At 54.3% G+C, this 115,343-nt stretch carries 93 protein-coding genes and 1 tRNA gene (2 of these 94 cut by a window edge); 90 read left to right on the top strand and 4 right to left on the bottom strand.

What is annotated here, in order from left to right:
• From asnB to ACTQ1N_RS01815, 15 genes are all read left to right on the top strand, one after another.
• Positions 1-313, top strand: partial view of an asparagine synthase B gene (gene asnB, locus ACTQ1N_RS01885; protein ID WP_154522660.1) — the final stretch only. It extends 1,298 nt beyond the left edge of the window; the window shows 313 of its 1,611 coding nt (coding positions 1,299-1,611); its start codon lies beyond the left edge, outside the window; the stop codon is at positions 311-313.
• 393 nt (positions 314-706) lie between these two features.
• Positions 707-3,277, top strand: coding sequence for an endopeptidase La (gene lon, locus ACTQ1N_RS01880; RefSeq protein ID WP_441954085.1), 2,571 nt, complete (start codon positions 707-709; stop codon positions 3,275-3,277).
• Positions 3,278-3,528: 251 nt separating this feature from the next.
• Positions 3,529-4,689 (top strand): DUF4317 domain-containing protein, encoded by a 1,161-nt coding sequence (locus ACTQ1N_RS01875; protein WP_441954083.1) that lies wholly within the window; start codon positions 3,529-3,531, stop codon positions 4,687-4,689.
• A 2-nt stretch (positions 4,690-4,691) separates the two neighbouring features.
• A complete protein-coding gene (gene ispF, locus ACTQ1N_RS01870) occupies positions 4,692-5,249 on the top strand; it encodes a 2-C-methyl-D-erythritol 2,4-cyclodiphosphate synthase (RefSeq protein WP_154522651.1) in 558 nt (185 codons plus the stop codon).
• A gap of 246 nt (positions 5,250-5,495) precedes the next feature.
• Positions 5,496-6,257, top strand: coding sequence for a GNAT family N-acetyltransferase (locus ACTQ1N_RS01865; protein ID WP_441954081.1), 762 nt, complete (start codon positions 5,496-5,498; stop codon positions 6,255-6,257).
• A gap of 179 nt (positions 6,258-6,436) precedes the next feature.
• A complete protein-coding gene (gene cysS / locus ACTQ1N_RS01860; protein WP_320809117.1) occupies positions 6,437-7,843 on the top strand; it encodes a cysteine--tRNA ligase in 1,407 nt (468 codons plus the stop codon).
• Complete coding sequence (locus ACTQ1N_RS01855; RefSeq protein WP_320809118.1) at positions 7,828-8,292, top strand: Mini-ribonuclease 3; 465 nt, start codon at positions 7,828-7,830, stop codon at positions 8,290-8,292. The genes cysS and ACTQ1N_RS01855 overlap by 16 nt, the downstream gene beginning before the upstream one ends.
• 137 nt (positions 8,293-8,429) lie before the next feature.
• A complete protein-coding gene (gene rlmB, locus ACTQ1N_RS01850; protein WP_321049343.1) occupies positions 8,430-9,194 on the top strand; it encodes a 23S rRNA (guanosine(2251)-2'-O)-methyltransferase RlmB in 765 nt (254 codons plus the stop codon).
• 10 nt (positions 9,195-9,204) lie between these two features.
• The gene (locus ACTQ1N_RS01845) at positions 9,205-9,852 is read left to right on the top strand and encodes a potassium channel family protein (protein ID WP_320809120.1); all 648 of its coding nucleotides are present in this window, start codon (positions 9,205-9,207) and stop codon (positions 9,850-9,852) included.
• A gap of 99 nt (positions 9,853-9,951) precedes the next feature.
• Positions 9,952-10,368, top strand: coding sequence for a preprotein translocase subunit SecG (gene secG, locus ACTQ1N_RS01840; RefSeq protein ID WP_441954077.1), 417 nt, complete (start codon positions 9,952-9,954; stop codon positions 10,366-10,368).
• A 98-nt stretch (positions 10,369-10,466) separates the two neighbouring features.
• Positions 10,467-10,539: transfer RNA gene (locus tag ACTQ1N_RS01835), tRNA-Thr, on the top strand.
• Positions 10,540-10,661: 122 nt separating this feature from the next.
• On the top strand, positions 10,662-11,081 hold the full coding sequence (locus ACTQ1N_RS01830; RefSeq protein WP_441954075.1) for a hypothetical protein: 420 nt from the start codon (positions 10,662-10,664) through the stop codon (positions 11,079-11,081).
• Positions 11,082-11,123: 42 nt separating this feature from the next.
• Entirely contained in the window at positions 11,124-11,252 is a 129-nt protein-coding gene (locus tag ACTQ1N_RS01825) for a hypothetical protein (RefSeq protein WP_441954073.1), read from the top strand.
• Between the two features lie 361 nt (positions 11,253-11,613).
• On the top strand, positions 11,614-13,692 hold the full coding sequence (locus ACTQ1N_RS01820) for a beta-galactosidase (protein ID WP_441954071.1): 2,079 nt from the start codon (positions 11,614-11,616) through the stop codon (positions 13,690-13,692).
• A gap of 148 nt (positions 13,693-13,840) precedes the next feature.
• Complete coding sequence (locus tag ACTQ1N_RS01815) at positions 13,841-14,368, top strand: phosphatase PAP2 family protein (protein WP_441954069.1); 528 nt, start codon at positions 13,841-13,843, stop codon at positions 14,366-14,368.
• Positions 14,369-14,551: 183 nt separating this feature from the next.
• Here the strand turns inward: ACTQ1N_RS01815 and ACTQ1N_RS01810 are convergent, their stop codons facing one another.
• Both ACTQ1N_RS01810 and ACTQ1N_RS01805 read right to left on the bottom strand, forming a co-directional pair.
• Positions 14,552-15,361, bottom strand: a complete 810-nt coding sequence (locus ACTQ1N_RS01810; protein WP_441954067.1) for a hypothetical protein — start codon at positions 15,359-15,361, stop codon at positions 14,552-14,554.
• A gap of 43 nt (positions 15,362-15,404) precedes the next feature.
• Positions 15,405-15,917, bottom strand: coding sequence for a DUF402 domain-containing protein (locus ACTQ1N_RS01805; protein ID WP_441954065.1), 513 nt, complete (start codon positions 15,915-15,917; stop codon positions 15,405-15,407).
• A 309-nt stretch (positions 15,918-16,226) separates the two neighbouring features.
• Between ACTQ1N_RS01805 and galT the strand changes: the two genes are divergently transcribed.
• From galT to ACTQ1N_RS01540, 53 genes are all read left to right on the top strand, one after another.
• Positions 16,227-17,768 (top strand): UDP-glucose--hexose-1-phosphate uridylyltransferase, encoded by a 1,542-nt coding sequence (gene galT, locus ACTQ1N_RS01800; protein WP_441954063.1) that lies wholly within the window; start codon positions 16,227-16,229, stop codon positions 17,766-17,768.
• Between the two features lie 185 nt (positions 17,769-17,953).
• The gene (proS, locus tag ACTQ1N_RS01795; RefSeq protein WP_441954061.1) at positions 17,954-19,393 is read left to right on the top strand and encodes a proline--tRNA ligase; all 1,440 of its coding nucleotides are present in this window, start codon (positions 17,954-17,956) and stop codon (positions 19,391-19,393) included.
• Positions 19,394-19,571: 178 nt separating this feature from the next.
• Entirely contained in the window at positions 19,572-20,537 is a 966-nt protein-coding gene (locus tag ACTQ1N_RS01790; RefSeq protein ID WP_441954059.1) for a DMT family transporter, read from the top strand.
• 103 nt (positions 20,538-20,640) lie between these two features.
• A complete protein-coding gene (locus ACTQ1N_RS01785) occupies positions 20,641-20,985 on the top strand; it encodes a hypothetical protein (RefSeq protein WP_320808523.1) in 345 nt (114 codons plus the stop codon).
• Positions 20,982-22,181 carry a cation:proton antiporter gene (locus ACTQ1N_RS01780; protein WP_441954056.1) on the top strand — a complete coding sequence of 400 codons (1,200 nt, stop codon included), beginning with the start codon at positions 20,982-20,984 and terminating at the stop codon, positions 22,179-22,181. The genes ACTQ1N_RS01785 and ACTQ1N_RS01780 overlap by 4 nt, the downstream gene beginning before the upstream one ends.
• Before the next feature lie 250 nt (positions 22,182-22,431).
• The gene (locus ACTQ1N_RS01775) at positions 22,432-23,934 is read left to right on the top strand and encodes a UDP-N-acetylmuramoyl-L-alanyl-D-glutamate--2,6-diaminopimelate ligase (protein ID WP_441954054.1); all 1,503 of its coding nucleotides are present in this window, start codon (positions 22,432-22,434) and stop codon (positions 23,932-23,934) included.
• A gap of 28 nt (positions 23,935-23,962) precedes the next feature.
• On the top strand, positions 23,963-26,176 hold the full coding sequence (priA, locus tag ACTQ1N_RS01770; RefSeq protein ID WP_441954052.1) for a replication restart helicase PriA: 2,214 nt from the start codon (positions 23,963-23,965) through the stop codon (positions 26,174-26,176).
• 76 nt (positions 26,177-26,252) lie between these two features.
• Complete coding sequence (def, locus tag ACTQ1N_RS01765; RefSeq protein WP_441954050.1) at positions 26,253-26,750, top strand: peptide deformylase; 498 nt, start codon at positions 26,253-26,255, stop codon at positions 26,748-26,750.
• A 4-nt stretch (positions 26,751-26,754) separates the two neighbouring features.
• Positions 26,755-27,858, top strand: a complete 1,104-nt coding sequence (gene fmt / locus ACTQ1N_RS01760; RefSeq protein ID WP_441954146.1) for a methionyl-tRNA formyltransferase — start codon at positions 26,755-26,757, stop codon at positions 27,856-27,858.
• A 26-nt stretch (positions 27,859-27,884) separates the two neighbouring features.
• Positions 27,885-28,595 (top strand): zinc metallopeptidase, encoded by a 711-nt coding sequence (locus tag ACTQ1N_RS01755; protein WP_441954048.1) that lies wholly within the window; start codon positions 27,885-27,887, stop codon positions 28,593-28,595.
• A 64-nt stretch (positions 28,596-28,659) separates the two neighbouring features.
• The gene (gene rsmB, locus ACTQ1N_RS01750) at positions 28,660-30,009 is read left to right on the top strand and encodes a 16S rRNA (cytosine(967)-C(5))-methyltransferase RsmB (protein ID WP_441954046.1); all 1,350 of its coding nucleotides are present in this window, start codon (positions 28,660-28,662) and stop codon (positions 30,007-30,009) included.
• An 85-nt stretch (positions 30,010-30,094) separates the two neighbouring features.
• The gene (rlmN, locus tag ACTQ1N_RS01745; protein WP_441954044.1) at positions 30,095-31,210 is read left to right on the top strand and encodes a 23S rRNA (adenine(2503)-C(2))-methyltransferase RlmN; all 1,116 of its coding nucleotides are present in this window, start codon (positions 30,095-30,097) and stop codon (positions 31,208-31,210) included.
• Positions 31,167-31,898, top strand: a complete 732-nt coding sequence (locus ACTQ1N_RS01740) for a Stp1/IreP family PP2C-type Ser/Thr phosphatase (RefSeq protein ID WP_441954042.1) — start codon at positions 31,167-31,169, stop codon at positions 31,896-31,898. Before rlmN ends, ACTQ1N_RS01740 begins: the two co-directional genes overlap by 44 nt.
• 10 nt (positions 31,899-31,908) lie before the next feature.
• On the top strand, positions 31,909-34,113 hold the full coding sequence (gene pknB / locus ACTQ1N_RS01735; RefSeq protein ID WP_441954040.1) for a Stk1 family PASTA domain-containing Ser/Thr kinase: 2,205 nt from the start codon (positions 31,909-31,911) through the stop codon (positions 34,111-34,113).
• Positions 34,110-34,991: a ribosome small subunit-dependent GTPase A gene (rsgA, locus tag ACTQ1N_RS01730; RefSeq protein ID WP_441954038.1), complete on the top strand. Its 882-nt coding sequence runs from the start codon at positions 34,110-34,112 to the stop codon at positions 34,989-34,991. Before pknB ends, rsgA begins: the two co-directional genes overlap by 4 nt.
• Complete coding sequence (gene rpe, locus ACTQ1N_RS01725) at positions 34,988-35,665, top strand: ribulose-phosphate 3-epimerase (RefSeq protein WP_441954036.1); 678 nt, start codon at positions 34,988-34,990, stop codon at positions 35,663-35,665. The genes rsgA and rpe overlap by 4 nt, the downstream gene beginning before the upstream one ends.
• Before the next feature lie 83 nt (positions 35,666-35,748).
• A complete protein-coding gene (locus ACTQ1N_RS01720; RefSeq protein ID WP_441954034.1) occupies positions 35,749-36,552 on the top strand; it encodes a thiamine diphosphokinase in 804 nt (267 codons plus the stop codon).
• A 243-nt stretch (positions 36,553-36,795) separates the two neighbouring features.
• Complete coding sequence (locus tag ACTQ1N_RS01715) at positions 36,796-37,737, top strand: ABC transporter ATP-binding protein (RefSeq protein ID WP_441954032.1); 942 nt, start codon at positions 36,796-36,798, stop codon at positions 37,735-37,737.
• Entirely contained in the window at positions 37,734-38,912 is a 1,179-nt protein-coding gene (locus ACTQ1N_RS01710; protein WP_441954030.1) for an ABC transporter permease, read from the top strand. The genes ACTQ1N_RS01715 and ACTQ1N_RS01710 overlap by 4 nt, the downstream gene beginning before the upstream one ends.
• A complete protein-coding gene (locus ACTQ1N_RS01705; protein ID WP_441954028.1) occupies positions 38,899-40,077 on the top strand; it encodes an ABC transporter permease in 1,179 nt (392 codons plus the stop codon). Before ACTQ1N_RS01710 ends, ACTQ1N_RS01705 begins: the two co-directional genes overlap by 14 nt.
• Positions 40,070-41,107 (top strand): sensor histidine kinase, encoded by a 1,038-nt coding sequence (locus ACTQ1N_RS01700; protein ID WP_441954026.1) that lies wholly within the window; start codon positions 40,070-40,072, stop codon positions 41,105-41,107. The genes ACTQ1N_RS01705 and ACTQ1N_RS01700 overlap by 8 nt, the downstream gene beginning before the upstream one ends.
• A complete protein-coding gene (locus tag ACTQ1N_RS01695; protein ID WP_441954024.1) occupies positions 41,073-41,714 on the top strand; it encodes a response regulator in 642 nt (213 codons plus the stop codon). Before ACTQ1N_RS01700 ends, ACTQ1N_RS01695 begins: the two co-directional genes overlap by 35 nt.
• A 357-nt stretch (positions 41,715-42,071) precedes the next feature.
• Positions 42,072-43,169 carry a redox-regulated ATPase YchF gene (gene ychF, locus ACTQ1N_RS01690; protein ID WP_441954022.1) on the top strand — a complete coding sequence of 366 codons (1,098 nt, stop codon included), beginning with the start codon at positions 42,072-42,074 and terminating at the stop codon, positions 43,167-43,169.
• A gap of 3 nt (positions 43,170-43,172) precedes the next feature.
• Positions 43,173-44,057: a prolipoprotein diacylglyceryl transferase gene (gene lgt / locus ACTQ1N_RS01685; RefSeq protein WP_441954020.1), complete on the top strand. Its 885-nt coding sequence runs from the start codon at positions 43,173-43,175 to the stop codon at positions 44,055-44,057.
• 102 nt (positions 44,058-44,159) lie between these two features.
• Complete coding sequence (locus ACTQ1N_RS01680; protein ID WP_441954018.1) at positions 44,160-45,140, top strand: rod shape-determining protein; 981 nt, start codon at positions 44,160-44,162, stop codon at positions 45,138-45,140.
• Between the two features lie 29 nt (positions 45,141-45,169).
• A complete protein-coding gene (gene recD2, locus ACTQ1N_RS01675; RefSeq protein WP_441954016.1) occupies positions 45,170-47,749 on the top strand; it encodes an SF1B family DNA helicase RecD2 in 2,580 nt (859 codons plus the stop codon).
• 77 nt (positions 47,750-47,826) lie between these two features.
• Positions 47,827-48,561 carry a ComF family protein gene (locus ACTQ1N_RS01670; protein ID WP_441954014.1) on the top strand — a complete coding sequence of 245 codons (735 nt, stop codon included), beginning with the start codon at positions 47,827-47,829 and terminating at the stop codon, positions 48,559-48,561.
• Between the two features lie 119 nt (positions 48,562-48,680).
• The gene (gene cdaA / locus ACTQ1N_RS01665) at positions 48,681-49,550 is read left to right on the top strand and encodes a diadenylate cyclase CdaA (RefSeq protein WP_441954012.1); all 870 of its coding nucleotides are present in this window, start codon (positions 48,681-48,683) and stop codon (positions 49,548-49,550) included.
• Entirely contained in the window at positions 49,540-50,865 is a 1,326-nt protein-coding gene (locus ACTQ1N_RS01660) for a CdaR family protein (protein ID WP_441954010.1), read from the top strand. The genes cdaA and ACTQ1N_RS01660 overlap by 11 nt, the downstream gene beginning before the upstream one ends.
• A 3-nt stretch (positions 50,866-50,868) precedes the next feature.
• A complete protein-coding gene (locus ACTQ1N_RS01655) occupies positions 50,869-51,132 on the top strand; it encodes an HPr family phosphocarrier protein (RefSeq protein WP_441954008.1) in 264 nt (87 codons plus the stop codon).
• A gap of 35 nt (positions 51,133-51,167) precedes the next feature.
• Entirely contained in the window at positions 51,168-52,313 is a 1,146-nt protein-coding gene (locus ACTQ1N_RS01650) for a L,D-transpeptidase family protein (protein ID WP_441954006.1), read from the top strand.
• A 210-nt stretch (positions 52,314-52,523) separates the two neighbouring features.
• Positions 52,524-54,920 (top strand): exopolysaccharide biosynthesis polyprenyl glycosylphosphotransferase, encoded by a 2,397-nt coding sequence (locus ACTQ1N_RS01645; protein ID WP_441954004.1) that lies wholly within the window; start codon positions 52,524-52,526, stop codon positions 54,918-54,920.
• Positions 54,865-55,662: an ABC transporter permease gene (locus ACTQ1N_RS01640; protein ID WP_441954001.1), complete on the top strand. Its 798-nt coding sequence runs from the start codon at positions 54,865-54,867 to the stop codon at positions 55,660-55,662. The genes ACTQ1N_RS01645 and ACTQ1N_RS01640 overlap by 56 nt, the downstream gene beginning before the upstream one ends.
• Positions 55,663-55,742: 80 nt before the next feature.
• Positions 55,743-57,038, top strand: a complete 1,296-nt coding sequence (locus ACTQ1N_RS01635; protein WP_441954144.1) for an ABC transporter ATP-binding protein — start codon at positions 55,743-55,745, stop codon at positions 57,036-57,038.
• A gap of 1 nt (position 57,039) precedes the next feature.
• Positions 57,040-59,256, top strand: coding sequence for a class I SAM-dependent methyltransferase (locus ACTQ1N_RS01630; protein ID WP_441953999.1), 2,217 nt, complete (start codon positions 57,040-57,042; stop codon positions 59,254-59,256).
• The gene (locus tag ACTQ1N_RS01625; protein ID WP_441953997.1) at positions 59,253-62,015 is read left to right on the top strand and encodes a glycosyltransferase; all 2,763 of its coding nucleotides are present in this window, start codon (positions 59,253-59,255) and stop codon (positions 62,013-62,015) included. The genes ACTQ1N_RS01630 and ACTQ1N_RS01625 overlap by 4 nt, the downstream gene beginning before the upstream one ends.
• A gap of 1 nt (position 62,016) precedes the next feature.
• The gene (locus ACTQ1N_RS01620; RefSeq protein WP_441953995.1) at positions 62,017-63,663 is read left to right on the top strand and encodes a glycosyltransferase family 2 protein; all 1,647 of its coding nucleotides are present in this window, start codon (positions 62,017-62,019) and stop codon (positions 63,661-63,663) included.
• An 8-nt stretch (positions 63,664-63,671) separates the two neighbouring features.
• Positions 63,672-65,444 (top strand): glycosyltransferase, encoded by a 1,773-nt coding sequence (locus ACTQ1N_RS01615; protein WP_441953993.1) that lies wholly within the window; start codon positions 63,672-63,674, stop codon positions 65,442-65,444.
• Between the two features lie 114 nt (positions 65,445-65,558).
• Complete coding sequence (locus ACTQ1N_RS01610) at positions 65,559-65,981, top strand: transporter (protein ID WP_441953991.1); 423 nt, start codon at positions 65,559-65,561, stop codon at positions 65,979-65,981.
• Positions 65,981-66,334, top strand: coding sequence for an EamA family transporter (locus ACTQ1N_RS01605; protein WP_441953989.1), 354 nt, complete (start codon positions 65,981-65,983; stop codon positions 66,332-66,334). The genes ACTQ1N_RS01610 and ACTQ1N_RS01605 overlap by 1 nt, the downstream gene beginning before the upstream one ends.
• Before the next feature lies 1 nt (position 66,335).
• The gene (gene rffA, locus ACTQ1N_RS01600; protein ID WP_441953987.1) at positions 66,336-67,469 is read left to right on the top strand and encodes a dTDP-4-amino-4,6-dideoxygalactose transaminase; all 1,134 of its coding nucleotides are present in this window, start codon (positions 66,336-66,338) and stop codon (positions 67,467-67,469) included.
• Positions 67,470-67,491: 22 nt separating this feature from the next.
• Positions 67,492-69,381, top strand: coding sequence for a glycosyltransferase family 2 protein (locus ACTQ1N_RS01595; RefSeq protein ID WP_441953985.1), 1,890 nt, complete (start codon positions 67,492-67,494; stop codon positions 69,379-69,381).
• Positions 69,374-70,411: a glycosyltransferase family 2 protein gene (locus tag ACTQ1N_RS01590; protein WP_441953983.1), complete on the top strand. Its 1,038-nt coding sequence runs from the start codon at positions 69,374-69,376 to the stop codon at positions 70,409-70,411. Before ACTQ1N_RS01595 ends, ACTQ1N_RS01590 begins: the two co-directional genes overlap by 8 nt.
• Before the next feature lie 6 nt (positions 70,412-70,417).
• A complete protein-coding gene (locus tag ACTQ1N_RS01585; RefSeq protein WP_441953981.1) occupies positions 70,418-71,818 on the top strand; it encodes an undecaprenyl-phosphate glucose phosphotransferase in 1,401 nt (466 codons plus the stop codon).
• 8 nt (positions 71,819-71,826) lie between these two features.
• Positions 71,827-73,497 (top strand): LCP family protein, encoded by a 1,671-nt coding sequence (locus ACTQ1N_RS01580; protein ID WP_441953979.1) that lies wholly within the window; start codon positions 71,827-71,829, stop codon positions 73,495-73,497.
• Positions 73,494-74,456: a glycosyltransferase family 2 protein gene (locus ACTQ1N_RS01575; RefSeq protein ID WP_441953977.1), complete on the top strand. Its 963-nt coding sequence runs from the start codon at positions 73,494-73,496 to the stop codon at positions 74,454-74,456. The genes ACTQ1N_RS01580 and ACTQ1N_RS01575 overlap by 4 nt, the downstream gene beginning before the upstream one ends.
• A gap of 81 nt (positions 74,457-74,537) precedes the next feature.
• Complete coding sequence (locus tag ACTQ1N_RS01570; RefSeq protein ID WP_441953975.1) at positions 74,538-76,646, top strand: trypsin-like peptidase domain-containing protein; 2,109 nt, start codon at positions 74,538-74,540, stop codon at positions 76,644-76,646.
• A 36-nt stretch (positions 76,647-76,682) separates the two neighbouring features.
• The gene (clpX, locus tag ACTQ1N_RS01565) at positions 76,683-78,158 is read left to right on the top strand and encodes an ATP-dependent Clp protease ATP-binding subunit ClpX (RefSeq protein WP_441953973.1); all 1,476 of its coding nucleotides are present in this window, start codon (positions 76,683-76,685) and stop codon (positions 78,156-78,158) included.
• A 66-nt stretch (positions 78,159-78,224) separates the two neighbouring features.
• Positions 78,225-79,403: an RNA polymerase sigma factor RpoD gene (gene rpoD / locus ACTQ1N_RS01560; RefSeq protein WP_441953971.1), complete on the top strand. Its 1,179-nt coding sequence runs from the start codon at positions 78,225-78,227 to the stop codon at positions 79,401-79,403.
• Between the two features lie 13 nt (positions 79,404-79,416).
• On the top strand, positions 79,417-80,727 hold the full coding sequence (locus tag ACTQ1N_RS01555) for a bifunctional folylpolyglutamate synthase/dihydrofolate synthase (RefSeq protein ID WP_441953969.1): 1,311 nt from the start codon (positions 79,417-79,419) through the stop codon (positions 80,725-80,727).
• Positions 80,724-80,882, top strand: a complete 159-nt coding sequence (locus ACTQ1N_RS01550; protein WP_441953967.1) for a hypothetical protein — start codon at positions 80,724-80,726, stop codon at positions 80,880-80,882. The genes ACTQ1N_RS01555 and ACTQ1N_RS01550 overlap by 4 nt, the downstream gene beginning before the upstream one ends.
• On the top strand, positions 80,879-82,516 hold the full coding sequence (locus ACTQ1N_RS01545; RefSeq protein ID WP_441953965.1) for a tetratricopeptide repeat protein: 1,638 nt from the start codon (positions 80,879-80,881) through the stop codon (positions 82,514-82,516). Before ACTQ1N_RS01550 ends, ACTQ1N_RS01545 begins: the two co-directional genes overlap by 4 nt.
• Before the next feature lie 57 nt (positions 82,517-82,573).
• A complete protein-coding gene (locus ACTQ1N_RS01540; protein ID WP_441953963.1) occupies positions 82,574-84,592 on the top strand; it encodes a hypothetical protein in 2,019 nt (672 codons plus the stop codon).
• Positions 84,593-84,710: 118 nt separating this feature from the next.
• Here the strand turns inward: ACTQ1N_RS01540 and ptsP are convergent, their stop codons facing one another.
• Together ptsP and ACTQ1N_RS01530 are read right to left on the bottom strand one after the other, a co-directional pair.
• Positions 84,711-86,342: a phosphoenolpyruvate--protein phosphotransferase gene (gene ptsP / locus ACTQ1N_RS01535; protein ID WP_441953961.1), complete on the bottom strand. Its 1,632-nt coding sequence runs from the start codon at positions 86,340-86,342 to the stop codon at positions 84,711-84,713.
• A gap of 36 nt (positions 86,343-86,378) precedes the next feature.
• The gene (locus ACTQ1N_RS01530) at positions 86,379-87,992 is read right to left on the bottom strand and encodes a glycoside hydrolase family 32 protein (protein ID WP_441953959.1); all 1,614 of its coding nucleotides are present in this window, start codon (positions 87,990-87,992) and stop codon (positions 86,379-86,381) included.
• Between the two features lie 396 nt (positions 87,993-88,388).
• Here ACTQ1N_RS01530 and mraZ point away from each other — a divergent pair, with 396 nt between their 5' ends.
• The 22 genes from mraZ to ACTQ1N_RS01420 form a co-directional block, all read left to right on the top strand.
• Positions 88,389-88,820: a division/cell wall cluster transcriptional repressor MraZ gene (gene mraZ / locus ACTQ1N_RS01525; RefSeq protein ID WP_277067779.1), complete on the top strand. Its 432-nt coding sequence runs from the start codon at positions 88,389-88,391 to the stop codon at positions 88,818-88,820.
• Positions 88,821-88,862: 42 nt separating this feature from the next.
• The gene (gene rsmH / locus ACTQ1N_RS01520) at positions 88,863-89,804 is read left to right on the top strand and encodes a 16S rRNA (cytosine(1402)-N(4))-methyltransferase RsmH (protein WP_154524617.1); all 942 of its coding nucleotides are present in this window, start codon (positions 88,863-88,865) and stop codon (positions 89,802-89,804) included.
• A gap of 135 nt (positions 89,805-89,939) precedes the next feature.
• Complete coding sequence (locus ACTQ1N_RS01515) at positions 89,940-90,431, top strand: hypothetical protein (protein WP_441953956.1); 492 nt, start codon at positions 89,940-89,942, stop codon at positions 90,429-90,431.
• Positions 90,432-90,578: 147 nt separating this feature from the next.
• Positions 90,579-92,771, top strand: coding sequence for a peptidoglycan D,D-transpeptidase FtsI family protein (locus ACTQ1N_RS01510; RefSeq protein ID WP_441953954.1), 2,193 nt, complete (start codon positions 90,579-90,581; stop codon positions 92,769-92,771).
• A gap of 1 nt (position 92,772) precedes the next feature.
• On the top strand, positions 92,773-93,744 hold the full coding sequence (gene mraY, locus ACTQ1N_RS01505; RefSeq protein ID WP_441953952.1) for a phospho-N-acetylmuramoyl-pentapeptide-transferase: 972 nt from the start codon (positions 92,773-92,775) through the stop codon (positions 93,742-93,744).
• 111 nt (positions 93,745-93,855) lie between these two features.
• Positions 93,856-95,265: a UDP-N-acetylmuramoyl-L-alanine--D-glutamate ligase gene (gene murD, locus ACTQ1N_RS01500; protein WP_441953950.1), complete on the top strand. Its 1,410-nt coding sequence runs from the start codon at positions 93,856-93,858 to the stop codon at positions 95,263-95,265.
• A gap of 206 nt (positions 95,266-95,471) precedes the next feature.
• A complete protein-coding gene (locus tag ACTQ1N_RS01495) occupies positions 95,472-96,623 on the top strand; it encodes a cell division protein FtsQ/DivIB (RefSeq protein WP_441953948.1) in 1,152 nt (383 codons plus the stop codon).
• A 148-nt stretch (positions 96,624-96,771) separates the two neighbouring features.
• Positions 96,772-97,950: a cell division protein FtsZ gene (gene ftsZ, locus ACTQ1N_RS01490; RefSeq protein ID WP_441954142.1), complete on the top strand. Its 1,179-nt coding sequence runs from the start codon at positions 96,772-96,774 to the stop codon at positions 97,948-97,950.
• Between the two features lie 81 nt (positions 97,951-98,031).
• Positions 98,032-98,925 (top strand): shikimate dehydrogenase, encoded by an 894-nt coding sequence (locus ACTQ1N_RS01485; protein WP_441953946.1) that lies wholly within the window; start codon positions 98,032-98,034, stop codon positions 98,923-98,925.
• A gap of 249 nt (positions 98,926-99,174) precedes the next feature.
• A complete protein-coding gene (aroD, locus tag ACTQ1N_RS01480; RefSeq protein ID WP_441953944.1) occupies positions 99,175-99,972 on the top strand; it encodes a type I 3-dehydroquinate dehydratase in 798 nt (265 codons plus the stop codon).
• A gap of 228 nt (positions 99,973-100,200) precedes the next feature.
• On the top strand, positions 100,201-100,773 hold the full coding sequence (locus tag ACTQ1N_RS01475) for a manganese efflux pump (protein ID WP_441953942.1): 573 nt from the start codon (positions 100,201-100,203) through the stop codon (positions 100,771-100,773).
• Positions 100,774-100,850: 77 nt separating this feature from the next.
• Positions 100,851-102,287, top strand: coding sequence for a radical SAM protein (locus ACTQ1N_RS01470; protein WP_441953940.1), 1,437 nt, complete (start codon positions 100,851-100,853; stop codon positions 102,285-102,287).
• Between the two features lie 265 nt (positions 102,288-102,552).
• On the top strand, positions 102,553-103,461 hold the full coding sequence (locus ACTQ1N_RS01465; RefSeq protein WP_441953938.1) for a diacylglycerol/lipid kinase family protein: 909 nt from the start codon (positions 102,553-102,555) through the stop codon (positions 103,459-103,461).
• Between the two features lie 250 nt (positions 103,462-103,711).
• The gene (gene xylB / locus ACTQ1N_RS01460) at positions 103,712-105,190 is read left to right on the top strand and encodes a xylulokinase (protein WP_441953936.1); all 1,479 of its coding nucleotides are present in this window, start codon (positions 103,712-103,714) and stop codon (positions 105,188-105,190) included.
• A gap of 42 nt (positions 105,191-105,232) precedes the next feature.
• Positions 105,233-105,853 carry a DUF4867 family protein gene (locus ACTQ1N_RS01455; RefSeq protein ID WP_441953934.1) on the top strand — a complete coding sequence of 207 codons (621 nt, stop codon included), beginning with the start codon at positions 105,233-105,235 and terminating at the stop codon, positions 105,851-105,853.
• A gap of 98 nt (positions 105,854-105,951) precedes the next feature.
• The gene (locus ACTQ1N_RS01450) at positions 105,952-107,448 is read left to right on the top strand and encodes an L-fucose/L-arabinose isomerase family protein (protein ID WP_441953932.1); all 1,497 of its coding nucleotides are present in this window, start codon (positions 105,952-105,954) and stop codon (positions 107,446-107,448) included.
• A 138-nt stretch (positions 107,449-107,586) separates the two neighbouring features.
• Positions 107,587-108,639, top strand: a complete 1,053-nt coding sequence (locus tag ACTQ1N_RS01445) for an aldose epimerase family protein (protein ID WP_441953930.1) — start codon at positions 107,587-107,589, stop codon at positions 108,637-108,639.
• 233 nt (positions 108,640-108,872) lie between these two features.
• Complete coding sequence (locus tag ACTQ1N_RS01440) at positions 108,873-110,024, top strand: substrate-binding domain-containing protein (protein ID WP_154524647.1); 1,152 nt, start codon at positions 108,873-108,875, stop codon at positions 110,022-110,024.
• Positions 110,025-110,332: 308 nt separating this feature from the next.
• A complete protein-coding gene (locus ACTQ1N_RS01435; RefSeq protein WP_441954140.1) occupies positions 110,333-111,847 on the top strand; it encodes an ATP-binding cassette domain-containing protein in 1,515 nt (504 codons plus the stop codon).
• Positions 111,848-111,868: 21 nt separating this feature from the next.
• Positions 111,869-112,996, top strand: coding sequence for an ABC transporter permease subunit (locus ACTQ1N_RS01430; protein ID WP_441953927.1), 1,128 nt, complete (start codon positions 111,869-111,871; stop codon positions 112,994-112,996).
• Between the two features lie 206 nt (positions 112,997-113,202).
• Positions 113,203-114,237: a sugar ABC transporter substrate-binding protein gene (locus tag ACTQ1N_RS01425; RefSeq protein ID WP_441953925.1), complete on the top strand. Its 1,035-nt coding sequence runs from the start codon at positions 113,203-113,205 to the stop codon at positions 114,235-114,237.
• Positions 114,234-115,343, top strand: partial view of a sensor histidine kinase gene (locus ACTQ1N_RS01420; RefSeq protein ID WP_441953923.1) — the 5' portion only. It continues 453 nt past the right edge of the window; only the first 1,110 of its 1,563 coding nucleotides appear in the window; it begins with the start codon at positions 114,234-114,236; the stop codon falls past the right edge of the window. Before ACTQ1N_RS01425 ends, ACTQ1N_RS01420 begins: the two co-directional genes overlap by 4 nt.

The raw sequence follows: 115,343 nt of genomic DNA, 5'->3' as shown, positions 1-115,343 counted from the left end.
TCCGGAGAACATTCTGTGGAGGCAGAAGGCAGCCTTCTCTGATGCGGTCGGACACTCGATGGTCGATGACCTGAAGGCCTACGCCGAGACAAAGTATACAGATGAGGAGTTTCAGAAACGCGCGGCGAAGTACGGTTACTGCAGGCCGTTTACAAAGGAAAGCCTGCTGTACCGCGAGATTTTCGAGGAATACTACCCGGGACAGGCGGAAATGATCAAGGATTTCTGGATGCCGAATAAAAGCTGGAAGGGCTGCGACGTCAACGATCCGTCCGCCCGTGTTCTCTCCAACTACGGAGACAGCGGTGTCTGAAAAGTGAACAACAGGCAGCGAAGCAGCCCGTCAGGGCTGCTTTTTTTATGATGGCTGCCGTTCATCATCGAGTGCGGAGTACGAGATAACGACGGAGCCTCCGAATCGAGGTCTGTGTATTTCACCTGTTCTTCAAATTGTGCAAAATTAAATTTGCTGCATATTTATTAGCACTCATGTATTGACACTGCTAACAAGCAGTGCTATTGTACTGTATGAGTCCAGCTGCGATGCCTTTGCCGAAGGCAGTGAAGCAGTGCGGGACTCATACAGTACGGCAGGGCCTGAGTGACAGCGGCAGGTATGAGTATGGAAACGCTGCGAAAGCAGTGCGGGAACTCATACAGCATGAATGGCCCGAATGAAATGAGAGAAGATAAGGGGGAATCGCGAATGATTACAGTACCTGTTTATAACATGATCATACTCCCGAATATTTCGCTGACCTTTAAGAAAGACTTTTTTGACGATGCGTCCACGACAGACATCCATGAGGGGGACGACGTCCTTTTCGTTTTTCAGAAGGAATCCAAGAAAAAGGAAAACCTGACGAAGGACGATTTCTATCCGATCGGAGTCTCAGGCAGAGTTCAGTCGGTTGATTCGGATGGAGATGTGACGATCGAAACACTGGGACGGATGGATCTCGGAGAGGTTGAGATCAGCGGTGAGGAGATTTATGTGCCTTCCGTCCTGCGCGAGGATGTTCAGGATGTTCCGGAAGAGGAGATGAACAAGCGCCTCAACGCCATGAAGGGAAGATTGTTTGAATTCCTGAAGAAGTTCCCATGGGGGCTGATGGCACGGCAGTACGTCAACCGGTGGAAGAGCCTTGAGGAGGCTGCTACAGCGCTGTCCTCCTATCTGAGCCTGGATCCGGAGGAACGCTTTCATTTTCTCGAGGTGAACAAGGAATCGGAGCGCCTCGACATGATTGAGAAGGCTATCTACGGGTTTATCGCGGAGTCCGATGTCACCAGCGAGGCGGAGGACGCAGCGAAGAAGACGAACGAGAAGCTCTACCGGGAGGATGCGCTGAAGAAGCAGATTGATTTCTTGCAGAAGCAGCTCGATGAGATGCATCCGGAGAATGTCTCCGATGTGCGCCGCTTCCAGGAAAAGATCGAGAAGTCCGGCATGAACGAGACCGCCCGCAAGGAGGCGGACAAGGTTCTGCAGCGGATGAAGCAGGAGGGGAAGGAAGGCCATGAGTACGGAATGCTTTATGACTACCTGGACTTCGTGACCTCGCTTGACTGGAAGAAAGCAAGATCGAAGAAAATTGACCTGAAAAAGGCGCAGGAGATCCTGGATGAGGATCACTATGGACTGAAGAAGGTCAAGAACCGTGTGATTCAGCAGCTTGCGGTCATGAGCCTGAACAGGAAACAGTCCGGCTCGATTCTTCTGTTTGTAGGAGCGCCTGGAACCGGCAAGACGAGCATCGGACAGAGCATCGCAAAGGCACTTGGAAGAAAGTATGTCCGCATTTCTCTTGGAGGCGTGCGCGACGAGGCGGAAATCAGAGGCCACCGCAGAACCTATATCGGGGCAATGCCCGGACGAATTATGAATGCAATGAAGACAGCCGGTACCTCGAATCCGGTCATCGTGCTGGACGAGGTAGACAAGCTGAGCCGGGACTACAACGGCGATCCGGCGTCTGCTCTCCTCGAGGTGCTCGATCCGGAGCAGAACTTCAGCTTCACGGATCACTACATGAATGTTCCATATGATCTGTCGGATGTACTGTTTGTCTGCACGGCGAACACGACGGACACAATCCCGGAACCGCTGCTGAACCGTATGGAGGTCATCCAGTTCCCGGGATACACAGCGGTTGAGAAATTCCAGATCGCAAGGCGTCATCTGCTTCCGAGGGCAATGAAAGCAGCCGGAATTACACCTGACCAGCTTGAGGTAACCGATGACGCGATCCGGACTGTCATATCGGGATATACGATGGAGTCCGGTGTCCGCGGGCTGAAGAAGCAGATGGACACGCTCTGCAGATACGCGGCTGTCCGGATTGTGGAGCAGTCCCAGGAGAGCACGGACAAGAAGTCAACTGCCCTGAGTCTGCCGCAGGACGGGGCAGACAGAAGAGGTGCCGCAGGGACCGGTAAAAGTGATCACCCGGCACTTCGGATTGTGGTCGGAAAGGATGATGTGCGGCAGTATCTGGATCAGCATCCGATCCACCATGACTCTATCCTGGAGGAGAAGAAGCCTGGCATCGTGACAGGACTCGCTTGGACGGCGGCAGGCGGGGAGATTCTTTTCATTGAGACACTGTTCACCAAGGGGAACGGGAAAGTGATCATCACCGGGCAGCTCGGCGATGTGATGAAGGAATCGGTGCAGATCGCGATCTCCCTTGTCAAGGCCATGTATCCGGACAAGGAAGAGCTTTTCGAGAAAAATGATCTTCACATCCATGTTCCGGAGGGCGCGATCCCGAAGGACGGACCTTCCGCCGGGATCACGCTGACGACAGCGCTGGCATCCCTTGTCACAGGCAGGGAGGTCAGCCCGGAGTGGGCAATGACCGGAGAGGTGTCGCTTCGCGGAGGAGTCATGCCGATCGGAGGCCTTCCGGAGAAGCTGATGGCCGCGCAGCGGGCAGGAATTAAGCGCGTCTTCGTTCCATATGAGAATGTGGAGGATCTCGACGAGGTCGCAGATGAGGTGAAGGAGGCACTGGAGATCTTCCCGGTCAGGAAGGTACGGGATGTGCTGGAAAAACTGAACCTGGAACCCGACCAGTCTGACGGCACCGGAAAGGGCGGGACTTCGGGAAAGAAGGGCGGATCCGCGAAGAAGAAGGCGGAAAAAGCATCCATACCGGCAGATCCATTTGGCAACCTGAAGGCGTTCTGGGGCGAGAAAGGTGTGGCGGAGGTGCCGCTCAGACCGCTTGACACAGGAAGAGCACCGCAGGTACATGAGGAGACCGGACGCTGACGAAGCGTAGATTCATGCCGCAGGCAGACCGCTGCCTGCGGCTTTTTTATGAAGGTGACCGCTCATCATCGAGCGCGGAGCACGAGATGACGGGGGAGCTGCCGGCGGACGCGTCCTTGCCCGAGGGGTGTTTCTCTGATAAAATGTTCAGCGGTGCCGCGAACCGCTTAATAACGGGCTGATCAGGCTGACTGAGGATGGGGATCGTGCGGTACCAAGGGGATGAATATGAAAACAGGGGATTATGAATCATGAACAAGAAGGAAATATCAGAGATCAAGAAACAGCTGACGGTGCAGAAGAATACCTTCACCCGCATCACAGGCTGTTATGTCAGTGCCGAGAAAGAGAAGATTACAACGTTCTCGCAGATGTTTCAGCGTCTGGAGGAAGAGGAGATGTTCAAGTACTTTGAAATCTTCCGCAAAACCCTGTCCGGGACGCTGGGGAAAAATCTGATCAACATGGACTTTCCGATGGAGAGCGAGGAGGAGGACGGGACGCAGGCATTTCTGTACCGCCTGGCGAAAAGCGAGCTGGAGGACGAGGAGCTTCTGGATGCTTTCTATAATAAGGTCATCGAAAGCTATACGACCGGCGAAAACTATTTGATCCTTCTTCTGTACAACAACTATGATGTTCCGGGGAAGACGACGGATGAGATCGAGATGCTGGATGCGTCCAGCTCCGTGTTCAGCTACTTCCAGTGCGCGATCTGCCCGGTCGATCTTTCGAAGCCGGCACTTTCCTATGCCCCGGCAGAGCAGGTGTTCAAAAACCGGGAGCGGGACTGGGTGGTGGCGATGCCGGAGGTTGGTTTCATGTTTCCGGCTTTCAATGACAGAGCGGCGGATATTCACCATACGCTCTACTACTCGAAGGATTCGGAGGATCTCCACTTCGATCTGACGGACAAGCTGCTGGGCTGCCAGGCACCGCTTTCCGCAGGACTTCAGAAGGAAGCATTTCAGACGGTCGTTGAGGAGACGCTCGGCCGGGACTGCAGCTTTGAGACAGTGCGGAACCTGCACGACAGTCTCCAGGAAATTCAGCAGCAGGCGAAGGACGCGGACAGCCCGGACCCGGTTTCACTCGACAAGGTCACGATGCGGAATTTGCTTGAGAAGAGCGGCGCCAGCCCGGAGGACATGCACGCATTTGACCAGAGCTTCGAGGAAAATGCAGGCGAGAAGGGAACGCTGATGCTTTCCAATGTCTGCAGCAGCCGGAAATTCGAGGTCCATACGCCGGATGTCACGGTGACGGTCAGCCCGGACCGGACAGACCTGGTCCGCACGCAGATCATCGACGGGCGGGAATGCCTTGTCATCCCGATCTCGGATGATGTGCAGGTCAACGGCATCACAGTGAAGCACCTGACGCCCGGTGCGGACGGACAGAAAGGGGAATAAGCATGAGAGTCGGAACCGGTTATGACGTGCACAGACTTGTCGAGGGAAGAAAACTCATCCTCGGCGGAGTGGAGATTCCGTATGAGAAGGGACTCCTTGGACACTCGGATGCAGATGTGATCCTGCATGCGATCATGGACGCTCTGCTCGGCGCGGCAGCGCTGGGGGACATCGGGCAGCATTTTCCGGACAAGGATCCGGCCTATGAAGGCATATCCAGCCTGAAGCTTCTGGGAAAGGTTGCAGAGCTTCTGGATGAGCACAACTACGTGATCGAGAACATTGACTCGACAATCATTGCGCAGAGACCAAAACTGATGCCCTATCTGCCGCAGATGCGGCAGCATGTTGCGGATACGCTTCATCTGGACCTTTCCCAGGTCAGCATCAAGGCGACAACGGAGGAGGGACTTGGATTCACAGGAAATGGAGATGGCATCGCCGCACAGGCAGTCTGCTGCCTCTCCAGCCTCCGGGATGCAGTTACAGATGACAGAATGCAGCCGGCTGGCGGCTGCGCAGCCTGCCCGCGGACACGCATGGCACAGAACGGCGTCTGAGGACGGCAGGGCTCAGCCTGCAGTCAGGAACAGGAGACGGCACGCAGCATGAAGGTGAATGCCGGGCACCTGAGAATGGCAGGGTTTAACCGGCAGTCAGGCAGGCGGATGCATGGAAGCGGCATGGCGCAGAGCGGCGGCTGAACCTGCCAGATGGGAAGATGAAGCCGGGGCCGGGCAGCAGGGTGACACGCCGGGCGGCTTCGGCGCACAGAAGGCCAGTGAAAAATAGGCGGAAAGGACTGCATGGAATTTCTGAGACTTCCGAGAGAACAGAATATCCTGACGAAACCGCTGTATGAGGAGGTTTTTCCGGAGGATAAAGGGGCGTTCTCGGACTATTATTACCAGGAGGTTGCCCCGGAGAGCGCGATCTATGCGGCCCGACAGGCCCGGGAGGATATCTGCTCAATGGTGCATCTGAATCCGACGAGACTTCTCTGGAACGGTGAACAGATCACGATTCCTTACATTGTTGCGGTGGCAACGAGAAAGGAGCTTCGGCACAGAGGACTGATGCGAAGCCTTCTGGACATGATTTTCCGGGACCTGGAGGCAGAGGGGGTTCCATTTGCCTTCCTGATGCCGATTGACGAAGCCATCTACAAGCCGTTTGGGTTTGAGAGAACCTGGAGCTGGCAGTGGGAGGAACATGTGCTCTGCGGGGAGACAGGAGGAGACAGGAAATATGTGGCAGCCGCCTCGCTGAGTGACGGAGAGCTGGCTTCTTTTGCGGATCGTGTCAACCGCACACTGAGCAGGCGCTTTGAACTGTTCACGGAACGTTCTCTTTCCTATTACAGACGTCTCGAGAAGGAACAGAGGGCTTCCGGCGGGAAGCTGCAGATTCTGCTGGAAGGCGGAAAGCCGGCTGCGGCGGTTCAGACTGCAAGGGAAGCCTATCCGCCGATGATGTGCCGGATCATGAACCGCGAAGCGTATGAGAGACATCTGCGCTCTGCTTCTGACACGCCCTTCAGACACGCATACGTCTGTGAAGTTGTCTGAAAGGCAGGATGAGCAAAAGACGGGCAGATCGGATGACCGTCTTGCCCGCAGCACCTTAGGGACTGTCCGGGAGATGTGACGACTGCCTCTGGCTGATATTGACAAGCGAAAGCGGGACAGATACACTGAAAAGTGCTGAAAAATGCACGTTTATCAAACATTCTGTGAGGAGATTGACCATGCTTCTTTACAACACACTGACAAAAAAACGAGAGGAATTTGTCCCGATCACGCCGGGAAAGGTCTCGATGTATGTCTGCGGACCGACCGTCTACGACTTCATTCACATCGGGAATGCCCGGCCGATGATCGTCTTCGATACACTGAGACGCTATTTTGAACACAAGGGCTACGAGGTCAACTACGTTTCCAATTTTACCGACGTGGATGACAAGATCATCAAGAAGGCGAATCAGGAAGGCGTCACGGCAGCGGAGATTTCCGAGCGCTACATCAAGGAATGCAAGAAGGACATGGAAGGGATGAATGTCCGGCCGGCGACAACCCATCCGCGTGCGACGCAGGAGATCGGCGGCATGATCAGCATGATTGAGGAGCTGATTGAGAAGGGATATGCCTACGAAGAGGACGGAACCGTCTACTTCAGCACGCGCAAGGATCCGGGATACGGGAAGCTTTCCCACAAGAACCTGGACGATCTTCGCTCCGGAGGCCGGGATCTCAAGGTGACGGGCGAGGACGAGAAGCATGACCCGCTTGACTTTGTGCTCTGGAAGCCGAAGAAGGAAGGCGAACCGTTCTGGAATTCACCGTGGGGCGAAGGCAGACCGGGCTGGCACATCGAGTGCTCCGTCATGGCAAAGCATTATCTGGGAGATACGATCGATATCCATGCCGGCGGGGAAGATCTGGTGTTCCCGCACCATGAGAATGAAATTGCACAGTCCGAATGCGCAAATGATGTTCCATTTGCACACTACTGGCTCCACAATGCGTTTCTGAACATTGATAACCGCAAGATGTCCAAGTCGCTCGGAAACTTCTTCACAGTCAGGCAGATCGGGGAGAAGTACGATCTGATGGTCCTTCGTCTGTTCATGCTCAGCGCGCACTATCGTTCCCCGCTGAACTTCTCGAAGGAGCTGATGGATTCCGCAAAGGCAGCATACGAGCGGATCACGAACGCTGTCGACAACCTGGATTATCTTCTGTCTGTTGTAAAGACAGAGGCTGCATCCGACGAGGAGAAGAAGAAAATCGCCGAGGTAAAGGGGTTCACGGAGAAGTTTGACGCGGCGATGGACGATGATGTGAATACAGCGGACGCGCTTTCCGTTGTCTTTGACCTTGTCCGTTTTGCGAATGCCGAGGCATCGGCAGAGAGCTCGAGGGAATTTATCGGGGCGGTCAAAGAGGAGCTTCTGGAACTGTGCGATATTCTTGGCCTGAAGGTCGAGAAGAAGAAGGAGGTTCTTGATTCTGAGATCGAGGAGCTGATTGCACAGCGACAGGCAGCCAGAAAGGCAAAGGACTTCGCAAAGGCAGACGCGATCCGCGATCAGCTCCAGGGAATGGGAATCACTCTCCTCGATACCCGGGAAGGGGTCAAATGGAAGAAAGCGTGACGGTTCTGAAGACGGCGGAGGACTCCGACGTTGCGGATCTGCAGACAATTGTCGATCATTACTGCAGGCTGCCGCAGAAGGACTGGATGCAGTATTCTCCCCTGACGCTTGCCTGGATCGGCGATACCGTGTTTGATCTGATTGTGCGGACAGCGCTCGTGAAGCAGGCAAATATGCAGACAGAGAAGCTTCACAGGCAGGCGGCTGCCCTTGTGAATGCCAGAATGCAGGCGGAGGGAGCGCTTCGAATCCGTGCGTCTTTCAGTGCGGAAGAAGAAGCTGTCTATAGAAGGGGCAGGAATTCAAACCCTCATCACACCGCGAAGAATGCAGACAGGGAGCAATACCTCGAGGCAACCGGCTTCGAGGCACTGCTTGGTTATTTATATCTGAGGAGACGTTACAGCCGGATCATGGAGCTGGTTAAGGCCGCATATCCGGCTCTGTAAGCATGGAAAGGGCAGAATATACAGCGCGGGTTGAGCCCGGTCCTGCGGGCGGAGCACATGATCAGGTCTGAACGCGAATCTGCAGGAGAATCTGCGGATGTGCCGCCGGGCGCTCATGCATACGAAATGGAATGGATATGGAAAACAGCCGGAAGATAGAAGAAGAACAGCTGATCATTGAGGGCAGAAACCCTGTGCGGGAGGCATTCCGCGCAGGACGTACAATCGACAAGCTGTATGTACAGGACGGACTGAAGGATGGACCTGTTCTTGCACTTGTCAGCAAGGCAAGAAAATCGGATGCCATCGTGACCTTTGTCTCAAAAGAACGTCTTGACGAGATGTCAGAGACCGGTAAGCACCAGGGCGTGATCGCTCAGTGCGCTGCCTACGCCTACGCGGAGGTGGAGGATCTGCTTGAGCGGGCGCGGGAGAAGGGAGAGGCGCCGTTTTTCTTTCTGCTCGACGACATTGAAGATCCCCACAACCTCGGCGCGATTATCCGTTCTGCCAATCTGATGGGCGCGCATGGCATCATCATTCCGAAGAGAAGGGCAGTCGGCCTGACGGCAACCGTCGCCAAGGCTTCGGCAGGAGCACTCAACTACACACCCGTTGCGCGGGTTGCGAATCTTTCACAGACCATCGAACAGCTGAAGAAGGAAGGCATGTGGTTTGTCTGTGCAGACATGGACGGGGAACTGATGTATGATCTGAATCTGACCGGCCCGATCGGGGTTGTGATCGGCAATGAAGGAAATGGTGTCAGCCGCCTGGTGAAGGAGAAGTGCGATTTTACCGCGCGGATCCCGATGAACGGGGATATCGACTCACTGAATGCGTCAGTTGCAGCCGGCGTGCTTGGCTATGAAATTGTCAGGCAGAGAATGAAGAAGGGCTGAGGCGTTGACGATGAAGAAGAAGTACGTTGTGTTCGGTGTCGACCGGTTTGGAGCAGCGGTAGCCAGAACACTTGAGAAGGGCGGCAGCCAGGTGATTGCCGTGGACATTGATCCGGTGAAAATCCAGCAGATTGCGGAGGATGTCAGCTATGCGATGACGGCAGATGTCCTGGACCCGGAGGCCATCGAGGGACTCGGTCTGAAAAACATTGATGGAGCAGTGATCACGATGGTCGATCATATGGAAGCCTCCATCGTCTCTGCGATGACCTGTGTGGACAGACATTTTCCGTATATCCTTGCAAGAGCAAAGAATGAGGTTCACGGTCGGATCCTGGAGAAAATCGGGGTGGACCGGATTGTCTATCCGGAGCAGGAGATGGGAACGCGTGTCGGTAAGTTCATGGATGACCGGGACTTCATGGACTGGATCGAGCTTTCACCGGAATACAGCCTGGTGGAGGTCCGTGTTCCGGAGGAATGGGTCGGGAAGACGCTCACGCAGCTCAATCTCAGGAGAACGTGCTGCTTTAATGTGGTAGGGCTGAAGGATGAGGACGGCATCATTGTCACGCCGGATCCGGATATGCCGCTCACTGCGAATCTGATGATGTACATCATCGGTCACAATGCGGATCTGGAGAAGATCAAGCAGTAAAATTTATACTGGGCAGCGCAGGGATGCTGTGCTATAATGTTTTTCTATCTGGGCATACCAGAATCAAACAATCAGTGAGGAAGCAGGGAGATTGCAATCATGAAAGTCTTTGTTACAATCATTTTTATTCTGATCAGTGTCGCGCTGACCGCGATTATCCTGATGCAGGAAGGCAAGGATGCCGGACTTGGAACCATCGGCGGAATCGGTGAAACCTACTGGGCAAAGAACAAGTCCAGATCAGTAGAGGGCAATATGGTCCGGTTCACAAAGCTGCTGGCTGCAATCTTCCTTGTACTTGCCGTTCTTCTGAATATGATGCCGGACAAGAATACGACGGCAGCAACAACGACAGCGCAGACGGAAGCGGCTGTTTCCTCCACAGAGAGCGAGACTGCAGCTGTAGCTTCCACTGAGGCAGAGGCAGGCGCAGAGAAGAGCGGGACAGAAGCGGAGACCGCCGTTCAGAAGGAAACCCTCCTTGCAAACACCGAGCAGGGAACGGAAGCCAACTAAGAAGGCTAGCGAAGAAAAGAGTGTCAGCCGAAAAAGTGTTTGACACACATCTGGCTTTATGGTAGATTATAGAAGTTGACGGCAAGCGCCGTCAATCAGCTGCTGTGGCTCAGTCGGTAGAGCGTCACATTGGTAATGTGGAGGTCACCAGTTCGATTCTGGTCAGCAGCTTTTTATCATTTCATGAAGAGGAATGAAGACTGGTGCATCGGTGCGCCGGTCTTTTTTTCAATAAATGGAATGCGGGAAACTTCGGTTGAATTGCGAACCAGAGCAATTACTTGGAGATCAGCATGATGAAGAGAGGAAAGAGAACAAGATATCTGGGATATCTTTTATTCGCTCTTCTTTTTGTGCTCATTTCCTACGAATTTCATTCGGCTTCCAACCGCGCCTCAAATCTCGAGTTTCCTGATGCAGCGGCTCACGCCGTGCTGAAGGTTGCTGCAGAGGATGAGATCCTGCCAGCCAGGCTTCCGGAAAAGATATCGATCCGGGTCGATTCCAGTACCGGATGGGAGCACTGGAGCAGGAAAGAGGCGAAAGCGCTTCTTACAGTGCCGTTTGTCTTCATCCTGTGCAATTTTCTCTTCACCATCCTGACCGTTTCAATCCGCAGGAGATTTGAATCGCCAAACCTGCCCTTCAGAAGGGTTCTTCACTATATTCAGAGGCAGGATGGGAAAGGTCCAGGGGTGCTCACTTTTTACTAATGCAAATATACACATTGCAATTTGTAGAAAGTGAGGTTTTCTATGTTAGCTTTTATTGCACTTTTTCTGTTGTTGATTGTTGTCCTTCCGGGAATCTACGCACTGCTTGTTCATCTGAGGGACCTGCGTGAGAAGGCGCAGGACGCTGCAGCGTCAGATGTGAAAGTGTGACCGGTATGGCACAGAACCTGATTATTGCCGGGGCCCTGGTGTTCTGGGGAATTGTCCTTGTCTGGATGTGGATGAGGACGAGAGGAAACTGAATATAAGTGAGAAGAGACTCAGAAGGCCGTATGGTCTTGCTGAGTCTCTTTTATTCAGGTATTGTCAGAAATTCAGGGGTGCGGCCATTGATCATTTCCTGTATTTATCACCCAGAACCGGTGCCGGTTGAAGCGGCTCGAGTTCGGATTGCCTGTTCCTTGTCTGCTGTAAGAAAACGATATCCAGTTGGATTCAACTACGTGTTATGATCAACGGAGGAAATCAGGTGGACACGACGGCATGTACTTGAAACAGGGGGGAAACCAACATGAGTTATCTGCTGAATGGTGATCGCATCATCATGGGAACGGATTACTACCCGGAGCACTGGGATGAGCAGCTGTGGGACCAGGATCTGGACAGGATGCACGAGACGGGCATCGAAGTCATCCGGGTGGCAGAATTTTCCTGGAATGTATTCGAACCAGCGGAGGGAGAATACTCTTATGACTTCTTTGACAGATTCCTGGATCTGTGCGAAGAGAAGAACATGAAGGTGATTTTCTGCACGCCGACGGCGACACCGCCGGCGTGGATGACGGATAAGTATCCGGAAGTTCTGAATGCGCGCCAGGATGGTGTGCTTTACCGGCACGGTGCGAGAAGACATTATAACTATAATTCTGTTATCTATCAGCGATTCACACGGAACATTGTAGAGCGCCTTGGCGCTCACTATGCAAAGCGGGCATGCATCATCGGCTGGCAGCTTGACAATGAAATCAACTGTGAGAAAAATGAATTTTACTCGGAAAGTGATACGCTGGCCTTCCGTGAGTTTTTGAAAGCGAAGTATGGAAGCATCCGGAATCTGAACAAAGCCTGGGGAACGGCGTTCTGGAATCAGACCTACACGGCCTGGGGAGAAGTGTATGTGCCGAGGACGACGTTGAGCAATAACACGAATCCCCATGAGGTGCTGGACTACAAACGCTTCGTATCGGACTCTGCATGCCGCTGGGCAAAGCTTCAGAGTGACATTCTCCGGAAATATGTGAAGCCAGGTGATTTCATCACGACAAACGGATTATTCGCGGATCTGGACAACCACCGGATGACGCGCGACAGTCTGGATTTTATGACGTATGATTCCTACCCGAATATGGCATATGGCATCCATTCACACTTTACTGCTTTGACGACACTCAAGGATCGGATCTGGGGGCTGAATCTGGATGAGGTGCGGGCGCTGAAGGGGACATTCGGCATCATGGAGCAGCAGTCCGGCGCAAATGGCTGGAACACGGGGATGGAAGCGCCGACGCCGAGACCTGGCCAGATTACGCTGTGGACGATGCAGAGCATTGCGCATGGGGCCGACTATATCAGCTATTTCCGCTGGCGGACAAGCACGATGGGAACAGAGATCTACTGGCATGGCATTCTGGATTATTCCGGAAGGGAGAATCGCAGGATCCGGGAGGTCCGGGAGATTCATGACAAGTTCGTCAGAATTTCCGAACTGGCCGGAACGCAGTACGAGGCGAAGGTCGGCATCGTTGAAACCTACGACAATAAGTTCGATGCGGAACTCGACGAGTGGCACGGGGCTCTCGACCGCATGAGCATGAATGGACTGTATGCGGCCTCCCAGCATACGCATACGCCTGTCGATCTGATCTATCTGCCCTCGGAAGAGTCAGATGCGTCCGAGGCGGATGATCGCGCAGTTGTGGAGAACCTGAGCCAGCATCGGGTTGTCTTCTATCCGCACGCGGTGATCCTGACAGAGCGGCAGGTCCGGATTCTGACGGCTTATGTCGAGCAGGGAGGAACGCTGGTGTTCGGCTGCCGCGCAGGGTTGAAGGATCCGACCGGGAAATGCGTGCAGCAGAATCTTCCGGGAGTCGCTGCAAAGCTGACTGGAGCAGACGTCAAAGAGTTCACCCTGACCGCTGCAGATGAAGGGATGATTCACGTGGACTGGAACGGGACAACTCTGGAGGCGCCTGTGTTCAATGACGAGCTTCAGCCTCTGAAAGGGGCAAAGACAGCTGGCACTTACAAGGATTCCTATTATACTGGAACCCCTGCGCTGATTGAGAACAGTGTCGGAAAGGGAAAGGTTTACTATTTCGGCGGCTGCTTCTCAGAACAGACGGCGGCCGTATTCTTTGAAAAGCTGGATGTGATCGAACCATATCAGGATATCGTGGAGGCTCCGGCGGGCTGCGAGATCGCGCTTCGGACCGGGAAGGACCGGCCTGGGTATCTGTTCGTCCTGAACTACGAGAAGACGCCGCAGTCGATCCAGATTAAAAGAAAATCGGCCGATCTGTATACAGGAGAGGAGCTGGAAGGAGAAAGGCTGCTGGCCCCATATGAGACGCTGGTATTGAAGGTCTGACAGAGGAATCCATCACATTATCAAAAGAAGGCATATCCCTGTATCTGGGACTGTGTCTTCTTTCTTTGGATACAAATTAGACACGATTTCAGGGTATGATCGTTTCCTGACAGGTCAGTTGTTTTGATGCATTGGAGAGGGGTTCCATATGGATATGGCGGTTTTGAATTTTATACAGAATCATCTGCGAAACACAGTCGGAGACCACCTGTTTCCGGTTATCACAGCACTCGGCAACGCCGGACTGGTCTGGCTGGTGCTGGCGGCTGTCCTGCTGATCCTCCCGAGAACAAGAAAACTCGGGCTGATTGTGACGACGGCGCTTATCCTGGAGGCGATCCCCTGCAACCTTATTCTGAAACCGCTGGTTGAGAGAGCACGCCCGTTTACGGTCAATCCGGCTGTGGATCTGCTGATTGCGAAGCCGGCTGATTTCTCATTTCCGTCCGGACATACAAGTGCTTCCTTTGCCGTTGCCTCTGCCTTGTTTTTCAGGAAAGAGAGACTGTGGATACCGGCAGGGATCCTGGCAGTTCTGATTGCTTTTTCCAGGCTGTATCTGTATGTGCACTATCCCTCCGATGTGCTGGCCGGGGCGCTGATCGGGATCCTGGCAGGGTGGTTGGCTGTAAAGGGAGCGAATGCGATAAAAGCCAGAGGACACGCAGCCGTGTGATCCTGAAGGCCATCCGAACAGAAGGCCTTCAGGCATGCACAAAGTGGTGTGCCGTCGGGCATCCGGACATGTCCGGAACAGATGAAGGAGCTGAACGAAAGCCCCAAAAGGCCGAAACAGATGAAGGCGCTGAACGAATGCCAAAAAAGGCCGGAACAAATGAGGAGGGGCGCGGCTTCCGCATCAGGAATGATCAGCTTCAGCGATTACCTGCTCGATGTCGATGCCGCAGGTGTCCTCGATGCCGTCCGAGAAAACACTGAGGAGCGCACTGTCCTTCTGTCCATACATGATACCGAGGCTGAGCGCCGCGAAGATGAAGTTGCGGTCTGAATCGACCCAGAGCGCATAGGGCTGATGAGTGTCATCGTCCTTGTCTCCGCCCGATACCGTCGGATTGCCGTAGGCAAGCGTGCACTGGCTGGTCAAATCCAGAAAAGCATCCTGGTCCATGAAAAATTCATAGACGCCGCCGGTCAGTTTTTTTCCTTCGAATACATAGAAGGAAGTCGCGTCGTATCCACCGATCGAGTATCCTTTGATACCAAGAGTGGTGATGCCGCTCTTTTCAAGAGCGGTCTTGCCGGTAAGAGACCTTCCGGAGGCATCAATCCCCTTCAGCGAATAATCGATGGTATTCTCCATGTCAGGCAGGAGGACCTTTTTTCGAATGTCTTCCTCCGCGGTCCCCCAGGAAAAACCGTGAAAGGAAGTAATCGAAAGCTTCCCGTCCGGACTGATATCTTCTGCATCCATGCGGGATTCGGCTGACTCTGTCTCCTCCTCTGAGCTTTCCTTGGCAGCCAGCTTTCCAGCTTCCTTTTCCTGATTTTCATAGTAATCTTCCGCACTGTCACCCCGCTTTGCGATCTCCTCGCTGACTCTCTTTGAATAATCCTCGAAAGCCTGATCATCCGCGAGGACAGGCATCTGGTACATAGAATGGAACAGGAGAACGGCAGCGAAAGCTGCAGACAGAATGCGTTTTTTCAAAAGACACCTCCACAACTGGATCGATCATCGTCCGGAAAGAACATTAGGCTTCCAGCAGGTGCTTCTTATCAGCCTGCTCTGCATCATTGACATACGCCTGAAGTGTTCCGAAATTCCCCTTATATATAATCTGAAGCAGACGGTCAAGATGACGCAGGGCGGCCTGGAGCTGATCCGGCGTGATCAGATTGTCCCGCTGAGCATCTGCCAGTTCATCCAGATCCACGACTCGCACCTGGCCGTCCGGGTAGACGATAACGTCCGCAAGGAGATCGGTGAAAATGTATGTGTCGATCCCGTCTTCCTGCGAACAGCTGGTCTCAATGATGTCACAGTACCATGAAATCAGCTGATCTTCGTGGTCATAGAACTTGCTGACCTTGATGCCGCGTTCCGGAAAATAGCACGAATATCCATGGGACAGTGTCTTCTTTGGGTGAAGTGTTTTCCACTTGGTAATGATTGTTTCGTTATCGCGATGCAGCAGGATGTCGTCCTTCAACAGAATACACTCGGACGGGATGATGCGCCTTCTGTATAGCCTCAGACCTTCCATGATCGTTCCCTTTCCGCGCTCGGGCGTTGCAATTTGAACTTTGCTTCATTCTATCCTCCGGAAATTAAATTGTAAATACAGCTTGACGCATTTCGACAATCAGAATTTAAGAAAGAAAAGGGGCATACGGACAGTATTTACAGACAAGCGGCTGACTGACTGGCAAAGTTCGTTGTGATAGTTGTTCTGCCGGATTTCAGATGATAGAATCAGTAAGAACCGGCAGTTTACCGGCAGATCGGAAAGGTGAGGACTGTGCAGCAGGCGGCTGGTTATTGACAGAGTAAAAAGCTGGAGCGGAGGCGGAGAATGATTCAGAATGCGGTTGCGGAATTGGTGAGATATGGATATGCGACAGGGCTTCTTGAGGCGGAGGATCGGATCTGGGCGGCAAATGCTCTGATCCGGGAGCTTGGACTGGACGACCTCACGGAGGAGGCGGAAGCCAGGATTTTTGAAGGAAATCTGACAGCCGGGGAAGCGAGAAAAAAGCTTCCGGCGATTCTTGATACGCTCTGCGGCTATGCGGCAGAGAAGGGGATGATCGCGGACAACACGGTGACCTACCGCGACCTGTTTGACACAAAGCTGATGGGATATCTGACTCCGAGACCGTCGGAGGTGAATCGGAAGTTTACCGCTCTTTACGCGAAAAGTCCGCGTGAGGCGACGGACTGGTACTATACGTTCAGCCAGGACACCAATTATATCAGAAGAGACCGGATCGCGAAGGACATGAGATGGCTGGCTCCTACGGAATATGGGAATCTCGACATCACGATCAACCTGTCCAAGCCGGAGAAGGATCCGCGGGCAATCGCCGCGGCGCGCAATGCAGCCCAGACAGCCTATCCGAAGTGTCAGCTCTGTTATGAGAATGTCGGATATGCCGGAAGGGCCAACCACCCGGCGCGGGAAAACCACCGTGTGATCCCGATCCGGATCGCAGGAGGGGACTGGTGCCTGCAGTATTCTCCGTATGTGTACTACAACGAACACTGCATCGTATTTAATTCAAAGCATGTACCGATGAAGATCGACCGCAGTGCCTTTGAGAAGCTGTTTGACTTCGTGAGGCAGTTTCCGCACTACTTTGTCGGCTCTAACGCAGACCTTCCCATTGTCGGCGGGTCGATTCTGGCGCATGAACATTTTCAGGGCGGGCACTACGAATTCGCGATGGCAAAGGCCAAAATTGAGCGTGAGCTGTCCTTCAGAGGCTATGAGGATGTCCACGCCGGTATCGTGAGGTGGCCGATGTCGGTGATCCGTCTGAACGGGGAAGAGCCGGCCAGAATTGTCAGCCTGGCGGACAGAATTCTGCAGGCATGGAGAGCCTACACGGATGAGTCAGCGTTTATTTTTGCGGAGACAGACGGTGAGAAGCACAGTACCATCACGCCGATTGCGCGCAGAAGGGACGGCCGTTATGAGGTGGATCTGGTGCTCCGGAACAATATCACAACGAAGGAGAACCCGCTGGGTGTCTTTCATCCGCATGCGGAGAAGCACCACATCAAGAAGGAGAACATCGGACTGATCGAGGTGATGGGCTGTGCGATCCTTCCAGCAAGACTCAAAAAGGAGATGGCAGATCTGAAGCAGGCTGTTTTAGCTGGCCGCGATATCCATGGGGACGAGGAGCTTGGAAAGCACGCGGACTGGATGGACGGAATCCTGAGAAAGTATGCGGACATCAATGAGCAGAACATTGATGAGATCCTGAAAAAGGAGATCGGGATCGTCTTTGCGGGAGTGCTGGAGGATGCCGGTGTGTTCAAGCGGACGGCTGCGGGGCAGGCTGCATTTCTCCGGTTTGTGGAATCGGTCAATGCGGGACTGCTTGCTTGACGGACCGGGCAGAAAACGGTAACATGAAGCTCTGCAGTCCGGCTCCGGATGGAGACGGGCGGAATCAGATACCTGTCAGACAGAACAGGGAGATATGAGCGCCGGGCGGGGAGGCTTTCCTGCCGGTGCGCCAGAGAATGCTGGAGGGAAGCAGGCAGGCTTTCCGGAAGATGCGGGAGAGGAACATGGCAGAAAAGAAGTTTGTCGAAGAGATCACCTCGATGGAGGATGATTTCGCACAGTGGTACACGGATGTTGTCAAGAAGGCAGAGCTGACCGGCTATACGCAGGTCAAGGGTTTCATGGTCATCAAGCCTGCCGGGTATGCGATCTGGGAGAATATCCAGCATGAGCTTGACAGGAGATTCAAGGAGACAGGCGTTGAGAACGTCTATCTTCCATGCCTGATCCCGGAGAGTCTGCTGAATAAGGAAAAGGAGCACGTGGAGGGCTTTGCCCCGGAAGTCGCATGGGTGACATATGGCGGTGCCCAGCAGCTGGAGGAGCGTATGTGTGTCCGTCCGACCAGTGAGACCCTGTTTTCAGACTTCTACGCGAAGGATGTCCACTCCTACAGAGATCTTCCGAGACTTTACAATCAGTGGTGCTCGGTTGTCCGCTGGGAGAAGACAACCCGGCCGTTTTTGAGATCAAGGGAGTTTTTGTGGCAGGAGGGACACACCATCCACGCGACCGCGAAGGAGGCGGAGGACAGGACAACCCAGATGCTGAACTTGTATGCGGATTTCCTGGAGCAGTTCCTTGCCATTCCGGTTGTCCGCGGACAGAAGACGGAGAAGGAAAAGTTTGCCGGTGCGGTCGCGACCTATACAGTCGAGGCGCTGATGCACGACGGGAAGGCGCTGCAGTGCGGAACGTCCCACAATTTCGGGGACGGATTCGCCAGGGCGTACGGCATCCAGTTTGTGGACAAGGACAACACTCAGAAGTATGTCTATCAGACCTCATGGGGGATGACGACAAGACTGATCGGCGCCATCATCATGGTGCATGGCGATAACTCCGGACTGAAGCTTCCGCCGCTCGTTGCGCCTGTTCAGGTCATGGTGATTCCGGTCCAGCAGAAGAAGGAAGGCGTGCTTGAGAAGGCGGAGGAGCTGAAGAGGGTTCTGGCGGCGGCCGGCATCCGTGCACGTCTGGACGATGCGGACAAGAGTCCGGGATGGAAGTTCTCCGACCAGGAGATGCGCGGCATTCCGGTTCGTGTCGAGATTGGACCGAAGGATATCGAGAAGGGGCAGTGCGTCATCGTCCGCAGGGATACGCGTGAAAAGATCGTCGCGCCGCTTGAGGGAATTGCGGACAAGGTGAAGGATGTCCTGGATCAGATCCAGCACGATATGTACGAGAACGCGAAGGCACGCCGCGATGCGATGACCTACACCGCGGCTACAAAAGAAGAATTCACCGAAATCGCGAACACGAAGCCGGGCTTCATCAAGGCTATGTGGTGCGGTGATGTCGCCTGTGAGAATGCGATTAAGGACGAGCTCGGAGGCGTCACGAGCCGCTGCATTCCGTTCCGGCAGGAACATCTTTCCGATACCTGCGTCTGGTGCGGACGCCCGGCAAAGAAGATGGTGTACTGGGGCAGGGCATATTGATCTGCACAGCAATGGCAGGCGCGGCAGCGGAAGGATTTTCCAGGCTGCGCATGCTGGAGACGGCAGGCAGACATGAGACACTGCATGCAGCGGACGCTAAAGGCGGAGGGAATCCAGACAGGGTTTCCTTCGCTGTTTGCTTTCCGGCAAATGGATGTCATACAGGGAATCAATGAATATGAGAAAATCAACAACAGTCACAAAGACACTTCTTCTTGTTCTGACTGCGTTTATCTGGGGCTTTACCTTTTCCTTCCAGAGCATTGCGACAAAGTATGTCGGGACCTATACGTATCTGGCCTGCAGAAGCTGGATCGCGGTTCTGTTCCTGATCCCGGTGATCCGCGTTTCCGACAGGATTCGTCTGAAGCAGACGGGGAGCTGTCCTGCACCGACAACGGGGCAGCAGAAGAGGGCGCTGTGGATCGCTGGCGCTGCCAGCGGCGCTGTGCTGTGCATGGCAAGTGCTTTTCAGCAGACGGGGATTGCGACCACAACGACTGCAAAGGCGAGCTTCATCACGGCGATGTATGTGATTCTTGTCCCCATCTTTTCCATGTTTCTTGGGAAGAAGACCGAAAAGAAGATCTGGTTCTGTGTGGCTGTCTCGATTGCGGGACTGTACTTTCTCTGTTTCAAGGCCGGTTCTCTTGAAGGCTTCGGGGGAGGCGATGCGCTGATGCTCTGCGCAGCAGCCGGGTTTGCCATTCAAATCCTGGTGATCGATCATTTTTCTCCGGGACTGGACCCGGTCCGGCTCAGCCAGCGGCAGGTGCTGTTTCAGGGAACCATAGCAACCGTGCTGATGCTGGTGCTGGAGCACCCGACAGCCTATGGGCTGCTGCATGCGGCTGTCTCGATCGTATTTGCGGGGGTCCTCTCAAGCGGAGTGGCCTACACGCTTCAGATCACCGGACAGAAGGGGCTGAACCCGACAATTGCATCGATTGCAATGTGCCTGGAGAGCGTCTTCGGGGCGATCGGAGGCTGGCTGATTCTCGGCCAGCGGCTGAGCGGCAGAGAGATCCTGGGCTGTGCGCTGATGTTCACCGCCATCGTGCTGGCGCAGCTGCCGCCGCTTCCGGCGGGGAAGAAAGCAGGGCAGATCAAAAGCGGCGATACGGGAGAGCGTGTTTCTGTCTGAGGGCTGTCCATGGCAAAACGGCAGTCTTCTTTCCGTTTGATCGTGAAAGTGGCACGTGCTAGTATAAACATAACGATATTCTTGAAAAGCAAGGAGCGCAGTCATGAAACTGGTCGTGATTGTATTGAACAAGCTTGAGTGCATGGAGGATCTTCTGTCGGAGTTTTCTGCCAGACATCTGCAGGGAGCGACGATCCTGAGTTCCCACGGAATGATGCAGGAGCTCAACGAGGAAGACGAGCTTCGCTTTGTCCTGTCTCTCCGGAATGTCCTGAATCCGGCACACAAGGAGAACAGGACGATTTTCATGGCTGCGACGGATGACAAGGTCCCGAGCATCATCGAGGCGGTCAACAAGGTGACGGGAGGACTGGAGCACGGAGATACCGGCATCCTCTTCACGCTGCCGATCGAGCATCTGGAAGGGTTCAAGGTAAAAGAATCATGACACCGGATCTGAATGTCCTTGCCAATCTTGGCATTATGGTTCTGTCTGGTATATTTATGGGAAGGCTGATGAAGCACCTCAGGCTTCCGAATGTAACAGGGTACCTGATCGCCGGACTTCTGCTTGGACCGTATTTCCTGCCGGCGCTGGGAATCCCGTTCTCGGTGCTGTCCGAGTCATTCATCAATAATATGACGATCATCCCGGAGGTTGCGCTGGGATTCATTGCGTTCTCGATTGGCAATGAATTCAAGCGGTCATATTTCCGGCAGGTCGGAACAGCGCCTGTCATCATTGCCTGCCTCGAATCTTTGTTTGCCGTCGTGTTTGTTGCAGGAATGATGATTCTGACGGGGTATTCCGTCCCGTTTTCTCTTGTCCTGGGATCCATCGCGGCAGCGACCGCTCCGGCCTCTACGATCATGGTCATCAATCAGTACAGGGCAAGGGGACCGGTGACGAAGACCCTGCTCTCCGTTGTCGCACTCGATGATGCGATTGCGCTGGTCCTGTTTTCTGTCTGTATGGCAGCCGCGCAGTCCATCAAGGGTGGGGCAGCCAATCTGGCCTGGGCTATTTTTCAGCCTGTTCTGGAGATCTTCGGAGCCCTGGCGCTCGGAATTCTGCTTGGTGTCCTGATGCTGATTCCAATGCGCCGTTTCCATAAGCATGGAAACAGGCTTGCACTTGTGTGCGGCTTTGTCTTTTTGGGAATCGGACTGGCAGACCGGTTCGGGCTCAGTTCGCTGATGCTGTGCATGGGGATGGGAGCGGCCGTAGCGAATCTCTCCAGGGAAGCGAACAGCATTCTGGATGTGGCGGAATCCATCACGGCACCCATCTATATTCTGTTCTTTGTCGCGTCTGGTGCCGGTCTTCAGGTGAAAATGCTCGGAAAGATCGGACTGATCGGGGTCATATATATTGTCTTCCGTTTCCTGGGCAAATGGTTCGGCTCCTGGCTTGGCGGCCGGATCGGTCATGCGGGCAGAAATGTCAGTCATTATCTGGGACCCTGTCTTCTGCCGCAGGCTGGTGTGGCGATCGGACTGACACTGGTGGCGGGGAATGTCGTCCCGAAGTATGCGGCACAGATCCGGGCGGTTGTGCTTGCCGGGACGCTGGTCTATGAGCTGGCGGGACCTGCCTTGACAAAGATGAGTCTGGTCAGGGCCGGAGAGATCAGATCCAGCTGAGAATGCATTTCTGCAAAAATCGGAGGAGCCGGGGAGAGGCGAAGGATGCCGCTCCTGCAGGCTCCCTTTTTGGCTGTTTCGGACAAAGGCCAGTTTGATGTGCGGGATTCCGCCTGTATTCCGGCAGTTGAGCGGCAGCAGGCGGGATGCTATAATGAGGGGAAAGTTCTGCAATTTTCATGGAACTGATGCAGGGCAGCGCTGACGATCTTCGTCAGCGGAGGCCGGATTGATAAGAGGAGAAAGTCGAATGGCAGACTATAAACTGAAGGAACTTCTGAAGGATGTCCCGTATCAGGTGCTCTGCGGAGAGGATGGGACAACGGTCACGGAGATCGTGAATGATTCCAGAAAGGCCAGAGAGGGTGTTGTCTTTGTCTGTATCAAGGGGGCAGTTGCGGACGGTCATAAATACATCCCGGATGTGCTGAAAAAGAATGTTGCCGCGATCATTGTAGAAGACGAGGTCGACCTGAAGGCGTACGGAACCGATGCGGATGGTGTGACATTTATCAAGACAGATGATACCCGGATTGCGATGGCACGTATGGCGGCTGTCTATTATGGCAATCCATCCTCGAAGCTGAAGATGATCGGTGTGACCGGGACGAAGGGCAAGACCACGACGACCTATATGGTCAAGGCCATTCTCGAGCAGGCCGGTTACAAGGTCGGGCTGATCGGAACGATTGAGACATTGATCGGATCGGAGCAGATCCCAAGTGCCAACACGACGCCGGAGTCCCTGACGCTTCAGGGGTATCTGGCGCGGATGGTGAAGGCGGGCTGCCAGGTTGTCGTGATGGAGGTTTCCTCGCAGGCGCTGATGCTTCACAGAGTCGAGGGAATCGAGTTTGATATCGGTGTCTTCACGAATATCTCCGCAGACCATATCGGGCCGGGGGAGCACTCGTCCTTTGACGATTACATGGAATGCAAGAGCAGGCTGTTTCGGATGTGCAAAGTCGGCATCTTCAATGGAGATGATATTCACCTCGGCAGGATTCTGGAGAGACATACCTGCAGTGTTGAGACGTTCGGCCTGAAGGAGACGGACAATCTTTATGCAGAGAATGGAAAGCTGATCTATCATCCGGGATATCTCGGGACGTCCTTTGACGTGAAGGGGGAGCTGAACTTCCATGTTGTGACGGACATTCCGGGACGGTTCAGTGTCTACAATGCGCTCTGCGCCATTGCAATCTGCAGGCACTTTGACGTGAAGGAGGATGATTACCTGAAGGCGTTGAAGGATGTCCGCGTCAAGGGGCGCGTGGAGATGGTCAAGGTCAGCGATGACTTTATCCTGCTGATTGACTATGCGCACAACGCAATGGCGCTCTCCAGCATCCTGACGACCTTGAGAGAATACCATCCTGGCAGACTGGTCTGCGTGTTCGGCTGCGGCGGAAACCGCGCCAGAGCAAGGCGGTACGAGATGGGTGAGGTATCCGGCAGGATGGCAGATTTTACGATCATCACGTCCGACAATCCAAGGTATGAGAATCCGGAGGCGATCATGGATGACATCGAGGTCGGCATAAAGAAGACGACCGGAAAATACATCCGGATTACGGACCGGAAGGAAGCGATCGCCTATGCCATCCATCACGGAAAGCCAGGCGACATCATTGTGCTGGCCGGCAAGGGGCACGAGGACTACCAGGAGATCAACGGGAAGAAATACCCGATGGATGAGCGGGTGCTGATCCGGGATATCCTGGCGGAGGATGAAAAAGACAAAGGCGTGTAACTGCCCGGGCAGATGAGTCAGGAGGGCTATGAGGTTCGCAGATGTGATCGTGGATATTTCCGCCCATGCGCTGGACCGGAGCTTTCAGTACCGGGTGCCGGAGGGACTCGCCGGCAGCTGCGATGTCGGCACGCTTGTTTCGGTTCCGTTCGGAAAACGGATGGTGACCGGCTATATTGTGGGATTCTCAGACACCCCAAAGATTGAGGAAGAAAAAATCAGGCCGCTTGCGCGGGTTGACAATGAGGCGACAAGCGAGGAGAGCCGGCTGACCGGACTGGCGGTCTGGATCAGGGACCGGTATGGCAGTACCTTCCTGCAGGCGCTCCGCACGGTTCTTCCCAGAAAAACAAAGATGAAGGTCCGTCAGCAGAAGCGGGTGACGCTGGCGGTTTCTGCAGATGGAGCCCGGCGTGCGGCTGCCGCCTGCCGGGTAAAGAAGCAGAAGGCACGCGAGCGTCTTCTGGCAGCCCTTTCGGAGGAAGAGACCCTTCCCTGGGAGGTTGTCACACAGAAGCTGAATGTAACGCCGGCGGTTGTCCGGGCTCTGGCGCAGAAAGGGTTCGTCCGGGTAGAGAGTGAGGACGCATACCGGACTCCGAAGCTGCCGGAGGCCTTTTCTCACAAGGGCGTCACACTGAATGAAGAGCAGGAGAAAATCGTCCGTGCAATCTGCGGTACCTGGGAAGAGAATCCGGAAGGAAGGTATCTGATCCGGGGCGTGACCGGATCCGGGAAGACGGAGGTCTATATTGAACTGATCGCCTGCGCGGTGGAACACGGTCAGCAGGCGATTGTGCTGATTCCCGAGATCGCGCTGACCTACCAGACCCTGATGCGGTTTTACCACCGCTTCGGTGACCGGGTTTCCATCATTCATTCGAAGATGAGCGCCGGCGAGCGGTCTGACCAGTTTGAGCGGGCACGCCGCGGAGAGATTGACGTGATGATCGGACCCCGGTCGGCGCTGTTCACGCCGTTCGAGCACCTGGGCATCATTGTGATTGATGAGGAGCACGAGGAAAGCTACAGGAGCGGGCAGGCGCCGCGCTACCATGCGCGCGACGTGGCGTTCCGGCGGGGAGAAATGGAGAAGGCGAAGGTTGTCCTGGGCTCCGCGACGCCTTCGCTCGAGGCTTCTTATGCGGCGGAGCGGGGCCTTCTGAAGGAATTCCGGCTGACACAGCGGGCAGGAGGATCGGTGCTTCCACAGGTCGAGATTGTGGATCTGAGGAAGGAGAGGGGAGTCAGCGACCGTACCATGATCGGGCAGAGACTTCGCGATGCCATTCAGGAGACACTGAGGCGGCATGAGCAGGCCATGCTGTTTCTGAACAGAAGAGGCGTGGCTTCATTTATCACCTGCAGAGCCTGCGGAGAGGTCCTGAAGTGTCCGCACTGCGATGTGGCTCTGACGCTGCATGGAAGAGACCGGCTGGTCTGCCACTATTGCGGATATCAGACAAGTCTGCCGGGTACATGTCCGTCCTGCGGAAGCCCGTTTCTCAGGACGTTCAAGGCAGGGACAGAGCAGATCGAGCGTGAAGTCCGTCAGCTGTTTCCTTCCGCCGCCGTCCTCCGGATGGACAAGGACACGACGTCAGGGAAGGATGGACAGCTGGAAATCCTGTCAAAGTTTGCATCCCATGAGGCAGATATCCTGATCGGAACGCAGATGATCGTCAAGGGACATGACTTCCCGGATGTGACGCTGATGGGGATCCTTGCAGCGGATCTTTCCCTGAATGTGCCGGATTTCAGGGCGGCCGAGCGGACCTTTCAGCTTCTGACGCAGGCAGCGGGAAGAGCGGGACGTGCGGAAAAGCCGGGCAGGGTGCTGATTCAGACGTATCAGCCTGACCATTATGCGATCCAGTGCGCAGCCCGGCAGGACTACGACAGCTTCTACCGCAGGGAGATGCATTACCGGGCGCTCTCGGGGTATCCGCCGGCAGGCGGCCTGCTGCAGGTGCATCTGTCCTGCGCGGACAAGGAACAGCTTGAAGCTGCTGCCGCCCACCTGCGGGGACTGCTTGACCGCATTCTCAGCAACGTGACGACTGCGGTCGTGCTGGGACCCTCAGATGAGGCCGTGGGGAAGATTGCCGATATCTACCACATGGCCATCTATCTGAAGTGCCCGGACAGACGGGTGCTGCGTGTGTCAAAGGACAGGATGGAGCGCTATATCGGCGCAAATGAAGGGTTCCGGGCGGTTGATATTCAGTTTGACGCAGACTAGAAAGCAGCCCGTCTGGAACAGGTGGAGAATGGAAACCGGACGACAGCGTGCCGGATAGAAGGAAAGGATGAGAGATATGGCTCTGAGACAGATTCGTACCCTCGGCGACGAGGTATTGACAAAGAAGTGCCGCGAGGTGAAGGAGATGACTCCGCGGCTCCGCACACTTGCATCTGATATGCTGGAGACGATGTATCATGCGGAGGGCGTGGGGCTGGCGGCTCCGCAGGTTGGCGTTCTGAGACGAATCGTCGTGATCGATGTCGGGGAGGGACCGGTGACGCTGGTGAACCCGGTGGTTGTGGAGCAGGATGGAGAGCAGACCGGATCGGAGGGCTGCCTGTCGGTTCCGGGAAAGGCCGGACAGGTCACGCGCCCGGAGCATGTGATTGTGAAGGCGCTTGATCTCGACATGAAGGAAATCACGGTCGAGGGACGGGATCTGTTCGCCAGAGCCCTCTGCCATGAAATTGACCATCTCGATGGTGTGATGTACATATCCAAGGTAGAAGGAGAACTGTACAGCACACAGCCGCAGGAAGAGGATGAAGAAGACGAAGATGAGGACGTCTGAAAATATGGGAACAGGAGAACATTCTGCCGGAAAGCCTGCCCCGCAGTGTCAGGTCGTATTCATGGGAACACCGGATTTCGCATCCGGGATTCTGGAGGCGCTGATACAGTCTGAATACCATGTCATGGCGGTCTTTACGCAGCCAGACAGGCCCAAAGGACGCGGGAAAGGTGTTCAGTTCTCGCCGGTCAAGGAGACGGCGATGCGCCACGGGATCGAGGTGTTTCAGCCTGTAAGGATCAGGCAGGAGGAGAACGTGGAGCTGCTCCGCCGCCTTCGGCCGGATTTTATCGTTGTAGCGGCGTTTGGACAGATCATCCCGCAGGCGATACTCGACATCCCGCCGTATGGCTGCCTGAATGTCCACGCCTCTCTTCTTCCAGCGTGGAGAGGAGCGGCTCCGATTCAGTGGTCGATCATCAGCGGAGATACAAAGACCGGTGTGACAATCATGAAGATGAACGCCGGCCTGGACACCGGCGATATTATCAGCCAGGAGGCCGTCCGGATCCGAGAGGACGAGACGGGCGGGAGCCTGTTCGACCGTCTGATGCCCGTCGGGGCGGAGCTTCTGCTCAGGACGATGCGGGAGATCGAAGCCGGAAGAGCCGTCTTAAAGCCGCAGCCGGAGAAAAGCACAACGCCGTATGCGTCGATGCTGACAAAAAAGAGCGGGCTGGTGGACTGGACGAAGCGCGCAGATGAAATTGAACGCATGATTCGCGGGCTGTCCCCGTGGCCGAGCGCCTATACCTTCGAGCACGGCAAGATGCTGAAAATCTGGAAGGCGGAAGTTGTCCGCCCTGTGACAGACGTTGAAGCTGCCTCAGACAGGGAGCAGGAGAACTTGCATCCGGAAGCCGTGCAGGAGCCGTACGCACAGGGGAAAGACGCCGTTCAGGAGGCTGCCTGGGATGGAAAGGATGCTGCGCCGAATGGTGCCGGGGCGGGAACGATCGTCAGGGTGACGAAGACGGAACTCGTCGTGCAGACCGGATACGGTCAGCTTTCACTTCTCGAGCTGCAGCCGGAAGGCAAGAAGAGGATGGCTGTGGACGCGTTTCTCAGAGGATACAGACAGAGCGAGGGCGAAAGGCTCGGATACTGAAACGACAGCTGAAAGGAGAAATTGGCATGTACGGTTATGGCGGATATCCCATCTACTTTGACTGGACGTATCTGCTGGCGATTCTTGGCCTTGTGCTGACGATGATCGCAAGCGGACAGGTCAGAAGCACATTTGCCAGGTACCAGAAGGTGAAGAGCCGGTCCGGGCTGACGGGGGCGATGGCAGCCCGGATGATTCTTGATTCGCAGGGACTGGAGAACGTCGCGATCGAGCATGTGTCGGGCAGTCTGACGGACCATTATGATCCGAGGACGAAGACGCTCCGGCTGTCTGATTCAACCTATTCCTACAGTTCCGTTGCGGCGATCTGCGTGGCAGCGCATGAGAGCGGACACGCAGTTCAGGACAAGGTCCACTATGGGCCGCTTGTGCTCAGAAGCACACTGGTTCCGGCTGCACAGTTCGGATCCTCCCTGTCATGGCCGATTTTTATCTTCGGGCTGATCTTCTCGCTTCAGCCGCTGATCACCGCAGGCATTGTCCTGTTCATGGTGGCTGTGCTGTTCCAGCTGATCACGCTTCCGGTGGAGTTCAATGCCTCCCACAGGGCACTTGAAATTCTGAAATCCAGCCAGCTTATTCCGGAGGATGAACTTGAAGGCGGCCGTCAGGTTCTGAGAGCGGCGGCGATGACCTATGTCGCAGCGCTTGCCGCGTCGATCCTGCAGCTTCTGCGTCTTCTGATTCTGGCAAATGACAGAAGGGACAGACGGTAACCGATAAGCCGGGCGGTCAGGCCCGGAAGATGCTGCTGACAACAACAGGGGACATAGCAAAGACATGGGAGTGAATATCCGTGCGCTGATCCTGGATGTGCTGATGGAGGTGACCGAGGGGGAAGCCTACAGCCATATTGCACTGAGGGATACGCTTGAAAAATATGAATATCTTGACAAGAGGGACCGGGCATTCATTTCCCGGGTCACGGAGGGAACGCTCGAGAATCTGATTCAGATTGACTATATCATCGAGTGCTTCTCGAAGGTGCCGATCTACAATATGAAGCCGCTGATCCGCAATCTGCTCCGCATGTCAGTCTATCAGCTGAAATGGATGGACGCGGTCCCGGATTCGGCGGTTGTCAATGAGGCTGTGAAAATTGCGCAGAAACGCGGCTTCTTCAATCTGAAGGGGTTTGTGAACGGGGTCCTGAGGGCCTGCGCACGCGGGCTGGACGGGGTGACTTATCCGTCGGCGGATGCAAGTCCGCTGGAGTATCTGTCGGTGCGTTATTCCATGCCGCAGTGGATTCTGACGAAGTGGCTGTACCAGTTTTCTTTTGAGGATGTCGAGAAGATGTGTGCCTCCTTCCAGACGGAGCGCCCGATCACGGTCCGTGTCCGGACGCAGCAGGTGTCGAAGGAGGAGATCATACAGTCGCTCGTCTCAGAAGGCGTGACTGTATTGCAGCATCCCTATCTGGACTATGCGCTGAAGCTCACCGGGGTCAATTATCTGCAGTCTCTCACGGCGTTTCGGAACGGCTGGATCTATGTCCAGGATGTCAGTTCCATGCTGGTGACGGAGATTGCTGCCCCGAACTGGGGCGATTACTGCATCGATGTCTGTGCCGCTCCGGGCGGTAAAAGCCTTCATCTTTCTGACCGCCTCAAGGGAAGCGGATACGTGGAGGCACGGGACATCTCTGAGAAGAAGGTCGATCTGATGCAGGAGAACATCGATCGGCTAGGCGTGATCAACATGCAGGCGGCGCTGAAGGATGCGATGAAGTACGATGAAAAGTCTTTTCAGAAGGCGGACATCGTGCTCTGCGATGTGCCCTGCTCCGGACTGGGTGTGATCGGAAAAAAGCAGGATATCAAGTATAAGATGAACCCGACGCGGCTTGAGGAGCTGGTGCGGATTCAGCAGCGGATCCTGAGCGTCTCTCAGAATTATGTAAAGCCGGGCGGCGTGATGGTTTTCTCGACCTGCACCATCGGTGCGGAGGAAAACCAGATGAATCTGCAGTATGTGCTGGACCATTTTCCGTTCCGGCTTGAATCGATCGACCCGTACATTCCGGAGGTGCTGCGGGGCAGGACGACCGCAGGCGGGTATCTCCAGCTTCTGCCGGGGGTTCATGACTGCGACGGCTTCTTCCTGGCGCGCCTGCGCCGGGAAGGATAAACCTGTGGTCGGGTATCTGTGTGCTGCGGGCTTAGGCGCACCTGCGCCGGGAAATAGGCATGTGTGGAAACTGAGAAGGGGACAGATGGAAGAATACAGCGCAGAACAGGAGCAGAAAAAGGAAGATGGAAAGCGGGACCTGCTCTCGATGTATCCGGCGGAGCTTGAGGCCCTTATGACAGAGATTTCGGAGAAAAAATTCCGGGCAGGACAGATCTATGACTGGCTGCATGTACAGCACGTGACGTCCATTTCCCAGATGACGAACCTGTCAAAGCTGCTGCGGGAAAAGCTGGAGGCACTGGCCTGTATTGACGAGCCGGAGCCTGTTGAGGTGCTGACCAGCAGGCTGGACGGCACGAAGAAATATCTGTTCCGGATGAAGGATGGGAATGTCATCGAGTCTGTTCTGATGAGGTACAGCTACGGACTTTCTGTCTGCATCTCGTCTCAGGTGGGGTGCAGCATGGGATGCCGGTTCTGCGCTTCCACAATCGGAGGGCGGATCCGCAATCTGACTGCATCGGAGATGCTGGGGCAGGTGCTTCAGATCAGTCGCTTGGAGGGAGCGCGTATCTCACATGTTGTGATTATGGGCAGCGGGGAGCCGCTTGACAATTATGACAATCTGGTCCGCTTCCTGAGAATCATCGGAGATCCGGACGGGGAACGCCTGAGCCTGAGGGACATCACCGTCTCGACCTGCGGGATTGTGCCGAACATCTACCGCCTTGCGGAGGAAGGACTGCCGGTGACGCTCGCGCTCTCCCTTCATGCCTCCGGGCAGAAGGAGCGGGAGACACTGATGCCGATTGCGAAGAAGTACGAGATCCACGCTGTCATTGATGCCGTGAAGGCTTATTTTGAGAAGACAAAGCGTCGGATTACGTTTGAATACAGCTGTGTGAGAGGGGTCAATACATCGGCAGCTGACGCGGATCGGCTGGCGGGCCTGCTGAAGGGGCTGAACTGCCATGTCAACCTGATCCCTGTCAACCCGGTCAGGGAGCGGGAATTCACGGAACCTGACAGAGGTGAGATTGAGGCTTTCCGGAGAATGCTTGAAAAAAAGGGGATTCATGTTACCATCAGAAGAGAACTGGGCCGTGACATTTCGGCTTCGTGCGGCCAGCTGAGGAGGAGTTACCTGAAGGATCATGGAGACATATTGCCAGACAGATGTCGGATTAAAACGAAATAGCAATCAGGACTTTGTCTATGCCTCCGACCAGAAGGTAGGACGGCTTCCGTCCCTGCTCATTGTTGCGGACGGGATGGGCGGACACGCGGCCGGTGACCTGGCGTCCAGGGTCTGTGTGGAGACGTTGGTCAGCAGCATCGAGGGCTCCGGGCAGACGGAGACCATTCCGATCCTTGCGGAGGCGGTTCAGAAGGCAAACCGGGCAGTTCTGAAGAAAGCGGCGGAAAAGCCGGAGTATGCAGGAATGGGGACGACAATCGTGGCTGCGGTGATCGACGGAAATACCCTCTATGTCGCGAATGTCGGAGACAGCAGGCTCTATCTGATCGATGACGACAGAATTGACCAGATTACACTGGACCATTCGCTTGTAGCGGAGATGGTGCGCTCCGGCCGGATATCGCCGGAGCAGATGAGAAACCATCCGGAAAAGAACATCATTACCCGGGCAGTCGGCGGGGAGGAAAACGTGGAGGCGGACTTCTTCGATGTCGGGCTTCACAAGGGCGACGTCGTGCTGCTGTGCTCGGACGGATTGACGAACATGGTGGAGGATGAGCAGATCTTCCGCATCATCAGAAGGGAAAAGACGCTGAGAGATGCCGGACAGAAGCTGATCTCGGCAGCAAATTCGGCAGGAGGCCGCGACAACATATCCGTTGTGCTTGCGCGGCTGACTGATCTATAAGGGCATCCATATGTTGAATGCAGGAGATTCTCTTCAGAATCGATATGAGATAATCAATTGCATAGGATCGGGCGGGATGGCCGATGTCTACAAGGCAAAGGACCACAGGCTGAATCGTTTTGTTGCCATCAAGGTACTCAAGCCGGAGTTCCGCAATGACGCGGAGTTTGTATCGAAGTTCCGCGTGGAAGCACAGGCGGCGGCCGGGCTTTCCCATCCGAACATCGTGAACGTCTATGATGTCGGGATTGAAGGCTCTGTCTACTTCATCGTCATGGAGCTGGTGGAGGGGATCACGCTCAAGGACTACATCCGCAGCAAGGGGCGTCTGTCTGTCCGGGAGATGACCGGCATCTCGCTTCAGATCGCTGCCGGGCTGGAAGCCGCCCACAAGAGCGGCATCATCCATCGGGATATCAAGCCTCAGAATATCATCATATCCACGGACGGGACAGCGAAGGTTGCGGATTTCGGGATTGCGCGGGCAGCGAGTTCCGATACCATTCATCCAAGCGCGATGGGGTCTGTACACTACAGCGCGCCGGAGCAGGCACGGGGCGGGTATTCCGATGCCAGAAGCGACATCTATTCACTTGGAATCACGATGTATGAGATGCTGACGGGAAAGGTACCGTTTGACGGCGACTCAACTGTCGAGGTTGCCCTGAAGCATCTGCAGGAGGACATCGAGTCTCCGAGAAAATATGTACCGGATCTGCCTGTGACGGTGGAACAGATCATACTGAAGTGCACGGAGAAGAATCCTGACCGGCGTTATCAGAATATGACGGAGCTGATCCACGACCTGAAGGAATCGCTGGTCAGTCCGAACGGAGATTTTGTCAGACCGGGCGGTCTGCCGGCGGATGGCATGACGCAGAAGTATTCCCGGGAAGATCTGGAAGAGATCAACAGGAGAGCTTCATGTGAGAACGGCGAAGCCGGAAAGGCACCTTTCCCAGGACTGTTTGACGGAGACTATGACGAGCGGATGAACTACCCGCCGGAGGACGAGGAGGCCGGGGGCTTCTACGGGTCCGGGGAGGAGGACTTCCCGGATGAGGAAGAGGTGCTCCGCGGAAGCCGGAAGAACCAGAGAAAAGCCGGGGAGAAGCGTGAAAAGCACGGTCATGAGAAGCTTGTGGCAGTCCTCTCCGCGCTGGCGGCTCTAGTGGTGGGGCTGACGATCCTGTATCTCGTCCTGCATACCTACGGCCTGATTTCCGGTGGCCAGAAGACCCAGGACGGACAGAGCGAGACCCCGCTGGTGCTGGATCTGACTTCCGATCCGGTCACGGTCCCTGACATCAGGGGGCTGTCCGAGAGTGAGGCGCAGGCAAAGCTCAAGAAGCTCAAGCTGGGATACCGGTATCTGGGAGAAGAGTCGTCGTCTGACTATGCGTCCGGGACGGTCATGAGTCAGAGCAGCGAGCCAGGGACAAAGGTGCAGGCCAACTCCACAATCGGCTACAAGCTGTCAACGGGACCAGCGGATTCCCTGACCGTTCCGGATCTGGCGAAAAAGACACAGAAGGAGGCGGAGAGTGCGCTGGCATCGATGGGGCTGAACGTCTCAGTGGACAATACCCGGTACAGCGATTCGATTGCGGAGGGGCGGGTCATCACGACAAACCCGGGAGCCGGGTCCGCGGTTCATGCGGGGGACACGGTAACCCTCTATATCAGCCAGGGAAAGGATACACAGAGCATTACGGTCCCGGATGTGACGGGAAAGTACAAGGACGATGCTGTCACAATGCTCACGAATTACGGACTGTATGTCTATGTGACCAGCCAGCCGTCCAATACCGTCGGAGAGGGGCTTGTGATCAGTCAGGACCTGAAGGCAGGATCCAGCGTGCAGTCAGGCTCATCGATTACGATCACAGTCTCGAGCGGACCATCCGGACAGAGCGATATTGTCGTGGGCCCCGGTCAGAACAGTGCTTCGTCGTCCCAGACAAAATGGATGTGCAACGCACAGCTCAACGCGCCGCCGAATTATTCCGGCGGAAACGTCCGGATCACACTGAAACAGACAGGCGCTGAGAAAACCATATATGAAGGAGCTGGATCATTTCCGTATATCCTGAATGTCCAGGGAGAGGATGGTGTGTCGACCGGGACGGCCTATGTCTATACACTGGATGACAATGGCAATGTGACCTCGACGACGGAATATGACGGGATCGATTTTACGCAGGTAACAGGATGAAGGGAAAGATTATCCGCGCGGTCGCGGGATACTACTATGTCTTCGGCTATGAGGATGGGCGGACGCATCAGTGCAGGGCAAGGGGCATTTTCCGGAAGGATGGAAGCAAGCCTCTTGTCGGAGATGAGGTGCTCTTTGACCTGACCCATACCGAGGATACGGAAGGGACGGTCGATGAGATTCTGCCGAGAAAGAACAGCCTGATCCGCCCGCCGGTTGCGAATGTCGATCAGGCGCTGATTGTGTTTGCGCTCAAAGACCCGGAGCCAAACCTGTCTTTGCTGGACCGTTTTCTGGTGCTGATGGAGCGGCAGAATATTCCCGCTGTCATCGTGTTCAACAAGGATGACCTGGATGAGAAGGATACGTTTGATGGCATTGCCCGTATCTACAGAGACTGCGGATGCCGGGTGCTTTCGATGAGCATCCGGACGGGAGAAGGCGTGGAGAGGGTCCGGCATCTGTTTGACAATCAGACGACGGTGCTTGCCGGACCGAGCGGTGTCGGGAAATCTTCACTGACGAATCTGCTCTGCCCGGATGCCGGGATGGAGGTCGGGGAGGTCAGCCGCCAGAACCGGCGCGGAAAGCAGACCACCCGGCATGCAGAGCTGTTCCCCTGTGGAAAGGATTCGTTTTTCTTTGATACGCCGGGCTTCTCCAGTCTGTATCTGGATGAGATCAGACCGCAGGAACTGAAGACGTATTTTCCGGAATTTGAAGTCTATGAGCCGTCCTGCCGGTTTGCAGGCTGTCTTCATCTGGCAGAGCCGGACTGCGGCGTCAAGGAGGCCGTCCGGTCGGGAAAGATCAGCAGGGAGCGGTATGACAGCTACAGGAAGCTGTATGTGGAGTTGAAGGAAGGGCGAAAAAGATGAGGTACAGGCTTTCACCGTCGATTCTGGCGGCTGATTTTACAAGACTTGGTGAGGAGATCCAAAGGACCGAGGAGGCTGGAGCGGAATACCTGCACATCGATGTGATGGACGGGTGGTTTGTGCCGTCCATATCCTTCGGGCAGCCTCTTGTCACATCCATCCGGCCGGACAGCCGGCAGTTTTTTGACGTGCATCTGATGGTGCAGGACCCGGAGCGTTATATCGGGGACTTTGCGAAGGCCGGCGCAGATGGGATCACTGTCCATGCAGAAGCCTGCCGGCATCTTGACCGGGCGCTGTCACAGATTCACGAAGCCGGGTGCCGGGCGGGCGTTGCTCTGAATCCGGCGACGCCGCTGTCTGTTCTGGACTATGTGTATCAGAAGACAGACATGATTCTGATCATGACGGTCAACCCGGGATTTGGCGGCCAGAAGCTGATCCCCGAGATGTTCGGAAAAATCCGCACGCTGCGTCAGAGGCTGGACGAGATGGGCCTCGAGACGGACATCGAGGTAGATGGCGGTGTGAACCGTGATACCATCGTCCCGCTTCTGGAGGCAGGAACAAACGTCTGTGTGGCCGGCTCAGCCGTATTCAGGGGCGATATCGGGCAGAATGTCAGGGTGCTGAATGGGCTGCTCGGGGACTATGAGAGAAGACGGGAAAGCTGAAGCAGCGGAGAAGACGCCGGGCAGCAGAAACAGAAATCTCAGGGAAGACGAAGAAGCTTGAAAGAACGGGAAAGAGGACGGAGATGCCTGAGAAGACGGAGAGCGGGCAGTTTGCTGATCAATCAGAAACAGCCGGAAGGGATGACAGGGTCGGAAAGAGGATGACCAGAACCGGGTATGTATTCTGCGGAGGAGATCTATCGGATGTGCTCCTTTTGCCGGTTCTGAGGCTTATTTCCCGGGAGACAAGAGATTCTGTAAGGAAACCATATATCATTGCGGCAGACAGAGGACTGGTGTGCCTCGACCGCCGGGGCGTGGAACCTGACCTTGTCGTCGGTGACTTCGATTCCGCTCCCTCAGGGTTTATCGATGATTATCGAACCAGACATCCGAAGGCAGAAATCCGCTCTTACAACCCGGAGAAGGATTTTACGGATTCCGAGATTGCCGCACGGGCGGCAGTGGATGCCGGCTGCAGCCGGGTCGTGATGATCGGAGCAACCGGAAGCCGCCTTGACCATGTCCTCGGCAACCTGCAGGTTCTGGCTTATCTGATGGAGGCAGGCGTCCGTGGGGAGATCGTGGATCCCTGCAACCGGATCACGCTTCATGGAGGAGCGCAGGGCGGCCAGTTTTCGATCCGGAGGGAAGAACAGTGGGGGAAGTATGTCTCCCTGTTCGCCTTCGGCGGGGATGTCGAGGGGCTGACACTCCATGGCTTTCATTATAATGTGAACAATTTCCGGCTTTCCTCTGTTGGGAGCAGGGCTGTTTCCAACGAGATCGATGCGGACGCAGCCATCATCTCCTTCAGGAAGGGGAAACTGCTGGTGATCGAGTCCAGGGATACACCGGTGGACCGGGCAGAACTTCCCGGCTGCTGACTGAAGAGACCGCCGCTTTCATGATATATTTCATGAAGGCGGCGGCCTTTTTTATTACATATGTCATGTATCTCTGATGACAGACTTCACTGGAAGGCGCTTTGAAAGCGGATTATGATCATAACAGAACCAGAAGCCAGAGTCCGGCTTGTGAAAAGAGGACGATGAACGGATGGAATCACCGATCAATCATGGATGGGAAAGAGCCGAAGGGAAGGCTGGATAAGAGGGGTAGGAAAAGCGATGCGTGAGACTTCTGTACAGGTCCATTCACTGGTGAAACGCTATGGCGAGTTCGTAGCGGTGGATCATTTTTCACTGGATGTCGGAAAGGGGGAGATTCTGGGCCTTCTCGGGCCGAACGGAAGCGGCAAGACGACAACCATCAACTGCATTCTGTCGCTTCTGAGTTATGACAGAGGCAGCATCACCATCTTCGGTGAAAATATGACCCCTGAGCGATATGACATCAAACGGCGTATCGGGGTTGTTCCGCAGAATGTGGCAGTGATGGACAGTCTGACTGTGGAGGAGAACATTGATTTTTTCTGCGGGCTTTATGTGAAGAACCGCAGCAGCCGCAGAACCTGTGTCAGCGACGCACTGGCATTCACAGGGCTTACCGACTACCGGAAACAGAAACCGAAGAAACTGTCAGGCGGCCTTCTCCGGAGACTGAACATTGCATGCGGCATCGCACACAAGCCGGAACTGATTTTTTTTGATGAGCCGACGGTCGCGGTCGATCCGCAGAGCCGGAATGCCATCCTGGAGGGAATCCGGAAGATGAATCAGAATGGCTCTACCATTGTCTATACTTCACACTATATGGAGGAGGTTGAGGAACTCTGCACAAGGATTGTGATTATGGACCATGGGAAAGGGGTGGCAGAGGGCACTGCCGCATCGCTCAAGGCGGGACTGCGGAACAGGGAAACAATCAGAATCCATATGCCGGTACGGCAGGAAGAAGTGCTGCGTGCGGTCCGTGAAGTGAATCATGTTTACCATGTGCAGGCTGAGGATGAAGATATCGTGATCCGATGTGACGGCGGCGAGCACAATCTTGTTCATATCCTGAATGTTCTGGAGGAGAAGAAAGCCGTCTTCGGAAGAGTTACAACAGAGCTTCCGACCCTGAACGATGTCTTCCTGGAAATCACCGGAAAGGAGCTGAGAGAATGATGTTTTTTCACATATTCTGCTATCAGCTGAAGAACCTCTTCCGGAAAAAGTACATCATCGGCTGGAATCTGCTCTTTCCGCTTGTGCTGGCGACGGCATTCTACATTGGCTTCGGTCATATGGTGTCCGAAGATCCGAACTCCTTTCAGACGATCGCAGCAGGGTATGCCGAAGTTCGGTCTGTGCCAGGCCCCTTGGAAGAAGGGACAGGCAGCGGGAATGCAGAGATCTTCCTGAAGGTTCTGGGACAGATTCAGACAGAAGACGGAGAAAATATGATCAGATTGACCCGGTATGACTCAGAGAAGGAAGCACGGGAGGCGCTGCTTGACGGCCAAATCGAGGGGTACTATCTGAATGAAGGCGGAGAACTCTCCCTCCACATCAGGGAGGAAGGAGTAAACAGCACCATTCTGTCGCAGATTCTGAAACAATACCGCTCTGCGTGTACCATGGAGAAGCGGATTGCGGAGAACCATCCCTCCAGGCTGCTGCAGACGATAGCAGGCCTTTCTGTAAGCCGGGAGTATCTGGAAGAATATACTCCTGGCAGGCAGATCTCACCGTATCTGCAGTTTTTCTTTGCGCTCCTGGCGATGTCCTCTATGTATGCGTCCTGGATTGCGACCGCGATGATGGAGTCGATGTGTGCGAATCTGTCAGAGTGCGGGAAACGGTTTGAGAGCTCGGGAGCGGGAAAGTTCCCTTCCATTCTGGCCGGAGCGCTCGCGGGCACAATCTTTCAGACCGTCAGCAATGCCATCACTGTCTTGTACATCGAGTATGTTCTCCGTATCAGCTTCCAGGCACCTTTTCCTGAAATCATGATGATCATGGGGCTGGGGAGCGCTGTGGGAATCGGATTCGGGATTCTGTTCGGGACGCTGTTTCAAAGAGAAGCACTCAGGGTCGTCATTCCGCTGGCCTTTTCCATGGTCAGTTCCTTCTTGTCCGGCCTGATGGTGGGACAGATGAAGCAGCTGGTCGAGAATGCAGTTCCGGTTCTGAACCGGATCAATCCGGCGGCGGTCTTCACGGACAGTCTTTACGTACTGGCAAGCTACGGAAAAAACCGGCAGTACTGGCTGGATGTCCTGTCTATGGCGGGAATGGTGATCGTGACCCTGTCGATCAGCGCAGTGATTCTGAGGAGAAGACAATATGCCAGTATTTAAAGCTGTTTTGAAATCGGTGAAAGCCTACTGGATGACCTTCCTGATCTATTTTCTGGTGTTTGTGTCCTTCGCACCGATGCAGGCAGAGAGTCTGGCAGAACGCAATGAGAAGGTATTTCAGGAAGAAAAGCTGGCTGTGACAGTCATTGACCAGGATGATTCCCTGCTCAGCAGAAGTCTGGCTGATGAGCTGGAGAAGACACAGCAGGTCACCCGGATCCGGGGATCTGTATCCGAAAACGAGATCCGCAGATTGAAGGATGATTTGAATTTCGGGATCAGGGACTATGTCCTGATTCTTCCGGACGGTCTTGGACAGGCGCTGGAGGAAGGACGTACGGATATCCGGCCACGTTTCATGCAAGGAGGAAGCAGCGCAGCAGGGCAGCTGATGACGACCAGAATCGATCAGTATCTGAATCATCTTGCTGTTTATCTGCAAAGCAGCTATAAGATGGAGGATGCGCTGAAGGATACCGCAGCGGATCTTACGTCGGCGGACGAAAGCCGTGTGATTCTGGAACGGCAGGAGGTCAGGCTGACCAGAGCTTCCATTCTCTTCGGTTTCAACGGATACTCGCTGAGCATGATGCTGTGTATTTTCGTCGGCTGTCTGGCGCTGAAGTTCAGACAGAAGGATCTGGCGTCCAGAATCCGTGTCTCCGGACTTTCTTTCTGGAAGCGCAATGGCGGTTTTTTCGGAGCGATTACAGTCATTGGTATTCTGACAGCCCTCCTGATGATTGCTGTGGTTCTTCTGGATGCCTTCCTCCACGGGCAGCATGACGTTCCAGGCCTGCCGCTCTACATCCTCAATACACTGGCTCTGATGTGTGTCGGGCTGGGGCTTGGATACCTGCTCAGCTCGATCGCCCAGAATGACGGATCTGTCAACATGCTGGCTAATATGGCAGTCCTCTCCATGTGTTTCATTTGCGGAGTCTTTGTGGATATTCGCTTTCTGTCCCCGGCTGTCATAAAAGCTGCCCACTTCCTGCCGCTCTACTGGTATAATACAGGAGTGAAAATGATAGCGGAGCATTCTGCTGACGGAAGGGTGGGAGCAGCGTTTATCATGCAACTGGTGATACAGCTTGCTTTTTCGGCAGTCTTCTTTGCCGGAGGACTGATGATCTCAAAGATGAGGGAACGGTATAATGGCTGATGCTGCAATCAGAAGCTTTGCGGCTTTGGAACTGATGGTTCTGATCAACGCAGAGGAGATCACTGCACGGAGTGTAGCGGTCTCTCTCTGTGTTTTCCTGTTTGCAGAATTCAGTGCCCTCGCGGATCGGAAGAAAAGATGGCTGTCTGATTTGTTCCTGGCAGTTTCGTTTGGGGTGACGCTTTCTGCCATCACGGTGGCAGGAATGAGAGGGATCGGCCTGGTCATGTTTGCTGCAGTTCTGTATTCGACCGTTTTTCTCATCTTTTTAAGCAGGAAGGTGTCGGCGCTGCAGGATCGCCTGCACCAGACCTGTGATGACGGGAAGGAGCTGGAAAGACTTCTCAGGACCCAGAACCGGTATCTGATCCATGAACAGGATGCTCAGGTTCGGCTGGCGACAATGTCGGAACGAAACCGGATCGCCCGGGAGATTCACGATAAAGTAGGGCATCTTCTTTCCCGTGCGATTCTTTACCTGGGCGCTGTCAGAACCGTCAACAAGGATGAGACGATGGACAGACAGCTCTCCATTCTGTCGGATACACTCGATGAAGCGATGCAGAAGATGCGGCAGTCCGTCCATGACCTGCACGACGAGTCCATTGATCTGGGCGGGAATCTAGACCATATTTTATCGGAACTCAGGAATTTTTCCGTCGAGCGGGATCTGGATCTGGATCGTGACATTCCGCGTGCATGCAAGCTGGCGATTCTGGGAATCGCAGAAGAGGCTGTCACCAATATCATCAGACATTCCAGCGGAACCCGGGTGCAGGTCATCCTGCATGAAAACCGTGATTTCTGCACTCTTTCCATCTCAGACAACGGGTCAGTATCCGAAGAAACCAGACGGAGAGTCCGGGACGGGCAGACGGATGGCATCGGTCTCTCCAATATACGGGAACGGGCAAGGAGCTGCGGCGGGGATGCTTACTTCTATATGGATGATGGGTTTACGGTGTACGCCAGACTCCCGCTGAGAGGATGTTTGAATGATGGAAGAAAAGAAAAAGGTTCTGATCATTGATGACGATGACCTGATTACCATGTCTCTAGAGATGATTCTTTCAGCAGACCCGGAATTTGAGGTTGTCGGAATAGGGCGCAGCGGTGCGGACGCTGTCCGTTTGTATGGAGAATGCTCTCCGGATATTCTGTTATCTGATATCCGTATGCCTGACATGTCAGGGCTGGACGCGGCGGAAAAGATCCTGTCACGAGATCCGAAAGCTGTCATTCTTTTTCTCACGACCTTTTCAGATGACGAGTATATTGTAAAAGCGCTGCAGCTTGGTGTGAAAGGCTATCTGCTCAAGCAGGATTACCGGTCCCTGACACAGTCTCTCAGGGCAGCATTGAATGGACAGTCTGTTTTCGGAGGAGCCGTGGTGGACAGACTGCCGGTGCTTATGAGGGAGGAACGGAATCCTTTTGACTACAGGTCAAGAGGAATCACGGACAGGGAATATGCTCTGATTCAGCTTGTTGCCGAGGGCGATTCCAACAGAGAAATCGCTGACAGACTGTTCTTGTCGGAAGGAACAGTACGGAACTATCTGTCGCAGATTCTGGAAAAATTGAATCTGAGAGACCGGACGCAGCTGGCAATCTTTTACCTGAAGCACAGCAGGTAATGCGAATCCGATGGCTGCTTTGCCACATGGAGGCGCAAAAAGGTCTGCTGGAAAAGGAAAGCAGCGGCGCCCGGGTATTCCTTTTCTGTCGAAGAGAGCCTCCAGAGCACTGCGGCTCATACCGACAGTGATGCCTCCTGGGAGGGCTCCGTCCAGATCCAGATCGTTTTTACCGATGGAAAGCGAAGTAACCCATGCATTTTCTGGGAATACAGACCATTTTTTCGGGACAGTTGAGGAAATGAGGGCTGTCTGCTATAATGATAAACCGCATTATAAGGTGAATGCAGGAGTAAAAGGTCATCCCTCAGGGTTTTCCGGAGTCTGACCTTTATCAGAAGGAGAGATCAAAAAGCCATGAAATTAGGAATCGTCGGACTTCCGAATGTTGGAAAGAGTACCCTGTTTAATTCCCTGACGAAAGCCGGGGCGGAGGCTGCAAACTATCCGTTCTGCACGATCGACCCGAATGTCGGGGTTGTTGCGGTTCCGGACAAGCGTCTGAAGCTGCTTGGAGACCTGTACCATACGCAGAAGATCACACCTGCGGTCATTGAGTTTGTCGACATTGCGGGACTCGTAAAAGGCGCGTCGAAGGGGGAGGGACTCGGCAATCAGTTCCTTGCGAACATCCGCGAGTGCGATGCGATTGTCCATGTCGTGCGCTGCTTTGAAGATCCGAATGTCATCCATGTGGACGGCAGCGTCGATCCGGTCCGGGATATTGAAACCATCAACCTGGAGCTTATCTTCGCAGATCTGGAAGTGCTTGAGAAGCGGATGAACAAGGTCGGGCGCGCAGCGAGGAATGATAAGGATCAGGCATCAGAGTTTGATCTGCTGAAGCGTCTGAAGGCCCATCTGGAGGACGGAAAGCCTGCGATCTCTTTTGAAACCTCGGATGAGAAAGAGCAGGAATGGATTTCAGAGTATGATCTTCTGACAGCGAAGCCGGTGATCTTTGCGGCGAATGTCGCGGAGGATGACGCGCCGGATGACGGAGCACAGAATCCGTATGTCGCCGCTGTCCGTGAGTATGCAAAAAAGTCCGGTTCTGAGGTCTTCGTCGTCTGCGCAAAGATCGAGGAGGAGATCTCTGAGCTGGAAGATGACGAGAAGCAGGCTTTTCTGGAGGATCTTGGCCTGAAGGAGTCTGGACTTGACAAACTGATTGCAGCCAGCTACAGCCTGCTGGGACTCATGAGTTTCCTCACGGCAGGGGAGAAGGAAGTCCGCGCCTGGACGATCAAAAAAGGAACAAAGGCCCCGCAGGCGGCGGGAAAGATTCACACCGACTTTGAGCGAGGCTTTATCAAAGCGGAGGTTGTGAACTACAAGGATCTTCTGGACTGCGGCTCTCTTACGGCAGCCAGGGAGAAGGGAATTGTCAGAATGGAAGGGAAGGACTATGTCGTCCAGGACGGGGATGTCATTCTGTTCAGATTCAATGTATAAGATATGATGCATGACGATATTGCATTTCCCCATCTTGGGATTTATCTGAATCATGTGATCAAGACGATTACGCTTCCGGGCGGATTCACAGTTGCGATGTACGGGATCACGATGGCGGTCAGTATGCTGGCAGGGCTCTGCCTTGCCATGCGGGTGGCGAAGAAGACGGGACAAAATCCTGACGAATATCTGAACTTTGCGCTGATCGGGATCGTGACAGCGCTCCTTGGTGCACGGATTTACTATGTGGCCTTTACCTGGGATTATTACAGCAGACATCCGCTGGAAATTCTGAACTTCAGGGGCGGGGGACTTGCGCTGTACGGCTCCGTGATTGCGGGTGTGGTGACGATCATCGTGTATGCAAGGGTCAGAAAGCTCAGTCTTCCGCTTATGCTGGATACGGCAAGTACCGGCATGGTTCTGGGGCAGATCATCGGGAGATGGGGAAATTTCTTTAACAGGGAAGCATTTGGCCAGTATTCGGACGGCCTTTTTGCAATGCGTCTTCCAGTAGATGCCGTCCGAGCGGACGAGATTACAGAGCTGATGAAGCAGCATGAATATACGGTCAACGGGGTGACTTATATTCAGGTTCATCCGACCTTTCTCTATGAATCACTCTGGAATATCGGGGTTCTCACAGTTCTTCTGCTGGTTACGTACTCCGGGAAGAAACGGTTTCATGGAGAAATTTTCCTGCTGTATCTGCTCCTTTACAGCGCGGGACGTGCGTGGATCGAGGGGCTTCGCACGGATCAGCTTCGATTTGCGCATACATCCATCGCTGTTTCGCAGCTTTTGGCCTGTATTCTGGTGATCGTCTCAGGCGTCAGCCTGATTGTGCTCTCCAGGAGGAAAAAGGGCAGCCGGAGCAGGAAATCATGATGAGGGAAGAAGAAGTCTGCCGGGCACCCGGAGGATCCGGTAAGGACAGACTGAACGAAGATAACAATGTTGGAACAGGAAAGCAGGCAGTGAGGAATTGCTATGGCAGGAACCGATATCGGAATCGATCTTGGCACAACGAGTGTGCTTGTCTATGTGCGCGGAAGGGGTGTTGTCCTCAAGGAACCGAGCGTCGCAGCGCTTGACCGCTCGGACGACCGGATCCGGGCAATCGGAGAGGACGCACGCATGCTTCTGAGCCGGTCTCCGGGAACACTCAAGGAGATTCACCCGCTTGAGAACGGCATCATTGCCGATTATGTGGTGACGGAGCAGATGCTCCGCTATTTTATCCAGAAGGCAGTGGGAAGACTGTCCTTCCGCAAGCCGAAGATCTGTATCTGTGTCCCGGCCGACTTGACGGAAGTTGAGCGGCATGCAGTTGAGGATGCCGGATATCAGGCGGGAGCCCGGGATGTGGCGATGGTGGAGGAGCCGATCGCGGCTGCAATCGGTGCCGGCATTGATTTTTCAAAGCCCAGCGGCAACATGGTTGTCGATATCGGAGGCGGGACGACGAATGCGGCGATTCTGTCGGTCAATGGGATCGTCGTATCGATGGGACTCAAGGTTGGCGGCAATGATTTTGACGCGGCTCTTATGCGGTACATCCGTTCGCAGTTCGGCGTGACCGTCGGACAGCAGGCAGCGGAGGAGATCAAGATGCAGGTCGGCACGGTTTATGATCGGCCTGAGGAACGGCTGATGGAGTTCATCGGCCGGGATATTGAGACAGGGCTTCCGAAGACGGTCCGCATCAGTTCGCAGGACTGCCGGATGGCGTTCCGTGAGCTGACCGGCCGAATTGTGGAAGTTGTACACAGTGTGCTGGAGAAGACCCCGCCGGAGCTTGCGGAGGATGTCGCACAGCGCGGTATCGTCCTGACAGGCGGAGGAAGCCTGATTGATGGTCTGGAGGACCTTCTGGAAGCCCGGACAGGTGTGAACGTGGTGACCTGCGACGACCCGCTCTGTGCGGTGGCGATCGGAACCGGACGCGCCGGGGAACTGCTGGATCTGTAAGGTGTGCTCGGTTTTTGACAGGGGATTTCATGTCGGATACAACAATCAAGGGCTTCGTAGAACATATCACATACAGAAGTGAGGAGACAGGCTATACGGTTCTGACGCTCTGTGCGGATGGAGAGGAAGTGACCGCTGTCGGCGTGCTCCCGGAGATCGGAGAGGGGGAGACCATCCAGTGTGAGGGGACTTTCCAGATGCATGCCACTTACGGCAGGCAGTTCCGGATCCGGGAGTTTTCTTTGTCTGTGCCGGAGGACGAGGCGTCGATGGAGCGCTATCTTTCCTCCGGGCTGATCAAGGGGATCGGAAAGGCACTGGCGCACCGGATTGTGAAGCGGTTCGGAGCGGAGACATTTGACATTATCGAAAAAGAACCGGACCGCCTGGCGGAGGTGAACGGCATCTCGGAGAAGAAGGCCAGGGAGATCTATCTGCAGGTATGCGAGAAGAAGGACCAGCGGGACGGTGTACTGTTTTTGTCACGCTATGGAATATCCAACACCCTGGCGCTGCGTATCTGGAAGGCATACGGGAGTGAAGTGTATCGGATTATCCGCGAGAATCCGTACCGCCTCGCGGACGAGCTGCGGGGCATCGGGTTCCATATGGCAGATGAGATTGCCAGAAAGGCAGGGATGGCAGTCGATTCCCGTTTTCGCGTCGGGAGCGGCATCCTCTATACGCTTCAGCTTGCAGCCGGGGAAGGAAGCCTTTACCTGCCGAAGCCGGTGCTTCTGCGGCGGGCATCCAGTCTGTTATCCATGCCGATTCCAAGTCAGCTCCCGCAGGCTCCTGTGCAGCCGGGACTTCCTCAGGCTTCCGTTAAGCCGTCGTTCCTAGAGGAGGGCGTACAGCCGGGTGCAGCCTGCCAGTCTTCCGCCAGCAGCGCGGATGCAGCCGGTCGGTCAGTCTTCTGTGAGGAAGGAGAAGCCGGGACAGTGGGGGAAAAGGGACAGGATGGCAGAGATCCGGATAGCCTGTCTGATGAGGATTTCTTTGCTGGTCTGTATCCGGGGACGGAGCCGGACGGAGATGAAATTCAGGCGGAGGAGGAACACCTGGAGCTTTTAGAGGATTGCCTCCGGAATCTCTCAGCTGACAGAAAGGTGATCATTAAGAAGGAAGAGGGCGAGGAGCGGGTTTTCGAACCGAGAGCCTACTATACAGAGCTCAGGACGGCGAAGATGCTGCATGACCTCAACATCACCTACAAGGGGACGGAGGCGGATTCCAGGAAGAGAGCCCTTGCAGCGGCAGGAAAGACGAAGACGAAGCTGGATGAGAGGCAGCTGGAAGCGGTCATACGCGCGGATTCCTGTGGCGTCCTGATTCTGACCGGTGGGCCCGGAACCGGGAAGACGACGACAATCAACACGATGATTGCGATGTTTGAGGCGGAGGGGCTGAAGATCGCCCTTGCGGCTCCGACCGGAAGAGCGGCAAAGCGGATGACAGAAGCCACAGGACACGATGCCAGCACTGTACACCGGCTGCTTGAAGTCTCCGGAGATCCGGAAAAAGGGACGGTTGCATTCGGAAAGAATGATGAGGAGCCGCTGGAGCAGGATGTTGTGATCATCGATGAAATGTCGATGGTGGACATCTATCTGATGGCAAGCCTGCTGAAGGCGATACCGGTCGGCACACATCTTGTCCTGGTGGGGGATGCCAGCCAGCTTCCCTCTGTAGGCCCCGGAAGTGTGCTGCGGGATATGATCCATTCGAAGGTCCTGCCGACGGTGACGCTTACAACGGTTTTCAGGCAGGCGCAGGAGAGTGACATCGTGATGAATGCCCACCGGATCAACAAGGGCGAACATCCGGTCATTGACAATAAGAGCCGGGATTTCTTCTTCCTGAAAAGACAGCGGGCGGAGGATATCATCGGACAGGCGATCCATCTGGTTCGCGACAGTCTGCCTAAATACGTGCAGGCAGACACGGCAGACATCCAGGTGATGACGCCGATGAAAAAGGGACTTGTCGGAACCATTCGGCTCAATGCGGTCATGCAGCAGGCACTCAATCCGCCCGGGCCGCGGAAGCGGGAGTGGACAAGAGGCGATGTCGTGTTCCGCGAGGGAGACCGTGTCATGCAGGTCCGGAATAACTACCAGAAGGAATGGACCATCCGGGGACGATACGGGGCTGTCATTGACACCGGGGCCGGCATTTATAATGGCGACATGGGCGTCATACGGACAATTGATCCACTGACAGACCTGATGACGGTCGAATTCGATGAGCACAGGTGTGTCGACTATGAAAAATCGGAGCTCGACCAGCTCGAGCTTTCCTATGCAGTCACCATTCACAAGGCTCAGGGAAGCGAGTATCCGGCTGTCATCATCCCGATGCTGAGGGGACCGAGGATGCTGATGAACCGGAATCTGATCTATACGGCGATCACAAGGGCCAGAAAGTGTGTTGTTCTGATCGGTGATCCGGGTGTCCTGGACGACATGATCGATAACACGATGCAGGAAAAGCGCTATACAACGCTTGACCTGAGGCTTCAGGAATGTGAGGAACAGAAGCATCAGCAGGAGGAGGATGAGAATCCTTTTGCATGGATGGATGAACCGGAGGCTGATGACGGACTGTAGAGAATGATCAGTGTGGGAGCGCAGGGGCAGTGGCTCCAGCAAAGGACACTTCCCCCTGGAGAGTGCCGGATGAACGGATGAAAAGAGAGAAGCCGGTTTTACGGATCAGACAGTTCCTGGATTTTTTATACCCGGGACGGTGTCCGGTCTGCGGGAAAATCCTGGCAAAGGAGGAACCCCTGGTCTGCGGACGCTGCAGGGCGGAGCTGCCCTGGGTGACGGAACCTGTCTGCATCCGGTGCGGAAAGCCGATCGCCAGCCAGGAGAAGGCGGTCTGCGCGGACTGCGCGAGGACAGACCATGCATTCACGGAGGGACGCGCCGCTCTGCTGTATGAGAGGGGCATCCGGCTGTCTGTCAACCGGATGAAATTCTATAATCACCGGGAGTATCTGCCCTTCTACGCTGCCTGCATGTACGCTGCGCACAGAGGACATCTTCAGAAGTGGAATGCTGCCTGTATCATTCCGGTTCCCATGCATCCAAAGAAACGGGCGGAGCGGGGATTCGACCAGGCTGTCCTTCTGGCAAGAGAGCTGTCAGGGCTCTGCAGAATTCCGGTCCTGGAGAACGTGCTGATCCGGACGCGCTATACAAAAGCTTCCAGGAAACTTGGGCGGGAACACAGGATTGCGAATCTCAGAGGGGCCTTCGCTGTCAGAGAACACGAATTGCTGCCGCAGTCCGTTCTCCTTGTAGATGATATCTACACGACGGGGATGACGATGGATCATGCGGCTGCCGCGCTGAGAAAAGCTGGTGTCACACAGATATACTTTCTGACGCTCTGTACAGGACGAGGGGCGGAGTAACCACCGATTCATAAATCTTAAGAAAGTCGGTGGTATTCCTTCCATTTTCTTCGTATAATGTATGGTACAACAGTTTCTGAACAATATGGATTTTGGTACTGCCGGAAAAGAGGAGCAGAATGAAGGCTGCGCTTCAATGGATATCTGCACATTTTTACTGGATGCGTCTGCCGTCGATTACGGTTACGCCGATCGACATCATTCAGATTCTGATTCTTGCCTGGATTATCTATAAGATTCTTGCATGGATCAAGACATCCCATGCCTGGTCGCTGATGAAGGGACTTGTCGTGATCGGGGTTTTTGTCACCCTGATCTACATATTTCAGATGACGACCCTGATCTATATCATCAACCAGGGGCTGGGACTTGTGATCATGGCGGCGATGGTCATCTTCCAGCCGGAGCTGAGAAAAGCACTGGAGTCGCTTGGAAGAAGGCAGATCGTGACCAGACTGTTCATGCCGAACCGGCAGTTTGAGCAGCTGTTCTCCGACAGAACCATGAATGAGATTATTCGCGGCTGCGAGGAGATGGCGCGCGCAAAGACGGGGGCTCTGATTGTCATCGAACAGAATGATAATCTGTCGGAGTACGAGCGGACAGGAATCGAGGTCGATGCGCTGGTTACGTCCCAGCTTCTGATCAATATTTTTGAGAAGAATACGCCGCTGCACGATGGCGCTGTGATTGTCAGGGGAGACCGGGTGACAGCGGCGACCTGCTATCTTCCGCTGTCTGACAATATGAGACTCAGCAAGGAGCTTGGAACCCGCCACAGAGCGGGCGTCGGCATTTCGGAAGTGACAGATTCCCTTACTGTCATCGTGTCGGAGGAGACGGGACGGATTTCCCTTGCCTACCGGGGCAGCCTGGAGAGAGGGGTTACGGAGGAACGTTTCCGCGATCGGATGATTCAATTCCAGAATAAGTCTGAGCTGAAGCGCAGACCGATATTCAGGAAGGAGAAGCCAAAGAATGGGACATAAAATCGGGGAGGCGCTGTTCCGGAACATCGGGCTGAAAATCGCGGCCCTGGTCATTGCATTCTTTGTATGGGTCGGCGTGACAAATACGAACAACCCGGTCAAGACCCAGCTGTTTACAAATGTACCGATTACGATTGTCAATCAGGATGCTGTTGCGGACATCGGGAAGGTGGTCGAGCAGCAGGGAAACGGCACGGTTACGCTGAGAGTCACGGACCGCAGGTCTGTTCTCAGCCAGCTGGCCCGGAACGGTTCTGATTTCTACGTGGAAGCGGACATGAAGAACCTTAACAGCATGAATACTGTCCCTCTGACGGTCACCTGCAGCAATCCGCAGGTGACCTGGGACAAGATTGAGGTGCTGCCGTCCTCTCTGTCTGTCAAGCTGGAGGACAAGGTGGAGCAGACTTATGTGGCCTCCATCTCGACCAACGGGACGCCGGCAACAGGCTGGGAGGTTGGCTCATCGTCGGTGACGACAGGCAAGAACATCGTGCTGGCCGGCCCGTCATCGCTGATGAGGAGGATCAATCAGGTCGTCGCACCGGTCGATGTCGCGGGGCTTTCCTCTGACTATACGCTTTCCAGTGTCCTGAAAGTCTATGATAAAAACGGGGACGAGCTGACGGATGCTCAGATGAAGTCCCTTGAGTTCAAGGACGCGGCCGGGACAGTCATCAAGGATCATACCGTGAAGGTGATGGTTGATCTGTGGAAAATCCGGACCGATGTGCCGATCCGGATCCGCACGACCGGGACACCTGCCTGGGGGTACCGTGTCTCCTCCATCAAGATGATCCCGGAGACCATATCCGTTGCAGGAACAGATGAGGCGCTCGCGGAACTTGGCGACGAGCTGACGGTGAAGGATGTCATCAATGTCTCGGGGGCAAAGGAGAATGTAAAGCAGGAGATCAACCTTGAGGACACGCTGGATCAGATGTCCGGCCTCAAGCTGATCTCGGATGCGGATCCGTCCGTCGAGGTGGAGGTTTCCATCGAGAAGAATGGGGATGTGACGCTGGATATTCCGCTCAGCGACATCGCTGTACAGAACCGGCCGGAGGGTATGGATCTGGTCTTTACCCCGGCTGACAAGATCTCAGTCAGTGTCCATGCGACAGAGGATGACGAGAAACCTCTTACAGCGAAAGACATATCGTTGTCAATCGATTTGAGCCGATGTGCGGAACCCGGAAGCTATGAGATCCCTGTTCAGGTGACGGTGCCGGATGGGTATGAGCTTGCAGGTGATGTTTCGCTGACAGTTGTCTCTGCGAAACAGGAGGCTGCGACGGAGGCAGATCAGGGATAAGAGATGGAAAGCAGAGAGATTGTACTGAATAATGAGAAGGGGCTTCATCTGCGCCCTGCCGGGAAGGTCTGTGATCTTGCGCTGAAATTTCAGTGCAGGACGGAGATGAAGGTCGGAACCGGCGTATACAATCTTAAGAGCATGCTCAGTGTGCTGAGTGCACAGGCTGTGGCTGGGACGAAGATGGAGATTGTCTGCAGCGGACCGGACGAGAGGGAAGCGATCGCCGCAATCTGCACGCTGCTCGAACATCTGGATGAGGATTGATCAGAAGCTGTTTGGAAACAGCGGGAGGGAACGTGATGAGTGAGCATATTGTAGTCAAGTGGAAACGGCTGTTGATCGGGATGCTGGCTGTCCTGCTGCTGGCAGTCCTTGCATCATCTTCTGCACAGGCAGGATTTGTCAGACAGGATGGAAAGCGGTATTATTACAGAACATCGGGCAGGAAGGTGAAGGGCTGGCTGAAGAAGGGGAAGAAAACCTATTACCTGGATCCGGACCAAGATGGTGCTGTGACAGTCGGCTACCTGAAGCTTGGGAAAAAGGGCTATTATTTCCGGAAAAACGGAACCCTTGTGAAAGGTGCATTTGCCACGGACCCGCTTGGGCATACCTATTATGCGGCAAAAAGCGGTGTTCTGTACCGCGGGCTCAGGAAAATCGGGAAGCGGTATTACTATTTTGACAGAAGCAGTCATGTGATGCAGACCGGCTGGGTGAAGACTTCCAGGGGAACCTACTATATGAAGGGGGCCGGAAAACTGCGCGGAACGGCTGTCACCGGATGGCTCCGGAAGGACGGGCTGCGATACTATTTCAATAATGCCGGCCGCATGGTGACAGGACTGGTAAGGATCGGTGGAAGACAGTACTATTTTGATCCGCAGTCCGGTGCGATGGCGACCGGAACGGTTACACTGAAGGGGAAAACCTACAACTTCGGAACGAATGGAATCAAGGTGAAAGAGCCGGTGACAGGGCCATGGAGCGTGAAGGTCAATCAGTCAACCTGCACCGTTACGGTTTACCGCGGAAGTACACCGGTGAAGGCATTTGCCTGCTCGGTTGGTCTGAATGGAGCGACGCCGGACGGAACTTTCCGGATCATGGATCATCTGCGCTGGCATGAGCTGCTGGGACCGTCCTGGGGACAGTGGTGCTCCCATATTACATGGGATATCCTGTTCCATTCGATTCCGTACTCAGCGCCATATGACAAGTATTCCATGGCCATCAGCGGATATAACAAACTTGGACAGGCGGCCTCCCATGGGTGCGTGCGGCTGGCAGCCATCAATGCCAAATATATCTATGACAATGTCCCAGTCGGGTCCACGGTCGTAATCTTCCACGGCTCTGCGAAGAATGACCCACTCGGGAAGCCGATGACTCCCTATGTCGGGAGCTGGAATCACACGTACGACCCGACCGACCCGACCATCTGAAACATGTGAACCTGGCCGGGCGGATATCTGCCGGGCACGCTTTCCAAACAGGACGGAGGCGTGTCCGGCAGACTGCGTGCCGGGGCACCTCATGTGGTGCACCGGACGCTGGAAGGCCTTCGATGCAAGCTGCAGGATAAGCCGAAAGGATGCTGTTATCACGGTGCCGGCAGACGGATGGATACTCCGGGAAGAACGGATGGACTGAATATGAGAAGAGAAAGATACAAGCGGCTGATTATGTTTCTGGCGTCCCTGCTCGTGATCGGACTTCAGACAGCGAATTTCGCGTGGATCTGGTACAAGTACTATAATGTGCGCGGCGTGATGCGGTTCTTCTACTGGAGAAGAGGCAACTGGGCGCTGATCGCCCTCTATTTTCTGACAGTCATCCTGGTGAGCAAGCTGTTTGGCGCCCTGAAAGTCGGATATATGAGGGTGCTGGATGTCATCATCTCCCAGATTTTCTCCGTACTGCTTACGAATGTTCTGGCTTACCTTCAGCTGGCGCTGATCGGCAGATGGAGATTCCTCTCCCATACGGGCCCGATGGTGAAACTGACTTTTGTCAACCTTCTGGTTGTCATTCTCTGGGTGGTGTTTATGAGGTGGATTTACAACACCATCTATCCGCCGAAGTCGGTGATCCTGGTCTATGATGTGCACAACCCTGAAAAGCTTCTGAAGAACATTGCGTCCAGGCGGGACAAGTATGTCATCGCGGAAGCTGTGATGATTGACAAGGGGCTGGATTTCATCAAAGAACGGATTTTGCGGTATGAAACCTGTATTCTCGGGGATATCTCCTCGCATGAACGAAATGTGCTGGTGAAATACTGCTTTGAACGAAACATCCGCTGCTACTGCAGCCCGAAGATCTCCGACATCATGCTGATGTCAGCGGAAAAAATCCACATGTTTGACACGCCGCTTCTGTTAATGCGGAACAGGGGACTGACGGTCGAGGAAGCTTTTGTGAAGCGGCTCCTTGACATTGTGGTCAGTATTCTGCTGACGGTCATTCTCTCCCCGGTCCTGCTTTTGATTGCAGTCCTGGTCAAGTGCTACGACGGGGGACCTGTGTTCTACAGACAGGATCGTCTGACAAAGGATGGGAAGGTTTTCCAGATCATCAAGTTCAGATCGATGAGTGTTGATTCAGAAAAAAATGGAGCGAGACTTGCCGCAAAGGGAGACCGGCGTGTGACACCGGTCGGCAGAGTGATCCGGAAAATTCATTTTGACGAGCTTCCTCAGCTGTTCAACATCATCAAGGGCGAGATGTCGATCGTCGGACCGAGACCGGAGCGCCCTGAAATCGCTGCTCAGTATGAGAAGGAAATCCCGGAATTTACATATCGTCTGAAGATGAAGGCCGGCCTGACAGGGTACGCGCAGGTCTATGGCAAGTACAATACAAAGCCCTACGATAAACTGAAACTGGATCTGACTTACATCGAGAATTACTCCCTCTGGCTGGATTTTCAGCTGGTTGCTGCGACTGTAAAGGTTATATTCCAGAAGGAGAATACAGAGGGTGTAGACCAGTCACAGAAGACAGCATTGCCCGACCAGGACAGTCAGAGCCGCAGGCAGCTGGAAATGGAAGTTCAGCATACCGTGGATGAACTGAAGTGGCAGCAGGAGATCGACCAGGTGCGCCAGGGGGAACTTGGAGAAAGCTGGGAAAGCGCGGCAGCACTCCCGAAAGGCGTGCGGGCGGTGGATGTGATGGCCGGACATGAGCCGGGACTTCTGGTTTCTGTTATCATTCCGTGCTATAATGCCGCAGATACCCTTCCGTCTGCAATTGACAGTGCACTCATGCAGGGTCTGCACTTCGAGTCCTCGCAGCAGATCGGCAGAGGCTCCGTGCAGCGTCTGGAAGTGCTGGTTCTGGATGATGGATCAAGAGATGACATAGGGAGTGTACAGGAACGGTACAAGGGCGATGCAAGGGTTCATTTCTATCGGAATGAGAAGCGTCTTGGCGTGGCAAAAACGCGCAACCGCGGGGCACTGCTGGCACGCGGCCAGTATATTGCCTATCTGGACGCCGATGATATATGGGCGAAGGATAAGCTGAAGAAGCAGTTTGCCCGGATCTACCAGACGGGCTGCGTCCTCTGCTGCACAGGGAGGGAGCTGATGAACCCGGACGGAAGTCTGACCGGTCACGTCATCGGTGTGAAGGAGCTTCTGACGGAAAAGGATCTTCTTCGGCAGAATCCGATCAACTGTTCCTCCGTTGTGGCATTGACATCAGTGGTCCGGCAGTTTCCGATGGCCTGTGAGGGAGCGCACGAAGATTACATTACATGGATGAGTATCATCCGGCGATACAAGACGGCCTGCGGGGTCAGCGAACCACTTCTGTACTACCGGATTTCTGAGAGCGGAAAGAGCGGCAGCAAACTGAAGAGTGCGCGCATGACCTGGCGTTCCTACCGCTGTATGGGCATGTCGATTCCAAAAAGCTGCCTCTGCTTTATCAGTTATGCCTTTCACGGCGCGATGAAGTACAGAACATTCTATTCAGAAAGATCAAAGCATGCTGAAATATCTGATAACAGAACGAAAACTGATCGTGACACTGGCAAAGAATGACTTTCGCAAGAAGTTTGCCGGTTCCTATATGGGAATTCTCTGGGCACTGGTTCAGCCTGTCGTCACCGTCCTGATGTACTGGTTTGTCTTTCAGGTCGGACTCAGGCAGACGCAGAGCTACGGCGGGGTCCCCTTTATTCTGTGGATGCTGGCAGGGCTGGTCCCGTGGTTCTATTTCAACGATGCGCTGACCGGCGGTACCAACTCGCTGGTCGAATACAGCTATCTTGTCAAGAAGGTTGTGTTCCGGATTGAGATTCTCCCGATTGTAAAGGCGTGTTCGGCGCTGTATGTACATGTGTTCTTCGTGGTGCTGACGTATGTGCTGTACTGTCTCTACGGAAAATTTCCGGGCTGGTACAGCTTTCAGCTGCTTTACTACTCAGGCTGCATGTTCATCCTGGTGCTGAGTTTGTCCTATGGGACAGCCGCCATTTCTGTCCTGTTTCGCGATAATGTCCAGATTGTGGCGATCGCTCTTCAGGTCGGGGTATGGTTCACACCGATTATGTGGAATTTTGCAGACATTGCGCCGCGTCTGCCGAAGATGGTCTGCTGGATCTTCAAGCTGAACCCCATGTACTATATCTGTTACGGGTACCGGGACAGCCTGATCGGGCATGTTCCGTTCTGGCATCATCCGGCGCTGACAGCCTGGTTCTGGATCTTCACGATTCTTGCTTATCTGTGGGGGACAAGGACATTCAGACGATCCAGGGGCCATTTTGCGGACGTTCTGTGATGTCCGGCGAGAAGGAGAGTTCTAACTTGCATCGATTCGGGAAGAAACAAAAAGAGGCGGAAGGGCTTCAGAAGCGGAACATTGATGATACCGCCATCGAGGTATGTGATGTCACGAAGGTCTACCGCCTGTATGAGCGGCAGAGAGACAGGCTCTGGGAGACGCTGGGACTTGACAGAAAGAAGACCTACAAGAAAAAATATGCATTAAATCATGTCAGCTTCCGGGTGAAACGGGGCGAGACGGTCGGCATCATCGGAACGAATGGCTCCGGAAAGTCGACCATGCTCAAGCTGATCACCGGTGTTCTGACACCGACTGCAGGAAGCATCCGTGTCGACGGCAGGATTTCCGCCCTGCTGGAGCTGGGAGCCGGCTTCAACATGGAATACACGGGAATTGAGAATGTCTATCTGAACGGGGCGATGATCGGTTTCACGAAGGAGGAGATCGATGCCCGGCTGGATGATATCATCCGCTTTGCGGATATCGGGGATTACATCAACCAGCCGGTCAAATCCTACTCCTCCGGCATGTTTGTCCGGCTGGCCTTTGCGGTTGCAATCAATATCGATCCGGAGATCCTGATTGTCGATGAAGCTCTGTCAGTCGGGGACGTTTTCTTTCAGTCCAAGTGTTACCGGAAGTTCGAGGAGTTTCGGCGGGCGGGGAAGACCATCCTGTTCGTATCGCATGACCTCTCAGCGATCTCCCGGTACTGCGACAGGGCAATTCTGCTCAATCAGGGCGACCTGATCTACGATGGGACGCCGAAGGAGGCCATAGACCTGTACAAAAAGGTGCTGGTCGGTCAGTATGAGGAGAAGACCGCGGAACAGCCGGAGGCAGCAGACGGGGAGAAGGCGGGGATACAGGGAACCGGCAGCGGTGCCGGTCTGTGGAAGAGCAGATATCCGGTCAACCCCAGCCTGGTCGAGTACGGGGAAAAAAATGGAGAGATTGTCGACTATGCGCTTCTGGATGAGAACGGACTGATGACCTCCAACTTTCTGAAGGGAACCATGTTCACGGTCAGGATGAAAATCCGGGCGCATGCGGACATTCTGGAGCCGATCTTCGCTTTTACAATCAAGAACATGAAGGGCATTGAGATCTGCGGGACAAACACGACGATGGAACGTGTCCCGGTTCCGACGATGCACGACGGCGATGAACATGTGGTGGAGTTTACTCAGAGGATTGACCTGCAGGGCGGGGAATACCTGCTTTCGCTGGGATGTACCGGTTATCAGGACGGGATGTTCCGGGTGTTCCACAGACTCTATGATGTCATATCGCTGACAGTTGTATCGAATCGTGACACAGTCGGTTTCTATGACATGAACAGCACCTGCGTGCTGGATCCGGAGATATGAGATGGCAGAGCTGAATTTGGATTATTATCGTGGAAGCGACCAGTACTCTGACGGGGACGTGGAGGATCGGATTCTTGGGGATGTCAGAAAGCTGACAGCAGCCAGGAAAGCGGCAGAAGCCCCGGGCAGCCAGTCGGATGCGCAGGATATGCTCTACGGAGTCATCGACGAGGCATACCGGACTGGAAATGAGACCGATGGATTTGCATATCTTTACCACTTGTCCCCTGTCCGTGAGAACATTCTTTCCTGGTATCCCTTCAGAAAGGATGCCGCTGCGCTCGAGATAGGGGCCGGACCTGGCGCAGTGACGGGGATTCTCTGCAAAAAAATGGCGTCTGTGACGAGTGTCGATCTGTCGAAGCGGCGCTGTATGATCAACTATGAGCGGCACAGGTGTGCAGACAATCTGAAGATTATGGTCGGGAATCTCAATGAGATGAAGTTTCCCGGCCTTTTTGACTATGTGATTCTGAACGGGGTCTTCGAGTATGCGGGATCCTTCACAAAGGAGGGGCAGCCTTACCGGACCTTCCTCAGACGCTGCGCCGGTTTCCTGAAAGAGGACGGGGTCCTTCTGGTTGCGATTGAGAACCGGCTTGGACTGAAGTATTTTGCCGGGGCACCGGAGGACCACACTGGCAACTATATGGAGGGTCTGAAGGGATACCGGCAGGGCTCAGGCGTGCGGACCTTTTCCAGGGCGGAGTGGCTGGACCTCGCGTCAGACTGCGGTCTCCGTGTCCGGCGGTTTTACTACCCGTCCCCTGACTACAAGTTTCCCGGAGAAGTTTTCACGGACGAGACGCTGTCTGCAGCTTCCTATGACCGGAACCGGTGGAATTTTGATGCCCGGAGGCTGGAGCTTTTTCCGGAGTGCGAGATGGCCGCCAGCCTTCAGAAAGAAGGTGTGCTGGCTTCATTTATGAATTCATTTCTTGTGGAGCTGTCGGCGTCTGAACGGCTGGAGCCCCCGGAGGAAACCGGCGGGGGAAGCGAAGTACTCTACGCGAAAGTGAATTCTGACAGAGCTTCTTGTTTCCGGATTCAGACGGTCATCAGGAGAACGGGGGATGGACAGAGAGTTGTCTCAAAGGAGCCGCTGACGGATGCCGCGCGTGCACACCTGCTTCGGATGCATGAATATGAAAAAACGCAGGAAACAAGGACGCTCTTTCTGGAAGGAAGACAATATCCGGTCCGTATGCTCTGCGGAGAGGAGAAAGACGGCAGACTCTTCTACCGGTATCTTGAGGGGGAAAACCTGGGCGAGCGGGTGGCCCGGGCCGCTGAAGCGGATGATGACGCTGCAGTCATCCGGATGACAGACGCCCTCTGGAGTCTCCTGCTTCAGGGAAAGGTGGAAGAAGGCGGGGCCGGAAAAGAGGGACGGGACGCATTCCGGAAGGTGTTCGGAGAAGAACCCGGAGCCGGAGAAGGCAGTTTTCTCTGCCCGGCGAACATTGACCTGATTTTTGACAACCTGATTCTGAGCGGGGACACGGTATGGATCATTGACGGGGAGTGGGTGTTCGACTTCCCGGTTCCGGCGGGGTTCATCCTCTGGCGGGCAGTCAACGAGCTGTATGCCGGTCATGAGAGCCTTGAGCGGGTGCTGCCGAGACAGAAGCTCCTCGGACGGTACCAGATCACACCGGCGCAGGCACAGACGTACTGGAAATGGGCGGACTTTTTTGAAAAGCAGACGGTGAAGGCGAATGAACTGGCCCGGTATGCCCGTCCGGAGAAGAAGGCTGACCTGAAGGATATCCATACATTCGGGCAGGAGGCCCGTCTGACCTCCACCCTTTACATGGACCGGGGACAGGGATTTTCAGAGAAGGATGTGGTGCGGCAGGAGGTCTCGCTGAAGGATGGCGTATATGAGGCCGTCTTTGACATTCCGCACCCGGAGACAGTCCGGGATCTGCGTTTTGACCCGGTCGAAGGAACCTGCTGCGTTTGTGCGCTGAGCTCTCCCGACGGACAGCTGAGGCCCGTCAATGCGGCGAGGGCAAGAAAAAAGATCCCGCTGGAGGGCGGGTATACGAGGGTGTGCGAGTTCCTGACGACAGATCCGTCCTACCGCCTGGTCTGCCGGGGAAGCGTCCCGGAAAGGATCCGGATCGCCGGAAGGATGGATCTCAGGAGTGAAGACTGGGCGCTTGGAAGGGCAGGGAGCCTGCTCGGAAAGTATCAGAGGATATTCAGACTATGAAGACGGAAGAAAGACAGAGCAGCCGTCCGGTTGATATTGTGGTTCCTGTCTACAACGGCTATGAAGACCTGCTTCTGTGCGTCGGGAGCCTGAAGCGGCATACCGATCTGACAAGGCACCGGGTCATCCTGATCGATGATAAGAGCACAGACGGGCGTATCCGGCCGTATCTGGAACGGGAGGCACGGTGCCCGGGAATCTGTGCGGTGTTCAACGACCAGAACAAGGGCTTCTCCGCAAATGTCAATACAGGGCTTGCCTACTCACAGCGGGATACCATTCTTTTGAACTCTGACACGATTGTGACAGACCGGTGGGTGGAGAAGCTTCAGCGCTGTGCGGATTCCTCTGTACGGATCGCAACGGTGACACCTCTTTCCAATGCAGCGACGCTGGCCTCGGTACCGGAGTTTCTGAAGGACAACCGGATTCCGGACGGCCTGGATGTCGACGAGTATGCGGAGCTTGTGGAGCGGACATCGCTGCGCCGCTATCCGCCTGTCTCAGTGGCCGTCGGTTTCTGTATGTATATCCGCCAGGAAGCCTACGAGGCGGCGGGACCATTCGACGCAGCCACATTTGGCAGAGGGTACGGAGAGGAAAACGACTTCTGCAACCGCTGCGGGATGGTGGGGTACATCCATGTTCTGTGCGACGACACCTTCATCTATCATAAGGGGACGGCATCCTTTGAGAGCGATGAAAAAAAACGGCTGTGCGACGAGCATGACCGGATTCTGAGAAAGCGCTATCCGCTTCAGATGAAGGAAAATGACCGATACTGCGCGGAGAATCCGGACCAGGACATCCGGGACAATCTCAAGCTTCATACCCGCCTTGCGAACGGAGCCGGAAATCTGCTTTATTTCCTGCATCTGGATTTTCAGGGAATTGCGAAGAATCACATCGGCGGGACACAGCTCCACGTACGGGATCTGGTCCGCGGCGCTGTGAAGGACTACAACGTGTTTGTTGCAGCCAGGGACGGAGAAGTCCTCAGGCTGACCATCTACCCCAGGGGCTGCGGGGAGAAGCTGATGCTGAAGTTCCCGATCGGGGAGAAGCCTCTGTTTCCTGTATTTTGGGACGAGAAGCTCGCAGAGATTCTCCGGCAGATCCTGACGGTATTTGACATCGACCTGGTCCATGTCCACCATACGGAGGGGCTGACGCTCGATATCTTCGAGGTCTCGAAATCGCTGGGGATTCCGGTTATCTGTACGCTTCATGACTACTATTATGCCTGTCCGACGATCAAGCTGATGGACTCTGACGGAAGATTCTGCCCGTCAGATGGCCGCTTTGCGCCGGCTGACGACCGAACCTGCCGGCTGTGCCTCCACAAAAACTGCGGCTACGGCCATGTGTCTGTGATCGACAGGTGGAGACGGGAGAATCTGCGTGCCCTGTCAGTCTGCGGGAAACTGATCTTTCCCTCTGAATCCGCAAAGGCCGTGATGATGCAGGCTTTCCCGGAGCTGGAGAGCCGGAGCGTTGTCATACCGCACGGAAGCGGCGACCCGAGGGAAAGGGCGGGAAATGCGATTGTGAAGGGGGCCGTATCTGCGAAGCGGACGAACCGGATGCATGCGCACCTGGATCAGATGCCGGGAAGGGATGGCGGTTTCAACTATGTCACCGGCTGGGCATACCTGGAGGGAGAAGACAGCGGAAAGATAACGGCGTATGCCGAAGTGACAGATCATCGCGGGCAGGTGTTCCGCCTTCCGCTCCGAAAAATCCCGCGCACGGATGTGGCCGATGCGGCCTGCGACAGACGGTATCAGCAGTGTGGCTTTCACGCGGTCTTCGATCTTCCGGGAATGGCTGACGGGCGGTTCCGGATGAGCGTTCTGCTTCAGAAGGGGACGGCGTTCTTTACAGACGGACGGGTATACACCGGCTTTTTCAGGCATCTCAATAAAGCTGAAAGTGGGCTTCGCCATCGCAGCGGGCGGATCCTGCACGTTGCGTTTCTCGGCGGGGTGACCCGGGCAAAGGGCTCCGCTCTGCTGTCCGCGATCATCCATTCCGGGAACCCGCATTTCCGCTTCTTTGTCTTCGGACAGGTCGGGGATCCGGAGGTTCTGAAGGAAAAGTGCCCGGAGAATGTCTATTTCTCCGGTGTCTATGAGCAGGAGGACGCGGGACAGCTGCTGGAGGCCTGTCAGATCGATGTGGCGTGTATTCTTCCGATCTGGGGGGAGACGTTCTGCTATACGCTTTCCGAATCATGGCAGAACGGGATCCCGGTCATCGGAACCGATATCGGAGCGGTGGGAGAACGTCTTCGGAAGACAGGGGCCGGCTGGCTTGTCCCGCCGAATGCAGGCGCCGGCGAGGTGCTGTCGCTTCTGGAGAAAATCCGAAGCAGTCCTCAGGAACTCTCCGAAAAGCGGAAAGCGGCATTGAGCGTGCCGCTCCGGAATATTGTCTGGATGAATGCCGCGTACAGAATGCTGTATGGAGAGTGGATGCGGCAGGGACGGCAGGGAAGCGTCACAGAGCGGGTGCGGCGGAGAAACTGCAGTCCGCAGGATACGGACGCTGTCTTCCAGGCCTACGCGCTGGCAAACCCGGCTGTGAGAGGCAGCGGCGGGGAGGCAGAAAAAAACAGACTCCGGGAGGAGAATGAAATGCTGCGCACCTCCATGGAGATGCTGAAGAATACGACAAGTTACAGGCTGGCAAGGAAGATCGCGGAGGCAGACCTCCCCGGCAGGGAGACACTGAAGCGGATTCTCAGAAAGAGGGTTTGAAATGAATCTGGGTAAGCTGAAAAATTATCTGAATCTTTTCAGTCTGCAGCAGGCAGCGGTAAGCATCAGAGACCGCTTCTTCGCACCGGAACATGAGGAGGTCCCCTACGAGCGGTGGCTGGAGCACACCCGGATTTCCTCCCGCGGATATGCGAAGATTTCGAAGGAGGTCTTTCATTTCCAGCCGACAATCGGTGTGTATGCCCATGCAGAGGGGAGAGACCGGGCAGCCTTTGTTCAGTCTCTGTCTCTGCAGACCTACCGGAATGTCCGGCCGCTGAAGGACTGCCCCGAGGCGGAGTATACCTTGTTCGCAGGTCCGGGCTGTACCCTGACCCCGGATATGCTGTCCTCGTGCGTGAGGCTTCTGAATGAGGACAACAGCGGGTGTGTGGACCTCGTGTACTTTGACTCGGACTGCATCGATGCGGAGGGCAGAAAGACAAACCCGGCATTCCGTCCGGAATATGACCCGATCCTGCTGAGAAAGGTTAACTATATGGGCAATGTCTTTCTTGTCAGGACGGCCTTGTTCCGAAAGGTGTACGAGGAAATGGAGCGGGATTCGGGCGGAAAGGTCAGCCTGGACAGCGACGGCGCCCATGCGTTTCTGAAGCGTCTGTGCAAGGGGGAGCATGTCAGACCCGGGCAGGAAAGAAGCGGGTCTGTCCGTCATATTCCGAGGATCCTCTATCATGAGGTTCTGGAAGATGCGCGGAAGGTCAGTGTGGACAGACATATCCCATTGCTGAAGAAGGATCTGGAGCTTGTCTCCGTGATCATCCCCAACAAGGATCATGTCAGGGACCTGAAGCGCTGTATCGATTCTCTCCTGGAAGTCAACGCCTACCACAATCTGGAGATCATCATCGTTGAGAACAACAGCTCCTCTCCGGAGATTTTCCGGTACTATGAGGAGATTCAGAAGCGGGATGAGCGGATTCATGTGTATACCTATACAGGGAGTTTCAATTATTCCAGAATCAACAATTTCGGGGCATCAAAGGCTCATGGACGGTTTCTGCTGTTTCTGAACAATGATACCGTGATTCTGAAGCCGTCAAGCATCTGGTACCTGGCTTCTCATGCGGAAAGGCAGGATGTCGGTGCGGTCGGTGCTCTTCTGATCTATCCGGACCATACGGTTCAGCATGCCGGCGTCATCCTCGGGTACGGGGGAATCGCCGGGCATGCATATCAGGGAGAGGAGCTGGGAGAGCTGCCGGGGGAGTATCCGGAGCTTCTCTTCGAGCATACGCGCAATGTGTCGGCCGTTACCGGTGCCTGCATGCTGATGCGGCGGGAGGTTTATGAACAGGCCGGCGGCTTTGATGAGGAGCTGGCGGTGACATTCAATGATGTGGATCTGTGCCTCAGACTCCGGAAGGAAGGGTACCGGATTCTCATCTGTCCGAATGCCGAGTTGATTCACAATGAGTCAGCGTCCAGGGGCGCGGAGGACAGCGAGGAGAAGGTCAGACGGTTCCACCGGGAAATCGGGATTTTTGTCAGACGGTGGGAAAAGGAGCTTGAAGCCGGTGATCCGTTCTACAACCCGAATCTGACGCTGACAGGGCGGACGTATACCTGCAAGGATCCGGTCCGTGAAGCCAGAGCGCCTTACCTGAAGTATCTGCGGATGGAGTAACCAGGGTGATGACAGGGAAAATACAAAAGGGACTTGTCTATCTGAAAAACAGAGGGGTCAGGGAATTCACCGCCAGGGCGGCAGAGAAGCTGGCGGATGCCCATTTTGACTATAACAGGTGGGTGCGCGCGCAGGAACCTTCGCCCCTGGAGATGGGGTATCAGAAAAATCTGAGAATGGGGAGCATGCCGAAAATCTGGGTGATGATCCTCCGGGCGGAGGGAGAACCGGTGAAGGGGGCAGCCTTCCGCAGAACAGAAGAAACGCTCCGCCGGCAGACATATCTGAATGCGGAACTGTGTGATGCCCTGACAACCCAGGTGGGCGATGAGGATCTCATTGTTTTTGTGAGAGCCGGGGACCTGCTTCCGCCCCATGCCCTGTTTGAGCTCGCACATGCAGTCCGGGATGGCAGCAGCTGTGTGTACTCGGATGAGGACCGGTACAGGCTGGTGAAGGACGGAGAACGGGAGAAGCTTTCGCTGTCCCATCCGCTCTTCAAACCGGATTTTGATCCGGATTATCTGAGGTCGGTCCCTTATATCGGCTCTCTTTTTGGTGTGAAGGCGGGGATCCTTCGCAGGGCTGCGCATATACTGCGGGGGACTTCCGGAATGCCGGCGGAGGAACTGGCCGATCCGGCCGCCTGTTATGAAATGACGCTGCTCTGCACGGATCTTGCGCAGGAGCACGTGGCACACGTCCCGAAGATTCTCTGCCACGCTGCCGGTCAGCAGCGGAAGGAAGTTCGGGAGCAGGACGGAGTGATGATGCGGCGGCAGGAGCATCAGGCCAGGGATGAGGCGCTCATGCAGGTCCTTCAGCGTGACCTGAGCCGAAAAGGGGAAAAAGGCATCGTGGAGCATGGAAGAGGACCGGGCTGTTTTCATATCCGGTACCTGCATCCGGAAAGTCCGCTTGTCAGCCTGGTCATTCCAAACAAGGATCATGCCTCGATGCTGAAACGCTGTCTGGATTCAATCTGCAGCCTGACGACCTGGGAGAGACTGGAAATTATCATCGTCGAGAACAATTCAAGTGAGCCTGAGACCTTTTCGTTCTATGACACACTGAAGGAGGGGCTGTACAGGCAGCTGCCGGTCCGGGTTGTCCGGTACCGGGAGAAAGGGTTTCATTTTTCTGCGATCATCAACGAAGGAGTCCGGGAGGCCGCGGGCGACTATGTGGTTCTGATGAACAATGATGTGACGGTCAGGACACCGGACTGGATTGAGCGGCTGCTGTCTCAGTGCATGCGTGAGAAGGTCGGCGCAGTTGGCCCGAAGCTTCTGTATCCGGACGGAACGGTCCAGTCTGCCGGGATTGTCGTCGGAATCATGGGTTTTGCAGGCAGCATGATGGTTGGAGGAAAGAATGAGGATCCGGGCTATATGAACCGCGCCGCGTCCGTCAGCAGGATGAGTGCTGTGACGGCGGCCTGTATGATGGTCTCAAGGGAGGCATTCTGGCGTGCGGGGGGATTCTCGATGGAATTTCCGGTGGCCCTGAATGACGTGGATTTCTGCCTCCGGCTCGGTGAATCCGGCTATCATGTTCTCTATGAACCGACTGCGGAGCTGTATCATCATGAGTCAGCCAGCCGGGGATATGAGAACAGCCGGGAGAAGTCAAGACGCTTTGAGAAAGAAAAGCGGCATTTCCGGAAAAAGTGGGAGAAGATCCTGAAGGAAGGAGACCCTCATTACAATCCGAATCTTTCTCTGAGAACGTGTCATTACGAGATCAATACCGGCGTGCCGAAATGGCTGATTTGCGGCTGAAGGCTCCGGATGCTATAATGAAAAATCAGCCGCACGGAGGGCAGGGCGGCTTTGACGCACGGAATCCGGCAAAAAAAACGAAGAGACCAGAGGAGAAGGGGGATCATTCGGAACATGAAGAAAAACAAAGGACTTGAGGTGCCCATTCTGTGGTTCCTTGCGCTCCACCTGAGCCTGATTGTGAATTCTATACAGGGAGTGTTCTCCAAGCTGGCAGGCCGTGAAAGAACGCTGTCGCCCATGTGGATCCTTTTTTTCGGGCTGATGTTCGTTGCACTGTTCACATTTGCAGTTGCCTGGCAGCAGGTGCTTAAGCACATGTCGCTGACCTTTGCCTTCACCAACAAGCCGATCACCATTATCTGGGGACTTGTGTGGGGGGTCCTGATCTTTCAGGAACGGGTGACCTGGAATATGGTTCTGGGTTCGGTCATCATCCTGGTCGGAATCATGGTCGGTGTCAGCGGCGGTCAGCCGCAGCAGAAGACCGGAAGCCCTGTGGCCGGAGGCGAAGCCGGAAAGGAGGAGCAGCAGTGATGTTTACGGGACTGTGGAAATACCTCCTGATCTGGATCATCTCCGTGTTTATTTCTTCCATCGCCCAGGTGATGCTCAAGCTTGAGGCAAACAAGACGCACAAAACCAGGCTTCAGGAATACCTGAATCCGATGGTGGCCGGCGCATACGGCATCTTTTTCGTGTCGGTCTTTCTGACCTACTATGCGCTGAAATATGTACCGCTGACCTACTCGCCGATCGTCGAGCCGCTCAGCTATATCTTTGTACCTGTGATCGGGGTGCTGCTTTTGCACGAAAAACTGTCTAAGCGCAGAATCCTGGGCATGCTGATCATGATCGCGGGGATCGCAGTTTTTTCATTTGGAGGCTGACATGATTGATTTCAACAGACCGCCCATTGTCGGGACGGAGCAGAAGTATTTTCAGGAGGCGCTGGAGAGCGGCAAGCTCTGCGGGGACGGGAACTTTACAAAGCAGGCTTCTGCCTGGCTGGAGAACAAGTTTCATGTCCGTTACTGTTATCTGACGACATCCTGCACAGCGGCTCTGGAGATGGGAAGCTGGCTGTGCAGTCTTGAACCTGGCGACGAGGTCATCATGCCGTCCTACACATTTGTGTCGACCGCAGATGCTTTTGTCCTGCGCGGGGCAAGGATTGTCTATGTCGACATCGATCCGAAGACCATGAACATGAACGCGGATCTGATTGAGGATGCCATTACGGACCGGACACGGGCGATTGTTCCGGTCCACTACGCGGGAGTTGCCTGTGACATGGACAAGATCATGGCGATCGCGAAGAAGTACAACCTGAAGGTGGTCGAGGATGCCGCGCAGGGCGTGAACGCCTACTACAGAGGAAAGGCACTCGGGACGATCGGGGACTATGGCTGCTACAGCTTTCATGAGACAAAGAATTATTCCATGGGAGAAGGCGGAGCGATTGTATTCAACAATGAGGAAGACCGCGAACGTGCGGAGATTGTCCGGGAGAAGGGAACAAACCGGAGCAAGTTTTTCCGCGGGCAGATTGACAAGTACACATGGGTGGACTATGGCTCTTCGTATCTGCCGTCTGAGCTGAATGTCGCTTATCTCTGGGCTCAGCTGCAGGTATTTGACCAGATCCAGGAAAAACGGACGGCTATCTGGAATTATTACAATGAAACGCTGAAACCGCTTGCTGATGCAGGATATATCGAGCAGCCGTATATTCCGGACTACGCGCAGCATAATGCACATATGTACTATATCAAGGTAAAGGACCTGAATGTCAGGACGGACCTGATCCGGTACATGAAGGAGAAGGGTGTTCTGTGTGTATTCCACTATATCCCGCTCCATCTTTCGGAGGCAGGAAAGCGGTTCGGGCGGTTCTCTGGTGAGGATGTCTATACGACGAAGGAGTCCGAGCGGCTGATGCGCCTTCCGATGTTCTACAATCTGGAAGAGAAGGACATGGAGTATGCAGCAGACTGTCTGCTGAACTATCCAGGTTTTCACTAAGCGTTCAGCAGGAGACGGTTTCATGGATTCGATGCTTCGGAAGTTCAAACCCTATTACATCCGGAAAGCGTTCCGCTATCTGCGCCACTATGGACTGCATGACTTCGCTGTCAGGGTGCAGGAACGTCTGGCACCGGAGCATGTCCCGTATGGCCCGTGGTTTGAAAAGCGAAGGGCATCCGGGGAGGAACTCGCTGCGCAGAGAAGGGAAGCAGAGACATATCTGAGTTCCGGGAGGAAAGAGCAGGAGCCCTTTTTTTCGGTGATTGTGCCGGTCTACCGGACACCGGAGCGGTACCTTCAGGAGATGGCGCAGTCTGTGTGCAGCCAGTCCTTCCCTGATTTTGAGCTGATACTGGTGAATGCCAGTCCGGATGACCTGAGCTGTTCAGCGTCCCTGCGCGCGCTGGAGGAAAAGGACAGACGGGTGCGTGTCCTTCCGCTCTCTGAAAACCAGGGAATTGCGCAGAACACAAATGCCGGACTTTTCTCTGCGAGGGGGGAGTATGTCTGTTTTATGGATCATGATGACAGAATCGAGCCCGATGCGCTGTATCATGCCTGGAAAGCAATCGTTTCCGCCTGCGGGACCGGAAGAAAGAAACCGCTTCTGCTCTACACCGATGAGGACAAGATCCGGGATGACGGGAAGGGCGGGGAAGAGCATTTCCAGCCGCATTTCAAGCCTGACTTCAATCTGGACCTGCTTCGATCCAATAACTACATCTGCCACTTCCTGATTGTGAAGACGTCGATTGCCAGGGAAGCGGGCGGATTTGACAGCATGTATGACGGGGCTCAGGACTACGACTTCATTCTCAGGTGCACAGATCTGATTCGGGCACAATGCGGATGCGGGTACGGGAGGGAAGTTCAGCCGGGGATCGTGCATATCCCGCGTGTTCTGTATGCATGGCGTGTCCATGAACAGTCGACAGCTGACAACCCGGAGAGCAAGTCCTATGCCTATGACGCCGGAAGACGAGCGCTTCTCGCACACCTTGAACGGTGCGGCGAGAAAGGGGACGTGGAAGTAAGCCCGGATTTCGGGTTCTACCGGGTCCGGTACCGGGAGGAGGAACATCCGCTTGTCTCCATCATCATCCCGAACCATGAACAGCGGGAGACGCTTCAGAAGTGCATTGACGCGATCCATGCCCACACAGACTACCGCCGATATGAAGTGATCGTCGTTGAGAACAATTCTTCTTCCCGTGAAATTCTCTCCTACTATAAGAGCATTCAGGGGAAAGACCATGTGCGCGTTGTCAGGTGGAAGGGTGCAGCGTTCAATTTCCCGGCTGTTTGCAGCAAAGGGGCAGATCAGGCACACGGAGACTACCTGGTCTTCATGAACAACGATGTGGAGGTGAAGGACGGCTGGCTGACGGAGCTTCTTTCGGTATGTGAGCGTCCGGGAGTCGGGGGCGCAGGTCCGAAGCTCTTTTATCCGGATGGGAAGATCCAGTCAGCCGGGATTGTGGTTGGAATCGGTCAGGTCGCCGGGAGCCTGTTTACAGGGATGAACGGCGCGTTTGGCGGCTATCTGCACAAGGCATCGCTCATGCAGGACCTGTCAGCTGTGACCGGCGCCCTGATGATGGTCCGTCGGGACGCTTTTGAACAGGTGGGCGGCTTCAGAAAGGAACTGGCGGTAGCCTTCAACGATGTGGATCTCTGTCTGAAGCTTCGGGAGAAGGGCTGTCTTGTCGTCTATGATCCGTTTGCGCAGGCCATTCATCATGAATCGGTCTCAAGAGGCGACGAGTATACGAAGGAGAAGGCAGAGCGCTTCAGGAAAGAAGCTGCCTTCATGAAAGCGGCATGGCCGGATTATTACGAAAAGGGAGATCCCTACTATAATCCGAATCTGTCGCTGAAACGCTGGGATTATTCCCTGAGTGATGACTGATATGAATATTGTGACGGTCGTGATACCCAATTTCAACGGCATGAAGTATCTGGATGGCTGTCTGTCCTCCCTTCGGAAGCAGACGGAGCAGCGCTTCGAGACAATCCTGGTCGATAACGGATCAGAGGACGGGAGCGTGGAATATGTCCGAACGCAGTTTCCGGAGGTCCGCGTCCGGGCTTACCGGAAAAACACCGGTTTCTGTCATGCTGTAAACGACGGGATCCTGCTGGCGAAGACGCCATATGTCTTTCTGCTAAACAATGACACGATCCTTGAGGAGGGCGCACTGAGAGCGCTTGTCAGGGCAATGGAGAGGGGCGGAAGCAGGGTCTTTTCATGCTGTTCAAAACTTGTCAGCCTGGCAGATCCCGGGAAAATGGATGATGCGGGCGATTTTTTCTGCGCACTGGGCTGGGCTTTTGCGCGTGGAAAAGGCAAAAGCGCGGCGCGCTATGTTCGGCAGGAGGCGTGCTTCGCCTGCTGTGCGGCGGCAGCGCTGTACAGACGGGAGGTTTTCTCGCAGATCGGTCTTTTTGACGAGCGCCATTTTGCTTATCTGGAGGACATCGATGTCGGATGGCGGGCAAGACTTGCCGGCTACACGAATCTTTATGTGCCTGAGGCGGTTGTCCGGCATGCGGGAAGTGCAACGAGCGGCTCGCGCTATAATGCCTTCAAGGTCGAAAAGGCGGCCCGGAACAACCTCTATATGATCCATAAGAATATGCCACCCTGGCAGCTGGCGTTGAATGCGCCGCTCTTTCTGGCAGGAACACTCATCAAACTTTGCTGGTTTTCCGGAAAGGGGTTTGGAAGGGCTTACTGCTCGGGGCTTGCACAGGGTCTCAGAATGTCGGCGGGGATCCATCCGGGCAGGGGGCCTGTCTGGTCTGCCGGTATGAAAGTGAGAAGGGAAAGGGCAGGAATGCCTGGGGAAGCTCAGAATCCCGGAGGACTGAAAGCCTGCATGAAGGTTCAGCGGGAGCTCTGGCTCGGACTGAAACCGCTTGTTGATACCTGGAGGTGAGGACGCTTGATCAAGGATAACCAGAAGTATTTCAACAGGCTGCAGGTTGTGATTGACGCAGCGGTAACGGCTTTCAGTTATCTGTTTTCCTGGTGGATTCAGTTTACATTCTGGACGCCGAAGACGCAGGGACGGCTTTCATTTTCAACCTACATGCTGGCGCTGGTCTTTGTAATTCCGGCGTATCTTCTCCTGTATGACGGATTCAGGCTCTATCAGCCGAGAAGAATATCCGGGAAACGGGTAGAGGCCGGGAACATCTTCCTGGCCAATATGGTCGGACTTCTGATGTTCATCTTCTGTCTGTACGTCATCCGGCAGCAGGACTTCTCCAGACAGATGCTGTTTTTGTTCACCGGGATTAATTTTCTGAGTCTGGTGATCGAGCGGAATGTCATTCGGACGATGCTGCACCGAATCCGCCGCAGGGGGATGAACCTCAAGCACATGATGATGGTGGGCTGCAGCGCGGCAGCTGAAGGATACATTGACCGGATCCGGCAGAATCCCCAGTGGGGGTATCAGGTTCACGGAATCCTCGATGATAACACGAAGAAGGGCAGTATGTACGATGGAGTGCCTGTCCTGGGCGGAACGGATGAGCTGGAACCTATTCTCTCCGAAAACAGCCTGGATGAAATCGCGATTACACTGAGCCTTTCGGAATACTATAAGCTGAAGCGGATTGTGGCCGCATGTGAAAAGTCCGGTGTCCACACGCAATTTGTTCCGGATTACACTGATATCATCCCATCCAGACCGTACACGGAAGACCTCCTGGGGCTTCCGGTTGTGAATATCCGCTATGTGCCGCTCTCTGACACATTCAATGCGATGGTGAAGCGGCTGTTTGACATTGTGGTGTCGATTCTTGCGATCATCCTGTTTTCTCCGGTGATGATCGGGACCGCTCTGGCTGTGAAGCTGACCTCAAAGGGACCGGTGATCTTCCGCCAGGAACGCGTCGGTCTCCATAACCGCCCGTTCCAGATGTACAAGTTCCGTTCCATGGAGGTCCAGAATCCTGAGGAAGAGAAGAAGGGCTGGACGACGCAGAATGATCCGAGAGTGACAAAGGTCGGGAGATTCATCAGGAAGACATCGCTGGATGAGTTCCCCCAGCTGTTCAACGTACTCAAGGGAGATATGAGCCTGGTCGGACCAAGACCAGAACGGCCGCAATACGTGGAGAAGTTCCGGGAAGAAATTCCACGGTATATGGTCAAACATCAGGTCCGTCCCGGGATGACGGGCTGGGCACAGGTCAACGGATACCGGGGAAATACGTCCATACGAAAACGGATTGACTATGACATCTATTATATAGAACACTGGACGTTCGGACTGGATATCAAGATTCTGTTTCTGACAGTATTCAAGGGATTTGTCAACAAGAATGCATATTGAGGGCTTATATGGCATACGGAAGAAATAATCGGGAGAAGGGCATCCAATCAAACCGCGAAAGCGGGAGCAGATACCAGGATCGGGACAGCCGCCTGTATGAGGAGGAGCAGCCCTACAGCCGCAGGCGGGTTTCGTCCAGACGTCAGGACGGGTACGGAGTGGGTGACAGCTATGACCGGCAGGAGGAATTCGGAAGACCGGAAGGATCCTGGCACTCAGAGCAGGCTGGATACCGCGGCCGGGATGAGTGGGACGAAGACTTCTACGGGCAGAATGGGCAGGAGGATGAGGACAGGCCGGGAAGTAGGCAGTCTTCCCGGCCGCACAGGTGGGAAAACGATCCGTATGATGACCGCTACGAGGGCGGATACGAGAATTTCGACGAAGCCGATGGCCGGAAGGCCAGATATACAGCCCGCCGTCCGCAGCGCAGGACTGCAGAGGAAGAGTCGGAGCCGGGACGGCGCAGCCGGCAGGATGTCTTTGAACCGATACAGGAACCGGTTCATCCGCGGAATGCCTATGGAACGGCACAGGAATCATCCCGTCTCCGGAATGCCTATGGAACGGCACAGGAATCATCCCGTCTCCGGGATCCCTATGGAACGGCGCAGGAACCATCCCGGCTCCGGGATGCTTATGGAACAGCGCGGCAATCCGCTCACCCGTCAGGAAGACGGAAGTCAAAAAAGAGAGGAAAAAGCCGTTTTATCGTGCGGCTTGTTCTTCTGATCATTCTTTCAGCTGTCCTGTTCGGTGTGTACCGGTTTTCCAGGCTGGACCGTGTCCATCTGGGGAATATCCTGAAGAATGAAGGCATCCAGACTCAAAAAGGCTACCAGAACTTTGTGATTTACGGGGTTGACTCCAGAGAAGGACAATTGACGAAGGATTCCCACTCGGACACAATCGTGATCTGCAGCATCAATAAAAGCACGAAAGACGTCAAGATGGTTTCCGTCTATCGGGATACTTACCTGGATAACACGAACGGAGAATTCCGAAAGGCGACAGAATGCTATTTCTTCGGGGGCCCCGAGCGCTCGATCAATATGCTGAACAAGAATCTGGATCTGGATATCTCAGACTATGTAGCAGTCAATTTCAACGCTGTTGTAAAGGCAGTTGATCTCATCGGCGGCGTGGAAATCAATGTCACAGAGGATGAGCTGCCCTATATCAATGGGTATCAGACAGAGAACGCGCAGGTCACCGGAGCGCAGATCACGCCGGTGACTTCTGCCGGGTACCAGCATTTGAACGGGATTCAGGCACTGGCGTACTGCCGGATCCGCTATACATCTGGTGACGATTACAAACGGACGGAGCGGCAGCGGAATGTTCTGACGCAGGTTTTTGAGATCGCGAAGAAGGAAGGCACCACGAAGATGCTTCAGGTCGCGGATGCAATGCTTCCTTACATTTCAACCAGTTTCTCAAACACCGAAATCATGGGGCTTGTTTCGGAGATGTCAGGTCTGACGCTTGGCGATTCGACGGGCTTCCCGTTTGAGCAGCAGCCGGCAGACACCCCGGCAGGGGACTGTGTGGTTCCAGTCAACCTGGCAGCCAATGTGAAGGAACTTCACGCCTTTCTGTTCGGGCAGAATGATTACACGCCGACATCGACGGTTCAGTCGATTTCGCAGCAGATTGTGACCAATACAGGTATCGGATGATGGAGAAGACAGTTGGGGTTGTGATTCCGGCCTTTTGCCCGGGGCAGCTTTTTCATGAGCTTCTGCGCCGGCTGGCCAGACAGACGCACATTCCTGAGGAAGTTGTGATCATCAATACGATTCCGGACCCGCGGAGGCGCGGAGCAGCACAGCAGACGGAGGCAGCAGAACTTGCGGAGGAGTTTCAGACTTCATTCCCGTCTCTGACGGTGCTGGAGGTCAGGCAGAAAGATTTCGGCCACGGGAGGACGAGAAATCTGGGAATCGGGCATACCGACACCGAACTCGTGCTTTGCATGACACAGGATGCACTTCCGAGAGACAGCAGGCTGGTAGAGCGGCTGATACGCGCATTTGATGATCCGGCGGTTGCGGCAGCGTACGCGAGGCAGCTCCCGGGGAAAAGGAGCAGCGTGCTGGAGGCGGAAACCAGAATCTTTAATTATCCAGCCTCCTCTGCCATCAAATCGGCTGAAGATCTGAACCGGCTTGGCATCAAGACGTTTTTCTGCTCTGATGTATGTGCGATGTGGAGACGGTCTGTCTACGACCAGACTGGCGGCTTTGAGAAGAATGTCATCTTCAATGAAGACATGATTCTCGCGGGGAAAATGATTCAGAATGGCTACAGAATTGCCTATTGTGCAGACGCGCAGGTTTACCATGCACATCACTACAGCGGGATCAGACAGCTTCACAGAAACTTCGACCTTGGTGTCTCACAGGCTGACTACCCGGAGATTTTCAATATGGCTTCGAGCAGCAGGGAAGGACTGCGGTTCGTCCGTCAGACGACGTCGGACCTGATCAGGAGCGGGCGAGGATATCTGATTCCTCAGTTTTTATGGCAGAGCGGCTGCAAATATGCGGGATATCAGCTGGGGAAAAGGTATCGGAAACTCCCGAAACGGCTTGTGAGCGTCCTCACAGACAGCCCGGCATACTGGGAACAGGAATAATAGAACCTCCACACATTCTACACAATGATATGGTAGACTAAAACGATTGCCAACAATGAACCACACAAGGAGATGAGAGCGATGAGCGACGGGATCCATGATGATAAAGACCAGGTTTCGGATGAACAGGGAAGAGATCCTTTCACAGATGAGCAGGAAGAAAAGCCATCGGGAGATCCGTTTTCAGTGACAGAGGACGCTGCCCAAGATGCAGCGGAACCATCGGCTCCGGAGGATGAAAGCCTGGTATCTGAAGGAGAAGGCCAGAAGACGGAAGGCGGAAGTTCGGAGCCAGAAGACGGAAGTCAGGCGCCGGGATCGTCTGCATCTGGCCTGGAGAGCGCCCATGGTGCTGGTGAGGAAGAGGAAAATCCATCGGCCTCACAGGCAGAAGACGCTGGCAAGACACAGGAGCAGGCTGTGCAGGAGCCGCCAGAGGAACATGATTTTGACGATGAGCCGAAGTTTGATACCCAGACCGGGGAACCGCTCAGCAAGCCCAAGAGCAAGGTACCGGGGATTCTGCTGACCTTTGCAGTGACGGCAGGTGTCGTCGGGGCGATCTCGGCGGCGGTTTTCAATCGGGACAAGTGGAGGTCTGAAGGCACGGAAGACCATGCGCAGGTTGAGACAGAAGCCCGCCTTCAGGTTGCGCAGGAGACAGAGGCGCAGGCGGACACGGAGCCATCATCTGAGAAAGCACCGCTGATCACGCCGGCATCCGGATCGGGGGAGACAGAAGCTTCAGAGACAGAGCAGACAAATGCCGCCGAGACGGAGAAGGGTGCCCAGAAATCTGAGAAAAAGGGTGCGGAGTCAGAGGAAAGTCTGGCTGGAAAACTTGGAAAGAATGCAGTCTCGCTGAATACTTCCCTTGATGTGTCGGATGTGGCGGAGGAGGCACTTCCTTCCGTGGTTTCCGTCACCAGCCAGTCGGTTGAGACGATTCAGAGTTTTTTCTATGGTGAGCAGCAGATCCAGACGAGCAATGTCGGATCCGGCATTGTGATCGATGAGGATGACACATATTACTATATTGTGACAGACGCGTATCTGGCTGCTCAGGCGCAGAATATAACGGTTGGGTTCTCTGTTTCAGGCAGGAAGGGAGAACGAGCCACAGAGGCAGAGACGGAATCCGCTGTATCTGACACCGCCTCTTCAGAGACAGCCGGCGCTCCTGAATCGGAGGATGACGGCAGCAGGCCGGTTCAGAATGGGGCAAAATCCCAGGCCGGTGATACGCTTGCGGATGCGGAACTGGTTGGAGCGGATGCCGGGACGGAGCTGGCCGTACTTGCTGTGAAGAAACAGGATGTTGGAGCCGAGGCGCAGGGCCAGATCCGGGTTGCCTCTTTTGGAGACTCTGACAGTCTGAAAATTGGCGAGCGGGTCGTAGCGATCGGCGATTCTCTCGGGTACGGGCAGTCGGTCACGCAGGGAATCGTGTCTGCGCTTGGACGCACAATGAAGACAGCCTATGGCTCAAATGACTACATTCAGACAGACGCATCGATCAACTATGGCAATTACGGCGGAGCCCTTCTGAATCTTGACGGGGAAGTCGTCGGGATCAACGCCGGAAAGATCAATCAGGATGCAACTGAGCGGATGGGGTACGCGCTTCCGGCAAATGATGCGAAAACCGGAATCGGCCACATCCTGAGCGGCCGGGGAAGCGGCCGGTTCGGAGAAAGCGGAGAGAAGTCTGAACAGGCAGAGGCAAAGACATCCGAGACAGAGCAGAAAAAAACGGAGAATACTGAGAATCAGGCAGAGACGGAGCAGACGGAGATCTCAGCACAGGAACAGACGATTGGAAAACCATCCGATATCCTGAAGCGTGCTGAAGAGACGCAGTCGGAATCAGGATCCGGGGAATCTGAGAAAAAATCAGGGATGCTGGGTGTCCGAGTGGCGGACATTTCGGAGGAGAATCAGATTGTCTACCGGCTGCCGAAGGGCGTCTATGTTGCATCTGTGGAGGAGGGCTCCGGTGCCGAGAAGGCAGGCCTTTCTGCTGATGATGTGATCACAAAGATCGGGGATCAGAGTGTGGAGACAGTCGAGGATCTGAGAGACGCGCTGAAGGGGACGAAAGCAGGGGATACGGTGAAAGTAACCTTCGTGCGCGCCGATAAGGACGGAAAATATGACCGTACATACTCTGCAAAGGTGATATTGGAATAATCATCGTGACAGGTACACAGAAATCAGAGGAGCCGAATGGAAGAGAAGGACGATAGCAAGGAGAATGCAGCAGGCAGCGGCAGCAGAGACGAGGAGGGCGGACATAAGGAGAAGGTATGCTTTATCTGTCACCGGACCGAGAGCAAGGCAGGGAAGATGATTACGATTCCGGGCGGGATCACGGTATGTGCGGACTGCATGCAGCGTTCGTTTGACCAGATGAACGACCCCAATATCCGGAATATGCTGAATCTGTCCAATCTCGGGAATCTGAGAAATTTCCCGGGCATGGGCATGATGGATCCCGGTCTTTCCGCAGACCTTCAGGGAAGCATGAAAAAGGAGGAAGCGCGCACAAAGGGCGCGGAAGCCGGGGAGAAGGCTCCGCAGGCGCTCTTTGACGTGCGCGAGCTGCCGGCTCCGCATAAAATAAAAGCAGCGCTCGATGAGTACGTGATCGGACAGGACTATGCCAAGAAGGTGATATCGGTTGCGGTATACAACCATTACAAGAGAGTCCGTACCAACACAAACTCAAAGGAAGCCATTGAGATTGAGAAATCCAATATGCTGATGATCGGTCCGACAGGCTGCGGAAAGACCTATCTTGTGAAGACGCTCTCCAGGCTCCTGGATGTGCCGCTGGCGATTGCCGATGCGACAGCGCTTACCGAGGCAGGCTACATTGGCGATGATGTCGAGAGTGTCCTGTCAAAGCTTCTGGCGGCAGCCGGCAACGACGTCGACAAGGCCCAGAGTGGAATTGTCTTCATTGACGAGATCGACAAAATCGCGAAAAAGCAGAACACCAATCAGCGCGATGTCAGCGGGGAGTCGGTTCAGCAGGGCCTTCTGAAAATTCTGGAGGGTGCGGACGTGGAAGTTCCGGTCGGGGCGATGAGCAAGAATGCGATGGTACCGATGACGACCATCAACACACAGAACATTCTGTTTATCTGCGGAGGGGCATTTCCTGGACTGGAGGAGATCATTAAGAAACGGCTGACGAAGGCCTCATCCATCGGCTATGGCGCTCAGTTGAGGGATGCATATGACAGCGATCCAGATATTCTGGCAAAGGTGACGCCCGGGGACCTGAAGGAGTACGGGATGATTCCCGAGTTTATCGGCCGCCTGCCGATGATCTTCTCACTTCGCAGTCTGGACAGAGATATGCTGGTGCGGATCCTGAAGGAACCGAAGAATGCGATTCTGAAGCAGTATCAGAAACTGCTGGAGCTTGACGAGGTAAAGCTGGAGTTTGACGATGATGCCCTTTCATGCATTGCGGAAAAAGCGCTGAAAAGGGATACCGGTGCACGGGCGCTCCGGTCTGTCATCGAGGAAATGATGCTTGACATCATGTATGAGGTTCCGAAGGACGATGAGATCGGCGCAGTCCGGATTACGCGTGCCTATATCGAACACAAGGGCGGACCGGTCATTACCCTCAGGCAGAGTCAGCCAAGGCTGCCGCGTGTGGAGGAAAGCGCGGGGCGCAGCCAGTCATAAGCTCCGAGTCCGGGAAGGGCGGACGAGGCCGGATGGGCACAGAACGGGAGAGGAGTTACAGAGAATATGAGCAGCAGTGATACACATAACATGGAGCAGCAGTTTCTCAAGACGCTGAGGGAGATTCTTGCAGAAGCAAAGAAAAACAAGAATACCATTGAGGAAGAGGAAATTATCAAGGCGTTTGAGCCTTTTGCGCTGAATGAAGAACAGACAGACCACATCTATCAGACACTGGAAGAGCAGAATATCGATGTGATCCGGGGCAAGATGCCGGATGAGGGAGGGCAGGATGTCGATGAGGATGACAGCCTTCTGATTGAAACCGGTGATGATGACGAGGTCAATATGGAGGAGGCCGAGGTCGAGGAGGCGGAGGCCGGACAGCTGGATGACACGGATGTCCTGGACGGTGTTTCGACTGAGGACCCTGTGCGCATGTATCTCAAGGAGATCGGGAATGTTCCGCTGCTCACCAGTGAGCAGGAGGTTCGCCTGGCAAAGCTTGTGGAGCAGGGAGACCAGGATGCCAAAAATCAGCTGACGGAAGCCAACCTGAGACTGGTGGTTTCGATCGCGAAGAAGTATGTCGGACGTGGAATGCCGTTTCTGGATCTGATCCAGGAGGGCAACATGGGACTGATGAAGGCTGTCGATAAATTCGACTATACGAAGGGGTACAAGTTCTCAACGTATGCAACGTGGTGGATCCGGCAGGCCATCACGCGCGGAATTGCAGACACAGGACGGACCATTCGTGTACCGGTCCACATGGTTGAGACGATCAATAAAACGCTCCGCATGTCGAGACAGCTTCTCCAGGAGCTCGGGCGGGAACCCACGCCTGCGGAGGTCGCGGACAAGCTTGGGGTTCCGGAGTCCAGGGTAAGGGAGGTTCTGAAGATTTCCAGGGATCCGGTGTCGCTTGACACGCCGATCGGCGAGGAGGATGATTCCCATCTGGGCGACTTTATCGAGGATGACACAGCGCTCTCTCCGGCAGACTCTGCGACCTTCAGCATGCTCAGGGAAGAGCTGAACAATGCGCTCAGCTCGCTGACATCCAGAGAGCGGGAGGTTGTGACGCTTCGCTTCGGACTGGAGGACGGTCGTGCCAGGACGCTGGAGGAGGTCGGAAGAGAATTCAATGTCACGAGGGAGAGAATCCGCCAGATCGAGGCAAAGGCACTCAGAAAGCTGAGGCACCCCTCCAGATCCAAGCGGCTGAAGGACTTTCTGAGCTGACGAGGACAAAGCATTGACCTTTGATGAAGCATGCAGGTATATAGATCAGATCCCCAGGTTTACAAAAAAAACCAGGCAGGAGAATACGGAAAATCTGCTTCTGCGTCTGAATCACCCGGAGGACGGTTTCCGGGTGATTCACGTGGCGGGAACGAATGGAAAGGGGTCCGTGTGCGCGTACCTTGACCGTATCCTGAGAGAAGAGGGGCTGCGCACAGGCCTGTTCACCTCTCCGCATCTGGTTGATGTCAGGGAACGATTCAGAATCTGCGGACGGATGATCTCGAAAGAGCAGTTCACAGAAGCGTTCGAGGAGGTCCTTGGCTGTGTGAGAAAGATGCAGGCGGACGGTTTCATGCATCCTGCCTATTTTGAATTCCTTTTTGCGATGGGAATGCTGATCTTCAGACAACAGAAGATTGATGTCTGTGTCATGGAGACCGGACTTGGCGGAAGGCTGGATGCCACCAGCTGTGTCCGGCATCCCGACCTGTCCGTGATCACGTCCATCAGCTTTGACCATATGGCATACCTGGGCGATACGCTTGGGAAGATCGCCTATGAAAAGGCCGGAATCATTAAAAGAGGAGTCCCCGTCGTGGCAGATGGGTTTCCGAGGGAACGGTTCGACGTCCGGGAGGCTCTTGATGTGATCCGAAGGCGCGCACAGGAGCAGGAGGCGCCGCTGACAGTCGTGTCTGAGGCACCAGCGGATATTTCTTACATGCCGGACGGCATTGAATTTACGCTGGACAACAGGTACTATGGACACGCACATGTCCGTCTTCCGTTTTTTGCCGACTATCAGGTTGAGAACTGTCTGGTCGCACTTCAGGCAGCTGCCCTTTTCGGAGAGAAGGAAGGGTGTTTCCATCCTGAAACAGCCATCAGAGCGGTCGGCATGACACGCTGGCCCGGCAGGATGGAGATGGTCGAATCCGGTGTCATCGTCGACGGGGCACACAATGAGGATGGGATTGCGCAGTTTCTGCGGACCGTCCGGCGGATTGCGAAGAAGCAGACCGTGTCCCTTCTCTTTACCGCGGTTGCCGACAAGGACTATCACACGATGATCCGGGAATTATGCGCAGACGGTCTTTTCTCTGCTGTTGTGACGACTGAGATTGCCGGGCCGAGAGTTGCTCCGGCAGACAGACTTGCGGAGATTTTCCGTATCTATGCGGACTGCCCGGTTGAGGCGGTTCCCGACATCCGGGAGGCATACAGAAGGGCAGTGGCAGGGAAGAAGGACGGACTTCTGTTCTGTGCCGGTTCACTGTACCTTGCCGGCGCGATCGAAAAAATAGTCAGAGGTGAAGTATGATCAATTACGAGGAAGAGCTGAAAAAATTCCATCCTTCCATGGATGTCAATGAAGCAGAGGATGCCATCTACAGCAGGGACCTGACGGATGTCACGGATATTCTGAAAGAGATGATCCAGGACGAAAAAGAGAAGAAGGGGAAGAACGTCCGATGAAGTGTATCTACTGTGGGGCAGAACTGACCGGTGAGACCATCTGCAGAAACTGCGGGGCGGATGTCTCGATTCAGAAGCGCATTGTGAGGATTTCCAATCTTCTGTATAACAGAGGACTGGAGAAGGCTTCTGTGCGGGACCTTTCCGGCGCCCAGACGCTTCTGAGACAGAGTGTTCGCTTCAACAAGGAAAATATCGATGCAAGAAACCTGCTTGGCCTCTGCTATTTTGAGACCGGCGAGGTGGTTTCTGCGTTAGTAGAGTGGGTGATCAGCACCAATCTGAAACCGGAAAACAACCTGGCCAAGCAATACCTGGAGATCCTTCAGAGCAATAAAAACAGGCTTGATGTCATCAACTCCACGATCCGCAAGTATAATCAGTCGATTGAGTACTGCCTGGGCGGTCACGAGGATATGGCCATCATGCAGCTCAAGAAGGTGATCGCGCAGAACCCGAAGATGGTCAAGGCGTATCAGCTGCTGGCTCTTCTGTATATGAAATACGGAGAGTGGGATCGCGCGGGCAGACTCTTGAAAAAAGCCGCTCAGATCGACAACACCAACACAACGACACTCAGATACCTGACGGAAGTCCGCAGAGAAAGGGGCAGACGCCCGTTTGCGAGAAAAAGAGGCGATGCGGCAGGGCAGGAGGATGAGAAGTCGGTTCGGTATCTTTCTGGAAATGATGTTGTCATCATGCCGACAACGTTCCGGGACTCTTCCACGGTTGCCACAATCATCAACATCTTTCTTGGAATTCTTCTGGGGGCAGCCATCGTGTGGTTTCTGACGGTCCCGCAGGTGCGGCAGAGTGCCAACGACGAGGCAAACAAATCGGTCATGGATGCCAATGCATCTCTGGCGACTGCGACTGCGACTGCCCAGGATCTCCAGGACCAGATTGACAGCGCCAATCAGTCGGCAAAGAACGCTGAGAAGGAACGGGATGACGCAAACAGCAGGATCGAAAGCTATAACAGCCTGCTCTCGGTTGCGGATCTCTATGTGCTGGGGGATCAGACCAAGACGGTCGAGGCACTCGGGAAGCTGAAGGCAGACGATTATGATGGTGCCGGAAAGACGCTGTATGATGATATTACTTCCCAGATCGGAGATGCACTTTTCAATCAGTACTTCACGCAGGGATCACAGGCATATGTAAACAAGGACTATGCCGGGGCAGCCGCTGCTCTGCAGCAGGCGGTCGACTCAGACAAGGAAGGAAAGGCAGCCAACTATAAGAACGCCTTGTATTACCTGGGGTTTGCTTATTACAACCAGGGCGATTACACAAAAGCGGATGAGATTTTCAAGGCTTATGCCGAGAAGTATCCGAATGAGGCTTCCACCGTCCAGCCCTATATGAACGGAGGTGCATCCTCGTCCGGCGCAGGAGCCGGCAGTCAGTCGGCATCACAGGGAGAAGCGTCTGTGAATTCACCCAATCCCACAGCACAGACGAATGCTTCGCAGGCTTCCGCGTCGGGAAGCACACAGAGCGGAACCGGTGCGGGGGCAGGGGATATTACTGTATATGGAAACAGTACCCAGACGCCTCAGGTAGCCTGGACGGACCCGGTGACGGGGCAGAATTATGATATGTACGGAAATCAGATCAATGCACAATGATGTGCAGCCGGATGGCAGCCGCTATGGCTGCAGCTTCCGGCATACAGGAGTGCACCGATGAGCAGACCCTATTCGATAGATGACCCGGAGGATATGAAGACAGACCAGGTCCTCTTTACAAAAGAAGAACTTGCGGAGAATGTGAAGGTTCCGCCGATGGTGGAACAGGATCTGAAACGGATCATAAGTGACCGGATGGAACAGTGCGGCCTTTATTTCCGTTGTTTTTCGAGAATCAAGACCGCCGCTTCCATGGAGAGTAAGTTTGAGCGGAAGGATTATAATCAGGACCATAAGATTCAGGATCTGATCGGGGTGCGCATCAACCTGTACTTTGATGATGACATTTCAATCTGTCAGAACATCATGGCAAATACGTTCGATGTGGTCAACTGGTCAACCTCCAAGCGTGAGGAGGATGAATTCAAGCCGCAGAAGCTTAACGGTGTCTTCCGTCTGCCTGCTTATCTGAAGGCAGAGATTTCACCCCAGACCTGGGACATGTGTATCGATGATACCTTCGAGATCCAGATCAAGACGATGTTTTTTGAAGGCTGGCATGAGGTTGAGCATGACATGCGGTACAAGGGAGAGGAACTCTGGAGCCACTATCCGGGATTCTCCAGATATTTCAACTCGATCCTTGCAACGCTGGAACTGTGTGACAAGTCGATGGTGACGCTTTTCGAGGACCTGGGACATGCGCTGTACAAGTCCGGAAGATGGAGCGACATGGTGAAGAGTCATTTCCGCCTGAAGCTGGGGGAGGCACAGCTCTATCCGGAAGTCGAGAAGATTCTGAACGAAGATATGGTCAATACGGAGAATCTGGCAAAAAGGATTTTTCGTACACCGCGGCCGGTCCTGATCGGACAGCTTCTGGCAAAATCGAGGAGAATCCCGATCAATGTCAACACGATCATCGCGCTTCTGAACGACAGTGTATTCCACGATCCGAGGCTTGAGGAGGTTTTCAGCAAACGGGATGTCTACAACGATGGCCGGGAGGACACAGATGCGGAGTCCAGGCACTATGAAATCCGTCCGCTGACCAGGCATACTGTTTTTCAGATGAAGACGATGGTGGATGGCAGCCGTATGCGGCAGGAGGAAAAGCCGTCTGTGCAGCTTCTCTTTGAGACCTGCAGCAATATCATCTACAGCTGGATCAGCCAGAAATATGGAAGCCTGTTCCATGGGATGCCGGAGAAGGTATCTTCCTTCCATGCAGAGGTCATGGCTTTCAATGTGACGGTTCTCTACAACGAGGAGAAGCGCAGGCTGAAGGCGCATGTGCGCCACATTGACCCTGAGATTGGCGGCAGGGTCTGGTATGCCGAGGCAAACCTGTATGAAAGCTACGATGGAACCCCTTCATCCGGCGAGAACGTGATTGGCGGAAAGGCGGAGAGGGGCGCACAGCCGCAGGTCTGGCTTGAGACGGTCAACGGATATGCGGAGCCTGACCGGGAGGAGTCTGCGGGGACATATGCTCCCTCCCGGTTCTTCAGCTACCCGGCTTTTTACAAGAACATTGTGGATAATGTCGGGATTTTCAACGGTCTGCCCTGCTCCGGGAGAAGGCGGATTCTCAGAGAGGACCAGATCGGAGAGGTAGCCGCGGCGATCAAGGGAGAGCGGCAGTTTCCGATCGTTCTGATCATCTCGAAAGATGACGGTCATGGCATGATGGATGAAGACTGGCTGATGCAGCTGCGCGTCTCGGATTTCACGCGGACGGTCTGGCGCTATGCGCATGTTCTGTGCAGCTACGAAGAACAGGGAAGAGAACTGCTCAGACAGATTGGAGATGTGCGGTATAATTCAGAGCCTCAGATCCCCAGACTGTATATTTTCTGGCCGGACGGCTCCTCGGATGATTATGGAGCGGAGGATATTGAGAACAGCTCCTTCGGACGGCATTTGGAAGCCAGGGGAGATGCGAGAACCTACGATATTGTGCATGGTGGACAGGCGTTCTATCACAGGATTGTTACGGATCTGAGAGACTACAATGTTTCTGCCAGCATGTGGGATGGGTTCCGGCTTGATATTCAGACAGGCATCCCGGACTGACTCCCTGCCGCATCCCGGATGGCACGAGCGGACCGCCTGCAGAAATTTGAAACGCTCCGGGGCGTCTGAATCACAGGAAAACGGACCCAGGCCGAACAGGAAGCAGTGACCGGGCTGCTCAGGAAGCGGGGACAGGGTCGGTGCAGGATTCCCGGATGGCTTTCCGCACCGGGAGGATCATATGCGGGGAGACGGAAAGGGAATCGACGCCCATCTTCAGAAGCCTGTCGGTAACGGTCGTATCAGCTGCAAGTTCTCCGCAGATGCCGACCGGACAGCCGCACTTGTGGCCATTTCTGACGGTTATCTCTATCTCCTTCATGACCGCCTCGCTGTAAGGGTCGTAGAAGGCGTCGAGGCTTCCGTTCTGCCTGTCCATTGCCAACGTATACTGCGTCAGGTCGTTGGTTCCGATGGAGAAGAAGTCAACCTCTCCGGCCAGCTCGTCGGAGAGAAGAGCGGAGGCGGGCGTCTCAATCATAATGCCAATCGGACAGCTGCGCCAGGAAATCTGGCGCTTCGTCAGCTCATCCTGCACACTGCGGATGAGCTTTTTGATTTGACGGATTTCCCGGACAGAGGTGATCATCGGGAACAGGATGGACAGGTTCCCATATATGCTGGCACGATAGATGGCCCGGAGCTGGCACGAGAATAGCTCCGGGTGCGTGAGTCCGATCCGGATCCCCCGAAATCCGAGTGCCGGATTCTTTTCCTGCGGCAGGTTCAGCAGCTCTGACTGTTTGTCCGAGCCCAGGTCAAGCGTACGAATGACGATCGGCCTGCCGCCCATCAGGTGGCAGGCTTCCCTGTAGCTCTGAAACTGTTCCTCCTCGTTCGGTATGGTTCTTCTGCCAAGACAGAGGAATTCTGTCCGGAACAGGCCGACACCCTCCGCGTCATTTTCAAGAGCTGACGCGATATCGGACGGCGTACCGATGTTGGCATACAGCCGGATCGGCTTGCCGTCGGTGGTAACGGACTCCTGACCGATCATGGCACGGTACTGGCTGCGGTTTTCCAGCAGCGAGGTTCGGCGCATCAGCAGACGGCGCTCTGTCTCCCTGTCAGGGTCAATGTACAGCGTCCCGCTCTCAGCGTCTACAATTGCCGGATGCCCGTCCCACTCCTCCCGGACAGGAATTCCGCTGACAGCCGGGATATCCAGCCCCCGGGCCAGGATGGCGGCATGGGAAAGAGGAGAGCCTTCCCGTGTGATGAAGGCCAGCACAAGCCTGCGGTCCAGCTGGAGGGTATCGGAAGGAAGCAGATCCATGGCGGTAATCAGGGAGGGCTCTGCCAGCTTCCGGTTCTTTCCGGCCCCCTTCAGGAGGCGGATGAGACGCTGGATGACATCCAGAAGGTCGGCGCTTCTGGCACTGAAATAGTCGCTTTCCATGGATGAAAACAGATCGGTGTATTTCCGGGCGATCGTAAAGACAGCATACTCCGCATTCGCCTTTTCGCTGCGGATGAGATCAATGATACCGCGGTTCAGCTCACTGTCGGAGAGAAGCTGTGCCTGCGCCTCGAATATCGCGGCGTTCTCAGTGCCAATCGCATCCGCTGCCTGCTGCTTCAGGCACATCAGCTCCTTTTCTGCTGTCTCGCGCGCAGAAAGATAGCGGTTGACTTCCGCATCCACATCTGCGACATCTTTTTTCTTTTCCACATGGAGCCCGCGCTCCAGAATGTGAATCTTCCCGGCAGCGATTCCGCTGTGCAGGATCTTTCCCCGATAGATTTCCATGAAAGCTCCCAGATAACAAGTTTATGATGTTTGCGGTCAGACCGGGAACGGAACATCCATTTCCCGGTATTCCCAGGACTGGCAGGATCGAAGACCGTATTCCGCGTTCACCATCCGGACTTTTGAATCCTTATGATTGGGATAATAGCGGGTTGTCATGACGTGTTCCCCGTCATTGATGAAAATTTCGATGATGCTGGAATCCACCAGAATCCTCAGATTCCGGAGTGCACCGACCTTTGCCCGCCGAAGTTTCCGGCCGCCGGACGCTTTCGCTGCTGCTTCTGCGATGTCCTCTCTGCCTACAAGGCTGTCGGCAGCCAGAACTGCTCCTTCCGCCTGAGCTGTTGCCGCGGCTCTTGCGGAAAGCTTCCTTACACCGGATTCAAGGGAGAGCGTGACAATCCCCTCCTCGTACTGCAGCGTTACAACATTCGGCTGGAGCAGGCTTCCGATCCGCACACGCACGCTGCCGTCTCCGTCCCCGATCATCAGCTCTCCGGTGCCGTTTTCATAGCTGACCGGTTCCCCGTTCATCGGCACAAGCCGGGTCTGCCGGAGTGCAAGGATCTCATCGACCGGCCTTTGCAGGATCCTGCCGTTCCGGACACTCAACTGGCGCGGGATGGTCAGAAGTCCCTGCCAGCCTTCTTTATCCGTTGTGAGATTGGTATAGGAGGCATCTGGCATCCCCGCCCAGGCAAGCAGAATTCTGCGCCCGGCTGCATCCTCGAATGTCTGCGGCGCATAGAAATCAAAGCCCTGATCCCACTCGTGGAAGCTCTCTCTTCGAACCAGCTGGCCGCCGCGTGTCTCTCCTTCCACGAAAAAGTAGCCGGCGGAATAGTGGTTCTGAAAGTGGTAGTCCTCCTGATCCAGCCCCTGCGGGCACACGGACAGCACGGTTCTGCTGTCAAGATGAAAGTAGTCCGGACATTCCCACTGATACCCGAAACCTTCCGGTATGTAGTACTCCTTCAGGTAGTCCCAGTGGATCCGGTCTTTACTGGTATAAACAAGGGTACAGCCGTTCCCAGACCGGCTCCTGTGACTCTTACGGACTTCGTCTGTGCAGGATTCCGATCCGTCCGATTTCGCAGCGCATGAAGACACCGCTGCAGCATCATCCGGCGGACTGTCCTTCATCCCGGCAGCCAGCACCATATAGTACCGGTCATTCTCTTTCCAGACGTTCGGATCCCGGATCATCAGTGTCAGGTTATCCGGGTAATCCGGATTCGAGAGCAGAAGCGTTTTGCGGCTGAAGTCCCGGCCGTCCTCTGAGCAGATCAGAAGCTGATTGGATATCCGGTTTTCGTTGTCCGGACATTCGCCCGGTGCACACCGGATGATGCCACTGTAGAACAGGTTCATGCCGTGTTCATCGACGAGGGCAGAACCTGGATAGACACCGTCCCTCTCGTATTCGCCTGCAGCAATCGCTATTCCTTCATACTTCATCTCCGTCAGCGAGCGGCCCTGAAAATGTCCCCAGACTTTCGTGGACCTGCCGGTCGGATCACCTGGTGTGTACAAGAAAAAGATATGGTAGATGCCGTTCATCTGACACAGACCGACAGGGTCTGACATCCAGCCGTCCGGAGGAGAGAGGTGAAATCCCGGTCTCCAGGAGTCAAGAAAATAGTTCATCGATTTCCCTCTGTCAATGCATTCGATTTGTTTCGCATTCTTTATTGGATATGAGTGTCAAAAGTACTTTTGACACTGTATTCATTATAGAAAAGATGGAAAAACTTGTAAATTTGCAGATGAACTTTTTTTTAAGAGAACTTCCGATGGGCACTTTCGGGCATGAAACAACATCATGTGTAGTATACACATCGCTTCGGGCAGATGTGGTAGAAAAAGGAGTATTAAAAGTGCACAAAACAGTGACTGCAAACAGATGTTCTCCATTGCAGAATGCACTAGGATGCTTTAAACTAAGAGTCGTAGTGGTAGAAAGTGGTGAAATGTGGTGCTTAAGGGAGGAAATATGGAAAAAATCCATCTTTCCCGCGCTTCATTTCCGGGTGAGGAATTCGGATGTTCTATGGTGCAAATTATAACACCCTGGATGCAAAGGGCAGACTGATCATCCCGAAACAGTTCCGTGAACAGCTCGGTGAGTCGTTCATGATGACGAAGGGACTGGATGGGTGTCTCTATGTCTTCCCGATGAGCGAGTGGAATTCCTTCGAAGAGAAACTGGCCGCACTGCCACTTACAAACAAAAACGCCAGAGCAGTTGTCAGGCATTTTGCTGCAGGCGCGACACTCTGTGAGATGGATAAGCAGGGGAGGATTCTTGTGCCGGAAGTGCTCAGGGATTTTGCTCATCTTCAGAGAGACGTTGTCGTGGAAGGCTCTATGAAACGGATTGAGATCTGGTCAAAGGAGCAGTACGACAGGCAGGCAGAAGAGGACAACATCGACGAGTCCATGGAGGCGCTGGACGGTCTGGACCTTTGTCTGTAAGACTCATCGCCGGATTAAGGGCCCGGCACAGGAGGATGAAAGATGGAGTTTCAGCATAAGCCGGTCATGTTGAATGAGGTGATCGACAGTCTGAAGATCAGGCCTGAAGGGACATATGTGGACGGAACGCTTGGCGGAGCGGGGCATTCCAGTCAGATCGCGAGGAGGCTTTCCGGGGAGGGAAGGCTGTTTGGATTCGACCAGGATGCCGCAGCAATCGAGGCCGCGACAAGGCGCCTCGAACCATATAAAGACAGGGTCTCGATCATCCGAAGCAATTACTCGGAGATGAGAGAGAGGCTGTCAGAGCTTGGTGTAAGATCGGCAGACGGAATTCTTCTGGATCTGGGCGTATCTTCCTATCAGCTCGATGATGCGCAGCGCGGTTTCAGCTACCGGGCAGATGCACCGCTGGACATGAGAATGGATCAGCGGCAGAAGCTTTCGGCAAGGGAAGTCGTGAACGGGTATTCCATCGAGGAACTGACCAGAGTCATAAGGGAGTATGGCGAGGAACGGTTTGCAAGGAATATTGCAAAGCACATCACAGCGGAGCGGGAGAAAAAACCAATTGAAACGACTGGGGAGTTGATTTCCATTATAAAGGCTGCCATTCCTGCGAAAGCAAGGGAGGGCGGCGGACACCCGGCCAAAAGAACCTTCCAGGCAATCCGCATCGAGGTCAACAGGGAACTGGACGTTCTCAGCGATTCCCTTGACGGGATGATTGACCTTCTTGCAGACGGCGGAAGAATCTGCGTCATCACATTTCATTCGCTGGAGGACCGAATTGTGAAAGAGGCTTTCAGGCGGAATGAAAATCCCTGCACCTGCCCGCCGGAATTTCCGGTCTGCGTGTGCGGAAAGAAATCCAAGGGACATGTGATAACCAGAAAACCGATCATCCCTTCGGAGGAGGAAACTGAAGAGAACCCAAGATCAAAGAGCGCAAAGCTGCGTGTCTTTGAACGGACAATCATCTGAAAGAATACGGCGGTCTTTCGCTTCTGCGGGGAGAATGGCAGGGCAAGGCAGGGACCGGAAATCATCTGGGGAGACTGAATTTCGCTTCCCGGACCGCTGATTTCAGAAAGATGAACAATGCAGGATGGAAAAATCATGGCGAAGACAAAGTCAGGAAACATTGCACAATTTGAAAGAAGCAGAGGGCAGCGCTATACTGAGTATGCAGAAGGCAATACGGTCCGGAAGGCGGCTGTGATCCCGGCAGATGAAAGAGAAGTGTACGGGGTCAGTCAGCAGGTCATTCGAAATCGTGAACGTGCACGGCATATGGACATGCGGTATGTCTTGTTTCTTTCAGTTTGTGCCGTGGCGACGGTCATGATCTGCATCTATTTCCTGAAGCAGCAGACAATCTGCACATATAACCAGAAACAGGTGACAGAGCTGACAACGAAGCTCAACAACCTGAAAATCGAGAATGATACAACGTACAATGAGATTGTTTCGGGTGTTGATCTGCAGAAGCTGAAGCAGCGGGCGATCGACGACCTCGGAATGACATATCCGAGTCAGAGTCAGATTGTCCCATATCAGAGCCCGGACAGCGATTATGTCAAGCAGTATGGAGAGATTCCTTCCAAATAACAGGGGAGACAGAAACGTTTGACTTCCACAGGAAACAGGAAACATAAAAAGGAAAAGAGATTTACAAGAGGAATGCAAAGGAGGCTGACAGCCGCATTTGCATTCGTTTTGTTATGTATCGTATTTCTTCTGATACGGATCGCTGTGGTGAACGCTTCGAAGGGAAACAAGTACGCCAAGCAGGTCCTTTCTCAGCAGACCTACAGCTCCAGAACCATCCCGGCAAGACGTGGCGAGATTGTAGACGCGAACGGGATTGTCATGGCTCGGAGCGAGAGACGGTACAATGTTGTGCTCGACTGCTATGCGATCAATCAGGATGAGGATTATATCGAACCGACCATCCGGGCGGTATCGAAGGAATTCGGTGTGGACGAGGATAAGGTCCGGAAGATTGTGACTTCGGACGCGACGAAGGATTCCCGGTACCAGGTCCTTGTGCAGAAGGTTACGAAAGACCAGAAAGATACCTTTGAGGCGTACAGAGCCGGAAAGGACCTCGAGGAAACGGAGAAAAGCGGCGGCAAGTCCGATAAAGTTCTCCAGGCAGAGAAGGATGAGCGTGCAGATATCCAGGGAGTCTGGTTCGAGGAAGTATACCAGAGAACCTACCCGTTCGGAACGCTTGCAGCGAATGTTGTCGGGTTTTCCAATGACATCGGCGATGGCGTGACCGGGATCGAGAACTACTACAATAAAACGCTGACCGGAACCGACGGCAGACAGTTCGGGTATCTGGACAGCAGCTCCGGGGTTGAGCAGTCCACGGTTGAACCGGACAATGGGAAAACGGTTCAGATGACGCTGGACATGAACATCCAGCAGGCTGTCCAGGATCAGATCGATGCGTTTGACAAGGAATACGGAACGAAAGATTCGGACGGGAAAGGCGCAAAGAACGTCGGTGTGATCGTCATGGATCCCAACTCCGGCAGCATTCTGGCAATGGCATCCAACCATGAGTATGACCTCAGCGATCCATACGGGGATTATACGCAGGACGAAATTAAAAAGATGGGCAATGATGCCTATGTGGAGGCGCTGAATAAAAGCTGGGAGAATTTCTGTGTGTCCCAGAGCTACGAGCCGGGATCGGTTGTCAAGCCGATTACCGTTGCCTCTGCGCTTGAGGAAGGGGTGGTCCATGACGGGGACCATTTTTACTGCGGCGGTTCTCTGTTCATCACAGACACGAAGATTAACTGTGACAACATCTATGGACACGGGGACGAGACACTGGAGTATGCCATCGTCAATTCCTGCAATGTCGCACTGATGGAGGTCGGCGCCAAGCTGGGTGTAAAGAATTTTATCCGGTATGAGAAGGCATTCGGCTTCGGAAGCCAGACGGGTATCGACCTGCCGAATGAGAACGCCGGCGTGATCTACAACGAGAATACGATGCACGAGGTTGAGCTGGCAACCTGTTCCTTCGGACAGGGATTTACAGTCAACATGGTGCAGGAGGCGGCTGCCTTCAGCGCAGCAATCAACGGAGGGTATTACTACCAGCCGCATGTGGTTGGAGCGATCCTGAACGCGGACGGAACGACATCCAGCACGGTGGAGCCGCTTGTGCTCCGCCAGCCGGTATCTCAGGAAGTTTCCCGCTACATCAGACGTTATATCCAGACGGCTGTGGAGCAGGGTACCGGAAAGAAGTCGAGGGTACCTGGATATCTGACAGGCGGCAAGACCGGTACGGCAGAGAAGATCGACCCGGAGACCGGGAAGCGGGCAAAGGGAAAATACCTGGTTTCCTTTATCGGAGCGGCGCCGATCGATGATCCGAAGGTGGTCATCTACGTTGTTATCGATGAGCCGAATGTAGAGGAGCAGGCAGACTCTTCCTATCCGCAGACGCTGTTCCGCAAGATCGCTACGCAGGTGTTCCCGTATATGGGGATTTATCCGACAGAGCCCGTCACAGATCAGCTTCTGCAGGAACTGGGCATCACGAAGGATGAGACGGTCGAAAATGAAACCAGGAGCGCGACCTTCCAGTGCTTTGGAGCAGATGGGAAGCTGTACAATGACGCGGCAGTCAATGCCAAGGGCGAGGTTGTGGACAGCAGCGGGAATGTGATTGATGGCGTGACGGTGAACCAGGATGCAGGGACTGTGACGGATGCGAAGGGGAATGTGATTGAGGTTGATCTGTCCGCTCTGAAGAACAAGTCGGATTCACAGCTGCCGGCAGACAATCCTGATATCGCAAGCCCGCCGGAAGAGGAGCAGGATGACAAGAAGTCTGATTCGACCTGGAGCGGGGCAGAGGTGTCGGATCAGGCGAAGGAGCAGGCCGGGGACGTGACGATCGCCGGAGCAGGAGGAAACTGAGATGACGATTAGTCTGGATACCATACTGGCGGTATTTCTTTCATTTATGATAACGGCTGTACTGTGCCCGATTCTGATTCCGTTTCTGATCAGACTGAAGGTCGGACAGACCGAGCGGGTTGAGGGTGTTCAGAGTCATCTCAAGAAGGCCGGAACACCGACGATGGGCGGCATCGCAATTCTGACATCGGTCATCCTGACCTCGCTGATCTTTGCCTCCCGCTATCCGAGGATTATTCCGATTCTGATTCTGACAGCAGGGTTCGGAGTCATCGGATTTCTCGATGACTACCTGAAGGTTGTGAAGAGAAAATCAGACGGACTTCTTCCGAAGCAGAAGATGGCGTTTCAGATTGTTGTGACAACCATCTTTGTGATCTTTCTCTGGGTAAGGGAGCCGGAATGCTTCGATTTCCTGATTCCGTTCACGGAAGGAAAAGTTATATCGGGGATGGGAGTGCGGATTTTTGGAACCATTCTTTCCTACCTCGCAATCATCGGAACCGTGAACGGGGTGAATTTCACCGACGGCCTGGATGGACTTTCTTCCTCTGTGACGGCAGCGGTTGCAGTTTTCTTCACCTATGCATCCATGACGCTCGGAGGAAATATCGAGCCGATTACGGCGGCAACATTCGGCGCGCTGCTGGGCTTTTTGCTCTATAATGTTCATCCCGCAAAGGTCTTTATGGGGGATACCGGATCCCTGGCACTGGGCGGTTTTGTGTCCGGGTGTGCATATACGATGAAGATGCCGATTTTTATCCTGATTGTCGGGCTGATTTATCTTGTGGAAGTGCTTTCCGTCATCATTCAGGTGACCTACTTCCGGAAGACCGGCGGAAAACGTTTTTTCCGGATGGCACCGATTCACCATCATTTTGAACTCAGCGGATGGTCGGAAACCAGGGTCGTCGGCGTGTTTACAATTGTAACCATCCTGCTTTGTCTTCTGGCAAGCATTCGTCTGTAATGATCCGGGGATGGAATGTACAGGCGTCCTGAAAGAGCGCAGGATACAGAATCCGATCCGGATTGAACAGGAAGCATCAGGCGGAAGACAGCATGCATCGGGAGGGGTCAGATGCCGCAGAGCGGCAGAGGAGAAATTGTGAGACAGGATTTGAAGGACAAGAATGTACTGGTTGTCGGGGCCGGGAAGAGCGGGATTGGCTCTGTCGGGCTGCTCCTGGACATCGGGGCCAGACCGATACTGTATGATGGCAACGAGAAACTGGATGAAGCAGAGATCAGAGCATCCTTGCCGAAGGGGGCGGAAGTCCCGATTGTGCTCGGAACGCTTTCTGATGAACAGATCGGGAGGCTGGATCTGTGCGTCATGAGCCCGGGGGTGCCGACAGATATACCGCCTGTCTGCCGCATCCGGGAGGCAGGTATCCCGATCTGGGGAGAGATCGAGCTGGCGTACCGCTGCTCAGAGGGAACTGTCATGGCCGTCACGGGAACCAACGGGAAAACGACGACGGTCTCGCTTCTCGGCGAAATCATGAAGCATCACCTGGGCGCGCAGCATGTGTTTGTGGTCGGCAACATCGGGAACCCCTATACGGATGCCGCCCTCAGGACAGACGCTTCTTCGGTCTGCGTGGCAGAGGTCAGCTCCTTTCAGCTCGAGACGATTGAACGGTTCCGCCCGCACATCGCCGCGATTACGAACATCACGCCCGATCATTTAAACCGCCATCATACGATGGAGGAATACATACGGGTGAAGGAACGGATCGCTGAGAACCAGACACCGGACGATGTCCTGATCCTGAATTATGAGGACGATGTTCTGCGCGCATTTGGAGAATCCGTGAAAGACCGTGTGAAGGTCCGGTATTTTTCGAGCAGACGCACGCTTGAGGATGGCATGTATCTGGATGGAGATGTTCTGAAGCTTGCGGACCGGAAAAGCGGCAGGACGCAGGACGTGATAAATGTTCATGAGCTGAGGCTGCTTGGCACGCACAATTACGAAAATGTTGCTGCAGCGTCTCTCTCGGCGCTCGCTGCCGGCGTTCCGCTTCAGGAAATCTGTGAAGTTCTGAGAGCCTTCAGGGCGGTTGAGCACCGGATCGAGTTCGTGGAGGAGGTAGGCGGGGTCGCCTATTATAATGATTCAAAGGGAACGAATCCGGATGCCGCGATCCGGGCAGTTCTTGCGATGAACCGGCCAACGATCCTGATCGGCGGCGGCTACGACAAGGGAAGCAGCTACGACGAGTGGATCGAGAGCTTCGGAGGAAAGGTGCGGGCGCTTGTTCTGGTCGGACAGACAAAGAAAAAGATTGCCGAATGTGCCAGAAAGCATGGGTTTACGGAGATTTATCTGTGTGATACCTTCCGGGAAACCTTTGACAAGTGTGTGTCACTGGCCAGGCCGGGGGATGCTGTGCTGCTGTCGCCCGCCTGCGCAAGCTGGGGAATGTTTTCAAATTATGAGGAGCGCGGCAGAATCTTCAAGGAATACGTACGCGCTCTCATGTGAACTGTAAATGCCACCTGACCGGCAGCGCTTCTTTTATGACCGGCAGACAGGCCCATGGGATTTCTGCCTGCTGCGAATAAGACTGCCGGATATCTGATGCCCTCCGCACGGTGTTTCACCGCGGAGGGCATAAAAACAGGCACGATGGCTTTCATTTGTCATACAACGCCGGTCTGCCTGAACCACCTGGATATGGAGAGAGGTCTGTGAACAGAATTCTTCGTGCAATTGTTATCTTTCTTGCTGTGCTTGCGGCTGCTGCGCTGATCGTGGTATACGGATTTCAGATCCGTCATGTGACGGTTGAGGGAAATGACCGCTACAGTGCGGATCAGATCAGCAGTGACCTGACATCTACCAGCCTTCTGAAGAACACGCTCTATTTTGCCTGGAAATACAGAAGTGCTGCCGCGTCTCCGGAGGCACCGTACCTGACTTCCGTGAAAGCATCGATTCAGTCTCCGACCTCTGTGAAGGTCACGGTTGTAGAGAGCAGCCTGATCGGCCGCGTTCAGGTGGACGGCAGGAACGTGTACTTTGATGAAAATGGGATCGTCCAGATGATCACAGACGAGGTGAGAAGCGGGGTTCCGCTTGTCACAGGAGTCGATGTCGGAAGCCCGGAACTATACCAGAAACTTCCGGTTACCAATACATCGACCTTCCGTACAATGCTGAGCATAACGCAGCTCCTGATTCAGTCAGACTTTATTCCGGACAGCGTCAGCTTCGACAGCAGCGGGAACATGACGCTGCGCTATGGGAGCGTGACGGTAAAGCTGGGCCAGGACGAGTATCTGGAAGAGAAGATCGCAAATCTTGTCCAGATCTACCCGAAGATTTCTTCCAGAACCGGGACACTCAACATGGAAGGCTTCACAGGAAAGAATACAAGCATAACATTCAAGGAGACCGTGAAGCAGTCTGACGAGACGGAAGGCGGAGATTCCGGAGAGACGCTCACGGGCGTCGGAGCCGATACAAGTCAGACTGACGCATCAGCAGGTTCTGATCAGAATTCGGGGACCGCTGAGGATGGACAGGCCCAGAATGCGGACAATCAGAATCCTGATGGGCAGGGACAGAACGAAGACAGCCAGAATGAGAACGGCCAGGGCCAGGATGAAAACAGCCAGAACGAAAACAATCAGGACGAAGACAGCAGCCAGAATTCGACGAAGGGTGTGATGGCGTTTGACAGCAATGGGACCCTGCACTACGATGCCCATATTGAAAACGGACAGGTTGTGGATGCTTCCGGGAATCCGATTGCAGGCTGCACGGTCGATGAGAACGGAAACATCAAGGATGCATACTGGAACGTCATCGATCCGGCAACAGGACAGCTCGTCCAGTAAGAAATGAAATGATGGTGCGGGTGAAACTGCCTGAATCTGGTAAAAAACTTGCAATATCGGGTAAAAGCACTTATATTGAAAGGGATATAGGCGATACACCTATACAGGACCTTCATCAGTCAAGGAGGAGACTTCAGTGTTAGAGATTATGTCGAATGACTCTGAACCGGGAGCAAAGATTATTGTCATCGGGGTCGGCGGAGCCGGCAACAATGCGGTCAACAGGATGGTCGATGATACCATCGCCGGGGTCGAATTCATCGGAGTCAATACAGATAAACAGGCGCTTGCCATGTCAAAGGCACCGAGCGTCATCCAGATCGGAGAGAAGATCACGAAGGGGCTAGGAGCCGGTGCACGGCCGGAGGTCGGAGAGCAGGCCGCTGAGGAGAGCACCGAGGACATCAAGAATGCTGTTCAGGGAGCAGACATGGTTTTCGTTACCTGTGGAATGGGCGGCGGAACCGGAACAGGGGCAGCTCCTGTCATTGCGGGTGTCGCAAAGGAGATGGGCATTCTGACAGTCGGTGTCGTGACGAAGCCTTTCCGATTCGAGGGAAAGGTTCGCATGACCAACGCCCTGAACGGAATTGAAAAGCTCAAGGAGAACGTCGATACGCTGATCGTGATTCCGAACGACAAGCTGCTTGAGGTCGTGGATCGCAGGACGACGATGCCGGAGGCTTTCAGAAAAGCAGATGAGGTGCTTCAGCAGGCGGTATCCGGCATTACTGATCTGATCAACCTCCCGGCGCTGATCAACCTTGACTTCGCGGATGTAAGGACTGTTATGCAGGACAAGGGGATTGCGCACATCGGAATCGGACAGGCGAAGGGCGACGATAAGGCGATTGAGGCAGTCAAGCAGGCTGTTGAAAGCCCGCTGCTTGAGACGACGATCGAAGGCGCAACCAATATTATCATCAATGTGAGCGGAGATATCAGCCTGATGGATGCAAGCGATGCAGCAGGCTATGTACAGGAGCTTGCAGGCGAGAACGCGAATATCATCTTTGGCGCGATGTACGACGACACTTATGCGGATGAGTGCAGTATCACGGTCATCGCAACGGGAATCGAGGATCCGAACGAGGAGCAGGGCTCTCTGCTCGGACTTCACAAGGGACTTTCCCAGCCTGCAGCGGGAACGGATTTCCGTTACAGGAAGACAGAAAGACCGAAGAGCGGGTTCAGCTTCCAGCGTCCGGCAGCTCAGCCGGCGCCGAAGGCTCCGTCCATTCCGACACAGAATGCGACGCTGAAGGCGCCGACCAGCAAGGTGACGCCGCAGGATATCCAGATTCCGGAATTTTTAAGAAGAAGCTGAAGAATCAAACAGAACGACGCAGAAGGCCTCCGGCATGAAACCGGAGGCTTTCTTCAAACATACCTGATGGAGGAAACCAGATTGTCGGGGGAATATGAGATCACTGGCCACACAAGATTCGGAGGACTGCTCGGGTACCCTGTTGCGCACAGCATTTCTCCGCAGATGCACAATTACAGCTTTCGCAGACTTGGAATAGACGCGGTCTACCTCTGCTTCAGCGTGCAGCCGGAGCAGCTCGGAGAAACGGTCCGGACGTTCCGGAACCTGGACTGCTTTGGGTTCAATCTGACGATGCCGGACAAGACGGCTGTGCTGGAATACCTCGATGAGCTGTCACCGGCGGCGCGGATGATCGGTGCTGTCAATACCGTTGTCAATGACCATGGAAAGCTGACCGGATATAACACGGACGGGTTCGGCTTCATGGAATCGCTGCGAAGGGCGGGTGTTGATGCAGATGGGCAGGAGATGACACTTCTCGGAGCTGGCGGAGCGGGAAGCGCAATTGCCGTCCAGGCAGCGCTGGACGGTGTGAAAAAACTGCACATTGCAAACAGGAAAAGCCGGTCTTTTCGTCATGCTGAGATGCTGGCACAGGTTATCACAGAGAACACAGCCTGCAGGGCGGATGTGGTGGATCTGGAGGATGCACATGCACTCGGAGAGGCAATTGGCGCCTCCGGCATTCTTGCAAATGCGACTTCTGTCGGAATGAAAAAACCGGATCTGCCGGCAGACGCAGAAAACCAGCTGCCGATTCCGGATACAGGATGCCTTCACGAAGGCCTTGTCGTCGCCGATGTCATCTATAATCCCAGACAGACCCGACTCCTCAGGGAAGCGCAGGCAAGAGGCTGCCGGACACTCAACGGAATGTATATGCTGCTGTATCAGGGAGCGGAAGCCTTCCGCCTGTGGACCGGGCAGGACATGCCCGTCACCGAAGTCCGCCAGAAATACTTTGCCGTATAAGTCCGTCGCTGTCCGGCTGCCAGCGGCGTGCCTGCACGCCGGCTGGCAGATGGACAAGCGACACCAGCAGGCATGAGCATGAAGCGGCGCAGTGCGGCGCGGGAATGCGAATGCCTGCGAGCGCTGCGGGAGCAGCAAAGCTGCGAAGCAGCGCGAAGGACTTATACGGCCAGGAAGGATCAGTCCGGCTGCCAGCGGCGTGCCTGCACGCCGACTGGCAGATGCAGCAGGCATGAGGATTATAATATTATGATGGAAATGATATCAGAACTGAACACGCCTTCCGGAAGCAGGGTCGTGCCGATACAGATCCGCAGTCTCACGCTCGGAGACGGTATACCGAAGATCTGTGTCCCGGTTGTCGCCTCAGATCCGGAACAGCTGGAGAAGGCATTGACCCAGCTCGAAGGAACACGGGATTTCTATGATCTCGTTGAGCTCCGTGCGGACATATATCCGTTCGATGAAACACGGAAAATATCGGAGTGTCTGCAGGCCCTGCGGAAAGCGGTAGGGGACAAGCCAGTCCTGTTCACATTCCGGACAAAGAAGGAAGGCGGAAGCAGAGCCGTGTCCTTCGACTTATACAGGGAGATGAATCTGTGCGCCGCTCAGGAAGGGGCCGACCTGGTCGACCTTCAGCTTTCGATGATGGAGGGGGACAGAATGAGTCTGCTTTCCGACATCCATGGATGTGGCGCACGCGTGATTGGCTCGTTCCATGATTTCCACGGGACACCCCCTGCGGATGAACTGGTGAAAAAGATGGCGGGGATGCAGATGGCCGGCTTTGACATCACAAAGATTGCCGTTATGCCGAAAGACCGGGAGGATGTGCTCGAGCTCTTGTTTGCCAGCGTCCAGATGCAGGAGGAGTGGGCCGACCGGCCCTTTATCACAATGTCAATGGGAAGCCTTGGAAGCATGACAAGAGTCTGCGGGAACTTCTCAGGAAGCTGCATCACCTTCGGTACAATCGGAGGAGAATCTGCTCCGGGGCAGCTGAAGGCGGAGGTGTTGAGGACGGTTCTGCCTTCCCTTCTATAGGCACCCCATGGATTCTGCCTCTGCGGGGGGACTACAGGGCAAAAACGCCGGTCATCCGGCGACAGAAAGAGGACATCAGGAAAAAAGGGCGACAAACTCTCCGGAGTGTCGCCCTTTTTTTTTCATGCCTGAAAGGTTGTATTTTGCAAATACAAGGCCATTCCCGTACACTTTCACCTGACAGACGGAGTATGCCTGATCAACAGACAGTATTTGGGAGGTAGATGTTTGAGTATCGCGGAGATTCTTCTCGTGGTTGCGGGATTATCAATCAATGTATTCCTGATCTCCCAGAAAGACGGGGCAATGATCCGGCGGATCAGGCCGGGAAGCCTGCTGATGCTCTGCGTCTTTTTCTTTGTGTTTGAAAGCCTGTCGATGTTTGCAGGCTTCAGACTGACAAGGATTACATTCTTCAGGAATTCTTCATCCACAGATCTGAAGAAGTTCTGTTATTTCTGTGCGGTTGTCCTGTTTCTGATTATCGCGGCCTACATGCTCTTTAAAGCATTCACAGAGCGGGAAATCGACGAACATCTGACGGAGATTTCCGTCTCCAGGACAATCTTCCAGGCCATCGGGGTCGCCGTGTTTGCATTCATCTGCGGCATCGGCTGGGGTTTTATCGGCCACAATATCTACATGGCAACCGGTGTGCTTGCCGCAGCGACCGTTATCGCGGTTTTTTCCGGGACCTATATGGGGTACCGAGATGGCTGCAGGTACAGAAAAGGCTTCTTTACAGTCGGAGGCTCCTGCCTTCTGTTTGTCGGGGTTGAAATCCTTGTGCGGTACCTTTGACGGTCCGCTTTTCGGAACCAGACGCTGCATCAGATAAGGGGCAGCGTTCGTTGCAATTCAATTGGGAGGGGTACAAAATGGCCAGTTTTACACACAAAGCAGCACGGCTTGCATTCAGCAAGGCTCTTGATGTCATGCTTGACAGAGTTTACAAAGACCGTGAGAAGGGACTTACGGAGGCGTTGAACGTAGTTGAGAAGTTCGCACCGGATACATTTTCGAAAGAAACCTATGCGATGTTCCGCAAGTTCCTCACAGATCCGAATGAAAAGTGGAACCAGTACCTGAACAAGCTGATCGACGAGCTGGATCCGAATGTTCTGAAGATGACGCTGCTCAACCTGGTGTTTGAGGCGATGATCAACGGAACCAAGACCATCCGCGCAAACCGTGAAAAGTATGGCTGCAATATTCCGTGGCTGATCCTGATGGATCCGACCTCGGCCTGCAACCTGCACTGCACTGGCTGCTGGGCTGCAGAGTATGGTCACAAGCTGAACCTGAGCTTCGAGGACCTGGACCGTATTGTTACACAGGGCAAGGAGCTTGGCGTATACTTCTACATGTTCACGGGCGGTGAGCCGCTTGTCCGCAAGGCAGACATCCTGAAGCTCTGCAAAAAACATCATGACTGCGAGTTCCACGCGTATACGAACGGAACGCTGATCGATGATGAGTTTGCGGAGGAGGTCCGCAAGGTCGGAAACCTGAGCTTCTCCATCTCTCTGGAAGGCTTCTCCGAGGTCAATGACCTTCGCCGCGGTGATGGTGTCTTTGCACGCGTCATGAAGGCGATGGATATTCTGAAGGCACACGGCTGCTTCTTCGGAACATCGATCTGCTATACAGCAAAGAATCTCGAGACAGTCACGTCTGACGAATTCCTGGATATGGAGATCGAGAAGGGTGTCCGTTTCAGCTGGTACTTCCATCTGATGCCGGTTGGCATGAAGGCAGCGCCGGACCTGATGCCGAGCCCGGAGCAGCGTGAATACATCTACCACAGAATCCGTGAGATTCGCGCCAACAAGGGTGGCAAGATGATCTACACAATGGATTTCCAGAATGACGGCGAGTTTGTCGGAGGCTGCATTGCCGGCGGAAGAAACTATTTCCACATCAATGCAAATGGAGATGCAGAGCCTTGTGTCTTCATTCACTACTCTGATTCGAACATCCATGAGAAGTCTGTCCTGGAATGCCTGCAGTCTCCGCTGTTCATGCAGTACCGTGCACATCAGCCATTCAACAAGAACATGCTTCGTCCGTGCCCGATGCTGGAGAACCCGGGCGTGCTGACCCAGATGGTCAATAAATCCGGAGCACACTCCACGGATCTTCAGGAGCCGGAGAGCGCAGAGCATCTCTGCGGGAAGTGTGTGGACTATGCGAAGGCATGGAAGCCGGTAGCAGACAAGCTCTGGGCACAGACCGATTACCATCCGCACAAATATGAGAACTGGGCAGGATTCAGCCAGAAGGATGCTTCCGGAGCTGAAGCGTCCAGAAACTGAGCCGGGAAGCGGGACCTGCAGCTTGCATTCATCATTCAAAAGCTTTACACTATCGTTACATACTGGTCAGACAGATGCCGGAGAGGCTCCGTGGGCTGCATGAGGCGGCAAGGGAGAGACCGGCGGGACTGGTGCGCTGCGATCGTGAATATCAGAAGGCGCCTTACGGGAAATCCGGAAGGCGCCCTCTGCGTATGTGGCGTGTTCATACGGAGAGCAGACAAAGTCAGTATCCGATTACAGAGCGGCAGGGAGGTATTCTGCGATGAAGAGAATGCTGTTTATCTACAATCCGAGATCCGGGAAGGGTGTTGTTCGGGATCAGCTGTCCTATATCCTGGAGGAATTTTCAAAGGATGACTATGAGATTGTCGTCCATCCGACCATTGAACCGAAGGACGCAACGCGTATCACGCAGGAGTTCGGGGATGCATTTGACCTGATTGTCTGCAGCGGGGGAGACGGAACACTGGATGAGGTGGTGACTGGAATGCAGACAGGACGGTTTACGCGTCCGCTCGGCTACATTCCGGCCGGAAGCACAAACGATTATGCTCAAAGTCTGGGCATCCCGAAACAGATGAGAAAAGCTGCCCGCTCAATCATGAACGGAACGGTCTATCAGTGTGATCTCGGCAGACTCGACGACAGCTACTTTGTCTATGTGGCGGCATTCGGGGCATTTGTGGAGGTATCCTACGATACCCCGCAGGATATGAAAAATCTGCTGGGACATGCAGCCTATGTGATCCGCGGCATGCAGAGCCTGAATAACCTGAAGGCATATCACCTCCGGTACGAGAGCCAGGAGATGTCCGGAGAAGGCGACTTTCTCCTTGGGATGATCACAAACTCCGATTCTGTCGGGGGATTCAAAGGGATCACCGGAAAGGATGTGACACTCAATGACGGGGTCTTCGAGGTTGTCCTGTTTCACTCGCCGGCACTGGCGGTTGAGTACCCGGGCATGATCAACAGTGTCCTGAACAAGACGCCGAACAAGAACATCACGTACTTCAAGACATCAAAGCTGGAGATCTGGTTCGACGAGCCGGTTTCCTGGACGCGGGACGGGGAGTTCGGAGGCAAACGGAAGCACGCTGTAATTGAGAACATTCCCAGGGCGATTCCGATCATTGTCCCCGGAAATGATGATCTGAAGACAGAGGACTGACCTGATTCGGGATCAGGCGGAATCAATCAAAGGAATGAGACGGCGGCATGCGGCAGCATGCCGCTTTTTTTGTGGAAAGCCTAGGCAAGACCGTTTCCGAAACAACGGTAACATTGAGAAAAACGTGATATCCATTATTGAAAATAGACAAAAGATAGAGTATGATAAGAACAAATATGGAAACAGTACAGACAACATGAGCGTATATAGCCCCAAATATGTACGTACAAATAGACAGAAAGGAGATAAGATGCTGTATATCGGAATCGACCTTGGTACGTCGGCCGTCAAGCTGCTGCTGATGAATTCCGGGGGCAAGATTGTCAGGATCGTATCGAAGGAATACGGTCTTTCATTTCCTCACCCGGGATGGTCGGAGCAGAATCCGGAGGACTGGTACACACAGTCCATTGAGGGCGTAAAGGAGCTGCTCGAGGGACAGGACAAGAGCCAGGTGGCGGGCATCAGCTTCGGCGGCCAGATGCACGGGCTCGTGATGCTCGATGAGCAGGATCAGGTCATCCGCCCGGCTATCCTGTGGAACGATGGACGTACGACAAAGGAGACGAACTATCTGAACGAGGTCATCGGCAGAAAGAGGCTCGAGCAGGATACCGCCAACATCGCATTCGCCGGCTTCACAGCGCCGAAAATTCTCTGGGTGAAGGAACATGAGCCGGAGAATTTTGCAAGATGCAGGAAGATCATGCTGCCGAAGGATTACCTGGCTTACCGCCTGACGGGTGTGTTCTCGACAGATTATTCCGATGCTTCGGGCATGCTGCTTCTGGATGTAGCGCACAAGCGCTGGTCGGACGATATGTGCAGAATCTGCGGTATCACAGAGGAGATGCTGCCCCGGCTTTATGAAAGCTATGAGAAGACGGGCTGTGTGAAGAGAGAGATCGCACAGGCGCTTGGCATTCCGGAAAACACAGTTGTTGCCGCCGGAGCGGGCGACAATGCGGCCTCCGCTGTCGGAACCGGAACCGTCGGGGAGGGAAAGTGCAACATTTCGCTCGGGACAAGCGGAACACTGTTTATCTCCGCAGATCATTTCGTCAGCATGAACGGACAGAATGCTGTCCATGATTTTGCGCATGCGGACGGAAGCTTCCATCTGATGGGCTGCATGCTTTCGGCTGCCTCCTGCAACAAGTGGTGGACGGAGCAGATTCTTCATACGAAGGATTACCCGGCAGAGCAGGCAGAAATCACAGATGACCGTCTGGGAGAGAATCATGTCTTCTATCTGCCGTACCTGATGGGCGAACGTTCCCCGCTGAACGACCCGCTTGCGAGAAGCACCTTCATCGGGATGACCATGGACACCACGCGCGCGGATATGACGCAGGCGATGCTGGAGGGTGTTGCCTTCGGCCTGAGAGATTCCCTCGAGATTGCGAGAAGCCTGGGCATTTCCGTCACGAAGAGCACGATCGTCGGAGGCGGATCGAAGAGTCCGCTCTGGAGAAAGATTGTCGCAAATGTCTGTAATCTGACACTTGAGATTCCGGAGAGTGTCGAGGGACCGTCCATGGGCGGCGCGATGCTGGCGGCAGTTGCCTGCGGGGAATATCCGGATGTCAGGACGGCCTGTGAGAAGATTGTCCGGATCAGCAGGACGGAGGAGCCGGATCCGGCGCTTGTCCGGAAGTACGAGGAGAAGTACCAGCAGTTCAGACAGATTTATCCGGCACTGAAGGAGCTGTTTCCAAGGCTTCAGTGACGGAAGACGCGGAAAACGAGACCGCGCGGAAAGGAGCACAGCATGAAAATCTATGAGATCACGGATCCGGAATTCGCAGCCTACGGCAGAATTCTGGAAGGCGTGGATCTGACCGGGATGGTAGAAGCGCTGAAGAAAACGCCGTGTCCGGAGGATGGCACCATCTATGTACCGGGAGATCCGGAGCTGGAGAAGCTTCCGGAGGCATCGGAGATCCAGTCAAAGCTGTACGGAGAGCTGCCTGTGCAGATCGGCTACTGCAACGGGCATAATCATAAGCTGAATGCCCTCGAGTATCACAGAAGCTCCGAGCTCAATCTTGGCGCCGACGAGTTTTATCTGATTCTTGGGAAACAGACGGATATCGCGTCGGACGGCACCTTTGATACATCTACCTGCAAGGTCTTCCGCGCACCGGCAGGCGTCCCGATCGAAGTCTTCGCGACGACGCTTCATTATGCACCGTGCAATAAAAAGAAGGAAGGCTTCCGTGTGCTGGTTGTTCTTCCGAAGGGCACAAATACGGAACTTTCGGGCACACACAGCGGCGGGGAAGACGGTCATCTGACGGCTGTCAACAAATGGCTGCTGGGACATCCTGAGGGCGGACTGCCGGAAGGGAGCCCGATGGGACTCGTCGGAGAGAATCTGACGGTTGAGTAATCAGGCGGAGAGCAGCGCTGCAGACCGGCATCCGGTTCGTGAAAAGCTGCAGATATTCATATCGATACAAGCATCTATTTATCAAGGAGGAACACAATATGTTATCAAACATCCCGAAGATCAAGGTTGGCGTCGTCGCGGTTTCGCGCGACTGCTTCCCGGCGCCGCTTGCTGTCAACAGAAGAAAGGCGCTCGTCGAGGCTTATGAGAAGAAGTATGGCAAGGGCGATATCTATGAGTGTCCGGTCACCATCGTTGAGAGCGAGATTGATATGGTGAACGCGCTGGAGGATATCAAAAAAGCAGGCTGTAATGCGCTGTGTGTCTTTCTCGGAAATTTCGGACCGGAGATCTCCGAGACCCTTCTCGCCAAGCATTTTGACGGACCGAAGATGTTCTGCGCGGCGGCTGAGGAGAGTCAGAAGGACCTGATGGATGGACGCGGAGATGCATACTGCGGTATGCTGAACGCCAGCTACAACATCGCCCTTCGCAACATCAATGCTTATATCCCGGACTACCCGGTCGGAGACGCAGAGGAGTGCGCGGATATGATCCACGACTTCCTTCCTGTTGCAAGGGTTGCGTACGGACTGAGCAACCTGAAGATCATTTCCTTCGGACCGAGACCGGCGAATTTCCTGGCATGCAACGCACCGATCAAGCAGCTCTATAACCTGAATGTCGAGATTGAGGAAGAGTCTGAGCTGGATCTGTTTGAGTCCTATCAGAAGCACCAGGATGACAAGAGAATTCCGGAGACCATCGCGGACATGGCGAAGGAGATGGGATATGCAGAAGGCAAGGAGCCTGCGATGCTGAAGAAGCTTGCGGCTTACGAGCTGACGCTGCTTGACTGGGTCGAGGAGCACAAGGGATACAGAAAGTATGTCGCGCTGACCACGAAGTGCTGGCCGGCCTTCCAGGACATGTTCCAGTTTGTCCCCTGCTATGTCAACAGCCGCCTGATGAGAAGAGGCATTCCGGTCTCCTGCGAGGTCGATATCTACGGAACGCTCTCTGAGTACATCGGTCTGTGCATCAGCGGGGATGAGACCACGCTTCTGGATATCAACAATTCCGTTCCGCATGATATGTATGACGAGTTCATCAAGGGCAAGTTCGACTATCAGTTCACTGATACCTTCATGGGCTTCCACTGCGGGAATACCTGCTCCAGCAAGCTGCTCAGCCCGCATCTGTCCTATCAGAGAATCATGGCAAGAACCCATCCGCAGGATTGGTGCGACGGAACGATCGAGGGCGATATCAAGCCGGGCGAAATCACCTTCTACAGACTGCAGTCCACGGCAGACAACAGGCTCCGTGCTTATGCGGCTGAGGGCGAGGTCCTTCCGGTTGCAACAAAGAGCTTTGGAAGCATCGGTGTCTTCGCCATCCATGAGATGGGACGTTTCTACCGTTACTGGCTGATCGGGAAGAACTTCCCACACCATGGCGCAGTGATGTTCGGACACTATGGGAAGGCCCTCTATGAGGCGCTGAAGTATATCGGTGTGGATCCGGCGGAGATTGGCTACAATCATCCGGCGTCTCTGCCGTATGCTGACGAGAATCCGTTCATCCGCAGATGACGGCAAACTTGTTTGGAGAAGTGAAGATGTGATAGAATGGCGGGTGTGCTTCGAAGGTGCGCATCCGCCATTTTTCACTGCATTCAGGCTGCGCGGGGCAAATGGACGGATGGGTGTATTTTCAGGGAGGAAAGAGAGATGTCTGTAACACAGAGCAGGTTCGGAACGGACAAGGAGGGAAAGACACTTTCCCTGTATACGATCAGAAACGGGAAGGGGACACAGGTTCAGGTGACAGATCTGGGTGCAACGATTGTGTCGATTCTGTTTCAGGACAAGAATGAAAAGATGCAGGATCTGGTTCTGGGCTATGACAGTCCGGATGGTTACTACAAGGGCGGCTGTTATTTCGGCGCCTGCATCGGCCGGTCCGGAAACCGGATCGACAAAGCCCGTTTCACGCTGAACGGACAGACCTATCAGCTGTCTGTGAATGACAATCAGAATAATCTGCACTCAGGACCGGATGGCTTTGACAAAAGAACCTTCACATTAACGGGGCAGACGGACAGCTCTGTTACGCTTTCGGTCGAGGATGCGGATCTCAGACAGGGGTATCCGGGAAACTTCAAAGCTTCCGTTACCTATACGCTGACAGAGGATGACAGGCTTCTGCTTCAGTACCAGGCGGAAAGCGACAGGGATACCGTCTGCAATCTGACCAATCACACCTATTTTAACCTGGGCGGACATGATTCCGGCAGCATTGAGGATACGGTTCTCCAGCTTGCGGCGAAGGCCTATACACCCGTACGGGACCACGAGGCAATCCCGACAGGGGAGATTGCTCCCGTAGCCGGGACTCCCTTTGACTTTACTGAGCCGAAGACAATCGGGCGTGATATCGCAGACGACAATGATCAGCTGAAGTATGTCGGAGGGTACGATCACAATTTTGTCCTGCAGCAGGAACGTACAGCGCGTGTGAAGTTTGCGGAAGCCTACCAGCCGAAGACCGGCATCTGCATGGAAGCCTTCACAGATCTTCCGGGATTCCAGTTCTATGCTGGCAATTTCATTACAGAGGGGGAGAAGGGAAAGAATGGCGCCGTCTATGGAAAAAGATGCGGATTCTGTCTGGAAACACAGTATTTCCCGAATTCGATCAACCAGGACGGGTTCCTGAAGCCGATCCTCCGGGGCGGAGAGCTGTTCCAGTCCATGACCTGCTATAAGTTTTCAGTTCGTTAATCCGGCCTGTATAACAACCGGTTAACATTAGCAAAATATTGCTTCCAAATCACCCTCTGGCAAAATTATCCTGTCAGAGGGTATTTTTTATCACTGTATAGGCAAAAATAGGCTAAATGTGAACAATTAATTCTATTTCTTCGTGAATGTGACCATGATATAGTAACGACAGTTACAGCCACGGTGCAATGTGGCAAAAAATAAATCATTCATCTATCACGGAGGATAATGAGATGAAGAAGCAGTTAGCAGTCGCACTGTCAATCGCTACAGTCGTCGGAATGTTCGGATCGGTTTCTGCATTTGCAGGCGAGACCGAGGCAGCTACCGAGGGAGCATCTGGAGCAGGCAAGAAGATTGGAATCTCGATGCCGACACAGTCCCTTGAGAGATGGAATCGTGATGGCTCCTATCTGGACGAGCAGTTCAAGAAAGCCGGATATGCGACAGAGGTTACCTATTCGGATAATGATTCCGGACGTCAGGTTTCCGATATTCAGAACATGATCGCTGACAAGGTTGATCTTCTTGTCATCGCAGCCATCGATGGTGAGGCCCTCAACACCGTTGTGGATGAGGCAGCAGACGCAAACATCCCGGTCATCGCCTATGACCGTCTGATCAAGAACGATAATGATACCTACTATGTATCCTTCGATAATTACACCGTTGGTACACTTCAGGGCAAGTTCATTGTCGATACTCTGGATCTCGATAATGCGGGCGACAAGACCTACAACATGGAGATTACCGCCGGCGATCCGGCAGACAACAATGCAACCTTCTTCTACAAGGGTGCAATGGACGTCCTTCAGCCGTATCTGGACAAGGGAACACTGAAGGTTCCGTCCGGCCAGACCGATTTCGATTCTGTCGCAACGGCTCAGTGGGATACACAGAAGGCACTGTCCAGAATGCAGAACATTCTCGGTTCCTACTATGCGGATGGAACACAGCTGGATGTAGCACTCTGCTCGAACGACTCCACCGCTCTTGGCGTGACGCAGGCCATTCAGTCTGACTATGCTGGAAAGAATTCTGTTCTGATCACCGGACAGGATGGTGATGAAGCAAACCTGAAGAATCTGATGGATGGCCTTCAGACCATGACCGTCTACAAGGCAGTCGCAAATGAAGCAGTTGTCACGCTTGATCTGGCGCAGGCAATCCTGAACGGTGAGACGGTTGATCAGTCCTGGATCGACGGCAGAAAGTTCGGATTCGACTGCACATTTGATGACAAGTCCTACACCGCAGTTGATAAGGTGATCCCGTCTCTGCTCCTTGTCCCGGATGTTGTCACGAAGGACAATGCTGTTGAGAAGCTTGTCGACACTGGTTACTATACACAGGATTCTGACGGATATCTTCATCCGGCACAGTAATGAGGAATCTGCTGCAGACACTGCGGCTGAGACTCAGCGCAGCAGGCAGCGCATAATGCCTGCAAACAGCACAACAAGCTGAAACAGGATGGGCGGGATGATTCATCCCGCCTGTTTCAGGTAAACCATCTATGCCATGCATCATGGCATCCGATATGAAACCTGTCTGGCAGGGCAAAATCAGAATGAACCGGCTGGACAACCACCTGCCTGAAGCAGAATTTCCCTGCGCATCGCGCAGCGGGCTGACCTGAGGCAGACTGCTGGGAAGGAGGATCCTCAGATTGGCGGAAGACAACATTCTTGTGATGGAACACATCACAAAAGAGTTTCCAGGTGTGAAAGCACTGGATGATGTAAATCTGGAAGTCAGACGGGGAGAGATTCATGCACTGATCGGTGAGAACGGAGCAGGAAAGTCTACCCTGATGAACGTCCTGAGTGGACAGTACCCTTACGGCTCTTATAGCGGAAAAGTCATCTACGAAGGAAAAGAGTGCCATTATAAAAGACTGTCTGACAGTGAGAAGGACGGCATTGTCGTCATTCACCAGGAATTGGCACTGATCCCGATGCTGTCCATCGGAGAGAATATGTTCCTGGGCAACGAAATCAAGAACAAATACGGCGTCATTGACTGGGACAAAACCTACAGTGAAGCCGAGAGACATATGAAGATGGTCGGACTCAAAGAGTCCGCCCAGACCCTGATCAAGGATATCGGAACCGGCAAGCAGCAGCTGGTCGAGATCGCGAAGGCCTTCTCCAAGAAGGTCAGGCTGCTTGTCCTTGATGAACCGACATCCTCCCTGAATGATGAGGATGCGAGAATGCTGCTGGATCTCCTGAAGGAGTTCAAGAAGAACGGGCTGACCTCCATCATCATCACCCACAAGCTGAACGAAATCGAGTATGTGGCGGACCGCTGCACAATCCTCAGGGACGGCTCGACGATCGAGACCCTGGAAAAGGGTGTCGACGATATGTCAGAAGCCAGGATCATCAAGGGGATGGTCGGCCGGGCGATGGACGACCGCTATCCGGAGAGAGAACACCATGTTTCGAAGGAAGTCGCCCTGGAAGTGAAGAACTGGACCGTCCACCATCCGCTCTACCCGGAGAAAATTGTGGATAACAACATCTCCTTCCATGTCAACAAGGGCGAGATCGTCGGATTCTCCGGCCTGCAGGGTGCCGGCCGTACAGAGCTGATGATGTCGATCTTTGGGAAGAGCTATGGAACCGGAATCAAGGGTGAGCTTTTCATCGGCGGAAAGAAAGTAACGCTGAACAATACCGAGCAGGCCATTCGCCATGGACTGGCGTATGTCACCGAGGACAGAAAGACCAACGGACTGATTCTCAAGGAGTCGATCCGCTTCAACACGACACTGGCGGCGCTGCATAAGGTCTGCAATCATGGCATCATCGATGTGGACAGAGAAGTCCATGAGGCGGAAGTCATGAAAGACGAGATGGGTACCAAGACACCGTCTGTCGAGCAGAAGGTCGGCAATCTCTCCGGCGGAAACCAGCAGAAAGCTCTCCTTGGAAAATGGATGTTTGCCGAGCCGGATATCCTCATTCTCGATGAGCCGACGAGAGGAATTGATGTCGGGGCAAAATATGATATTTACTGTCTGATGAATGATATGGTCAGCAAGGGCAAGGCTGTTATCATGGTATCGTCCGAGATGCCGGAGCTTCTAGGCATGTGCGACCGTATCTATGTCCTCTCCGAGGGAAAGATGGCCGGCGAGCTGACTGCGGAGGAAGCGACACAGGAACGCATCATGCAGTGCATCATGGATGTCAACAAGTGAGAAGGGAAGGAGCTTTAAGCGATGAAAGTGAGAGATTTCTTTAAAAAATATACCATGGTCATTGCCCTGGTGGTTGTCTTCGCATTGTTTTCCTGGCTGACGGGCGGAAGGCTGCTGCAGCCGCAGAACATGTCAAACCTGATGCTTCAGAACGGCTACGTCCTGGTGATGGCCTGTGGTATGCTGCTCTGCATCCTGACAGGCGGTAACATTGATCTGTCCGTCGGTTCTGTCATCTGTCTGGTCGGCGGATTTGCGGCGACGATGCTCGGCAAGGGCTGGGGGTCGGCTGCGACCATCATCGTCAGTCTGATCATGGGACTTCTGATCGGTATGTGGAACGGGTTCTGGATCGGCTACATGCATATTCCGCCATTCATCACAACACTGGGCGGCATGTTCATGTTCCGTGGCTTTGGCCGTGTCATCCTGGACAACAAGACGGTCGCCATTTCCAACAAGAGCTTCCTGAACGTGTTCACCTCCTATGTGCCGGGACAGATGACAGCGGTGATTGTTGGTGTTATCATTGCAGTGGTTGTCGTGATCAATACAGTACGCTCCCGTGCGAGCAAGGCGAGGAAGGGATACCGCCAGAACAGCATTGCCTCCGACTACATCAAGGCGTTTGTCATCGCGGCACTGGTGATCTGGTACAGCTTCAAACTGAAAGCTTACAAAGGCATTCCGGTCATGCTGATCTGGGTTCTGGCAATCTGCCTGATCTATGCGTTCATCACATCGAAAACCGCATTTGGCCGTTACTTTTACGCGGTCGGCGGCAATGAGAAGGCGACGCAGCTTTCCGGAATTGATACCAAGAAGGTCTACTTTATCGCTTATGCGAATATGGGACTTCTTGCGGGACTTGCAGGCCTTCTGGTCGCAGCCCGCGTCGGTTCTGTGAATGGTTCTACCGGCAACTCCTTTGAGATGGATGCCATCGGTTCCTGCTTTATCGGCGGTGCCTCCGCATACGGTGGATCCGGAACGGTTGGAGGAGCCATGATCGGTGCTCTCCTGCTTGGAATCATCAACATGGGGATGTCCATCATGGGCATCGGCGATTCCTGGCAGTATGTTGTAAAAGGCGCGGTGCTGCTGGCAGCTGTCATCTTCGATGTCATTTCTACCGAGGGACAGTCCTGACCGGGAACAGATCATGATTTGTTGAGCGGGGGTGCCTGCATGAGCGGGCACTCCCGCCTTGTTTATGAAGGCGGCCGCGTTTCATCGAGTGAGGAGCATGAGATGACGGCGGAGACGCCGCATCGGGCAGGATAAACGTGAATCAGCCCTGTTCCGATTGAAGGAAAAGGCAGGAGTTGGATGGAAAAGGCAGGAAGTGACAGAATATGATGAAAAAGGTGACAGCAGCCGTTGTGTCATGCCTGTCGGTGATCGGGCTGATCCTTCTTGGCACATATATCTACTATCAGAACCATGTCAACCAGATCGTCGGGCAGCCTCAGGACAACACTGTCTACAACCGCCATTATCTGTTCATATCCTCTGATACCTCTGACATGTGGCAGGATGTATTTCGTGCCGCTTCAAAGGCAGCCGGAGAGAGCGGTGCCTATCTGGAGTGGTGCGGACAGGAGACATCAGCCCGCTACAGCGATGAGGAAGGAATCGAGATAGGCGTCGCAGAGCAGGTCGACGGAATTCTTCTGTATGAAAGCACCGAAAAGGATCTGAAGGCTGCCGTCAGCGATGCCCAGAGCAGAGGGATTCCGGTCGTGACCCTGCTTCGTGACATCGAGGACTCCCCAAGAATCAGCTATGTCGGATTCTCGAATTATGAGCGGGGGAGACTATATGGCGATCAGCTGCTTTCCCTTCTTCACAAGGGGGAGAACAAGGTGTGCGTCCTGACGGATAACGGAGATACGGAGGGGGAGCTGAATCTGCTCTATTCGCAGATGACTCAGACCGTGAAAGAAAAAGGAGCGGACGGAGCCACGATTTCCCTCAGCGCAGTGCTGGCCGACAGCGGCGAGGATTTTGATGCGGAGGAGACAATCCGCAACCTCCTGATGGGCGACAGCGTTCCGGATATTCTGATCTGTGAGACATCCGTCCAGACAGACTGCGCGATCCAGACGATCATCGATAACAATCTGGTCGACCGTGTACAGGTAATCGGATACTATACGGCCGACATGACGCTTTCTGCCATTCAGCGGGAACTCATCCCCGCCGCGCTGACCATCGATACAGATTCGCTTGGACACAGTGCTGTCGGTGCACTGAATGAGTATCTGGACACCGGCCATGTCAGTGATTATTACAATATCAGTCTGCAGACCGTGAACGCGAAGAACGTCTATCAGTATCTTCGCATGAAAAACCTGTCGAAGGATATGGATGGAGGTGAGGACGGATGAGAAAAGGCAGAGAAAACCGCTCCATCCAGAGCCGCCTGATCATGATCATGGTGGGTATGATGCTGCTAGTGCTTGCGGTGAACCTCTATGTATTCCGACAGACGCGCACGATGGTTCAGACAATCGACTCGGTGTTCGTGTCAAACTCCACGATTGTAAAGCTCAGCGACACACTGGACAAGGTTGGGGCCTCCATGTATGACTACCTGAGTACGAGGGGAAGTTCATCTCTGGAGAATTTCTACCGGTATGAGGAAGATCTGAGAGAAATCACCACTTCCTTCAACGATCAGAACATCAGCAGCCCGACGCTGATGCTTGAGAAGAATATCCGGGAGATGTCGGAGGCCTATCTCGAAGCTTCCGAGAAGGCGATCCAGGCAAAAAGAGGGAGAAATGTAGAGGAATACCGCAGAAAATATGCCGATTCCAAACGGCTGAACGGTTACATTGACGATGCTGTCTATGCGCTGAACAGCCGGCGTTTCTCTCAAAACAGCAGAAATTACCAGATGCTGCAGAACACGATGGGGGTGCTGGAGGCATCCAGCATGGTGATGATTCTGACAGCCTTTGTGATGGCAATGTTCCTTGCGGTCATGCTGATCCGGGCGATTTTCGGTCCGCTCAAGGAACTGGCCGGAGCAGCAGACAGGGTGGCAGCCGGGGACTTCGATGTGGATGTCAGGGAGACCGGAAGCGGCGACGAGATTGCTGTGGTGACTCATGCATTCCGGAAGATGCTGTTTTCCATCCGGGACTATATTGAGCGGCAGAGAGCTTCGATGGAGAAGGAATCCAGGATGAAGGAGAATGCGCTTGCGATGCAGGCTCATCTCAAGGAAGCACAGCTGAACTTCCTGCAGGCGCAGATCAACCCGCACTTTCTGTTCAACAGTCTCAATGCCGGCTCACAGCTCGCCGCACTGGAGGGAGCGGACCGGACGCAGAACTATCTTGGACGGATGGCAGATTTTTTCCGCTATGATGTCCAGAAAACCGGAGGATCGGCTTCTCTTGAGGAGGAGCTGGAGCTTGTGGACAATTACATCTATATTCTGAATGTGAGGTTTTCCGGAGACATTCATTTTGAAAAGATTCTTGAT

The organism is Porcincola sp. LCP21S3_C12 (assembly GCF_052118625.1).
GTDB lineage: Bacteria > Bacillota > Clostridia > Lachnospirales > Lachnospiraceae > Porcincola.
Note: the sequence above shows the minus strand (reverse complement) of the source record. Positions and strands in the feature narration are given on the sequence as shown.

What these genes read in the sequence shown, in the direction of transcription:
- lon (WP_441954085.1), top strand. Translation starts at nt 707, where the DNA reads ATGATTACAGTACCTGTTTATAACATGATCATACTCCCGAATATTTCG.
- ACTQ1N_RS01875 (WP_441954083.1), top strand. Translation starts at nt 3,529, where the DNA reads ATGAACAAGAAGGAAATATCAGAGATCAAGAAACAGCTGACGGTGCAG.
- ispF (WP_154522651.1), top strand. Translation starts at nt 4,692, where the DNA reads ATGAGAGTCGGAACCGGTTATGACGTGCACAGACTTGTCGAGGGAAGA.
- ACTQ1N_RS01865 (WP_441954081.1), top strand. Translation starts at nt 5,496, where the DNA reads ATGGAATTTCTGAGACTTCCGAGAGAACAGAATATCCTGACGAAACCG.
- cysS (WP_320809117.1), top strand. Translation starts at nt 6,437, where the DNA reads ATGCTTCTTTACAACACACTGACAAAAAAACGAGAGGAATTTGTCCCG.
- ACTQ1N_RS01855 (WP_320809118.1), top strand. Translation starts at nt 7,828, where the DNA reads ATGGAAGAAAGCGTGACGGTTCTGAAGACGGCGGAGGACTCCGACGTT.
- rlmB (WP_321049343.1), top strand. Translation starts at nt 8,430, where the DNA reads ATGGAAAACAGCCGGAAGATAGAAGAAGAACAGCTGATCATTGAGGGC.
- ACTQ1N_RS01845 (WP_320809120.1), top strand. Translation starts at nt 9,205, where the DNA reads ATGAAGAAGAAGTACGTTGTGTTCGGTGTCGACCGGTTTGGAGCAGCG.
- secG (WP_441954077.1), top strand. Translation starts at nt 9,952, where the DNA reads ATGAAAGTCTTTGTTACAATCATTTTTATTCTGATCAGTGTCGCGCTG.
- ACTQ1N_RS01830 (WP_441954075.1), top strand. Translation starts at nt 10,662, where the DNA reads ATGATGAAGAGAGGAAAGAGAACAAGATATCTGGGATATCTTTTATTC.
- ACTQ1N_RS01825 (WP_441954073.1), top strand. Translation starts at nt 11,124, where the DNA reads ATGTTAGCTTTTATTGCACTTTTTCTGTTGTTGATTGTTGTCCTTCCG.
- ACTQ1N_RS01820 (WP_441954071.1), top strand. Translation starts at nt 11,614, where the DNA reads ATGAGTTATCTGCTGAATGGTGATCGCATCATCATGGGAACGGATTAC.
- ACTQ1N_RS01815 (WP_441954069.1), top strand. Translation starts at nt 13,841, where the DNA reads ATGGATATGGCGGTTTTGAATTTTATACAGAATCATCTGCGAAACACA.
- ACTQ1N_RS01805 (WP_441954065.1), bottom strand. Translation starts at nt 15,917, where the DNA reads ATGGAAGGTCTGAGGCTATACAGAAGGCGCATCATCCCGTCCGAGTGT.
- galT (WP_441954063.1), top strand. Translation starts at nt 16,227, where the DNA reads ATGATTCAGAATGCGGTTGCGGAATTGGTGAGATATGGATATGCGACA.
- proS (WP_441954061.1), top strand. Translation starts at nt 17,954, where the DNA reads ATGGCAGAAAAGAAGTTTGTCGAAGAGATCACCTCGATGGAGGATGAT.
- ACTQ1N_RS01790 (WP_441954059.1), top strand. Translation starts at nt 19,572, where the DNA reads ATGAGAAAATCAACAACAGTCACAAAGACACTTCTTCTTGTTCTGACT.
- ACTQ1N_RS01785 (WP_320808523.1), top strand. Translation starts at nt 20,641, where the DNA reads ATGAAACTGGTCGTGATTGTATTGAACAAGCTTGAGTGCATGGAGGAT.
- ACTQ1N_RS01780 (WP_441954056.1), top strand. Translation starts at nt 20,982, where the DNA reads ATGACACCGGATCTGAATGTCCTTGCCAATCTTGGCATTATGGTTCTG.
- ACTQ1N_RS01775 (WP_441954054.1), top strand. Translation starts at nt 22,432, where the DNA reads ATGGCAGACTATAAACTGAAGGAACTTCTGAAGGATGTCCCGTATCAG.
- priA (WP_441954052.1), top strand. Translation starts at nt 23,963, where the DNA reads ATGAGGTTCGCAGATGTGATCGTGGATATTTCCGCCCATGCGCTGGAC.
- def (WP_441954050.1), top strand. Translation starts at nt 26,253, where the DNA reads ATGGCTCTGAGACAGATTCGTACCCTCGGCGACGAGGTATTGACAAAG.
- fmt (WP_441954146.1), top strand. Translation starts at nt 26,755, where the DNA reads ATGGGAACAGGAGAACATTCTGCCGGAAAGCCTGCCCCGCAGTGTCAG.
- ACTQ1N_RS01755 (WP_441954048.1), top strand. Translation starts at nt 27,885, where the DNA reads ATGTACGGTTATGGCGGATATCCCATCTACTTTGACTGGACGTATCTG.
- rsmB (WP_441954046.1), top strand. Translation starts at nt 28,660, where the DNA reads ATGGGAGTGAATATCCGTGCGCTGATCCTGGATGTGCTGATGGAGGTG.
- rlmN (WP_441954044.1), top strand. Translation starts at nt 30,095, where the DNA reads ATGGAAGAATACAGCGCAGAACAGGAGCAGAAAAAGGAAGATGGAAAG.
- ACTQ1N_RS01740 (WP_441954042.1), top strand. Translation starts at nt 31,167, where the DNA reads ATGGAGACATATTGCCAGACAGATGTCGGATTAAAACGAAATAGCAAT.
- pknB (WP_441954040.1), top strand. Translation starts at nt 31,909, where the DNA reads ATGTTGAATGCAGGAGATTCTCTTCAGAATCGATATGAGATAATCAAT.
- rsgA (WP_441954038.1), top strand. Translation starts at nt 34,110, where the DNA reads ATGAAGGGAAAGATTATCCGCGCGGTCGCGGGATACTACTATGTCTTC.
- rpe (WP_441954036.1), top strand. Translation starts at nt 34,988, where the DNA reads ATGAGGTACAGGCTTTCACCGTCGATTCTGGCGGCTGATTTTACAAGA.
- ACTQ1N_RS01720 (WP_441954034.1), top strand. Translation starts at nt 35,749, where the DNA reads ATGCCTGAGAAGACGGAGAGCGGGCAGTTTGCTGATCAATCAGAAACA.
- ACTQ1N_RS01715 (WP_441954032.1), top strand. Translation starts at nt 36,796, where the DNA reads ATGCGTGAGACTTCTGTACAGGTCCATTCACTGGTGAAACGCTATGGC.
- ACTQ1N_RS01710 (WP_441954030.1), top strand. Translation starts at nt 37,734, where the DNA reads ATGATGTTTTTTCACATATTCTGCTATCAGCTGAAGAACCTCTTCCGG.
- ACTQ1N_RS01705 (WP_441954028.1), top strand. Translation starts at nt 38,899, where the DNA reads ATGCCAGTATTTAAAGCTGTTTTGAAATCGGTGAAAGCCTACTGGATG.
- ACTQ1N_RS01700 (WP_441954026.1), top strand. Translation starts at nt 40,070, where the DNA reads ATGGCTGATGCTGCAATCAGAAGCTTTGCGGCTTTGGAACTGATGGTT.
- ACTQ1N_RS01695 (WP_441954024.1), top strand. Translation starts at nt 41,073, where the DNA reads ATGATGGAAGAAAAGAAAAAGGTTCTGATCATTGATGACGATGACCTG.
- ychF (WP_441954022.1), top strand. Translation starts at nt 42,072, where the DNA reads ATGAAATTAGGAATCGTCGGACTTCCGAATGTTGGAAAGAGTACCCTG.
- lgt (WP_441954020.1), top strand. Translation starts at nt 43,173, where the DNA reads ATGATGCATGACGATATTGCATTTCCCCATCTTGGGATTTATCTGAAT.
- ACTQ1N_RS01680 (WP_441954018.1), top strand. Translation starts at nt 44,160, where the DNA reads ATGGCAGGAACCGATATCGGAATCGATCTTGGCACAACGAGTGTGCTT.
- recD2 (WP_441954016.1), top strand. Translation starts at nt 45,170, where the DNA reads ATGTCGGATACAACAATCAAGGGCTTCGTAGAACATATCACATACAGA.
- ACTQ1N_RS01670 (WP_441954014.1), top strand. Translation starts at nt 47,827, where the DNA reads ATGAAAAGAGAGAAGCCGGTTTTACGGATCAGACAGTTCCTGGATTTT.
- cdaA (WP_441954012.1), top strand. Translation starts at nt 48,681, where the DNA reads ATGAAGGCTGCGCTTCAATGGATATCTGCACATTTTTACTGGATGCGT.
- ACTQ1N_RS01660 (WP_441954010.1), top strand. Translation starts at nt 49,540, where the DNA reads ATGGGACATAAAATCGGGGAGGCGCTGTTCCGGAACATCGGGCTGAAA.
- ACTQ1N_RS01655 (WP_441954008.1), top strand. Translation starts at nt 50,869, where the DNA reads ATGGAAAGCAGAGAGATTGTACTGAATAATGAGAAGGGGCTTCATCTG.
- ACTQ1N_RS01650 (WP_441954006.1), top strand. Translation starts at nt 51,168, where the DNA reads ATGAGTGAGCATATTGTAGTCAAGTGGAAACGGCTGTTGATCGGGATG.
- ACTQ1N_RS01645 (WP_441954004.1), top strand. Translation starts at nt 52,524, where the DNA reads ATGAGAAGAGAAAGATACAAGCGGCTGATTATGTTTCTGGCGTCCCTG.
- ACTQ1N_RS01640 (WP_441954001.1), top strand. Translation starts at nt 54,865, where the DNA reads ATGCTGAAATATCTGATAACAGAACGAAAACTGATCGTGACACTGGCA.
- ACTQ1N_RS01630 (WP_441953999.1), top strand. Translation starts at nt 57,040, where the DNA reads ATGGCAGAGCTGAATTTGGATTATTATCGTGGAAGCGACCAGTACTCT.
- ACTQ1N_RS01625 (WP_441953997.1), top strand. Translation starts at nt 59,253, where the DNA reads ATGAAGACGGAAGAAAGACAGAGCAGCCGTCCGGTTGATATTGTGGTT.
- ACTQ1N_RS01620 (WP_441953995.1), top strand. Translation starts at nt 62,017, where the DNA reads ATGAATCTGGGTAAGCTGAAAAATTATCTGAATCTTTTCAGTCTGCAG.
- ACTQ1N_RS01615 (WP_441953993.1), top strand. Translation starts at nt 63,672, where the DNA reads ATGACAGGGAAAATACAAAAGGGACTTGTCTATCTGAAAAACAGAGGG.
- ACTQ1N_RS01610 (WP_441953991.1), top strand. Translation starts at nt 65,559, where the DNA reads ATGAAGAAAAACAAAGGACTTGAGGTGCCCATTCTGTGGTTCCTTGCG.
- ACTQ1N_RS01605 (WP_441953989.1), top strand. Translation starts at nt 65,981, where the DNA reads ATGTTTACGGGACTGTGGAAATACCTCCTGATCTGGATCATCTCCGTG.
- rffA (WP_441953987.1), top strand. Translation starts at nt 66,336, where the DNA reads ATGATTGATTTCAACAGACCGCCCATTGTCGGGACGGAGCAGAAGTAT.
- ACTQ1N_RS01595 (WP_441953985.1), top strand. Translation starts at nt 67,492, where the DNA reads ATGGATTCGATGCTTCGGAAGTTCAAACCCTATTACATCCGGAAAGCG.
- ACTQ1N_RS01590 (WP_441953983.1), top strand. Translation starts at nt 69,374, where the DNA reads ATGACTGATATGAATATTGTGACGGTCGTGATACCCAATTTCAACGGC.
- ACTQ1N_RS01580 (WP_441953979.1), top strand. Translation starts at nt 71,827, where the DNA reads ATGGCATACGGAAGAAATAATCGGGAGAAGGGCATCCAATCAAACCGC.
- ACTQ1N_RS01575 (WP_441953977.1), top strand. Translation starts at nt 73,494, where the DNA reads ATGATGGAGAAGACAGTTGGGGTTGTGATTCCGGCCTTTTGCCCGGGG.
- ACTQ1N_RS01570 (WP_441953975.1), top strand. Translation starts at nt 74,538, where the DNA reads ATGAGCGACGGGATCCATGATGATAAAGACCAGGTTTCGGATGAACAG.
- clpX (WP_441953973.1), top strand. Translation starts at nt 76,683, where the DNA reads ATGGAAGAGAAGGACGATAGCAAGGAGAATGCAGCAGGCAGCGGCAGC.
- rpoD (WP_441953971.1), top strand. Translation starts at nt 78,225, where the DNA reads ATGAGCAGCAGTGATACACATAACATGGAGCAGCAGTTTCTCAAGACG.
- ACTQ1N_RS01550 (WP_441953967.1), top strand. Translation starts at nt 80,724, where the DNA reads ATGATCAATTACGAGGAAGAGCTGAAAAAATTCCATCCTTCCATGGAT.
- ACTQ1N_RS01545 (WP_441953965.1), top strand. Translation starts at nt 80,879, where the DNA reads ATGAAGTGTATCTACTGTGGGGCAGAACTGACCGGTGAGACCATCTGC.
- ACTQ1N_RS01540 (WP_441953963.1), top strand. Translation starts at nt 82,574, where the DNA reads ATGAGCAGACCCTATTCGATAGATGACCCGGAGGATATGAAGACAGAC.
- ptsP (WP_441953961.1), bottom strand. Translation starts at nt 86,342, where the DNA reads ATGGAAATCTATCGGGGAAAGATCCTGCACAGCGGAATCGCTGCCGGG.
- ACTQ1N_RS01530 (WP_441953959.1), bottom strand. Translation starts at nt 87,992, where the DNA reads ATGAACTATTTTCTTGACTCCTGGAGACCGGGATTTCACCTCTCTCCT.
- mraZ (WP_277067779.1), top strand. Translation starts at nt 88,389, where the DNA reads ATGTTCTATGGTGCAAATTATAACACCCTGGATGCAAAGGGCAGACTG.
- rsmH (WP_154524617.1), top strand. Translation starts at nt 88,863, where the DNA reads ATGGAGTTTCAGCATAAGCCGGTCATGTTGAATGAGGTGATCGACAGT.
- ACTQ1N_RS01515 (WP_441953956.1), top strand. Translation starts at nt 89,940, where the DNA reads ATGGCGAAGACAAAGTCAGGAAACATTGCACAATTTGAAAGAAGCAGA.
- mraY (WP_441953952.1), top strand. Translation starts at nt 92,773, where the DNA reads ATGACGATTAGTCTGGATACCATACTGGCGGTATTTCTTTCATTTATG.
- murD (WP_441953950.1), top strand. Translation starts at nt 93,856, where the DNA reads ATGCCGCAGAGCGGCAGAGGAGAAATTGTGAGACAGGATTTGAAGGAC.
- ftsZ (WP_441954142.1), top strand. Translation starts at nt 96,772, where the DNA reads ATGTCGAATGACTCTGAACCGGGAGCAAAGATTATTGTCATCGGGGTC.
- aroD (WP_441953944.1), top strand. Translation starts at nt 99,175, where the DNA reads ATGATGGAAATGATATCAGAACTGAACACGCCTTCCGGAAGCAGGGTC.
- ACTQ1N_RS01470 (WP_441953940.1), top strand. Translation starts at nt 100,851, where the DNA reads ATGGCCAGTTTTACACACAAAGCAGCACGGCTTGCATTCAGCAAGGCT.
- ACTQ1N_RS01465 (WP_441953938.1), top strand. Translation starts at nt 102,553, where the DNA reads ATGAAGAGAATGCTGTTTATCTACAATCCGAGATCCGGGAAGGGTGTT.
- xylB (WP_441953936.1), top strand. Translation starts at nt 103,712, where the DNA reads ATGCTGTATATCGGAATCGACCTTGGTACGTCGGCCGTCAAGCTGCTG.
- ACTQ1N_RS01455 (WP_441953934.1), top strand. Translation starts at nt 105,233, where the DNA reads ATGAAAATCTATGAGATCACGGATCCGGAATTCGCAGCCTACGGCAGA.
- ACTQ1N_RS01450 (WP_441953932.1), top strand. Translation starts at nt 105,952, where the DNA reads ATGTTATCAAACATCCCGAAGATCAAGGTTGGCGTCGTCGCGGTTTCG.
- ACTQ1N_RS01445 (WP_441953930.1), top strand. Translation starts at nt 107,587, where the DNA reads ATGTCTGTAACACAGAGCAGGTTCGGAACGGACAAGGAGGGAAAGACA.
- ACTQ1N_RS01440 (WP_154524647.1), top strand. Translation starts at nt 108,873, where the DNA reads ATGAAGAAGCAGTTAGCAGTCGCACTGTCAATCGCTACAGTCGTCGGA.
- ACTQ1N_RS01435 (WP_441954140.1), top strand. Translation starts at nt 110,333, where the DNA reads ATGGAACACATCACAAAAGAGTTTCCAGGTGTGAAAGCACTGGATGAT.
- ACTQ1N_RS01430 (WP_441953927.1), top strand. Translation starts at nt 111,869, where the DNA reads ATGAAAGTGAGAGATTTCTTTAAAAAATATACCATGGTCATTGCCCTG.
- ACTQ1N_RS01425 (WP_441953925.1), top strand. Translation starts at nt 113,203, where the DNA reads ATGATGAAAAAGGTGACAGCAGCCGTTGTGTCATGCCTGTCGGTGATC.